Annotated in this window: 108 protein-coding genes and 1 pseudogene (2 of these 109 only partly in view); 47 read left to right on the top strand and 62 right to left on the bottom strand. The window is 59.9% G+C overall.

Going from position 1 to position 112,090, the window contains the following annotated elements; all coding sequences use genetic code 11:
• Positions 1 to 1,500 carry the 3' portion of an IS66 family transposase gene (gene tnpC / locus JET17_RS26430; RefSeq protein ID WP_009684098.1) on the top strand. 36 nt of this gene lie to the left of the window's left edge, so only the last 1,500 of its 1,536 coding nucleotides appear in the window; its start codon lies beyond the left edge, outside the window; the stop codon is at positions 1,498 to 1,500.
• Between the two features lie 33 nt (positions 1,501 to 1,533).
• Here the strand turns inward: tnpC and JET17_RS26425 are convergent, their stop codons facing one another.
• The 3 genes from JET17_RS26425 to JET17_RS26415 all read right to left on the bottom strand — a co-directional run bounded on the left by JET17_RS26425 (position 1,534) and on the right by JET17_RS26415 (position 4,510).
• Entirely contained in the window at positions 1,534 to 2,067 is a 534-nt protein-coding gene (locus tag JET17_RS26425) for an NUDIX hydrolase (protein ID WP_009684099.1), read from the bottom strand.
• Positions 2,068 to 2,159: 92 nt separating this feature from the next.
• On the bottom strand, positions 2,160 to 3,011 hold the full coding sequence (locus JET17_RS26420; RefSeq protein ID WP_012316922.1) for a universal stress protein: 852 nt from the start codon (positions 3,009 to 3,011) through the stop codon (positions 2,160 to 2,162).
• A gap of 11 nt (positions 3,012 to 3,022) precedes the next feature.
• On the bottom strand, positions 3,023 to 4,510 hold the full coding sequence (locus tag JET17_RS26415) for a SulP family inorganic anion transporter (protein WP_009684101.1): 1,488 nt from the start codon (positions 4,508 to 4,510) through the stop codon (positions 3,023 to 3,025).
• Between the two features lie 1,495 nt (positions 4,511 to 6,005).
• Between JET17_RS26415 and JET17_RS26405 the strand changes: the two genes are divergently transcribed.
• Positions 6,006 to 6,689 (top strand): hypothetical protein, encoded by a 684-nt coding sequence (locus JET17_RS26405; RefSeq protein ID WP_177336881.1) that lies wholly within the window; start codon positions 6,006 to 6,008, stop codon positions 6,687 to 6,689.
• A 283-nt stretch (positions 6,690 to 6,972) separates the two neighbouring features.
• Complete coding sequence (locus JET17_RS26400) at positions 6,973 to 7,104, top strand: YHYH domain-containing protein (RefSeq protein ID WP_016489890.1); 132 nt, start codon at positions 6,973 to 6,975, stop codon at positions 7,102 to 7,104.
• A gap of 72 nt (positions 7,105 to 7,176) precedes the next feature.
• Here JET17_RS26400 and JET17_RS26395 read toward each other — a convergent pair whose 3' ends face one another.
• From JET17_RS26395 to JET17_RS26385, 3 genes are read right to left on the bottom strand one after another with little or no spacing between them, the layout of a single operon-like run.
• The gene (locus JET17_RS26395) at positions 7,177 to 7,908 is read right to left on the bottom strand and encodes a TraX family protein (RefSeq protein ID WP_012316919.1); all 732 of its coding nucleotides are present in this window, start codon (positions 7,906 to 7,908) and stop codon (positions 7,177 to 7,179) included.
• Positions 7,905 to 8,345: a YqaA family protein gene (locus JET17_RS26390; protein WP_012316918.1), complete on the bottom strand. Its 441-nt coding sequence runs from the start codon at positions 8,343 to 8,345 to the stop codon at positions 7,905 to 7,907. Before JET17_RS26390 ends, JET17_RS26395 begins: the two co-directional genes overlap by 4 nt.
• 4 nt (positions 8,346 to 8,349) lie before the next feature.
• Entirely contained in the window at positions 8,350 to 8,658 is a 309-nt protein-coding gene (locus JET17_RS26385; protein ID WP_012316917.1) for a metal-sensing transcriptional repressor, read from the bottom strand.
• Between the two features lie 512 nt (positions 8,659 to 9,170).
• On the opposite strand from JET17_RS26385, the gene JET17_RS26380 reads away from it, so the two are divergent.
• The 6 genes from JET17_RS26380 to JET17_RS26360 all read left to right on the top strand — a co-directional run bounded on the left by JET17_RS26380 (position 9,171) and on the right by JET17_RS26360 (position 12,400).
• A complete protein-coding gene (locus JET17_RS26380) occupies positions 9,171 to 9,908 on the top strand; it encodes a HupE/UreJ family protein (RefSeq protein ID WP_012316916.1) in 738 nt (245 codons plus the stop codon).
• 11 nt (positions 9,909 to 9,919) lie between these two features.
• Positions 9,920 to 10,576 carry a hypothetical protein gene (locus tag JET17_RS26375; RefSeq protein ID WP_012316915.1) on the top strand — a complete coding sequence of 219 codons (657 nt, stop codon included), beginning with the start codon at positions 9,920 to 9,922 and terminating at the stop codon, positions 10,574 to 10,576.
• A 74-nt stretch (positions 10,577 to 10,650) separates the two neighbouring features.
• A complete protein-coding gene (locus JET17_RS27550) occupies positions 10,651 to 10,773 on the top strand; it encodes a hypothetical protein (RefSeq protein ID WP_016489889.1) in 123 nt (40 codons plus the stop codon).
• 170 nt (positions 10,774 to 10,943) lie between these two features.
• Complete coding sequence (locus tag JET17_RS26370) at positions 10,944 to 11,219, top strand: metal/formaldehyde-sensitive transcriptional repressor (protein ID WP_012316914.1); 276 nt, start codon at positions 10,944 to 10,946, stop codon at positions 11,217 to 11,219.
• Positions 11,216 to 12,157 carry a CDF family Co(II)/Ni(II) efflux transporter DmeF gene (gene dmeF / locus JET17_RS26365; protein ID WP_012316913.1) on the top strand — a complete coding sequence of 314 codons (942 nt, stop codon included), beginning with the start codon at positions 11,216 to 11,218 and terminating at the stop codon, positions 12,155 to 12,157. Before JET17_RS26370 ends, dmeF begins: the two co-directional genes overlap by 4 nt.
• Before the next feature lie 69 nt (positions 12,158 to 12,226).
• The gene (locus JET17_RS26360) at positions 12,227 to 12,400 is read left to right on the top strand and encodes a DUF1289 domain-containing protein (protein WP_012316912.1); all 174 of its coding nucleotides are present in this window, start codon (positions 12,227 to 12,229) and stop codon (positions 12,398 to 12,400) included.
• Positions 12,401 to 12,440: 40 nt separating this feature from the next.
• On the opposite strand, the gene JET17_RS26355 is transcribed toward JET17_RS26360, so the two are convergent.
• A complete protein-coding gene (locus JET17_RS26355; RefSeq protein ID WP_012316911.1) occupies positions 12,441 to 13,745 on the bottom strand; it encodes an MFS transporter in 1,305 nt (434 codons plus the stop codon).
• A 190-nt stretch (positions 13,746 to 13,935) separates the two neighbouring features.
• Between JET17_RS26355 and JET17_RS26350 the strand changes: the two genes are divergently transcribed.
• The 3 genes and pseudogenes from JET17_RS26350 to JET17_RS26340 all read left to right on the top strand — a co-directional run bounded on the left by JET17_RS26350 (position 13,936) and on the right by JET17_RS26340 (position 16,762).
• Positions 13,936 to 14,877: a chromate resistance protein ChrB domain-containing protein gene (locus JET17_RS26350; RefSeq protein ID WP_012316910.1), complete on the top strand. Its 942-nt coding sequence runs from the start codon at positions 13,936 to 13,938 to the stop codon at positions 14,875 to 14,877.
• The gene (gene chrA / locus JET17_RS26345) at positions 14,870 to 16,240 is read left to right on the top strand and encodes a chromate efflux transporter (RefSeq protein WP_012316909.1); all 1,371 of its coding nucleotides are present in this window, start codon (positions 14,870 to 14,872) and stop codon (positions 16,238 to 16,240) included. Before JET17_RS26350 ends, chrA begins: the two co-directional genes overlap by 8 nt.
• Before the next feature lie 69 nt (positions 16,241 to 16,309).
• Positions 16,310 to 16,762 (top strand): annotated as a pseudogene (locus tag JET17_RS26340) (chromate resistance protein ChrB domain-containing protein).
• Positions 16,763 to 17,431: 669 nt separating this feature from the next.
• On the opposite strand, the gene JET17_RS26335 reads toward JET17_RS26340, so the two are convergent.
• A complete protein-coding gene (locus tag JET17_RS26335; protein ID WP_012316907.1) occupies positions 17,432 to 18,325 on the bottom strand; it encodes a LysR family transcriptional regulator in 894 nt (297 codons plus the stop codon).
• 99 nt (positions 18,326 to 18,424) lie between these two features.
• Here JET17_RS26335 and JET17_RS26330 point away from each other — a divergent pair, with 99 nt between their 5' ends.
• The 3 genes from JET17_RS26330 (at position 18,425) to JET17_RS26320 (ending at position 22,030) form a co-directional block, all read left to right on the top strand.
• A complete protein-coding gene (locus JET17_RS26330; protein WP_012316906.1) occupies positions 18,425 to 19,594 on the top strand; it encodes a mandelate racemase/muconate lactonizing enzyme family protein in 1,170 nt (389 codons plus the stop codon).
• 102 nt (positions 19,595 to 19,696) lie between these two features.
• A complete protein-coding gene (dctA, locus tag JET17_RS26325) occupies positions 19,697 to 21,004 on the top strand; it encodes a C4-dicarboxylate transporter DctA (protein ID WP_012316905.1) in 1,308 nt (435 codons plus the stop codon).
• A 117-nt stretch (positions 21,005 to 21,121) separates the two neighbouring features.
• The gene (locus JET17_RS26320; protein ID WP_012316904.1) at positions 21,122 to 22,030 is read left to right on the top strand and encodes an isocitrate lyase/PEP mutase family protein; all 909 of its coding nucleotides are present in this window, start codon (positions 21,122 to 21,124) and stop codon (positions 22,028 to 22,030) included.
• 57 nt (positions 22,031 to 22,087) lie between these two features.
• On the opposite strand, the gene arsJ is transcribed toward JET17_RS26320, so the two are convergent.
• The 7 genes from arsJ to lpdA all read right to left on the bottom strand — a co-directional run bounded on the left by arsJ (position 22,088) and on the right by lpdA (position 29,077).
• A complete protein-coding gene (gene arsJ, locus JET17_RS26315; protein WP_012316903.1) occupies positions 22,088 to 23,320 on the bottom strand; it encodes an organoarsenical effux MFS transporter ArsJ in 1,233 nt (410 codons plus the stop codon).
• A 9-nt stretch (positions 23,321 to 23,329) separates the two neighbouring features.
• The gene (locus tag JET17_RS26310) at positions 23,330 to 24,334 is read right to left on the bottom strand and encodes an ArsJ-associated glyceraldehyde-3-phosphate dehydrogenase (RefSeq protein WP_012316902.1); all 1,005 of its coding nucleotides are present in this window, start codon (positions 24,332 to 24,334) and stop codon (positions 23,330 to 23,332) included.
• A 159-nt stretch (positions 24,335 to 24,493) separates the two neighbouring features.
• Complete coding sequence (arsH, locus tag JET17_RS26305) at positions 24,494 to 25,210, bottom strand: arsenical resistance protein ArsH (RefSeq protein WP_012316901.1); 717 nt, start codon at positions 25,208 to 25,210, stop codon at positions 24,494 to 24,496.
• A gap of 3 nt (positions 25,211 to 25,213) precedes the next feature.
• Positions 25,214 to 26,275 (bottom strand): ACR3 family arsenite efflux transporter, encoded by a 1,062-nt coding sequence (arsB, locus tag JET17_RS26300; RefSeq protein WP_012316900.1) that lies wholly within the window; start codon positions 26,273 to 26,275, stop codon positions 25,214 to 25,216.
• Positions 26,276 to 26,293: 18 nt separating this feature from the next.
• Positions 26,294 to 26,764, bottom strand: coding sequence for an arsenate reductase ArsC (locus tag JET17_RS26295; protein ID WP_012316899.1), 471 nt, complete (start codon positions 26,762 to 26,764; stop codon positions 26,294 to 26,296).
• A gap of 19 nt (positions 26,765 to 26,783) precedes the next feature.
• On the bottom strand, positions 26,784 to 27,140 hold the full coding sequence (locus tag JET17_RS26290; protein ID WP_012316898.1) for a metalloregulator ArsR/SmtB family transcription factor: 357 nt from the start codon (positions 27,138 to 27,140) through the stop codon (positions 26,784 to 26,786).
• Between the two features lie 536 nt (positions 27,141 to 27,676).
• Entirely contained in the window at positions 27,677 to 29,077 is a 1,401-nt protein-coding gene (lpdA, locus tag JET17_RS26285; protein ID WP_012316897.1) for a dihydrolipoyl dehydrogenase, read from the bottom strand.
• Between the two features lie 199 nt (positions 29,078 to 29,276).
• Between lpdA and cfaB the strand changes: the two genes are divergently transcribed.
• On the top strand, positions 29,277 to 30,461 hold the full coding sequence (gene cfaB, locus JET17_RS26280; RefSeq protein ID WP_012316896.1) for a C17 cyclopropane fatty acid synthase CfaB: 1,185 nt from the start codon (positions 29,277 to 29,279) through the stop codon (positions 30,459 to 30,461).
• 35 nt (positions 30,462 to 30,496) lie between these two features.
• Here the strand turns inward: cfaB and cls are convergent, their stop codons facing one another.
• A complete protein-coding gene (cls, locus tag JET17_RS26275) occupies positions 30,497 to 31,936 on the bottom strand; it encodes a cardiolipin synthase (RefSeq protein WP_012316895.1) in 1,440 nt (479 codons plus the stop codon).
• A 130-nt stretch (positions 31,937 to 32,066) separates the two neighbouring features.
• Here cls and JET17_RS26270 point away from each other — a divergent pair, with 130 nt between their 5' ends.
• On the top strand, positions 32,067 to 32,594 hold the full coding sequence (locus JET17_RS26270; protein WP_012316894.1) for a DUF3617 domain-containing protein: 528 nt from the start codon (positions 32,067 to 32,069) through the stop codon (positions 32,592 to 32,594).
• A gap of 4 nt (positions 32,595 to 32,598) precedes the next feature.
• On the opposite strand, the gene folE2 is transcribed toward JET17_RS26270, so the two are convergent.
• Positions 32,599 to 33,486 (bottom strand): GTP cyclohydrolase FolE2, encoded by an 888-nt coding sequence (gene folE2 / locus JET17_RS26265; RefSeq protein ID WP_012316893.1) that lies wholly within the window; start codon positions 33,484 to 33,486, stop codon positions 32,599 to 32,601.
• 24 nt (positions 33,487 to 33,510) lie between these two features.
• On the bottom strand, positions 33,511 to 33,891 hold the full coding sequence (locus JET17_RS26260) for a hypothetical protein (protein ID WP_012316892.1): 381 nt from the start codon (positions 33,889 to 33,891) through the stop codon (positions 33,511 to 33,513).
• 111 nt (positions 33,892 to 34,002) lie between these two features.
• Here JET17_RS26260 and zigA point away from each other — a divergent pair, with 111 nt between their 5' ends.
• Genes zigA through JET17_RS26245 form a run of 3 tightly spaced genes read left to right on the top strand, consistent with a single transcriptional unit; the run spans position 34,003 to position 36,845 of the window.
• Positions 34,003 to 35,211 carry a zinc metallochaperone GTPase ZigA gene (zigA, locus tag JET17_RS26255; RefSeq protein WP_012316891.1) on the top strand — a complete coding sequence of 403 codons (1,209 nt, stop codon included), beginning with the start codon at positions 34,003 to 34,005 and terminating at the stop codon, positions 35,209 to 35,211.
• Positions 35,208 to 35,834 (top strand): DUF1826 domain-containing protein, encoded by a 627-nt coding sequence (locus JET17_RS26250; RefSeq protein ID WP_012316890.1) that lies wholly within the window; start codon positions 35,208 to 35,210, stop codon positions 35,832 to 35,834. The genes zigA and JET17_RS26250 overlap by 4 nt, the downstream gene beginning before the upstream one ends.
• A 39-nt stretch (positions 35,835 to 35,873) precedes the next feature.
• A complete protein-coding gene (locus JET17_RS26245) occupies positions 35,874 to 36,845 on the top strand; it encodes a CobW family GTP-binding protein (RefSeq protein ID WP_012316889.1) in 972 nt (323 codons plus the stop codon).
• Here JET17_RS26245 and JET17_RS26240 read toward each other — a convergent pair whose 3' ends face one another.
• Complete coding sequence (locus JET17_RS26240) at positions 36,846 to 37,238, bottom strand: DUF3301 domain-containing protein (RefSeq protein ID WP_012316888.1); 393 nt, start codon at positions 37,236 to 37,238, stop codon at positions 36,846 to 36,848.
• A gap of 120 nt (positions 37,239 to 37,358) precedes the next feature.
• On the opposite strand from JET17_RS26240, the gene pdxY reads away from it, so the two are divergent.
• Positions 37,359 to 38,231 (top strand): pyridoxal kinase PdxY, encoded by an 873-nt coding sequence (gene pdxY / locus JET17_RS26235; protein WP_012316887.1) that lies wholly within the window; start codon positions 37,359 to 37,361, stop codon positions 38,229 to 38,231.
• Here the strand turns inward: pdxY and JET17_RS26230 are convergent.
• Entirely contained in the window at positions 38,228 to 38,713 is a 486-nt protein-coding gene (locus tag JET17_RS26230; protein ID WP_012316886.1) for an acyl-CoA thioesterase, read from the bottom strand. The two genes, pdxY and JET17_RS26230, sit on opposite strands and share 4 nt — an antisense overlap.
• A 321-nt stretch (positions 38,714 to 39,034) precedes the next feature.
• On the opposite strand from JET17_RS26230, the gene JET17_RS26225 reads away from it, so the two are divergent.
• Positions 39,035 to 40,795: a cation:proton antiporter gene (locus tag JET17_RS26225; RefSeq protein ID WP_012316885.1), complete on the top strand. Its 1,761-nt coding sequence runs from the start codon at positions 39,035 to 39,037 to the stop codon at positions 40,793 to 40,795.
• Between the two features lie 91 nt (positions 40,796 to 40,886).
• Here the strand turns inward: JET17_RS26225 and JET17_RS26220 are convergent, their stop codons facing one another.
• From JET17_RS26220 to zwf, 5 genes are all read right to left on the bottom strand, one after another.
• The gene (locus JET17_RS26220) at positions 40,887 to 41,294 is read right to left on the bottom strand and encodes an SMI1/KNR4 family protein (RefSeq protein WP_012316884.1); all 408 of its coding nucleotides are present in this window, start codon (positions 41,292 to 41,294) and stop codon (positions 40,887 to 40,889) included.
• Between the two features lie 114 nt (positions 41,295 to 41,408).
• The gene (locus JET17_RS26215; protein ID WP_012316883.1) at positions 41,409 to 42,263 is read right to left on the bottom strand and encodes a Tim44 domain-containing protein; all 855 of its coding nucleotides are present in this window, start codon (positions 42,261 to 42,263) and stop codon (positions 41,409 to 41,411) included.
• 120 nt (positions 42,264 to 42,383) lie between these two features.
• Positions 42,384 to 44,573: a DNA helicase II gene (uvrD, locus tag JET17_RS26210; protein WP_012316882.1), complete on the bottom strand. Its 2,190-nt coding sequence runs from the start codon at positions 44,571 to 44,573 to the stop codon at positions 42,384 to 42,386.
• A 135-nt stretch (positions 44,574 to 44,708) separates the two neighbouring features.
• Positions 44,709 to 45,026 carry a hypothetical protein gene (locus JET17_RS26205; RefSeq protein ID WP_042112142.1) on the bottom strand — a complete coding sequence of 106 codons (318 nt, stop codon included), beginning with the start codon at positions 45,024 to 45,026 and terminating at the stop codon, positions 44,709 to 44,711.
• An 87-nt stretch (positions 45,027 to 45,113) separates the two neighbouring features.
• Positions 45,114 to 46,556, bottom strand: a complete 1,443-nt coding sequence (gene zwf, locus JET17_RS26200; protein WP_012316880.1) for a glucose-6-phosphate dehydrogenase — start codon at positions 46,554 to 46,556, stop codon at positions 45,114 to 45,116.
• A 103-nt stretch (positions 46,557 to 46,659) separates the two neighbouring features.
• Here zwf and hexR point away from each other — a divergent pair, with 103 nt between their 5' ends.
• Positions 46,660 to 47,526, top strand: coding sequence for a transcriptional regulator HexR (hexR, locus tag JET17_RS26195; protein WP_012316879.1), 867 nt, complete (start codon positions 46,660 to 46,662; stop codon positions 47,524 to 47,526).
• Positions 47,527 to 47,639: 113 nt separating this feature from the next.
• Entirely contained in the window at positions 47,640 to 47,858 is a 219-nt protein-coding gene (locus JET17_RS27445) for a PA3496 family putative envelope integrity protein (RefSeq protein ID WP_080516505.1), read from the top strand.
• Here the strand turns inward: JET17_RS27445 and JET17_RS26190 are convergent.
• The gene (locus tag JET17_RS26190; protein ID WP_190273349.1) at positions 47,800 to 48,747 is read right to left on the bottom strand and encodes a LysR family transcriptional regulator; all 948 of its coding nucleotides are present in this window, start codon (positions 48,745 to 48,747) and stop codon (positions 47,800 to 47,802) included. The two genes, JET17_RS27445 and JET17_RS26190, sit on opposite strands and share 59 nt — an antisense overlap.
• A gap of 205 nt (positions 48,748 to 48,952) precedes the next feature.
• Between JET17_RS26190 and JET17_RS26185 the strand changes: the two genes are divergently transcribed.
• Together JET17_RS26185 and oadA are read left to right on the top strand one after the other, a co-directional pair.
• Positions 48,953 to 50,368 carry an acetyl-CoA carboxylase biotin carboxylase subunit gene (locus JET17_RS26185; protein WP_012316877.1) on the top strand — a complete coding sequence of 472 codons (1,416 nt, stop codon included), beginning with the start codon at positions 48,953 to 48,955 and terminating at the stop codon, positions 50,366 to 50,368.
• Between the two features lie 98 nt (positions 50,369 to 50,466).
• A complete protein-coding gene (oadA, locus tag JET17_RS26180) occupies positions 50,467 to 52,275 on the top strand; it encodes a sodium-extruding oxaloacetate decarboxylase subunit alpha (protein ID WP_012316876.1) in 1,809 nt (602 codons plus the stop codon).
• Between the two features lie 143 nt (positions 52,276 to 52,418).
• On the opposite strand, the gene JET17_RS26175 is transcribed toward oadA, so the two are convergent.
• Together JET17_RS26175 and JET17_RS26170 are read right to left on the bottom strand one after the other, a co-directional pair.
• Entirely contained in the window at positions 52,419 to 53,240 is an 822-nt protein-coding gene (locus tag JET17_RS26175) for an amino acid ABC transporter permease (RefSeq protein ID WP_012316875.1), read from the bottom strand.
• Positions 53,237 to 54,058 carry an ABC transporter substrate-binding protein gene (locus tag JET17_RS26170; protein ID WP_012316874.1) on the bottom strand — a complete coding sequence of 274 codons (822 nt, stop codon included), beginning with the start codon at positions 54,056 to 54,058 and terminating at the stop codon, positions 53,237 to 53,239. Before JET17_RS26170 ends, JET17_RS26175 begins: the two co-directional genes overlap by 4 nt.
• A 106-nt stretch (positions 54,059 to 54,164) precedes the next feature.
• On the opposite strand from JET17_RS26170, the gene JET17_RS26165 reads away from it, so the two are divergent.
• A complete protein-coding gene (locus tag JET17_RS26165) occupies positions 54,165 to 55,064 on the top strand; it encodes a homocysteine S-methyltransferase family protein (RefSeq protein WP_012316873.1) in 900 nt (299 codons plus the stop codon).
• A 3-nt stretch (positions 55,065 to 55,067) separates the two neighbouring features.
• Here JET17_RS26165 and JET17_RS26160 read toward each other — a convergent pair whose 3' ends face one another.
• From JET17_RS26160 to JET17_RS26150, 3 genes are read right to left on the bottom strand one after another with little or no spacing between them, the layout of a single operon-like run.
• The gene (locus JET17_RS26160; protein ID WP_012316872.1) at positions 55,068 to 55,742 is read right to left on the bottom strand and encodes a GNAT family N-acetyltransferase; all 675 of its coding nucleotides are present in this window, start codon (positions 55,740 to 55,742) and stop codon (positions 55,068 to 55,070) included.
• A gap of 14 nt (positions 55,743 to 55,756) precedes the next feature.
• The gene (locus JET17_RS26155; RefSeq protein ID WP_012316871.1) at positions 55,757 to 56,203 is read right to left on the bottom strand and encodes a GNAT family N-acetyltransferase; all 447 of its coding nucleotides are present in this window, start codon (positions 56,201 to 56,203) and stop codon (positions 55,757 to 55,759) included.
• 12 nt (positions 56,204 to 56,215) lie between these two features.
• Entirely contained in the window at positions 56,216 to 56,845 is a 630-nt protein-coding gene (locus JET17_RS26150; RefSeq protein ID WP_012316870.1) for an FMN-binding negative transcriptional regulator, read from the bottom strand.
• 89 nt (positions 56,846 to 56,934) lie between these two features.
• Between JET17_RS26150 and JET17_RS26145 the strand changes: the two genes are divergently transcribed.
• Positions 56,935 to 58,461: a PLP-dependent aminotransferase family protein gene (locus tag JET17_RS26145; RefSeq protein ID WP_012316869.1), complete on the top strand. Its 1,527-nt coding sequence runs from the start codon at positions 56,935 to 56,937 to the stop codon at positions 58,459 to 58,461.
• 96 nt (positions 58,462 to 58,557) lie between these two features.
• On the opposite strand, the gene JET17_RS26140 is transcribed toward JET17_RS26145, so the two are convergent.
• The 3 genes from JET17_RS26140 to JET17_RS26130 all read right to left on the bottom strand — a co-directional run bounded on the left by JET17_RS26140 (position 58,558) and on the right by JET17_RS26130 (position 61,071).
• On the bottom strand, positions 58,558 to 59,328 hold the full coding sequence (locus JET17_RS26140; protein ID WP_012316868.1) for a MetQ/NlpA family ABC transporter substrate-binding protein: 771 nt from the start codon (positions 59,326 to 59,328) through the stop codon (positions 58,558 to 58,560).
• A gap of 64 nt (positions 59,329 to 59,392) precedes the next feature.
• On the bottom strand, positions 59,393 to 60,064 hold the full coding sequence (locus JET17_RS26135; protein ID WP_012316867.1) for a methionine ABC transporter permease: 672 nt from the start codon (positions 60,062 to 60,064) through the stop codon (positions 59,393 to 59,395).
• Entirely contained in the window at positions 60,064 to 61,071 is a 1,008-nt protein-coding gene (locus JET17_RS26130; RefSeq protein WP_012316866.1) for a methionine ABC transporter ATP-binding protein, read from the bottom strand. Before JET17_RS26130 ends, JET17_RS26135 begins: the two co-directional genes overlap by 1 nt.
• 226 nt (positions 61,072 to 61,297) lie before the next feature.
• On the opposite strand from JET17_RS26130, the gene katE reads away from it, so the two are divergent.
• Positions 61,298 to 63,442 carry a catalase HPII gene (gene katE / locus JET17_RS26125; protein ID WP_012316865.1) on the top strand — a complete coding sequence of 715 codons (2,145 nt, stop codon included), beginning with the start codon at positions 61,298 to 61,300 and terminating at the stop codon, positions 63,440 to 63,442.
• 52 nt (positions 63,443 to 63,494) lie between these two features.
• On the opposite strand, the gene JET17_RS26120 is transcribed toward katE, so the two are convergent.
• From JET17_RS26120 to zur, 4 genes are all read right to left on the bottom strand, one after another.
• Positions 63,495 to 64,202: a PA5502 family lipoprotein gene (locus JET17_RS26120; RefSeq protein WP_012316864.1), complete on the bottom strand. Its 708-nt coding sequence runs from the start codon at positions 64,200 to 64,202 to the stop codon at positions 63,495 to 63,497.
• A gap of 127 nt (positions 64,203 to 64,329) precedes the next feature.
• Complete coding sequence (znuB, locus tag JET17_RS26115; RefSeq protein ID WP_012316863.1) at positions 64,330 to 65,112, bottom strand: zinc ABC transporter permease subunit ZnuB; 783 nt, start codon at positions 65,110 to 65,112, stop codon at positions 64,330 to 64,332.
• The gene (znuC, locus tag JET17_RS26110; RefSeq protein WP_012316862.1) at positions 65,105 to 65,878 is read right to left on the bottom strand and encodes a zinc ABC transporter ATP-binding protein ZnuC; all 774 of its coding nucleotides are present in this window, start codon (positions 65,876 to 65,878) and stop codon (positions 65,105 to 65,107) included. Before znuC ends, znuB begins: the two co-directional genes overlap by 8 nt.
• Positions 65,875 to 66,360, bottom strand: a complete 486-nt coding sequence (gene zur, locus JET17_RS26105) for a zinc uptake transcriptional repressor Zur (RefSeq protein WP_012316861.1) — start codon at positions 66,358 to 66,360, stop codon at positions 65,875 to 65,877. Before zur ends, znuC begins: the two co-directional genes overlap by 4 nt.
• Before the next feature lie 66 nt (positions 66,361 to 66,426).
• Between zur and JET17_RS26100 the strand changes: the two genes are divergently transcribed.
• The gene (locus tag JET17_RS26100) at positions 66,427 to 67,335 is read left to right on the top strand and encodes a zinc ABC transporter substrate-binding protein (protein WP_012316860.1); all 909 of its coding nucleotides are present in this window, start codon (positions 66,427 to 66,429) and stop codon (positions 67,333 to 67,335) included.
• A gap of 151 nt (positions 67,336 to 67,486) precedes the next feature.
• On the opposite strand, the gene JET17_RS26095 is transcribed toward JET17_RS26100, so the two are convergent.
• Positions 67,487 to 68,437 (bottom strand): homoserine kinase, encoded by a 951-nt coding sequence (locus tag JET17_RS26095; RefSeq protein ID WP_012316859.1) that lies wholly within the window; start codon positions 68,435 to 68,437, stop codon positions 67,487 to 67,489.
• Between the two features lie 69 nt (positions 68,438 to 68,506).
• Positions 68,507 to 68,794: a DUF2782 domain-containing protein gene (locus tag JET17_RS26090; protein ID WP_012316858.1), complete on the bottom strand. Its 288-nt coding sequence runs from the start codon at positions 68,792 to 68,794 to the stop codon at positions 68,507 to 68,509.
• 74 nt (positions 68,795 to 68,868) lie between these two features.
• Between JET17_RS26090 and polA the strand changes: the two genes are divergently transcribed.
• Positions 68,869 to 71,616 (top strand): DNA polymerase I, encoded by a 2,748-nt coding sequence (gene polA / locus JET17_RS26085; RefSeq protein WP_012316857.1) that lies wholly within the window; start codon positions 68,869 to 68,871, stop codon positions 71,614 to 71,616.
• A gap of 368 nt (positions 71,617 to 71,984) precedes the next feature.
• On the opposite strand, the gene yihA is transcribed toward polA, so the two are convergent.
• Entirely contained in the window at positions 71,985 to 72,617 is a 633-nt protein-coding gene (yihA, locus tag JET17_RS26080; protein WP_012316856.1) for a ribosome biogenesis GTP-binding protein YihA/YsxC, read from the bottom strand.
• A 193-nt stretch (positions 72,618 to 72,810) separates the two neighbouring features.
• Here yihA and JET17_RS26075 point away from each other — a divergent pair, with 193 nt between their 5' ends.
• The 7 genes from JET17_RS26075 to JET17_RS26045 all read left to right on the top strand — a co-directional run bounded on the left by JET17_RS26075 (position 72,811) and on the right by JET17_RS26045 (position 80,041).
• Complete coding sequence (locus JET17_RS26075; protein ID WP_012316855.1) at positions 72,811 to 73,113, top strand: c-type cytochrome; 303 nt, start codon at positions 72,811 to 72,813, stop codon at positions 73,111 to 73,113.
• A gap of 31 nt (positions 73,114 to 73,144) precedes the next feature.
• Positions 73,145 to 73,762, top strand: a complete 618-nt coding sequence (locus JET17_RS26070; RefSeq protein WP_012316854.1) for a c-type cytochrome — start codon at positions 73,145 to 73,147, stop codon at positions 73,760 to 73,762.
• Between the two features lie 169 nt (positions 73,763 to 73,931).
• Positions 73,932 to 74,567 (top strand): thiol:disulfide interchange protein DsbA, encoded by a 636-nt coding sequence (gene dsbA / locus JET17_RS26065; protein ID WP_012316853.1) that lies wholly within the window; start codon positions 73,932 to 73,934, stop codon positions 74,565 to 74,567.
• A gap of 11 nt (positions 74,568 to 74,578) precedes the next feature.
• Positions 74,579 to 75,433, top strand: coding sequence for an endonuclease/exonuclease/phosphatase family protein (locus JET17_RS26060; protein ID WP_012316852.1), 855 nt, complete (start codon positions 74,579 to 74,581; stop codon positions 75,431 to 75,433).
• Between the two features lie 97 nt (positions 75,434 to 75,530).
• Positions 75,531 to 77,492, top strand: coding sequence for a GGDEF domain-containing protein (locus JET17_RS26055; protein ID WP_012316851.1), 1,962 nt, complete (start codon positions 75,531 to 75,533; stop codon positions 77,490 to 77,492).
• Positions 77,493 to 77,557: 65 nt separating this feature from the next.
• On the top strand, positions 77,558 to 78,334 hold the full coding sequence (locus JET17_RS26050) for an N-acetylmuramoyl-L-alanine amidase (protein WP_198823188.1): 777 nt from the start codon (positions 77,558 to 77,560) through the stop codon (positions 78,332 to 78,334).
• A gap of 87 nt (positions 78,335 to 78,421) precedes the next feature.
• The gene (locus JET17_RS26045; RefSeq protein ID WP_042111834.1) at positions 78,422 to 80,041 is read left to right on the top strand and encodes an EAL domain-containing protein; all 1,620 of its coding nucleotides are present in this window, start codon (positions 78,422 to 78,424) and stop codon (positions 80,039 to 80,041) included.
• A 57-nt stretch (positions 80,042 to 80,098) separates the two neighbouring features.
• Here the strand turns inward: JET17_RS26045 and JET17_RS26040 are convergent, their stop codons facing one another.
• Positions 80,099 to 81,877 carry a KinB sensor domain-containing domain gene (locus JET17_RS26040; protein ID WP_012316848.1) on the bottom strand — a complete coding sequence of 593 codons (1,779 nt, stop codon included), beginning with the start codon at positions 81,875 to 81,877 and terminating at the stop codon, positions 80,099 to 80,101.
• Entirely contained in the window at positions 81,874 to 83,220 is a 1,347-nt protein-coding gene (algB, locus tag JET17_RS26035) for a sigma-54-dependent response regulator transcription factor AlgB (RefSeq protein WP_012316847.1), read from the bottom strand. The genes JET17_RS26040 and algB overlap by 4 nt, the downstream gene beginning before the upstream one ends.
• Before the next feature lie 210 nt (positions 83,221 to 83,430).
• On the opposite strand from algB, the gene JET17_RS26030 reads away from it, so the two are divergent.
• The 6 genes from JET17_RS26030 (at position 83,431) to JET17_RS26005 (ending at position 88,852) form a co-directional block, all read left to right on the top strand.
• Positions 83,431 to 84,252, top strand: a complete 822-nt coding sequence (locus JET17_RS26030; RefSeq protein ID WP_012316846.1) for a BON domain-containing protein — start codon at positions 83,431 to 83,433, stop codon at positions 84,250 to 84,252.
• A 177-nt stretch (positions 84,253 to 84,429) separates the two neighbouring features.
• Positions 84,430 to 84,714 carry a hypothetical protein gene (locus tag JET17_RS26025; protein WP_012316845.1) on the top strand — a complete coding sequence of 95 codons (285 nt, stop codon included), beginning with the start codon at positions 84,430 to 84,432 and terminating at the stop codon, positions 84,712 to 84,714.
• Positions 84,715 to 84,771: 57 nt separating this feature from the next.
• Positions 84,772 to 84,933: a DUF1328 domain-containing protein gene (locus tag JET17_RS26020; RefSeq protein ID WP_003252966.1), complete on the top strand. Its 162-nt coding sequence runs from the start codon at positions 84,772 to 84,774 to the stop codon at positions 84,931 to 84,933.
• Between the two features lie 2 nt (positions 84,934 to 84,935).
• Positions 84,936 to 85,406, top strand: coding sequence for an inhibitor of vertebrate lysozyme family protein (locus JET17_RS26015; RefSeq protein WP_012316844.1), 471 nt, complete (start codon positions 84,936 to 84,938; stop codon positions 85,404 to 85,406).
• A 735-nt stretch (positions 85,407 to 86,141) separates the two neighbouring features.
• Positions 86,142 to 87,470, top strand: coding sequence for a glutamate/aspartate:proton symporter GltP (gene gltP / locus JET17_RS26010; protein ID WP_012316843.1), 1,329 nt, complete (start codon positions 86,142 to 86,144; stop codon positions 87,468 to 87,470).
• 152 nt (positions 87,471 to 87,622) lie between these two features.
• Positions 87,623 to 88,852: a nucleoside recognition domain-containing protein gene (locus JET17_RS26005; protein WP_012316842.1), complete on the top strand. Its 1,230-nt coding sequence runs from the start codon at positions 87,623 to 87,625 to the stop codon at positions 88,850 to 88,852.
• Here JET17_RS26005 and JET17_RS26000 read toward each other — a convergent pair.
• The 9 genes from JET17_RS26000 to JET17_RS25960 all read right to left on the bottom strand — a co-directional run bounded on the left by JET17_RS26000 (position 88,834) and on the right by JET17_RS25960 (position 99,029).
• The gene (locus tag JET17_RS26000) at positions 88,834 to 89,457 is read right to left on the bottom strand and encodes an ABC-type transport auxiliary lipoprotein family protein (RefSeq protein ID WP_012316841.1); all 624 of its coding nucleotides are present in this window, start codon (positions 89,455 to 89,457) and stop codon (positions 88,834 to 88,836) included. The two genes, JET17_RS26005 and JET17_RS26000, sit on opposite strands and share 19 nt — an antisense overlap.
• Positions 89,454 to 90,392 carry an MlaD family protein gene (locus JET17_RS25995; RefSeq protein WP_012316840.1) on the bottom strand — a complete coding sequence of 313 codons (939 nt, stop codon included), beginning with the start codon at positions 90,390 to 90,392 and terminating at the stop codon, positions 89,454 to 89,456. Before JET17_RS25995 ends, JET17_RS26000 begins: the two co-directional genes overlap by 4 nt.
• A gap of 3 nt (positions 90,393 to 90,395) precedes the next feature.
• Positions 90,396 to 91,187 carry an ABC transporter ATP-binding protein gene (locus JET17_RS25990; protein ID WP_012316839.1) on the bottom strand — a complete coding sequence of 264 codons (792 nt, stop codon included), beginning with the start codon at positions 91,185 to 91,187 and terminating at the stop codon, positions 90,396 to 90,398.
• Positions 91,184 to 92,317, bottom strand: coding sequence for an ABC transporter permease (locus JET17_RS25985; RefSeq protein WP_012316838.1), 1,134 nt, complete (start codon positions 92,315 to 92,317; stop codon positions 91,184 to 91,186). Before JET17_RS25985 ends, JET17_RS25990 begins: the two co-directional genes overlap by 4 nt.
• Before the next feature lie 123 nt (positions 92,318 to 92,440).
• The gene (locus JET17_RS25980; RefSeq protein ID WP_012316837.1) at positions 92,441 to 93,463 is read right to left on the bottom strand and encodes a DUF5924 family protein; all 1,023 of its coding nucleotides are present in this window, start codon (positions 93,461 to 93,463) and stop codon (positions 92,441 to 92,443) included.
• Positions 93,464 to 93,553: 90 nt separating this feature from the next.
• Complete coding sequence (locus tag JET17_RS25975; protein ID WP_012316836.1) at positions 93,554 to 94,960, bottom strand: M16 family metallopeptidase; 1,407 nt, start codon at positions 94,958 to 94,960, stop codon at positions 93,554 to 93,556.
• 30 nt (positions 94,961 to 94,990) lie between these two features.
• Complete coding sequence (locus JET17_RS25970; protein ID WP_012316835.1) at positions 94,991 to 96,649, bottom strand: Na/Pi cotransporter family protein; 1,659 nt, start codon at positions 96,647 to 96,649, stop codon at positions 94,991 to 94,993.
• A 228-nt stretch (positions 96,650 to 96,877) separates the two neighbouring features.
• Positions 96,878 to 97,648 carry a TerC family protein gene (locus tag JET17_RS25965; RefSeq protein WP_012316834.1) on the bottom strand — a complete coding sequence of 257 codons (771 nt, stop codon included), beginning with the start codon at positions 97,646 to 97,648 and terminating at the stop codon, positions 96,878 to 96,880.
• 73 nt (positions 97,649 to 97,721) lie between these two features.
• The gene (locus JET17_RS25960; protein WP_012316833.1) at positions 97,722 to 99,029 is read right to left on the bottom strand and encodes a CitMHS family transporter; all 1,308 of its coding nucleotides are present in this window, start codon (positions 99,027 to 99,029) and stop codon (positions 97,722 to 97,724) included.
• A gap of 266 nt (positions 99,030 to 99,295) precedes the next feature.
• On the opposite strand from JET17_RS25960, the gene JET17_RS25955 reads away from it, so the two are divergent.
• Complete coding sequence (locus JET17_RS25955) at positions 99,296 to 99,697, top strand: GFA family protein (protein WP_012316832.1); 402 nt, start codon at positions 99,296 to 99,298, stop codon at positions 99,695 to 99,697.
• A 60-nt stretch (positions 99,698 to 99,757) separates the two neighbouring features.
• On the opposite strand, the gene JET17_RS25950 is transcribed toward JET17_RS25955, so the two are convergent.
• From JET17_RS25950 to JET17_RS25905, 10 genes are all read right to left on the bottom strand, one after another.
• Complete coding sequence (locus JET17_RS25950) at positions 99,758 to 101,716, bottom strand: DUF4105 domain-containing protein (RefSeq protein WP_012316831.1); 1,959 nt, start codon at positions 101,714 to 101,716, stop codon at positions 99,758 to 99,760.
• Positions 101,713 to 102,033 (bottom strand): DUF2388 domain-containing protein, encoded by a 321-nt coding sequence (locus JET17_RS25945; protein WP_012316830.1) that lies wholly within the window; start codon positions 102,031 to 102,033, stop codon positions 101,713 to 101,715. The genes JET17_RS25950 and JET17_RS25945 overlap by 4 nt, the downstream gene beginning before the upstream one ends.
• Complete coding sequence (locus tag JET17_RS25940) at positions 102,018 to 102,362, bottom strand: DUF2388 domain-containing protein (RefSeq protein ID WP_012316829.1); 345 nt, start codon at positions 102,360 to 102,362, stop codon at positions 102,018 to 102,020. Before JET17_RS25940 ends, JET17_RS25945 begins: the two co-directional genes overlap by 16 nt.
• 83 nt (positions 102,363 to 102,445) lie before the next feature.
• Positions 102,446 to 102,763 carry a DUF2388 domain-containing protein gene (locus tag JET17_RS25935; protein ID WP_012316828.1) on the bottom strand — a complete coding sequence of 106 codons (318 nt, stop codon included), beginning with the start codon at positions 102,761 to 102,763 and terminating at the stop codon, positions 102,446 to 102,448.
• 317 nt (positions 102,764 to 103,080) lie between these two features.
• Positions 103,081 to 103,296, bottom strand: a complete 216-nt coding sequence (locus tag JET17_RS25930) for a DUF1127 domain-containing protein (RefSeq protein WP_012316827.1) — start codon at positions 103,294 to 103,296, stop codon at positions 103,081 to 103,083.
• Between the two features lie 375 nt (positions 103,297 to 103,671).
• Entirely contained in the window at positions 103,672 to 105,165 is a 1,494-nt protein-coding gene (locus JET17_RS25925; protein WP_012316826.1) for an acetyl-CoA hydrolase/transferase family protein, read from the bottom strand.
• Positions 105,166 to 105,353: 188 nt separating this feature from the next.
• Positions 105,354 to 106,790: an NAD(P)(+) transhydrogenase (Re/Si-specific) subunit beta gene (locus JET17_RS25920; RefSeq protein ID WP_042111833.1), complete on the bottom strand. Its 1,437-nt coding sequence runs from the start codon at positions 106,788 to 106,790 to the stop codon at positions 105,354 to 105,356.
• Between the two features lie 2 nt (positions 106,791 to 106,792).
• Positions 106,793 to 107,107: an NAD(P) transhydrogenase subunit alpha gene (locus JET17_RS25915; protein WP_012316824.1), complete on the bottom strand. Its 315-nt coding sequence runs from the start codon at positions 107,105 to 107,107 to the stop codon at positions 106,793 to 106,795.
• A gap of 11 nt (positions 107,108 to 107,118) precedes the next feature.
• The gene (locus JET17_RS25910; RefSeq protein ID WP_012316823.1) at positions 107,119 to 108,240 is read right to left on the bottom strand and encodes a Re/Si-specific NAD(P)(+) transhydrogenase subunit alpha; all 1,122 of its coding nucleotides are present in this window, start codon (positions 108,238 to 108,240) and stop codon (positions 107,119 to 107,121) included.
• A 411-nt stretch (positions 108,241 to 108,651) separates the two neighbouring features.
• Positions 108,652 to 109,560 (bottom strand): LysR family transcriptional regulator, encoded by a 909-nt coding sequence (locus JET17_RS25905; protein ID WP_012316822.1) that lies wholly within the window; start codon positions 109,558 to 109,560, stop codon positions 108,652 to 108,654.
• A 162-nt stretch (positions 109,561 to 109,722) separates the two neighbouring features.
• Between JET17_RS25905 and JET17_RS25900 the strand changes: the two genes are divergently transcribed.
• Positions 109,723 to 110,904, top strand: a complete 1,182-nt coding sequence (locus JET17_RS25900) for an acyl-CoA dehydrogenase (RefSeq protein WP_012316821.1) — start codon at positions 109,723 to 109,725, stop codon at positions 110,902 to 110,904.
• A gap of 14 nt (positions 110,905 to 110,918) precedes the next feature.
• Positions 110,919 to 112,090, top strand: the 5' portion of a protein-coding gene (locus JET17_RS25895) for a CaiB/BaiF CoA transferase family protein (protein ID WP_012316820.1). The gene runs 49 nt beyond the window's last position; the window shows 1,172 of its 1,221 coding nt (coding positions 1-1,172); it begins with the start codon at positions 110,919 to 110,921; its stop codon lies beyond the right edge, outside the window.

The following is a 112,090-nucleotide window of genomic DNA, read 5'->3' as shown; positions in this document are numbered from 1 at the left end:
GAACAGCTGCGCGGCTTGGCCGAACAGGCTATGCAGTTGCTGTCCCAGGTCGACTCCATGAGCCAGAAAATCCAACGCCTCGAAACGGTCAACGAGCAACTGGCTCATGAAATCGCCATCCTCAAGCGACACAAGTTCGCCAAGCGCAGCGAGCAACTGAGCCCCGACCAAGGCAGTCTGCTTGATGATCTGCTCGATACCGATATCGCAGCTATCGAAGCCGAGCTGAAGGCAGCCAATCCGCCGGCCGCACCGGCCGAGCCACGTCATAAGCCCAAGCGTGCACCACTGCCGCCGCAGTTTCCGCGAACCGTGATCCGTCACGAACCAGAGAATACTCAGTGCGTGTGCGGCTGCCAGCTTCAGCGAATCGGCGAAGACGTCAGCGAGAAGCTCGATTACACTCCGGGCGTGTTCACAGTTGAGCGGCATGTGCGTGGAAAATGGACGTGCCGTCAGTGTGAAACACTGATCCAGGCGCCTGTACCGGCCCAAGTGATCGACAAGGGCATCCCGACCGCAGGCCTTTTGGCCCACGTGATGGTGGCGAAGTTCGCCGACCATTTACCGCTGTACCGGCAGGAGAAGATTTTTGGTCGGGCCGGACTGCCCATCGCCCGTTCGACACTGGCGCAATGGATCGGACAGACCGGTGTGCAGCTCCAGCCTCTGGTCGATGCGCTGCGTGAGCATGTGTTGGCCCAGGGCGTGATCCACGCCGATGAGACCCCGGTTCAGATGCTCGCACCAGGCGAAAAGAAAACCCACCGCGCTTACGTGTGGGCCTATAGCACCACGCCTTTCTCGGCCCTAAAGGCCGTGGTCTACGACTTCAGCCCCAGCCGTGCCGGCGAACATGCGCGTAACTTCCTGGGCACGTGGAACGGTAAGCTGGTCTGCGATGACTTCGCCGGCTACAAGGCCAGCTTCGAGCTGGGCATCACCGAAATCGGCTGCATGGCCCATGCACGCCGCAAATTCTTCGACCTGCATGCAGCCAATAAAAGCCAGTTGGCGGAGCAGGCGCTTCACTCGATTGGCGGGTTGTATGAAGTCGAGCGACACGCCAAGGAAATGAGCGACGAAGCCCGCTGGCGATTACGTCAGGAAACAGCGGTGCCCATCGCTGAAAAACTGCATGAGTGGATGTTGGCCCAACGCGAACTTGTGCCCGAGGGTTCGGCCACGGCCAAGGCCCTGGATTACAGCCTTAAACGCTGGGTAGCGCTGACGCGCTACCTGGAAGATGGTGCTGTGCCCATCGACAATAACCAGATCGAGAATTTGATCCGGCCGTGGGCGCTTGGGCGCTCGAACTGGTTATTTGCCGGGTCGCTGCGCAGTGGAAAAAGGGCGGCGGCAATCATGAGCCTGATCCAGTCGGCGCGTATGAATGGGCACGATCCGTATGCCTATCTCAAGGATGTACTGATGCGGCTTCCGACACAGCGGGCGAGCGAAATCACGCAATTACTCCCGCAGCATTGGATGCTTGCCTGAGGCAGGCTAAGTGGACTTCGCCAAATAGTCAGCTCAAAGGCTGATTGGCATCAACAATTCGGAAGCGACTTTTCTCAGCATGTAGGTTTCGCGCAGAATTGACTGCCCCATCGAAGACTCGTGACGCTGCATGACGGCTTCATTGTGTGCGATGGCTTCATGCAGGTTGATCCAGACAGGCCGCATACCATTAGCGATTTCGTGGCTTTCCATTCTCACCGGCTCTAGCTGGGGCGCTACTTCGCATTGATAAAAATGCGAGGTCATGTGCATCAGATCGTACTGTGGCTTTTGGTAGGGCCGGTACTCCTCGATGTAACCGTAGTGCTGGAGCACCTGTATTTCACGAGCACCAGTCTCTTCCTCAAGCTCACGCTTCAGGCCTGCGACAATGTCCTCGTCACCATCAAGGCCGCCTCCAGGAAAGCTGAAATCGTTATAGCGCTCGGTGAACAGCAACAGGATCTGTTCACCCCGCATCACGATGCCGCGAGCTGCATGTCGACGGAATACTCTGCCCTGCTTGGATTTCAGCTCGGGGTGAACAATTTCAGTTATGAGTTGCATGTGGTCTCGTAGCGGCAAGATCAGTTAGTCATCGTCCAGGGTGGCCACGGTATTTCCTCAGTTCTGGAAATACTGTGGCCAGTGGAACTGGCTCAGCGAAGCAGCAATAAGGGTACAGTGGATGTACGCAGCATCGTCGTGGTCGTGCTGCCTATCAGAAACTGCCTGATGCGTGAGTGCCCGTACGCCCCCATGACCAAGAGGTCAATGCCGTGCTCTGCCTGATACGCATGCAGTGTGGACTCTACTTCGCCTGGGCGGATCTCGGAATGCACCAGCGAGCCGGAAGACGCAAGCGTGGTTCGTGCCTTCTCCAGCGCGTTCTGGTTGTCTTCAGAATCCGTTCCAACCATGACGATATGAATTGGCAGGCCTTCGCACAGCGGGCTTGAAGCAAGCATCTGTAAGGTCTTGTGGCCTGTTGCGCTGCCGTCAAATGCCACCATGACCGTTTCAGGTTTCCTGAAATGGCTGGTTGTAATCAGGGTGGGGCGGTGGATAGTTCGGACTATCGCTTCAATCTGGCTGCCAAGACTTTGGGCACTGCGCGTGCTGTCCTCACCGACTCTTCCAATCACCAGTAACCGAATATCGTCTTGGAGATCGCTCAGGCTCTCGACGAGATGGCCATGGCGCTGCTTCATATCAGGTGACATGGCGCCAGAGTGAACTGTTCGCTCGCGAGCTTTTTCAAGCATGTGCTGCCCATGCTCCAACGCCAGTTTTGCCCGCTGCGCATCCAGCATGGCCAACTCTTCCAGCAGATGTTCTCTGCTACCGAGACCGATATTGCCGCTGAGGTCAGCGGATGCAGGATATTTCTCCTTATCCAGCACATGAAGCAAGGTCAGGGGAGCGCTGAGTCGTTGCGAGGCCCATGCTGCGTAATCGCAGACCGCCAATGAGGATTGTGAGTTATCAATGCATGCCATTACGCGGGTCATTGTCGTTCTCCTTAGTGGCTCATGAGCTTGTCGATGGCACCGGGTTTGTCATGCACGCCGAAGCGGTCAACGATTGTCGCGCTGGCTTCATTGAGACCGAGCACTTCAACCTCAGCGCCTTCGCGTCGGAACTTGATCACGACCTTATCCAGCGCTGCGACGGCGGTGATATCCCAGAAATGCGCCTGTGTGAGATCGATGGTGACCTTGTTGAGCGCCTCCTTGAAGTCAAAAACCTCAGTGAACTTGTCCGCAGAGCTAAAGAACACCTGGCCCACGACGCGGTAAGTCCGATGCGATTTCGTCTCTTCAAGAGTGCTCTTGATATCCAGGTAGTGCCCGACCTTGTTTGCGAAGAACAGGGAGGCCAGCAGCACACCTACCAGTACGCCGTAAGCCAGATTGTGAGTGGCCACGACGACCACGACGGTCGCCACCATGACGAGGTTGGTCGACAGCGGATGCTCTTTCAGATTACGCAAGGAATCCCAGCTAAAGGTGCCGATGGACACCATGATCATCACAGCCACGAGTGCCGCCATAGGGATTTTGGAGAGCCACTCGCCAAGAAATACCACCATCAGCAGCAGGAAAACGCCGGCACACAATGTCGAGAGACGGGTGCGGCCACCAGATTTCACGTTGATGATCGACTGGCCGATCATGGCGCAACCTGCCATGCCGCCAAGCATGCCGGCAGCGATGTTGGCCACACCCTGGCCTTTGCACTCGCGGTTTTTGTTGCTGGTGGTGTCGGTAAGGTCGTCGACGATGGTCGCGGTCATCATTGATTCGAGTAGACCCACTACTGCCAACGCAGCCGAGTACGGGAAAATGATGCGCAGGGTTTCAAAATTCAGCGGAACTTCAGGCCAGAGGAAGATCGGGAGCGTATCAGGCAGTTGGCCCATGTCACCGACGGTGCGGATATCCAAACCGAGGTAAATGGCGATGGCAGTCAGCGTCAGAATGCACACCAATGGAGAGGGAATCACCTTGCCGATTTTCGGTACATACGGGAACAGGTAGATGATTCCCAGGCCCGCAGCGGTCATGGCATAGACATGCCAGGTGACATTGGTCAGCTCAGGCAATTGCGCCATAAAAATCAGAATCGCTAATGCGTTTACGAAGCCGGTGACTACCGAGCGTGAAACAAAGCGCATCAACGAGCCGAGCTTCAGGTAGCCGGCAAGGATTTGAAGTACGCCACATAGTAGCGTCGCGGCCAGCAGGTACTGGAGTCCATGCTCTTTTACTAGCGTAACCATCAGCAGTGCCATGGCGCCTGTCGCCGCCGAGATCATTCCGGGGCGCCCGCCGACAAAGGCGATGACAGCACAGATACAGAAGGAGGCGTAGAGACCGACTTTGGGATCTACCCCGGCGATGATGGAAAAGGCGATGGCTTCCGGGATCAGCGCGAGTGCGACCACCAGCCCCGCGAGCACGTCGGCACGGACGTTGGAAAACCACGTTTGTCTAAGTTTTTGCAGCATATAAATATCCAAGGCAAAGCATCGCGCACGCCAAGGGAGTGGCGAGCGAATCGATACAAATTCAAATTTTGAGGATTTTTTGCTGTGTGCTTAAGGTGTAAAACCAGGCGTACAGCAGTGAGCACCCGCGAGCGAGGCTAGCGGAAGCAGGTTGTTGCGAGGGGGCGTAGCGCTAAGGCGGCGTAGGCTGCCAGTAGATCGTTTGGAGTACAGTCATGCTGATGTTCCTGTAGCTCAAGGGGTATGCGGAGCCGAAGTATACAATGAAGCCATCGTCGATTGCGACCCGCTGGCAGGCTCTGCATGACCTACGTCAGATACAGGCTTATTCAATGGGTATACCTGCGGGCAAGGCTTTGTTTTCCACCCGTTCTTGTCCGAGCTGGTCTGTGTGCTGAGGGGTGAGTTGGCCAGACGGTTACCCACGACCTGCCGATACCTATGCTGTAGGCATAGCGACAGGTTCTCCCCCCCGATCCATGGCGTCCTCCCCGCGTCTGACTCCCTCTTAATTTCACACCATCGTTCTGCGTAGCAGCGGGGCGATGGCACGCGGCTGGGCGCTGATCTGTCGAGGAATCATTTTCATGACTCCATAACGTTTTCAGGGACGGATCCAAGCTGAGCCTGCACAGCTGAAGGGCTTGAACGTAGGAGACAAGGTGAAATTTGGGTTCCGTATGGGGGGAAGCGTCGCGAAATCGTGAGCATTCAGAAGCAGTGATTTTCCAGCCTTAAATGATCGGGCAGGCCTTCGCACCGAGATGCTGACCACTGTCAGCAATGCGCACAGGCCTGTATGACCTGCGCAGATTCCTGCGAAGCAATGACTGCGTAAGCGAATTTCGCCAAACCTCCGCCTGCTTTCCATGCGCCTGATAAAAGATTTGGGTACGTCGATAACCGGCGTGCCTAGGGAGACAGGTAGACCGCTTATGGGCATGCGTTCTGGCAGAGCCTAGCTTGGGCAGCTAGCCAACCAAAGGCGCTGCTGTACAGATCTGGTAGCAAAGAAGCCCGCCTCGGCGGCGGGCTATCAGATGTCTCCAAGGGGAGGCTGTAGGCCAACAAGTCTCGGAGCAAGCGCTTGTAGGATACGCCTCTTGGCTCACGCCCACCAGCCAGCTCGACGGGAGCGAATGGTCCTGCGTTCTGACGGCATTTGAAGCGGCTTATGTGGGCCACGTCAATCGGCAGGGCAATCCGCCAAGACAAAGCAAGCTGGTTATCCCCAGGCGGTATACCCTCAGGGAGAGTCAAAGGCAAAGCTAGGGGTAAATCTAGCGGGTACTCACATTTGAGGGCAGAATCACCAGCTTCGCCTACATTGCACTGGGTTGAGGGGAAGGTGGTGGGAGCAGAGCTAGATCGGGTAAAGGATCGCAAAAGGAGCAGAGCGTTAATCGAAGACCTCTACCTCGACGCGAACCGAGTTTACGTAATCCACTACTCCTGCGAATCGTTTTATCAGAACGATACGGGGGAGTCGAAACGTGTGACCTCCATCGCCACACGAAACCTAAAAACCGGCCAGACCAAATCATGGTCCATCCATAAAGAAGCAGAGCTCAGCAAACAGCTCTCCAGCATGCAAGCAGAGCTCAATAAATTCGAAAAGTCGATGCTCAAAGGCTTTTTCCAATGGCTTGATAAGCACAAGGATTGCCGTTTCCTGCACTGGAATATGCGAGACGAAAATTTCGGGTTCTTTGCGCTTGAGCATCGCTTCCGGGTACTCGGCGGCAAACCCGTAGAGCTGCCGGATGACAAGAAGGTTGACCTTGCGCGTGAGCTGGTTGCGTTGTATGGAAGAAATTATGCCCCGCATGCCGATAGCAAGGGAAGGAAAGGCAGGATCATGGCATTAGCTGAACTCAACAATGCCAGCGACCAAGACGCGCTGCCGGGCGCTGATGAGGCTGCCGCCTTTGTGAACGCTGAGTACATAAAAATGCATCAATCGACCTTGAGGAAGCTCGATATGTTTGCGAACTTCTTCGAACGGACACATGACAAGTCCTTGAAGACGAAATCCAAATGGTACGAGCGGAACGGGGTGCACCCTGTTGTGTTGATTGAAATCGTCAAAGACCATCCGATCTACACGACAGTTATCGTACTGAGTGGCCTTGCCATAGCTGCCGTCAATTTCAGCCGTTTCTTGGAGCTTTTCAACTAGCTCCCCGTATCGGGTTCTGCGCTGTAGCGCAAGCGCCAGTTCACCACTCTTTGGGCCTCATTAGGAGGCCTGTAGGTGTATACGGGACTCGGGACGATTGGATTTAGAGAATTAAAACTCTCGCAGCGTTTAATTCCACGGGCTCCAGCCCGACGCCCGTAATTACCCCTTTCATTGGACCACACCTCGTCGGGGACGCAGCCGCTTGCCGTATGAAGGCAATTAGCCATAATCTTCGCCGGTGGCCGAAGCCACGTACAAAAACCAAGCATGGAGTAGCCTGATGAAAATCGTTTACCTCGTGATCGCAGCAGTCCTGTCGTTCTCCTCGGTCACTGCCTTCGCACATAGCGGCGGTACCGACTCCAAGGGTTGCCACACCAACCACAAAACGGGCGAGCGCCACTGTCACTAAGGCGGTCCGCAGGTCCTTCAGCGCTGGTGTTCTTGACCCTGAGGATGCCAGCCATAGAAGCAAAGCCAGCAGCTAAAGCAAGTTGCGAATACCCAGTAGCGCCACCAGGTGGCCGGGGTAGAACCAATAGCTCCACTGTTTGACAGGCACGACCTTGAACGGCAATGGGGCCCAGAACAGCGCCAAACCGAGCAGAGGTGCAAGAGCGGCGGTCGACAGTGCGAGGATGGCGAATGGTTCTAGTTGCGCTGCTTGCTCGAACAGGCCAGTTCGAGAGTTGGCAGCAGCACAGAGTGCGACGGGCAGTAACGCGAAAAGTTCGGGGCGCTTGATCGCGAGCACCAGAGCTGCCGGCACGAACACTCCATAAAAGCCGAACATCAACGGCTCGCTCAGCAAATAGGCAGCCAGAATCGCCCCGCCGGCCAGTACCAGGCTTTCGAGCGTCCGGTGCTGCACTCCCCAAGCGACCAGCAGACCCAACGCCAACGTGACCAGGACGTTGAATGTGCCTGAGGTGCTGACCATCCGGTATGGCACTTCTGATAGCGCCGCAAACAACACCAAAAGGGCGAGATACCGGCCATTACTCCGGATAAACAACTCACCAGGCTGGTTCCGCGAAACGTTGATGGCCACCGCCAAACAGAACAAAGGAAAGGACAGTCGGCCTAAGACAAACAGGTTACTGGTAGCCGGCCAGGCCAACCGCATGTGATCGAGCACCATCGTAATCAAGGCGATCCACTTGATCAGGTCCTGGCCCGTGTGCCGCTCTCTGTGACGGATGGGATCTGACGTCACGGCATGCTCCCGAGTACCAAAAGAGTCAGTAGCAAGTACCGCCCACCCTTGGCCAAGGTCACCAACAGTGTGAACCGCCAAAGTGGCTCGCGCATGACCCCGGCTACCAACGTAATTGGATCGCCGATAATGGGTACCCAGCTCAATAGCAGTGACCAGTATCCATAGCGCTGGTAGAAGACTTGTGCCTTCTCCAGCTTGGACTCCCTAATCGGGAACCAGCGCTTGTGCTTGAAGTGCTCGACGCCTCGACCCAAAAACCAGTTAACCACGGAACCCAGCACATTGCCGGCGGTAGCCACCGCGACAAGCGCCACGGGCAGGTACAGCTCAGACACTAGCATCGCGGCCAGCGCGGCTTCTGACTGCATGGGTAGCAGCGTGGCGGCCGCAAAAGCTGCCAGAAACAGGCCGAGGTAGCTGGTGAGCTCGAACACGGCCCTACAGGTACTTGGTAATTTGCTTGAATTCGTCCAGGGCCGATCGATCGCCCTTGCTCAAGGCTGCAACCGAGTCCTCAAGACAGTGGTCGATATGGTCCTGGATGAGCGTGCGCTTGGCCTGGCAGACGGCCTTTTCAACCGCATGCAGTTGCTGGGCAATGTCTACACACTCGCGCCCATCCTCGATCATGGCAATGATGCTGCGCAGATGGCCGTCTGCACGCTTCAGGCGCTTGATGATCGCCTCATGGCTCTGGTGAGTATGGGCATGGCCCTGTTCATCATCGTGCTGGTGATCATCGGACATATCTTGAGTCTCTGTCGGCGATACATTACGCTGGCGATGCTATCCCCCCCAGGGGGTTAGGTCAAACGTGCAACGTTGCTGTTGAATCAGCGTCATAGGCATCTGAATGTCCCGTCGTTTCCTGTCATCAGCCATCCTCGTGGCTTTGGCTATGGCCGTTATGCTGGCCTGGACGGGGCACGCCTATTCGTTGGCAGTACCGACTCAAGTCGCTGCCCAAGAAGCAGGGAACATGAAGCATGGGCATGACCATGGCGAGGCCTCATGGAGCTGCGCGCATTGCACTGACCACTATCATGCCCCGCTCACGCCCGACCACCAGCACGAGACCCCTCAGCTCTCTTCTGCTGCGCAACTGACACCTATCTTCGGCCCGTCCATGCCATTGGCCTGGTCAGGCAACTCGGTACCACACCCGCCTATCTTCCGAATCGAACGCCCACCTCGTCCTGCTTTTGCTTCCTGACCCTGGCCGCTTTGCGGCTCTCGATCACTGCAAAAAGGATTGATCCATGCGTTTACACTCGATAACGGGTGGGAGCTTGCTCGCTGTGCGTGCACGCCATCCCATCTGCCTCTTGTTCCTGTTCGTCGCGTCATTGCTTATCGGCATGCCGGAGGCATTGGCACACGCCGTAGCGGAAGGCGACAAGGGATTCATCCAGGAAAGCTCGGGGGTCATGCTGATCCCGTTCATCTACATGGGCGCCAAGCACATGATGACGGGCTATGACCACCTGCTGTTCCTGTTCGGCGTCATCTTCTTCCTCTACCGCCTCAAGGACGTGGGCCTCTACGTCACGCTATTCGCCGTTGGACATTCGGTCACGCTGCTGTTCGGCGTGCTTACTGAGATCAGCATCAGCTCCTACATCATCGACGCGATCATCGGTTTCTCGGTGGTCTACAAGGCGATGGACAACCTGGGGGCCTTCAAGCGCTGGTTCGGTTACCAGCCGAACACCAAAGCCGCGACGCTCGTCTTCGGCCTGCTGCATGGCTTTGGCCTGGCAACAAAGATCCAGGAGTACGAAATCTCGGCCGACGGCCTGATCCCCAACCTCATTGCTTTCAATGTCGGGGTTGAGATCGGTCAGTTGCTCGCGCTGAGCGCCATCCTGATCGTGATGGGCTTCTGGAGAAGAACCGGTGGTTTCTGGCGTCACGCCTACACCGCCAACGTTGCCATGATGAGCGCCGGTTTCCTGCTGATGGGTTATCAGCTGACTGGCCTGATTGTTACCGCTTGAGGATTCTGAACATGTTCAACTCCCCACTTCCTTCGGCAAACGAACTGCCGAGCAGCCGTCAGCTCATTCGATCCACCGCCATCGCCTTCGCTGCCGCGATGGGCCTTCTGGTCACCGTGGTCATGCCTTCGGAGTATGCCGTCGACCCAACAGGTCTGGGCCGAGCCATGGGTCTTACCCAGATGGGCGAGATCAAGATCTCCCTCGCCCAAGAAGCCTTGGCCGATGAGGCCGCTACGAAAGCCGCTGTACCTGCGCCGGCAATACCGGCACCGGTTCCCGAGGCTGCTCCCGCTCCGGCTCCACAAGTTGCAGCGGTGCAGCCTGCCCAGCAAGCAGTGCAGCCAGCGGCAAAAACCGACGAGGTCAGTTTGACCCTCAAGCCAGGCGAAGGGCGCGAGATCAAGCTCGAAATGCGTAAGGGAACTGTCGTTGCATATGAGTGGAATGCTTCGGGACCGGTCAACCACGACACCCACGGTGAAACCTATGACGCGGCCCAGGGCGACTTCCACAGCTACAGCAAGGGTCGTCAGGTGCAAAGCGACAAGGGTGAGCTGACTGCGCTCTTCGACGGCACCCATGGCTGGTTCTGGCGCAACCGTACCACGGGTAACGTCACCATTGTGCTGAACACGACTGGCGACTATCTCAACCTGAAGAAATGACGCGTGGTCGAGGCTCACTAGAAGTGAGCCTCGACCTATCAATTTTTTGATCTCACCACTGTGGAACCTACGACATGACCATCAAACTGCTACGTTCGCTCGCTGTAATCGGTCTCCTCGGCCTGCTCGTCGCATGCGGCGATGCCGAGCCAGAGGTGTCGAACGATAGCGCGGGCCATGGCCACGCTCACGACTGATACCCCGGTTAGAGCCAAGGAAGGCTCTATCTACCGCTCCTCAGGATGACGGTTGATACGTTCGCCAGTCATCCCGCTCGTCTCAAAAATCGCCTGCTGATTACTGGTCTCTTGTATAGGGGGGTGGGGTATGACAATCTCCGCGCCAATATACATAGGGGGAGTATGGTATGGGCCATCTCGCATCGAACAAAGAGGCGCTGCTCAAGCGCGTCAAACGCATTGCTGGGCAGGTGCAGGCAATTGAAAAAGCCCTTCAGGAAGAAGAGGACTGCGCCAAGACCCTGCTACTGGTGGCATCGGCCCGTGGAGCGATGAATGGGTTGCTGGACGAAATCATCAAGGATCACGCCAGGGCGCACGTAGCTCACCCGTCACTTACTGACGAAGAGCGCAGCAAGGGCGTAGAAGAACTCCTGGAAGCCATTCAGCGGTACTCAAAATGACTTCGGACATCCAAGCTATGAGCACGACGGCAACCACCCATGACCATGTTTTTCTCGGTGCCTCCCATGAAGAGAATGCGAAGCGCACGCTCTGGGTCGTGTTGCTGACCGTTGTAATGATGGTGGGTGAGATTGCCGCAGGCTACATCACCGGATCGATGGCCCTACTCGCCGACGGCTTCCACATGGCCACACACGCTGGTGCGCTCGGCATCGCGGCCGCTGCATACGCGTATGCCAAGCGACACGCCACCAACTCTGGGTTCAGTTTTGGTACGGGCAAGGTCGGCGATCTGGGTGGGTTTGCTTCGGCGCTGATCCTGGGACTCGTTGCCCTGGCAGTGGGTGCTGAGTCGATCGTCCGTTTGTTCCAACCGAATGAAGTGCAATTCAGCATCGCGATTGGTATCGCGATAGTTGGCTTGCTGGTGAACATCGTGAGTGCGTTGCTGCTGGGCCACGGGCACAACCATGATCACGGGCATGACCACCACCATCACCACGATCATGGCCACGGGCACGGCGACAACAATCTGCAATCGGCCTATGTGCATGTCCTGGCCGATGCACTGACCTCGGTCCTTGCGATCGTCGCACTGCTGGCGGGCAAATACCTTGGATGGGTCTGGCTCGACCCTGTGATGGGCATCGTCGGCGCCGTTGTTATCGGGCGCTGGTCCTGGAACCTGATGAAAGTGACTGCCGGCGTCCTTCTGGACAAAACTGATGATCACGTAGCGCAGGAAATCCGCGAGTTCATTGAGCAACCGGGTGACGTCCGCATCTGCGATCTTCACGTTTGGCGCGTAGGCCCCGACGCCCACGCCGCTATCGTCAGCGTTGTTGGCAAAGCCGCAACCAGTGTTGAAAGTATTCGTGAGCGGCTGTTGCCGGTTCATGAAATTCGGCACCTGACCGTCGAAATTCACCAAGCCTAATCTGTGGATGCGGGCCGCTGAGGCGGCCTGCACTCACGCGCCACAATCCTGCCCACAGGTAACTCATCCATGGCTTCGCAGATCGAGAACCCTTGTATTTCACTCTGTCAGTTGAAGGGCGATCTCTGTGTAAGCTGCGGACGGTCGAAAGATGAAATCCGCAAGTGGAAGCGCATGAAACGTCCGGAGAAGATGGCCGCCGTACAGAAAGCCAGTGCGCGGCTGAAGGCGCTCAAGAAATAGCACCGACCCAGCGACTCTCCACCGCCCTGGATGGAGGGCGCTATCGCCGTGGCCATTTCCGGTGGAGCTCATCAATGACAAACGAGTGCGCATGAGATTTTCCATCAGCGACATGAGGATGATCTTCCGAAAGATCGTCGTGCTGATGCGACACAACCTCGTGCTCATGGTCGGGATGCCAGATCCATTTGCTCAGTGTCCACGCAAACCCAGCGAGTAGACCTAGGCCAACGAACGCAGCAGTGAGGCTGACGCTGGCTCCCAGCCACCCGGCCAGCGGGTAGGTAATCAGCCAACAAGCATGAGACAAGGCGAACTGCGCCGCGAACAGCGCTGGTCGATCCTGAGCCGAAGAAGATCGACGCAAGATCCGCCCCGACGGCGTTTGTGCCAGGGAATATCCAGCGCCCAGCACCACCCACAGAACAACCAAGGCCGAATAACTGGAGACGAAAGCCCCGATCAGCAAACCAGCCACCAGGATCGCTCCGCCGGCAAGCATGGCCTTACGATCGTCCAGACGCTCAAGAAGTCGCGGAAGCAGCATGGCCACCACCATCGAACCGCCACCGAAAGCCATCAACGCCATGGCCATCGCGCTCTGATCCAGCCCAAGCTTCGCCTGAACCAACACGACCGTATTCACGATAACCATCGCGCTGGCTGCAGCAATTGCGAGGTTCAAGGCCAGGAGGCCGCGCAGGCGCGGGGTACGCAGGAAGATCCGTAGGCCTTTGGTCGTCCGCTCGTAGATGCTCCGCTTGGGCCCGCGAACGGCTACCGGCAATACCGCTGAAACCACCATCGCAGCTGACACGAGGAAACCCACGACGGTGCCACCGAACAGGCTGTGGAAGCTGACCACGGTCAACAGGGCTGCCGCGAGCATCGGGCTAATAACACTCTCCAGGTCATAAGCCAGGCGCGAAAGTGATAGCGCCCGGGTGTACTCACGCTCGTCAGGGAGGATGTCAGGAATGGTGGCCTGGAACGTTGGCGTAAACGCGGCAGATGCAGACTGCAGCACGAAAATCAGCACGTAGATCTGCCAGATCTCGGTGACAAACGGGAGTAACAGCGCCACGGCTGCCCTGACCAGGTCGAGGGAGACCAGCATGGCTTTTCTGGGTAGGTGTTCGGCAAACGCACCGGCAATCGGCGCCACGCCAATGTAGGCCACCATCTTGATCGCGAGCGCAGTGCCCAAGACGGCGCCGGCCTGCGCGCCGGCTAGATTATAGGCCAGAAGCCCAAGCGCTACGGTCGCCAGGCCGGTGCCGATCAAGGCAATCACCTGAGCAATGAACAGGTGCCTGTAAGTGCGGTTTTTCAGGACAGATAGCATGGCACCTCCGTGCACGGCTGGAGGCGATCTCTATCGCCTGAACTTCATCAGATCGACAACAGCGTATCCCCCCCAGGGGGATATGGTCAACGCGATTCCATACGGCTCGACACGCTCGATGAATACCCGTTGCATTTGGACGAAACTGGCTTAATGTAGGAAAAGATACATTTTATGTTGAGTTTTCTACATGATTAGCTGGTCGCTATTGATTTTGGGACTGCCGACAGCAAACGCCACCGAACGAATGCGCGCCTGGAGAACGCTGAAGGCCTCTGGCGCCGCCGTGCTACGCGATGGTGTGTACTTGCTGCCGGAACAAAGCGCGGGCCGCGAAACGTTCGAAGCCGTGGAGCGAGATGTGCTAGCCATCAACGGCACGGCATTTCTGCTGTCGTTGCCAGAACGCGAGGAGCGCTTCAGCGGGCTATTCGACAGAAGCGATGAATACGCCAAGCTGATGGAAGAAATTGCAGGCTGCCGAGCTGACCTATCCCCGGATAATGCGTTGCTGACAGCCCGACAGGTGCGCAAGCTCAGGAAGGCCTTCGGCCAGTTGGCAGCGATCGATTTCTTCCCAGGTGTACTCAAGACCCAAGCCGACGCGGCCCTGCAGGAGCTTGAGACCGCGATTAGCCGCGCTCTGTCTTCTGATGAGCCGAGTGCGCACGATGAGGCGATCAACCAGCTGGAGCGCAGCGAATACCAAGGTCGCCGATGGGCAACGCGAAAACGTCCTTGGGTAGACCGGTTGGCCTGTGCCTGGCTGATCCGTCGCTTCGTTGATGCCGATGCCCAATTCATTTGGTTGGACAGTCCCAGCGACTGCCCAAGCGATGCGCTCGGCTTTGATTTTGATGGGGCCCGATTCAGCCACGTTGGCCAGCGGGTTTCCTTCGAAACCCTCATCGAGAGCTTCGCCTTTCAGCAGCCAGGCCTGGCACGCCTGGCGGGTGTCATCCACTACCTGGATGTGGGAGGCGTACAACCTTCCGAAGCACCCGGTATCGAGCGTGTCCTCGCCGGATTGAGAGAGAGCATTGGCGATGACGATCAACTGACAATGGTCGCAGGAGGCATCTTCGATGGCCTGCTGACGGCTTTCGCAAGCGAGGAAGCCCAAAATGGTTGATACCACCTCCGCAGTAAGTGAACAGCCGCCATCGCAAGCGTCTCAGCAGCCGATCGGTCTGTATGAAGCCTTCCTGTTCTGGCTCAAGTTAGGCTTCATCAGCTTTGGCGGGCCTGCCGGACAGATCTCAGTCATGCATCAGGAGTTGGTCGAGCGTAGGGGGTGGATCAGCGAGAAACGGTTTCTACACGCGCTGAACTACTGCATGTTGCTGCCCGGCCCCGAGGCTCAGCAGCTCGCAACGTATATCGGTTGGCTCATGCACCGCAGCTGGGGTGGGGTAATTGCCGGCGCATTGTTCGTGCTGCCTTCACTGTTCATCCTGATCGGTTTGTCCTGGGTCTATGTCGCCTTTGGCGAGGTGCCGGTAGTCGCGGGCATTTTCTATGGCATCAAGCCGGCGGTCACCGCCATTGTCGTCCACGCTGCACACCGGATTGGTTCACGAGCCCTCAAGAACGGCTGGCTGTGGGCTATGGCCGGCGCCTCGTTCGTCGCTATCTTCGCCCTCAACGTGCCGTTCCCGCTGATCGTGCTGGTGGCCGCCATCATCGGCTATGTGGGGGGCCGCTTCGCACCCGGCAAGTTCGTGATCGGCGGCGGTCATGGGGCCGCGAAGAACAGCTTCGGTCCGGCGCTGATCGATGACGACACCCCAACCCCTGAGCATGCCCGTTTCAGCTGGGGACATCTGGTACACCTGCTGCTGGTCGGTGGAGCGCTGTGGGTGCTGCCCATGGGGTTGCTAACGCTGTCGTTTGGCTGGGACGGCAGCCTGACGCAGATGGGCTGGTTCTTCACCAAGGCTGCACTGATGACGTTTGGCGGGGCGTACGCGGTGCTGCCTTATGTCTACCAGGGCGCTGTCGGTCATTACGGGTGGCTGACGCCAACCCAAATGATCGATGGCCTCGCTTTGGGGGAAACCACGCCAGGGCCACTGATCATGGTGGTTGCCTTCGTCGGATTCATCGGTGGGTACGTGCATCCGATGTTCGGTGCGGAGCACCCGTTCCTTGCCGGTGCAGTCGCGGCGAGCCTCGTGACCTGGTTCACCTTCCTGCCTTCCTTCATCTTCATCCTTGCCGGTGGCCCAGTGGTGGAGTCGACTCACAACGAGATGAAATTCACTGCACCGCTGACAGGCATCACCGCGGCTGTGGTGGGGGTGATCCTGAACCTCGCCATGTTCTTCGGCTACCACGTACTTTGGCCAAAAGGCTTCAGTGGGGCGTTTGACTGGCCTTCAGCGATGATAGCGGTTGCTGCAGCAATTGCCCTATTCCGCTTTAAGCGGGGTGTCATTCAGGTTCTATTCGCTTGCGCCCTGGCAGGCCTGGCAGTCCACATGTTGCGTGGTTGAAACCAACTGCCGGCCGACATCATCGGCCGGTGTTTCATGACCCATCGCCTGCCGGCGGTGGGGTGTCCAATGAAATGGGTAACGCGTGAACGTCCAAAGATCGATCGGATCGCCTGTCCTTGGCTCATCCAGCGCTTCATCGATACAGTCCCGGTTTTCCGCTACGTCCCCAGCAGCGAGGTCTTGCGCGTGGCAAGTGATGAAGGTGCCACGCTCTATGACATTCTAGGGGTAGACCTGAGCCATGTCGGGCCGTTAAGCAGCTTCGACGCCTTCCTCAAGAAGTACCAGCTCGATGATCCCACTCTGGCCAAGCTCGCCGAAATCGTCCGTGGCGCGGACACGTCCAGGCTGGATCTCACGCCCCAGTCGGCGGGGCTTTACGCCATTTCTTTGGGGCTGTTTCGCTGCTACACGGATGACCACGAAATGCTCAAACATGGCCGGATTCTGTAAGACGCCCTCTTTGCATGGTGCCGTGACTGCCACGGTGAAACGCACACCAGGCCACCGCAGATGTAAGAACTCAGCTTGCCGGGCAATGGAAATTTCTTCTGATGACGTATCGGTGGGGCTGCGTCATGAGCTCGCTGTACTGGCCCTTTGCTTGTTTCGCCGCGCAGCCGAGAATCGCTTCCAACCGGACTGTAAGGCCCGATCTAGGACTGTGTGCTGGCAGAGTGAAGAGGGGGCATGAGACAGACTTAGTACCTGTGAACAGGAGAAGCTCGTACCGATTACCTCTGTGTACAAAGATACCATCATAATTTTTCCGGGGTTTTTGCACGATATATCCTTGTGATTTTTCTTTGGCTGAACCTTTGCTGTGACAACCTTTACTGTTGTGACGACCTTTATTAAACGGAAAAGCCCAAGAATTTTTGAAAGATTATGCTTTGTGACAACCTTTATTCTCTCTTCTCCAGGATCAGCGCCCCCGCTCGGCCGCGGAATCCAAGAGCTTTTGTGACAAAGTTTATTAATCCGTAACAAATTGGTTTCGTTGAATTAAAACGGTCGTCGAACAATTGAAACTGTCGCCGGTAGAGGGGAGCGTTCGCTTTCCCTTTACCGGCGGTTTTCAAGCCTCCCTGCATCTCCCCTACCTCGTACTGGCGTTTTCTCATACCCCTCCCAATTCAGGCTGATGAAACACCTTCGTCAATGTGACAAGCGCCATCCCGCGTCGCCTTACATTGCAGGCGACTGATCAAATCCCGCCCTGGCCCAGAACGTTTCTGCAGACTGACTGAGAGTTGCTTTTGGCCGGGTCAGATGAATTTCCAGGGGAATGTCCCAGCTTTCATCGAGCGCCCGGATCAAACGCCCGTCCAGTATCTCCTGCTCCGTAAGGCTCTTGGGTAGCCACGCCACGCCCTTGCTTTCCAAGGCCATGGACATCAACACCGCTGCAAGGTGACTGGTGAACAGGGGCTTGAGGTGAAGGTAATCTTCTTTGCCGCGCAGTCTGTGCGCGACGATACGGCCCAGTCCGGATTCATGGGTGTAGGCGAGGTAAGGCAATGCTGCAGGAGAAGTACCGAAGTCAGCGCGAGCACTGGCAAGCGGAACGAGAGTGTCTTCGCCTACCTTCTTGCTGGTGAACTGTTCGGGTGCCAATAGTGGCGGAACGTCGGGGTGGCGGTGGCATAGCAAAAACTGAACCTGGCCATGAATCAGCATTTGCTCACAAACGGCCATGCTATCTGAGTGCAGTTGAACTGCCTCGATTGGCGCACCGCTTTCGGAACTCCGGAGCCACTTCGGGAAGAATGTAAACGAGAGGGAGTGTGTCGCTGCGAATTGTAGTGACCTGGCGGCTACCCCTGCGACCTCTTGAGCTTCGCTGCGTATCCGGTACAAGGATCGGGCCGCCTCCTGGGCACTGGGCAAGATATGCCTGCCAGCCTCGGTGAGCGTGGCTCCATGTGGTGAGCGCACGAACAGCTCAACTCCCATCCAGTTCTCAAGAGAGCGGACCCTGCGGCTGAAGGCCGGCTGGGTTACGTGTCGCGCTTCGGCCGCCCGCACAAAGCTTCCGTACTCCGCCAGCGCTGAAAGATCTTCTAGCCAAACAAGTTCCAAGGGCCATGCCTCCTGTGCATAGGGTCCGGCATTAATAGCATTGGGCGAGCGCTACCTCAAAGCATAACGTGGGGCCACATACAACAAGAGGAACCCGTCATGCGTATCGTCGACATCCGTGAAAAAACCGTTTCCATTGCCTCGCCAATCGCCAATGCCTATATCGATTTTTCCAAGATGACCTGCTCGGTCGTCGCTGTTGTCACAGATGTGATTCGCGACGGTAAGCCGGTCATCGGCTATGGCTTCAACTCCAACGGTCGCTATGGCCAAGGCGCTTTGATGCGTGATCGCTTCCTGGCACGTATCACTGAAGCAGACCCAGAGACTCTCATCGACCACGAAAACAACAACCTGGACCCGTTTGCCATCTGGAAAACCCTGATGACCAACGAGAAACCAGGAGGTCACGGTGAGCGCTCTGTCGCCGTGGGTACCATCGACATGGCGGTTTGGGATGCCGTAGCAAAAATCGAAGGAAAACCGCTGTACCGCTTGCTCGCTGATCGTTACCGCAACGGCGTCGCCGACGATAAAGTCTGGGTGTACGCAGCCGGCGGCTATTACTACCCTGGCAAAGATCAAACCAAGCTCAAAGCCGAGATGCAGAGCTATCTCGACCGCGGCTACGACGTCGTGAAAATGAAAATCGGCGCGGTCCCGCTGGACGAGGACATCCGCCGTATCGAAGCCGTGCTTGAAGTGGTTGGCGACGGCCGCCGCCTGGCCGTCGATGCCAATGGGCGCTTCGATCTGCAGACCGGCATCGCCTACGCCGAAGCCATCAAGCAGTACAACCTGTTCTGGTACGAAGAGATCGGTGATCCGCTCGACTACGCGCTGCAGGCTGAGCTGGCAAATCACTATGAACTGCCTATGGCCACTGGCGAAAACCTGTTCTCTCATCAGGACGCCCGCAACCTGCTGCGCCACGGCGGCATGCGACCAGATCGTGACTATCTGCAGTTCGACTGCGCGCTGTCTTACGGCCTTGTCGAATACATGCGTACCCTCAAGGTGATGGAAGAAATGGGCTGGTCTTCCCGCCGCGTTGTACCCCACGGTGGCCACCAGATGTCGCTCAACATTGCCGCAGGCCTGCACCTTGGTGGTAACGAGTCGTATCCGGATGTGTTCCAGCCGTTCGGCGGCTTCGCGGACGGCATCAAAGTTGAAAACGGCTACGTCGGCCTGCCCGACATCCCGGGTGTCGGCTTTGAAGCCAAATCCGCCTTGTACGCAGTCATGCGTGAGCTGGGCGAGGGCTGATCATCCTTGGTGTGCGGTCTCTGTAGAAGAGGCCGCAGTACCTGGCGGCGCGCAGCACCGCCAAGCCACATGCCCATCACAAAAATAAAATGAGGTGCTTTCGTGGAAATTTCCAAATCCCGCTGGTACGGCCAGCTGTATGTGCAAGTGCTGATCGGCATCGTGATCGGCGCGGCAATCGGTTACTTCTTACCCGATATCGGTGCCAAGCTCCAACCCTTCGCCGATGGCTTCATCAAACTGATCAAGATGCTCTTGGCACCGATCATCTTCGGTACGGTTGTTGTTGGTATCGCCAAGATGGGCAGTATCAAAGAGGTTGGTCGAATTGGCGTTAAGGCGCTTATCTACTTCGAGATACTGTCGACCATTGCCTTGGTCGTCGGCCTCATTGTGGTCAACATCGTTAAACCCGGCGAAGGCATGAACATCAATGCCAACGCCCTCGATGGCAGTGCCATCAGCAAATACAGCCAAGCCGCGAGTGAACAAGGCGGCACGATCGAATTCTTCCTCAATATCATCCCACATACCTTCGTCGGCGCTTTCTCCAACGGCGTAATGCTGCAGGTGATCCTGCTTTCTGTCTTGATGGGCGTCGCTCTGGTGCAGATGGGTGAAACCAGCAAGCCGCTGATCAATACCATCGACTTGTTCCTTCAAGGCCTGTTCAAAATCGTCGCAATGGTCATGCGCCTCGCTCCGATCGGCGCGGGTGCCGGCATGGCATTCACCATTGGCAAATACGGTATCGGCACGTTGCTGTCACTCGGCCAATTGCTGGTCGCACTGTATATCACCACTCTGATATTCATTGTGGTCGTGCTCGGTGCCGTCGCCAGATGGTCCGGAATGCCGCTGATGCAGTTCCTTCGTTACTTCAAAGATGAAATTCTCATCACCCTCGGCACGTGTTCAACCGAAGCCGTGCTACCGAGAATGATGGTGAAACTAGAGAAGCTCGGCTGCAAGAAATCGGTGGTCGGCATGGTGCTGCCTACGGGCTACACCTTTAACGCGGACGGCACCTGCATCTACCTCACAATGGCTGCCATCTTCATCGCTCAAGCGACCAATACGCCGCTGACATTCATGGATCAAATGATTCTGCTGGCCGTATTCCTGCTGACCTCCAAAGGCTCGGCTGGCGTTGCGGGTGCGGGGTTTGTAACGCTGGCTGCAACGCTCACAACTATCCATTCCATTCCGCTGGTTGGCCTTGTGCTGCTGCTGGGCATCGATCGGTTCCTCAATGAAGCGCGGGCGGTGACCAACCTGATCGGTAATGGCATCGGCACTATCGCGATCGCCAAGTGGGACAACTCGTTTGATGTCGAAGCTTGTGAACGAGAAATCGCAGCCATGAAACAGGAAAAGGCGGCAAGGAAGGCCTTGCTGGCGCATAAGTGACTCGCCCTCACTTCCGGTCATCGCGCTTGGAGGTCGGCGGTGATCGGTCGTGATCTTGATTCTATAGTCTCGCAAGGCGTGCTCTGCACCAGCGGAATGAACTTAATGGAGCCGAATATGATCGAGCGATCGCATCATGAATTGCGCAAGGCGTTTGGTGATCTGCTTCAAGGACATGTCTGTAAATTTGCTGCTTCTGTATTCGATCCCATCTCGGTGCGTATGGCATCCGACCTCGGTTTCGAGGTGGGTATACAGGGAGGCTCTGTCGCCTCGCTTCAAGTGCTTGGGGCACCGGACATTGCACTCCTGACGCTTGATGAATACGTCGAGCAGGTCACCAGAGTTGGGCGCGCGAGCCAAATCCCTGTCATCGCAGACGCCGACCATGGGTTTGGGAATGCGCTGAATGTCATGCGCACAGTCAGTGAGTTGCAGAAAGCCGGGGTTGCCGCGTTAACCTTGGAAGACACTCATCTGCCGGCCAGGTACGAAGAGCAGTCGCCGGTGCTGATCGGAGAGGAAGAGGCAGCAGCCAAGATCTACGCAGCTCGATTTTCCCGCTCGGATGACAGCCTCAGCATCATCGCCAGAACGAACGTGGCCGCAACCACTTTAGAAGATTCTATCGCTCGTACTGCGGCCTATGAGAAAGCGGGTGCAGATGCTATCTGTTTGGTCGGGGTCAAAGACTTCCATCACCTAGCGGCACTCACGGAACACCTCACCACGCCGATCATGCTTATCAACTACGGTAATCCAGCCCTCTGCGATGTTGAAAAACTTAGCGCGGCCAATGTGCGCATCGTGGTCAATGGGCATGCCCCTTATTTTTCAGCGATCAAGTCGATCTACCAAGCGCTGCGTGAGCAAAGCGGTTCACAGGGGCCTGAACTTTCCCTTCCTGAGCTGATTTCGAAGTACACGCGCGTCGAAAGTTATCGAGAGTGGACAAAGACGTATCTGAAGGTGGGGCACGACTCGCCATGCGGAGTCACCCCACGCGGCCCGCAGCTCTGCAACTGAAATCGAGCAGTTTTTGGTGAAAGCGGAGGCCTGACGGCCCCCGCCCTTCCTCACTGATCAGTTTGCCTGGTGTGCAATTTCACTATGCCTAGGCAGTGCGATCGAGATGAGTGCGGCAGTCAATACGAAGATGCTGGAGACCCACAAACAAGCCTCTAACCCATAAGCTTGGAACACCCAACCTGACAGCAACGTGCCCATCAAGCGACCGAGGGCGTTGGACATGTAGTAGAAGCCTACATCCAGGGATACGCCGTCTTCCTTGGCATAGCTGACGATCAGGTAGCTGTGCAGCGATGAGTTAACCGCGAACAGCACGCCGAACAGCATCAACCCTCCAAGCAGCACTATTTGTGCCGACCAGCCTGCCGACAGGCCCACGGCTATGAGCGCAGGGAGCCCGGCCAGGGCGATTGCCCAGATGAAGGCCGCTCTGCCATCGGGCACATGACCGCGCTTCTTGCCGGTGATGTGAGGAGCAAGCGACTGGACGATGCCATAGCCGATCACCCACGCGGCCAAGAAACCACCGACCAGCCAGAAGTCCCAGCCAAACGCCGTGCTCAGGTACACCGGCAACGCCACGACGAACCAGACGTCCCGGGCACCGAACAAAAACAGCCGTGCGGCCGAGAGGATGTTGATGGCCCGGCTCTTGGACAGCATGTCGCGGAACTTTGGTTTGGCCTTGGCTTTGCCCAAGTCCTTTTTCAGCAGCATCAAACTGCCGATCCAGATCAGAGCCAGTACTGCAGCCATGGCCAGCACTGCCAGGGTGAAGCCGAGCAGCGCAAGCAGTGCTCCCCCAAGGAAGAAGCCCACGCCTTTGAGCGCGTTTTTCGAGCCCGTCAGGATGGCTACCCACTTGTAGAGGGTGCCTTGCTGGCTGTCCGGCACCAAGAGTTTGATGGAGCTCTTGGCGCTCATCTTGTTCAGGTCCTTGGCAATGCCGGAGAGCGCTTGGGCGGCCATCACCCAGGGCACCGTCAGCCCGGCTGCCGGTACCGTGAGCATCAGCAGGGCCACAACCTGCATGCCAAGGCCGATGTTCATGGTGCGGTTGAGCCCTAGGCGGGCGCCGAGGTAGCCGCCCACGAGGTTGGTGATCACGCCGAACACTTCGTAGAACAGGAACAGCGCCGCGATCTGCAGCGGCGTGTAGCCCAGCGAATGGAAGTGCAGTACCACCAACATGCGCAATGCACCGTCGGTGAGGGTGAAGGCCCAGTAATTGCCGGTAACCAGCAGGTACTGACGCACTTGTGCAGACAGGGCTGACAACGCCTTCATGATCGCGGTTTACTCCGCTGCGCCGACCAAGCGTGCCAGCTCAGCTGCACGGTTGGCGTAGCCCCACTCGTTGTCGTACCAGGCGTAGATCTTCACCTGGGAACCATTGACCACCAGGGTGGACAGCGCATCGATGATCGAGGAGCGTGGATCGGTGCGGTAGTCGATGGACACCAAGGGGCGCTCTTCGTAGCCCAGGATGTCTTTCAACGGACCTTCGGCCGCGGCCTTCAGCAGCGCGTTGACCTCTTCAGCCGTGGTCTGTCGTTCCACTTCGAACACGCAGTCGGTCAGCGAGGCGTTGGCCAGCGGTACACGCACGGCGTGACCATTCAGCTTGCCGCGCAGCTCGGGGAAGATCTCGGCGATTGCGGTGGCCGAGCCCGTGGTGGTCGGGATCAGGCTCATGCCTGAGGCACGGGCACGGCGCAGGTCCTTGTGCGGTGTATCGAGGATGCTCTGGGTATTGGTGAGGTCGTGAATGGTGGTGATCGAGCCGTGGCGGATGCCCAGGTTCTCGTGAATCACCTTGACCACCGGGGCCAGGCAGTTAGTGGTGCAGGAGGCGGCGGTGACGATACGGTGCTGCGCCGGGTCGAACAGGTGCTGGTTGACGCCCATCACCACGTTCAGTGCGCCTTTCTCCTTCACTGGAGCGCAGACCACCACACGTTTGACGCCCTGATCCAGGTAGGCCTGGAGCACGGCTACCGACTTCATCTTGCCGCTGGCCTCGATGACCAGGTCGCAGCCCGACCAGTCAGTGTCCGCGATGGTCTTGTTCGCGGTGACCTTGATGCGCTTGCCTTCGATCACTACCGCGTCGCCCTCTGCGCGGGCTTCACGGTGCCAGCGTCCGTGGATCGAATCGAAGTTGATCAGATGGGCATGGGTCTCGGCGTCACCGGCCGGGTCATTGATCTGCACAAACTCGAATTCCGGCCAGTCCCAGGACGCGCGAAGCGCCAGGCGACCAATACGGCCAAACCCATTGATACCTACTTTGATAGCCATGTTCTTGTTCTCGGATCGCGATTAACGAATGGTCAGAGGGTGACGCTGAACTGGTTGATGTACCCATCGTGCGCAGCGTTCTGGATCGCACGTGGGCGCAACAGCTTTCTGCAGCGTTGCCAGCACGGAAGACGGGTGCAGTTGCCTGCTCAGAAAGCCTCAAATGGATCGTTGGTTGACACGCTTGGATAGTTCTTCTGCGGACTCCTTGCGCTCGGAGTAGCGATCGACCAGGTAGTCGGAGCGGTCACGAAGCAGCAGGGTGAACTTCACCAGCTCCTCCATCACGTCGACGACACGGTCGTAGTACGAAGAGGGCTTCATGCGGCCCGCCTCATCGAATTCCAGATAGGCCTTCGGCACGGACGACTGGTTAGGGATGGTGAACATGCGCATCCAGCGGCCGAGGACACGCAACTGGTTGACCACGTTGAACGACTGCGAGCCGCCGCAGACCTGCATCACCGCTAGGGTTTTGCCTTGGGTCGGGCGCACGGCGCCCATGCTCAGTGGAATCCAGTCGACCTGCGACTTGAACACGCCGGTCATTGCACCGTGGCGTTCTGGCGAGCACCAGACCATGCCTTCGGACCACAGCACCAGATCGCGCAGCTGCTTGACCATGGGGTGGTCATCGGGGGCGTCGTCCGCCAATGGCAGACCGGACGGATTGAAGATTCGCGTTTCGGCACCGAAGTGTTCCAGCAGGCGGGCTGCTTCTTCTGTCAGCAGACGGCTGAAGGAACGTTCACGGGTCGATCCGTAGAGCAACAGGATGCGAGGCTTATGGGTGGACTTTTGCTCGACTGCCAGTTTGTCTGCGGTCGGCAGGTCGACCAGGTCGTTGTCGATGTTGGGGATGTGGTGTTCGGTCATGATTTACTCCTGAGACAAGTCACCAGATGGCTGATCGAAGCATCGGCGCTTGAGCCACAAGGCCACGCCTACCAGTGAGATCAGTACCGGCACTTCCACCAAAGGCCCGATGACGGTGGCAAACGCCACCGGCGAGGCGAGACCGAAGGTGGCGATGGCCACGGCAATGGCCAGTTCAAAGTTGTTGCTCGCTGCGGTGAATGCCAGCGCAGTGGTACGCGGGTAGTCGGCCTCCAGCAGCTTGCCCATCCAGAAGCTGATGAAGAACATCACCACGAAGTAGATGGTCAGCGGGATAGCGATGCGCAGCACATCCAGCGGCAGTTGCATCACCATGTCGCCTTTCAGGCTGAACATGGCGATGATGGTCAGCAGCAGTGCCAAGAGGGTCAGCGGGCTGATCTTCGGAATGAAGCGCTCCTGGTACCAGGTCTCGCCCTTGCTGCTGATCAGGATCTTGCGGGTCAGGAAACCGGCCAGGAACGGGATGCCCAGGTAGATCAGTACCGATTGGGCGATTTCGAGGAAGCTGGTCTCGATGACGCTTCCCTCAAGGCCAAACAGCGGCGGCAGCAGGCCCAGGAAGATCCAGGCGTACACGCTGAAGAACAGGATCTGGAAAATGCTGTTGAAGGCGACCAGACCGGCCACGTACTGGTTGTTGCCACCAGCGATCTGGTTCCACACCAGGACCATGGCGATGCAGCGTGCCAAGCCGATGAGGATCAGGCCAGTCATGTACTCGGGCTTGTCGGAAAGGAAGACGACGGCCAGTCCGAACATCAGGACCGGGCCGATCACCCAGTTCTGGATCAGCGACAACGTGAGGATGCGTTTGTCCTTGAAGACCTGCGGCAACTCCTCGTATTTCACCTTTGCCAGAGGGGGGTACATCATGACGATGAGGCCAATGGCGATGGGGATGTTTGTCGAGCCTACCGACAGGCTGTTCAGCCACGCTGGCAATCCCTGGAACAGGCTGCCCAGACCAATGCCCAGGCCCATGGCCAGAAAGATCCAGACCGTCAGATAGCGGTCGAGGAATGAAAGTCGGCTTTTGCTCATGGTGGATCTCCCTGAATGTCAGAGCGTTCCGATGCGGGCCAGCTCGACCTTGAGCTGGGCCGCATCCAGTTGTTCGAAAGGCAGCGCGAGGAATGCCTTGAAGCGTCGTTTGATCTGCTCAAGCGTGACGTCGAACGCAGCGTCCAACTCGGCGGTGTTGCCCTGCAGGTCCGAAGGGTCGGAGAGCCCCCAGTGGGCTTTCACTGCTGGTCCGAAGAAAACGGGGCAGGCTTCGCCAGCGGCCTTGTCGCAGACGGTGATGACAAAGTCCGGTGCCAGCTCGGCATGCGCGTCACTGGACTTGCTGCTGAGGTCCTTGGTGGAGATACCGGCACGCTGCAGCGCGGTGATGGACTGCGGGTGCACCTCACCCTTTGGCTGGCTGCCGGCGCTGTAGGCCTTCATGCCGGCCGGGGCCAGGTGATTGAAAACGGCCTCGCAGAGGATGCTGCGGCAGCTATTGGCGGTGCAGAGGAACAGAACTTTCATCGGTTTTTCTCGGCAAGGATCAGCAGCACGAGGCGACGCGTTGTGGACGGTCACCCATGGAGTCCAGACGTTTGGTGCTGGTACTCAGCCATTCGCGGTTGGCTTCCAGCGTCGTCGCCAGGACCTCACGTACCCAGGCGGGAAGCGATGGATGCAGCCGGTAATAAACCCACTGGCCCTGACGGCGGTCTTCCAGCAGGTCACAGGTGCGCAGCTGCGCCAGGTGGCGGGAAACCTTGGGCTGGCTTTCTTCCAGCGCGCAGGTCAGCTCACAGACGCAGAGTTCTTCCTCGCGTGCGATCAGCAGCATCATCCGAATGCGGTTTTCGTCGGCGAGGCATTTGAAGACCTTGGTAGGGGTCAGCGAGTCAGTCATGGGTTACTCAGTGTTTGGTTTTCACAAGGACGAACATCTTGATGCGCTCATGGATCTCGTGAAGGGTGTGTCGGAAGGCATTGTGTTTGTCACCGGTCACTGCGCTGAAGGCGTCGAAATGCACAGGGTCCGTGTGCCTGCGCAAAGGTTGGCGAGCTGAGAGTGAGCAGCGTTTGCAGTACAAACAAGCAGAACGCTGATTTTGCCAGTCATCACTTGGCACCCTGCGTATATGATTTTTCGAATATACGCTTTTTCGAATGTATCGCAACCCTTCGATGATGGGTGTACTCATCTTGGATGAGCAGACATCGATGGTGGCACCCCGCGTGAAAAACGATTGAGGAAGCTTGCGCAGGTCAGCATCGGTTTGATCCGAGCCTGGCTGATACCGCTCGGCTGGGCGCCGGGAGAAATATTTTGAAGACTGGACCGGACCACAGGCCCCATGATTTGGGGCCTGCCGCAACAGCTTCAGTTATGTGAGCTCACTGTAAACCCCCCATCGGAGGGTCGTCGTTCCAGGGTTTCGAACCTCAGATCTGCATCGCCATCCCATCCACATTCATCGCCGCCTGGCGCAAGGCCTCGGAGCGGGTGGGGTGCGGGTGGCAGGTGAGGGCGATGTCTTCAGCCGAGGCCGAGAATTCCATCGCCACGCAGAACTCGCCAATCATCTCGCTGACGCTTGGGCCGACCAGATGCACGCCCAGTACCTCATCGGTGTTGGCATCAGCGAGGACCTTGGCGAAGCCTTCGGTCTCATGGTTGATCTTCGCGCGGCTGTTGGCGGTGAAGGGGAACTTGCCCACTTTGTAGGCGCGGCCCTCTGCCTTGAGTTGCTCTTCGGTCTTGCCGACGCTGGCCAACTCGGGGCGGGTGTAGATCACGCCGGGGATCAGGTTGTAATTGACTTCGTGGGGTTTTCCGGCGATGCGCTCGATGCAGGCGACCGCTTCATCTTCGGCCTTGTGCGCCAGCATTGGGCCGGAGGTGACGTCGCCAATGACCCAGACACCCGGTACCGAGGTGCGATGATGCTCGTTGGTGAGCATGCCGCGTTTATCGGTCTGCAGCCCGACACTTTCCAGATTCAGGCCTTGGGTATAAGGACGACGGCCGATGGCAACCAGTACGTAGTCGGCTTGCAGTGTTTCTGCAGCGCCGCCGGCGGCCGGCTCCAGCGTCAGGCTGACGCCGTCGGGCGAGGCCGTTGCCTGAGTCACCTTGCTGCCGAGCTTGAAGGCCATGCCTTGCTTGGCCAGGGCCTTTTGCAGGGTCTTTGCGGTTTCCTCATCTGTGCCGGGGCAGATGCGGTCGAGGTATTCAATGACGGTGACCTGGCTGCCCAGGCGACGCCACACCGAACCCAGCTCCAGGCCGATGACGCCGGCGCCGATCACGATCAGGTGCTTGGGCACCTCGGGAAGGGCCAAAGCGCCTGTGGAATCGATGATGCGCTGGTTATCAATAGTCACGCCTGGAAGGGGAGTGGGCTCGGAGCCGGTAGCGATGACAATGTCCTTGGCCTGCAGCGAGATCTCGCTGCCGTCCTCGGCTTTGACGATGACCTTGCCTACGCCATCCAGGCGGCCCCAGCCTTTGATCCAGTCGACCTTGTTCTTGCGAAACAGGTACTCGATGCCCTTGGTCAGGCCAGTCACGCTCTCGTCCTTCTGTTTCATCATCTGAGCGAGATTCAGGGTTGGCTTCACTTCGATGCCGAGGTGAGCAAACTCGTCACCGCTGGCTGCCTCATACAATTCCGAGGCATGCAGCAATGCCTTGGACGGCATGCAGCCGACATTCAGGCAGGTACCGCCAAGGGTCGAGCGGCCTTCCACACAGGCGACACTCAGACCCAGTTGCCCAGCACGAATCGCCGCGTTGTAGCCGCCAGGGCCACCGCCGATGATCACCACGTCATAGGATTTCATGGGTTTCTACTCCAGATGAAGAAGCGCGAGATGGACACAAGGTTAAGCTGAGAGCGCTAAATTGTATACAATCTGCAGTATTCATAAGATCAGTTAGTTCTAGACCTTGGTTCATTCAGCGGAAACTTCGCACGAATGAACTACCCTGATTCGGTGGTGTTCGAAATTTCATGTATCGAGCCCAGAAGGAGGGTCGTTCATGCTTGCGCAACTTCCGCCGGCGCTGCAGAGCCTGCACTTGCCGCTTCGTCTGAAACTGTGGGACGGTAACCAGTTCGATCTGGGGCCCAGTCCGCAGGTCACCATCCTCGTCAAGGAGCCTCAGCTGATCGCTCAGCTGACCCATCCAAGCATGCACCAGTTGGGCGCCGCGTTCGTGGAAGGCAAGCTGGAGCTGGAGGGCGATATCGGTGAAGCCATTCGGGTGTGTGATGAGCTGAGCGAAGCCTTGCTGACGGAGGAAGATGAGGCACCGCCACAGCGTGTGGCTCACGACAAGCGCACAGACGCCAAGTCCATCTCCTACCACTACGACGTCTCCAACGCGTTCTATCAACTCTGGCTCGATCAGGACATGGCGTATTCCTGCGCCTACTTCCGTGAGCAGGACAATACCCTTGATCAGGCCCAGCAGGACAAGTTTGACCACCTGTGCCGTAAGCTGCGGCTGCAAGCCGATGACTACCTGCTGGACGTCGGCTGCGGTTGGGGTGGGCTGTCACGCTTTGCCGCACGCGAGTACGGTGCGAAGGTGTTCGGCATAACCTTGAGCAAGGAGCAGCTCAAGCTGGCGCGGCAGCGGGTGAAGGCAGAAGGCCTGGCCGACAGGGTCGACCTGCAGATCCTCGACTATCGCGACCTTCCCCAGGATGGCCGCTTCGACAAGGTGGTCAGCGTTGGCATGTTCGAGCATGTCGGGCATGCCAATCTGGCGCTGTACAGCCAGAAGTTGTTCGGCGCTGTGCGAGAGGGTGGCTTGGTGATGAACCATGGCATCACCGCCAAGCATGTCGATGGTCGTCCGGTGGGGCGAGGGGCTGGTGAGTTCATTGACCACTACGTATTCCCCAACGGTGAGCTGCCGCACTTGTCGATGATCAGCGCAAGCCTGTGTGCCGCGGGGCTGGAGGTCGTCGATGTCGAGAGCTTGCGCATGCATTACGCCAAGACCTTGCACCATTGGAGCGATAACCTGGAGAACCAGCTGCACAGGGCTGCGGCGCTGGTGCCGGAAAAAACCCTGCGCATCTGGCGTCTGTACCTGGCCGGCTGCGCCTACGCATTCCAGAAGGGCTGGATCAACCTGCATCAGATCCTTGCCGTCAAACCCTACGCCGATGGGCATCATGACCTGCCCTGGACGCGTGATGACCTGTATCGCTGATTCCCCCGGGGCGCTTTAGCTGCCCCGGTCACATATCAGAGTATCGGCGAAATCAACCGCGCGATACGCATCCCCAGCTGTTGAATGCGGTGGGTTTTACTGCTGTCCTCAGGCGTAATTTCCCTGGCCTGCTCGAAATCAGTGGTCAACATCGTTTCGACCTGATCCGCGAAATCCCGATCCACGGTCAGCAGGGTGATTTCGAAATTGAGACGGAATGAGCGGTTGTCCAGGTTGGCACTACCGATAGCACTGACCTCGTCGTCCACCAACACCACCTTCTGATGAAGGAAACCTGGCTGATAGCGGAACATACGTACCCCCGCCCGTACGGCCTCGAAGGCGAACAGGCTGGAGGCTGCGTAAACGATCCGATGGTCGGGGCGAGCCGGAATCAGGATGCGCACATCCACGCCGCGCAGTACAGCCAGGCGCAGCGCGGCGAACACGGCCTCGTCGGGAATGAAGTAGGGGCTGGTGATCCATACGCGGCGAGTCGCGGAGTGGATGGCTTCGATGAAAAACAGTGAGCAGGTTTCCTGGGGATCTGCCGGCCCGCTGGCCAAGGCCTGGCACAGCACACCATTGTCCGGATAGGCGTCTGGCAGGATCAGTGGAGGTAGCTGACGCGTCGCCCAGTACCAGTCTTCGGCGAAAGACTCCTGCAGGCAGGCCAGCACCGGGCCGCCGATCTGCACGTGGGTATCACGCCAGGGCGAGAGGTGGGGGTTGCCGCCAAGGTATTCATCACCGACGTTGTGCCCGCCAATGAAACCGGTGACCCCATCGACCACGACAATCTTGCGGTGGTTACGGAAGTTCACCTGGAAGCGATTGAACCAGCCGCGGCGGGTGGCGAAGGCATGGATCTGTACACCTGCGTCTCTGAGGCTCTGGCTATAGCTGGCGGGCAAGGCATGGCTGCCAACCCTGTCATACAGCACGAACACCTTCACGCCATCGGCCGCTTTGCGCAGCAACAGTTGCTGCAGTGCTTTGCCAATGGTGTCGTTGTGGATGATGAAGAACTGTACCAGCACCACTTCTCGCGCTTGTTCGATAGCAGCGAAGATGGCGTCGAAGGTGGCCCTGCCATCGATCAACAGCTTTACTTGGTTATTGGCCAGGCATGGCATTCGCCCAAGTTTCGGCATGGCACGCAAGGCGGCGTAGCTCTGCGACTCCCGAGCGGTGAGGGCTTCCTCCACCCATGGCCGCCAGTTGAGGTTGGCCATGGCCACGTGCATTTCCTGGTTGGCCTGGCGCCGAGCCTTTATGTAGGCATTGAAGGAGCGGGCACCGAATACCAGGTAGGGGATGAGGGTGAAGTAGGGAATGAAGAACAGCGACATGGCCCAGGCAATGGCCCCTTGGGCAGTACGCACGGTAAACACCGCATGCAGCGCGGCGATGATGCCAAGCAAGTGAACGAGCCCGAGCACATAGCCGAAGAAGTAGGGGCTGTGGTAATCCATACGCATCCTGCTTGGCAAATACACAGCAGATAACAGAACACTTCCAGGGCCTCCTTGCAACCTGAAAGCGGTTTTGCCGTCTAAGCCTGTGCCCGGCCATTGAGTCGGTTATTTTGAGGAGCGTTCGTCCATGAAGATTCGTCTGCCACTGCTGGCCCTGGCTTTTGGCCTGGCCAGCCCACTGGTGCATGCGCAGATGTTGCAGCCTGGGCTGTGGGAACTCACCACCAGCAACATGCAGGTCGACGGTAAGCCGTTGCCGGACATGCAGTTCATGCTTGGCCAACTGAAGAACCTGCCGCCCGAGCAGAGGGCCATGATGGAAGGGGCGCTGGCCAAGCAAGGCATCGCAGTAGCAGGTAATGGCGTGCGTTCATGCCTGACGCCGGAGCAGGTGAAAACAAACGATATTCCCTTGCAGGACCCTCAGTCAGGCTGCACGCAAAAGATTACCGACCGGACCGGCAATGTCTGGAAGTTTCAGTTCAGTTGCCCGAAAGCTCAGGGTACCGGCCAGGCTACCTTCCTCAGCGATAAGGAGTTCACTACCCAGGTCAACGGGACCTTCAATGCTTCGGGCGTGCAGCAACGGGGCAGTATGAATACCCGTGCCGTATGGCTGGGAAATGACTGTGGAACAGTAAAACCGCGTACCTGAATACTCACCATTGCCATTGGCTGGCCGCTACTGCGTCGTGGGCATGCAGGCTTTCTGCATGTTCCACGCGCAGCTTGAATGCCTTGGCCCAATCCATCTGCTGCAGCGCCTGATGCAATCGGCGGGCGGCATCTTCGCAAAACATCAGGTTCTGTCCGTTGGCCAAGGCGAACGCTTGTTCGTCTGCGCGTTTCACGGCTGTTTGAACGGCGGTGCCCAAGCTTGCCTCAATCCGGTCTATCAGCTCCGTGACCGGCAGTACCTCCAGCCTGTCGCCCAAGCGTACGTTAACCTCAGCCAGGCTCCGTTGGCTGTGGGGAGTAGCAACAATGCCGTGGCTACTGCCCAACCACTCCAGGACCGCCTCTCGGTTTATTGCCTGCCCGGAAAAGTCTGCCTGGAATTGTTGCTGAATCAATTGCCGTGCAAGTGCCGCAGAGCATGGGCAGGTCGACGAATAAGGCACGCGAACCGATAGTTCCACGTGGAACATTCCATTTTCAATCTTGGCATCCACGGTGATCGAATAGCTTTTCCATCCTGCCAATGGGCTGACCAAGGCCGGCCTTTTCAACAAATGATCGAAGGTCAAACGCAGGTAGGCTGCATGGGATAGGCCCTCATGGCTAGCCAGAAAATCTGCGAGTATTTGGCGGATTGCCAATGGAGTCAGTGATTGACGTTCGAGACGTTCCAGTGACAGGTACAGCCGGGACATATGGATACCGCGCGAGGAGCCATCCTCCAGGCTTACACCTGCATCGGCCATAGCAGCCACGCTACGCCCGTCGAAGTGCACGGGCAGGGCGATCCCGCACATGCCCACCCAGGCCAGTGGCGTAGCATGCTGATGTTTCTGTGCGGCGATATCGGGGAGCGTCAGGCTAGTCATTGGCAATACCAGATAAAAGAAATGTCAGCGGCAGCCACCGACCATGCTGCAATGCAGATTGAACCGTTGGCCGTTGGAGCTGGAAACGCGGTTAAGAGAGGTCCAGCCAACTCGGCGGCTGTAGCCAACCCAGGCTTCACCATCGCTGGCCAGGCCGGTGAAGAATGTCAGCGCTCCATAGCGGCTGTTGGTTTGCGCCCATAAGCGGCGCGACGCACTGTCGAAGCCGCGCAGGTAGAAGTGGCTGCCCTCCGTACGCACGCTGTAGTAACTGCCATTGGCGTCCTTGCAGGCCAACAGCGTCGCGCTGCGTGTGCATACCGCCAGCGTGTTTTGCTGAGGCATCGCAAGCAAGGATGTAGGCGCAGCGAGCAGCAGCAACAGGGTGGCAGGTGACAGGTTCATTTCCATCTCCGGGTACTCATCCGACGAGTACGGCTTGGCGAAATTGTATTGTTACTTTATAACATTGTGCAATGCATCGTTTCGAATGCGTCCGCCTGTAGAGGTTTCGCCATGCCCAATCGTCTTCCCGTTACTGTGCTTTCCGGCTTCCTGGGTGCCGGTAAAAGCACCTTGCTCAACCACGTCCTGCGTAATCGCGACAACCTGCGTGTCGCAGTCATCGTCAATGACATGAGCGAAATCAACATTGATGCCAGTGAGGTCCAGCGTAATGTCAGCCTGAATCGGGCTGAAGAAAAGCTGGTTGAGATGAGCAACGGCTGCATCTGCTGCACCCTGCGTGAGGACCTCCTGGAGGAAGTCGCACGGCTGGCTGAGGAAGGCCGGTTCGATTATCTGCTGATCGAGTCGACCGGGATCTCCGAGCCGTTGCCTGTAGCTGAGACGTTCACTTTCCGCGATGAGCAGGGTCGTAGCCTAAGCGACATGGCACGGCTGGACACCATGGTGACGGTGGTCGATGGCCTTAACTTCCTGCGCGATTATCAGGCGGCGGACAGCTTGGCGAGCCGTGGCGAAACCTTGGGGGACGACGATGAGCGATCCATCAGCGACCTGCTGATCGAACAGGTGGAGTTTGCTGATGTGCTGCTGCTGAGCAAGATCGACCTGATCAGCCAGCATGAGCGCGAGGAGCTCATCGCCATTTTGCGCAGCCTCAATGCCCGAGCGCAGATTTTGCCGATGGTGATGGGCCAGGTGCCACTTGCACAGATCCTCGATACCGGCCTTTTCGATTTTGAGCAGGCTGCACAGGCACCTGGATGGCTTCAGGAACTTCGCGGGGAGCATGTGCCCGAAACCGAGGAATACGGCATTGCCGCTACTACCTGGCAAGCTCGCAGGCCGCTGCACCCGCAACGCTTCTTTGATTTTATCCACAAGCAATGGAGCAATGGCCGGTTACTGCGCTCCAAAGGCTTCTTCTGGCTGGCCAGCAAGTTTCAGGAGGCCGGTAGCTGGTCGCAGGCTGGCGGCATGATGCGCTATGGACTGGCCGGCCGCTGGTGGCGTTTTGTGCCAAAGGAGCACTGGCCGCAGGACGAACAGAGCGCTGCAGAAATTCTTAAACACTGGGTGGCTGAGAGTGGTGACTGCCGTCAGGAGCTGGTGTTCATTGGGCAGAACATCGACTTCGCCCAGTTATCCACAGACCTGGATGCCTGCTTGTTGACCGATGACGAAATGGAAATGGGGCATGCGGGCTGGCTGCGCTTACCGGATCCCTTCGGGCCCTGGCACACCGAGGAGGCTGCATGACGCCAGCGGCTCAGCATGTGGATATCCGCCAAGTCCACGGCGAATCCCCTCGGGTACTCACCGACATATTTCAAGAGGGCGTGAACATGGCAGTCTGGCAGCGACGTTTGCCTGCCCAGGTTGAAGACTTCGCGGGATTGGTGGTCAGCCTCGGCCAACCGTTGGCGGACCAGCGGGTGCTCGATGTGGATGAGCATGAGCCGCCGTTACTGCCGGGCTTTTTGGGGGAAGCGGCCGATCTGCAGGGCTATGAGGGTTTCGTCGCAGATGTGTGCTGGCTGGTTTCAGCTTATACGTGCCTGCTGGGTGCGCGTCGGGTCGGTCTGCGCGTGCGGGTGCTGCACAACGCCATGTGCCCGCGCTTCCATGTGGATAACGTGCCTGTGCGCCTGCTCACGACTTATGTGGGCTGCGGCAGCGAATGGCTGCGCGAAGGTGCCATTGAACGAGCCGGATTGCAGTTCGCACCGGCACCTGTGGATAACATCCAACGACTGCAAGCGGGTGATGTTGCGCTGCTGAAGGGCGAAAAATGGTTAGGCAACGAAGGGGCAGGCCTGATCCATCGCTCGCCCGTTGGCCATGACCCTCGCCTGTTACTCAGCCTTGACTGGTTGGCGTGACGGGGCATAGTGGGGTGAACTCCGCCCTGAAGTAAGCGCATGCTGCAGAACATTCCTACCCACGTGATCGCTGGCCCCTTGGGTGCAGGTAAAACCAGCCTCATCCGGCAGCTGATGGCTCAGCGCCCGGCCGGCGAGCGTTGGGCCGTACTGGTCAACGAGTTTGGCCAGATCGGCCTGGATGCGGCCCTGCTCAGCCGTGATGAAGATGGTGTTGCCATTGCTGAAGTGGCGGGTGGTTGCCTGTGCTGCGTCAATGGCACACCGTTCCAGGTCGGGCTGGGGCGCCTATTGCGCAAGGCGCGGCCCGACCGGTTGTTCATCGAACCCTCGGGTCTTGGTCACCCCTTGCAGTTACTGACTCAACTGAACCAGGCTCCTTGGGCGGGGGTTCTGATGCTGCAGCCGATGGTGATGGTTGTGGATGCTCAAGCGCTGGCGCGAGGTGAGCCGTTGCCCGATGCTCAACAACAGGCTCTGGAAGCTGCCGGACTGGTCGTTTTCAATAAAAGCGCGGATGTGAATGAAAATAGTAGGTTGTTGATAAACAAGGAAATTACAGCGAAACAGGGCGTTTGGACAGACCAAGGGCTGTTAGCAATTTCCAGCCTCCCTCATTCATCCACAGGTTCAGCGGGCGATGGTTCTGTGGATAAAGCCGTTGTGGGTAATCCCCAGCCGGCTAAAGGCGCCCTGTGGATAGATCCTCGACAGCCAATCTGCCATGCACAGCAAGGCGAAGGTGGCTGGAGTGTCGGCTGGCGCTGGCACCCAAGTCAGCAATTCGATCCACAGGCCTTGCGTGGCTTACTTGACTCTCACTCATGGCGTCGGGCAAAGGGGGTTATCCACAGCCCGCAGGGTTGGCAGTCTTTCAACGGCCTTGACGGCAACTTGCCGGTTTGGCAGCCGAGTGACTGGCGCAAAGACACCCGGATTGAGCTGATTTTCGACCAGCCCCAAACCCTGCGAGCGCTGCAGGCTGCGCTGGAAGCCTGCCGGGTGATGTAATCAGTTGTGCCAGCGATTGTGTTCCTGGCGCCATTGTTTCATCTCGATCACGTTGTCGGCCCGTGGCGGCGTATTGATCTCGAACGGGTAGGGCGCCAGCTCAATCTGCACGCTATGAGCGCCAAACTGAGTCACCGTGCCCGGGTGGCGTTGTTCGCCGGTGACAGTGAACTCGAAGGCATACACACGGGCCAGGCGCTTTCTGCCATTGGCATCGCGCAGGAATGCGATGCGCTTGAGCGCGACGGCATCGTCGAGCAGCTCCAGATCCAGCTTGGCACAATGCTGTTTGACCCGTTCCAGGGCCTTCTCGCGCAGCCCGTGGTTGTGCCATAACCAAGCGCCTGCCGTGGCCACCAGCATCAGGACGAAGAGATTCTCCAGGGTCAACATTTGCGTATGCTCCAAACAGGTCGATCCAGCTTAACTGCGTCCCTGGTCTGTCGTACAGGTGGCAATCGAGTTCATACTGCGCGACGCACAGTCCTTGAAACAGCTTTGGAAAACGCCCGCATGAAACGTACCCCGCACCTGCTCGCCATTCAGTCCCACGTGGTGTTCGGCCACGCCGGTAACAGCGCTGCGGTGTTCCCAATGCAGCGTATCGGGGTCAATGTCTGGCCGCTCAATACCGTGCAGTTCTCCAACCACACTCAGTATGGCCAGTGGGCGGGCGAAGTGCTTGCTCCAGCGCAAATTCCTGCGTTGGTGGAAGGCATTTCCAACATTGGCGAACTGGGCCATTGCGATGCCGTGCTCTCGGGCTATCTGGGTAGCGCCGAGCAGGGGCGGGCGATATTGGCAGGTGTTGAGCGGATCAAGGCCGTCAACCCGAAGGCGCTGTACTTGTGCGACCCGGTCATGGGGCATGCGGAGAAAGGCTGCATCGTGCCCCAGGAGGTGAGCGAGTTCCTGCTGGACGACGCGGTTGCCCAGGCTGACATCCTGTGTCCCAACCAGCTGGAGCTGGACAGCTTTTGCGGCCGGCGCGCGCAAAGCCTGGAAGATTGCGTGCGCATGGCTCGCGGCCTGCTCGAGCGTGGCCCGCAGGTTGTGCTGGTCAAGCATCTGGCCTACCCAGGACGTTGCGAAGACATGTTCGAAATGTTGCTGGTCACCCGTGACCACAGCTGGCACTTGCGCCGCCCGCTGCTGGCATTCCCTCGCCAGCCGGTCGGGGTAGGGGACTTGACCTCAGGGCTGTTCCTGGCCCGGGTGCTGTTGGGCGACAGCTGGGTGCAAGCCTTCGAGTACACCGCGGCAGCCGTGCATGAGGTGTTGCTGGAAACCCAGGCCTGCGCCAGCTACGAACTGCAGCTGGTGCGGGCCCAGGACCGCATCGCTTACCCGCGTGTGCGTTTCGAGGCGCAGCGCTTGGCGTTTTAAAGGGCGTCGGTCTTCAAGTCCTGGTAACGCTTTTCCAGTTCCTGACGGATCTGCCGGCGTTGCTGGCCCTGTAGGAAACGTCGCTTTTCTTCACTGGACTGCGGCTGACGGGCAGGGACAGGGACCGGGCGGCGGTTGTCGTCGACCGCGACCATGGTGAAAAAACAGCTGTTGGAATGACGCACCGAGCGTTCGCGAATGTTCTCGGTGACCACCTTGATGCCCACCTCCATGGAGGTATTGCCGGTGTAGTTGACCGAGGCCAGGAACGTCACGAGTTCGCCTACGTGCACCGGCTCGCGGAAAATCACCTGGTCGACCGAGAGGGTTACCACATAGCTGCCGGCATAGCGGCTGGCGCAGGCATAGGCCACTTCATCGAGATACTTGAGCAAGGTGCCGCCATGTACGTTGCCAGAAAAGTTGGCCATGTCCGGGGTCATCAGGACGGTCATGCTCAGCTGGGCGTTTCCAGGTTCCATAGTGTGCTCACGGTGAGGTTGCGCTGAATCGGGGCGGGTATCTGCTGACACTTTCTGTTTCCCCTCTTGAAGTTTGCCTTCCTGATACGGGACGTTGACAGACGCTCCGTCGTCACGCCGATCATGCCATCAGGGGCCGTTGACCGGCCGATCTGTTTCTACATATTGCGTCGGCATTATGCGGCGGGGTGCGATGTTACCCTGAGTACGCCCATGCAACATGGGCCTTCCTGCATTCAATACAGTATGTACTTGCTGCTCGCTCGGGTTTGCCTTGGCAGAGGAGCGGTTTGCCCGGGCAACGAAAAGGAGTATCGCGCCATGCATGCCATCAGCTTTATCCAGGATCTGGCAGTGATCATGCTGGTCGCCGGGGTAGTGACGATCCTCTTTCATCGCTTCAAGCAGCCAGTAGTGCTGGGCTACATCGTCGCCGGTTTCATCATCGGCCCGCACACCCCGCCCTTCGGCCTGATTCATGATGAAGACACCATCAAGACCCTCGCCGAGCTGGGCGTGATCTTCCTGATGTTCTGCCTGGGCCTTGAGTTCAGCCTGCGCAAGCTGTTCAAGGTGGGGGCCACGGCGTTCATTGCAGCGTTTCTGGAAATCGTCCTGATGATCTGGATCGGTTTCGAGATCGGCCGCTGGTTTGGCTGGAGCACCATGGACTCGCTGTTCCTCGGTGCGATCCTGGCGATTTCCTCGACCACCATCATCGTCAAGGCACTCAACGACCTGAAGATGAAAAACGAGCGCTTTGCCCAGCTGATCTTCGGCGTACTGATCGTCGAGGATATTCTCGGCATCGGCATCATCGCCCTGCTGTCAGGGATTGCAGTCAGTGGTACGGTCAGTTCCGGAGAGGTCTTTTCCACGGTCGGCAAGCTGTCGCTGTTCATGATCGTGGCGCTGGTTATCGGCATTTTGCTGGTGCCGCGATTGCTGGCCTACGTCGCGAAATTCGAGAGCAACGAGATGTTGCTGATCACCGTGCTGGGCCTGTGCTTCGGTTTCTGCCTGCTGGTGGTTAAACTCGAGTACAGCATGGTGCTGGGGGCCTTCCTGATCGGTGCGATCATGGCCGAATCCCGCCAGTTGCTGAAGATCGAACGGCTGATAGAGCCGGTGCGTGACTTGTTCAGCGCCATTTTCTTCGTCGCCATCGGCTTGATGATCGACCCGAACGTGCTGCTCGACTACGCCTGGCCGATTATGGTGATCACCGTAGCCGTGGTGCTGGGCAAGATGCTCTCTTGCGGCATGGGTGCATTCATTGCCGGCAACGACGGCCGTACCTCGCTGCGCGTGGGCATGGGGCTGTCACAGATTGGCGAATTCTCTTTCATCATTGCGGCCTTGGGCATGACGCTACAGGTTACCAGTGACTTCCTCTATCCGGTTGCGGTGGCTGTTTCGGCCATCACCACGTTGCTTACGCCCTATCTCATCCGTGCTGCGGACCCGCTGTCGCTGAAGCTGGGCAAGGTGATGCCGAGCCGGCTGTCGCGGGTGCTGTCGCTGTATGGCGAGTGGCTGCGCAGTATCCAGCCGCAGGGTGAAAGCGCGATGCTGGCCGCGATGATCCGGCGCATTCTGCTGCAGGTAGGTGTCAACCTGGCGCTGGTGGTCGCGATCTTCTTCAGTGGCGGGTATTTCGCCGCACGCATCGGTACTTGGCTCAGTGAGTGGGTGAGCGATGTCAGCCAGCAAAAGGCGATAATCTGGGGCGCGGCGCTGTTGTTGTCGCTGCCCTTCCTTATCGCTGCCTATCGCAAGCTTAAAGCGCTGTCGATGTTGTTGGCGGAGATGGGTGTCAAACCGGAAATGGCAGGGCGCCATACCCAGCGCGTTCGCCGTGTAGTGGCCGAAGTGATCCCGCTGCTGTCACTGCTGGTCATCTTCCTGCTGCTGTCGGCGTTGTCGGCAAGCATCCTGCCGACCAACGAATTGCTGCTGATCATCGCCGTGGTGGCCGCGATAGTGGTGGCGGTGTTGTGGCGCTGGTTCATCCGTGTGCATTCGCGGATGCAGATCGCCCTGCTGGAGACGCTGGAAAACAGCCGGGAAAATACGCACTGATGGGCGCTCTACGGGAGATTCCGTCAACGTGCGAGGAAAAGAGCGGTAACGATGTCGCCAGGCGCTTAAAGCCTGGCGACTGTGCGAGTGATCAGCTTTCCAGCCAGACGTCCCGTGCCCAGTGCCAGACCGATTCCCAGCTGTCTTCGCCAACCCCTTCCTCGTCGCCATCCCACAGCACTACCGTGCCGTCTTCCTCGACGCAGTAGAAGTTGTCACCGTCCTGGCACAGCGGGATCAGGTCACGCGGTACGCCCGCGTCCCATGCATTGGCTGCCACGTCGGGCAGGTAGGTGTGTGACTGCGGATCGGTGACGGTCACCGGCTCCAGCGAGCCGTACACCACGTCGCTGACGGTCAAAAGGAACTCTTTGAACACGAACGGAATGTTGATGAACAGTTGTTCCTCGATCTCGACCAGTTGGTCCTCATCGGGAAGCTCCAGGGGCACCGGTACCGGCTCATTGGCTTCACGGAGTTGTTCGATCACTTCTTCCACGGTTCTTTTCCTCCAACCTTGATGACATCGCTGCGCGTTATACCCTAGTAGGGCGGTGTGGCAAAAGCAAAAACCCCGGGGCTAGCCCGGGGTTTTTTGTGCAACGTGCGGCGGTTAACCGTTTTGGCGGATACCGGCGACCAGCCAAGGCTGGTTCTCGCCCGGGGCACGAACCATGTGCCAGCTTTCGCTGAAAGGTTCGCCCTGGTCGAAGCGCGAGGTCTTCGACACGCCACGGAAGGTCAGGGTGGCGTCGGTACGGTCGGCGCGATCGTCGACACCGTCCAGTTGCACGTCGAGGTTATCGATGTAGGTGGCCTGGAAACCATCACCCAGGTCTGCACGCTCACGCTTGAGGAACTCAAGCATCTGCGGGGTGACGAACTCGGCGATCTTGTCCATCTCGTTGGCATCCCAGTGCTGCTGCAGCGACTGGAAGTGGCTACGGGCTGCGGCCAGGAAGCTCTGCTCGTTGAACCAGGCCGGGGCGTTGATGACCGGTGCGGCTGGCGCTGCAGGTGCAGCCGAACCACCGAAGATCGACGGCTGGGCAGGCTGGCCGTGGGCTTCACGCTGGAACGGTGCGTGGCCCGGAGCGGCCATCTGCGGCTGCTGCTGGCGGCGCCGTGCGGCGATGAAGCGGAACACCAGGAACGCGATCAGGGCGACGATCAGGAAGTCCATGATCTGAAGGCCCTCGAAGCCGTCACCCATGAACATGGACGCCAGCAGGCCACCGGCGGCGAGGCCGGCCAGTGGGCCCAGCCAGCGCGAAGCACCGCTGGCGGCGGCCGGTGCACGGCCAGGAGCGGTCGGTGCAGCGGCAGGCGTGGTTGGCGTAGCCTGGCGGGTCTGGTGGATAGGCGCGGAGCCCGAACTCTTGCCGCCGCCGAAGCGCTTGGCGTTGGCGTCCAGGCTCAGCGTCAGGCCGACGCAAAGCGCCAGTGCGATGCTAAGAAAACGTTGCATAAATGGGATTTCCCCTGTTGTGGATTGCACGCGCGTCATGTTGCACAGGTTCCTGTGCACATGACCAGCGACATAATGTTTCCAGCTTTTGCCTGAATATTTCAACGTGCCCTGCAGGCTTCAGATAGCTTCGAGCTTGGCATAGCCCAGCATCAGCCACTTGCTGCCTTCGGCAAAGTTCACCTGCACGCGCGCCTGTGCGCCGGAACCCTCGAAGTTGAGGATCACACCTTCACCGAATACCGAATGCTGTACCCGCTGGCCCAGATTGAAAGCGGTCTGGGGAATGTTGGCATTGGCGAACAGGCTGCTGGCGCTGGTGCTCTTGGCGCCGCCGAACGGGCGGCTGACGCTGTTCGAAAGACGCACTTCCTGAACCAGGCCTGGCGGAATTTCCCGTACGAATCGTGACACCTTATTGTAGGTTTCACTGCCATACAGGCGACGCGTTTCGGCATAGGTCATGAATAGCTGGCGCATGGCACGGGTAATGCCCACGTACGCCAGTCGGCGCTCTTCTTCCAGGCGGCCTGGCTCTTCCAGGCTCATCTTGTGCGGGAACAGGCCTTCTTCCATGCCCACCAGGAAGACGTAGGGGAATTCCAGGCCCTTGGCGCTATGCAACGTCATCAGCTGAATGCTGTCTTCGTGCTCGTCAGCCTGGGCCTCGCCGGCTTCAAGCGAAGCATGACCGAGGAAGGCCGACAGCGGCGAAAGGTCGGCGTCATCGTCAGTGGTTTCGAAGTTTCGTGCTGCGCTGACCAGTTCCTCAAGGTTTTCTACCCGTGCCTGACCCTTTTCACCCTTTTCTTCCTGGTGATAGATGATCAGTCCGGACTGCTCGACGACTGTCTGCGTCATGGTATGCAGGGGCATGTCCGCGACTTTGCCAGCCAGGCTCTCGATCAGCTCGATGAAAGCGCCCAGCGCACTGGCTGCCCGGCCTTTGAGTGCCTTGGCGGCGAGCAGTTGGCACATGGCCCCCCACATCGACAGTTGACTGTGGCGGGCATGTTCACGAATGGCCTCGACAGTTTTCTCGCCAATGCCACGCGGTGGCACATTGATGACCCGTTCGAGGGCGGCGTCGTTGCCACGGCCTTCTATCAAGCGCAGGTAAGCCATGGCGTTCTTGATCTCGGCGCGTTCGAAGAAGCGCTGGCCACCATAGATGCGGTAGGGGATGCGCTCGCGCAGCAGGGCTTCTTCCAGCACCCGCGACTGGGCGTTGGAGCGATACAGGATGGCGATGTCGCTGCGCGAATTGCCTTGCTTGATCAGGCTTTCAATGGTCTCGACCACGTAGCGCGCTTCGTCATGCTCGTTGTAAGCCGCATAAAGGGTCAAAGGCTCGCCCTCGCCCAGATCGGTCCAAAGCTCTTTGCCCAAGCGCCCGCTGTTGTTTGCGATCAGCGCGTTGGCGGCTTTGAGGATGCCGCCGGTGGAGCGGTAGTTCTGCTCCAGGCGGATCATCTCGGCGTCAGGGAAGTCAGCCGTGTACTGGTGAATATTTTCAATCTTGGCGCCGCGCCAGCCGTAAATCGACTGGTCGTCGTCGCCTACGGCCATCAGGCTTCCGCCGCCCTTGCCAGCCAGCAGGCGCAGCCAGGCGTACTGTACGGCGTTGGTGTCCTGGAACTCGTCCACCAGCAGGTGGCGGAAGCGCCGCTGGTAGTGTTCGAGCAGGCCCGGGTGGTCGCGCCACAGGTCCAAGGCACGCAGCAGGAGTTCGGAGAAGTCGATCACTCCCGCGCGTTCGCAGGCCTGTTCGTAGGCTTCATAGATGCTACGCATGGTCCCCAGGAACAGGTCGCCGCTGGCCTGGATATGCTGCGGGCGCAGGCCTTCGTCCTTCTGCCCGTTGATGAACCACTGTGCCTGGCGCGCGGGCCAGCGCTGCTCGTCGAGACCAAGCTCACGGATCACCCGCTTGACCAGGCGCTGCTGGTCATCACTGTCGAGGATCTGGAAATTCTGTACCAGGCGCGCTTCCTGCCAGTGGGCGCGCAACAACCGATGCGCCAGACCGTGGAAGGTCCCCACCCACATGCCGGCCGGGTTGATGCCCAGCAATTGCTCGATACGCTGGCGCATTTCGGCGGCAGCCTTGTTGGTGAAGGTCACCGACAGGATCGAGTGCGGTGAGGCCTGCTCGACCTGGATCAGCCAGGCGATGCGATGCACCAGCACGCGGGTTTTACCGGAACCGGCGCCAGCAAGCACCAGCTGACGCCCGAGCGTGGCCGCGACGGCCTGGCGTTGGGCATCGTTCAAGGAATTCAGCAGGAGTGAGAGGTCATCTGTGTGCATGCGGCCATTCTAGGGGTAGGCCGGTCATGGGGCAAACGTCTACTGTATAAATATTCACCTGCCCGTGATTACTCAGGGCGCTCCCTGTATTCCGAATGCCAGGCTACCGCACGGCGGTACCCTGGCATCACAAGCTCAGTCGATGGCTGTCCTTTCCCCGATTTGAACTATTTGCGAACCGTCAGCCTGCACGATTTCCAGAGCTTTCCACATAGTCCCGCCCTCACGCCGGTAAGAAACGCGCTTCTCGGTGATGACTGAAAGCGCCGGACAGCCGTTGTCGACGAGTTTCAGTTCGAGGACTTCCCATCCCCCCCTGTGTCGCTTCTGGGGTTCAACCAGTACGGGTTCGATCCCCGGGTGAGCAACTTGCACTGACCCCTGAACTTCGAAGTAGACCGGCTCGCCGGGCACTTTCTCGTTGTATGCATACAGGTTTTCGATTTCGTTCATGATGTATTCCTTGGCAATTGAGAACTGCACCACAAGGCGCAGCGCCACTCTCTCTCCTGCCAGGAGTCAATGGGATCGGGCAGTATTTCAGCTGTGCCAGTGACTTCCATGCCGGGCCAGCAGGCTGTTGGCCTGCTCGGGGCCACTGCTGCCGGCTGCATAGTGACGAGGGGCCTGGAAATGCTCTTCCCAGCCTTTGATGATCGGGTCGATCCAGGCCCAGGCGGCTTCCACCTCGTCACGGCGCATGAACAGCGTCGAATCACCCTCCAGTACGTCCAGCAGCAGACGTTCATAGGCCTCCCAGCGACGCGTCTGGCCGAACACCTGCGCCAGGTTGAGGTCCAGGTCCACCGGCTCCAGGCGCATGCCCTTGCCGGGGCTTTTGGTCATCATGCGCAAGCTGATGCGCTCATCGGGCTGTAGCCGGATCAATAGCTGGTTGACCTGGCCACCGTTGAACAGCTCGTGGGGGACGGGCTTGAACTGGATGACGATCTGCGACGAGCGTCGTGCCATGCGTTTGCCGGTGCGCAGATAGAAAGGCACGCCAGCCCAGCGCCAATTGTCGATGTGGGCGTGGACGGCGACGAATGTTTCGGTGTCGCTGTCATTGTCCACGTCCTTTTCGAAGTAGTAGGCAGGCACTTCCTGGCCGCCGATGTGCCCGGCACCGTACTGACCGCGCACGGTCTTGTCCTGAACGTCCTGGCCGGTAATTGGCTTGAGGGCGCGCAGAATCTTGACCTTCTCGTCGCGTACCGCCTCGGCCTCGAACTGCGCGGGCGGCTCCATGGCTACCAGGCACAGCAACTGCAGCAGGTGGTTCTGCAGCATGTCGCGTGTGGCCCCGGACCGGTCATAGTAGGCCCCTCTGTTCTCTACACCGAGGGTTTCACAGACGCTGATCTGCACATGATCGACCTGCCCGTTGCGCCACACCGGCTCCAGCAACGCGTTGGCGAAGCGCAGGGCCATGAGATTCTGCACGGTCTCCTTGCCAAGGTAGTGATCTATGCGAAACACCTGCGATTCCTCGAACACCGTGCCGATCGCTTCGTTGATGGCGGTGGCCGACTCCAGCGAATGGCCGATCGGCTTCTCCAGCACGATGCGCGCCTCTTGGTCGGCCAGCCCCGCCACCCGCAGGTGGTTGGCAATCGGCACGAACAGATTGGGCGCGGTGGCCAGGTAATAGATGCGGGTCAGCCCGCCAGGCTCGCCGAGGTAGCGCGCCAGGCGCCCGAAATCGGCACTTTGCGCGGCGTCCATGGGAAAGTAGTCCAGGCGCGCACTAAAGCGTTGCCACACCTCTTCGTCGAAGTCACTCCGGGCGATCTGCGCTCGGCAATGGCGTTCGGCGAGCTTCAGATACTCGTTGCGCGACAGGTTGCGTCGGGCCAGGGCAATGATGCGCACGGCAATGTTCAAACGTGCCTCGCGATACAGGTGATAGAGCGCCGGCAGCAGTTTGTGCAGGGCCAGATCGCCAGTGCCGCCGAACACCAGAATGTCGCAAGGAATAGTCAAACCACCACTCTCCACGTTCGTTTAACTGGGCGGGTTGGCGTCCATGTAGTATAACTACAAAAAAGCTACATCCCGGCCAGCCGATCATAACCGAGTCCAGCCCGTGAATCTGTTGCAACATATCGCCCAATCGCGCCACCTGCTGCGCAAATCGGAACTCAAAGTGGCCGACCACGTGCTGCTGGACCCGGCTGCCGTCATGCACAGCTCGATGGCGGACCTTGCACACAGCGTGGGTATCAGCGAGCCGACCATCGTGCGGTTCTGCCGGGCGATCGGCTGTTCAGGTTTTCAGGACCTCAAGCTCAAGCTGGCGCAGAGCCTGGCTGCAGGCGCCAGCTTCGGGCAGTTCGCCATCCATGAGGATGACTCGGTTGCCGATTACAGCCTGAAGATTTTCGACACGACCTTGCACACCCTGATGGAAGTGCGTGAGCACCTCGACCCGCACGCATTGCAGCAGGCGGTGAGTGCAATGGCGCAGGCGCAACGTGTGGAGTTTTATGGCTTTGGTGCATCCGGCGCGGTTGCTGCAGACGCGCAGCACAAGTTTTTCCGCCTGTTGCTCAGTGCCGCCGCTTACTCCGACCCGCATATGCAGGCCATGTCGGCTGTAACCCTCAAGCCGGGTGACGTGGCTGTGTGCATTTCCCAGTCCGGGCGTTCCAAGGACCTTTTGATCACCGCTAACCTGGTGCGTGAGAGCGGCGCCAACCTGATCACCCTGTGCCCCAGCCAGACCCCACTGGCCGAGCTTTCGACCGTCAACCTGGCGATCGATGTGCACGAAGACACTGAAATCTACACCCCGCTGACCTCGCGTATCGCCCACCTGGTAGTGATCGATGTGCTGGCCATGGGCGTGGCCATGGCCCGTGGGCCGAGCCTGGTCAATCACCTCAAGAGTGTGAAGCGCAGCTTGCGCAGCCTGCGGTTGTCGCCCAAGTCGATCAAGGCGATGGATGACTGATCGGCAATTGGGGAAGAATCTGCAAATTTCATCGATTTGTCACCAATCCTCAGCAAAACGGTAAAGCACTCAAGCCAGTCTGAAACTCCCCGCACTCGATCAGGGAGACAGGCATGGCTCGTGATTTCGATGGCTCTTACCTACCTAGCGCCAAGGCCCGCAAACAGCAGGAAAAAGATCAGCGCCGCATGGAGTACCGCCGTGCGATCGAAAGCTACTGCGACCAACGACAACTGCTGCGCGACCTTGCAGACTACCCGGAGCTGCAAGCCCTCACGGTGTGGCAGACTTCAGCGGCAACTTCCCCGAAAAGCGCTCAACAAGCCCGCTGATCAACGCACGTTCGCTGCGGATGAATGCCAGAAAGGCCAAGGCTACCGGTGACTGCCGCTTGGCCTTGGCCTGCACCACACACCAGCTGCGGTACAGCGGCAGTTCTTCCACCGGCAATTCCTTGAGCACGCCCATGGCCAGCTCCATGTTCACTGCATGGCGGGTCAGCAAGGCAATGCCAAGGCCGGCGATGACGCATTCTCGCTGGGCATCGGCTGACGCTACCTCCAGCGTCTGGGTGAAGTGCACACGCTTGTCCTTGAAGTACTCCTCGCAGGCTTTGCGCGTCCCTGAACCCTGTTCACGGACCAGCAGTGTATGAGGCTCCAGGTCCTGCAGGCGCAACTGCTCGAGTTTGCACAAAGCATGGTCCGGCGGCGCCACGGCGATGATCGGGTTGTTGAGAAACGGCAGGAACTCCAGGCCCATGTCCTGCGGCACCATGGACATGATGATCAGGTCGTCGCGGTTGTCGGAAAGGCGTCGAATCGCTTGGGCGCGGTTGACCACGGTAAGGGTCAGATTGACCTCCGGGTGACGTTGCTTGAAGGCGGCGAACAGGTGTGGGACGAAGTATTTGGCGCTGGATTCGATCGCCAGTTTCAGTTGCCCTTGCAGTGAGCCCTGCATGTCGGAAAGCTGCATGTCGAGGCTTTCCAGGCGTCCGAAAATGTCCCGGCTGGCGCGTTGCAGGGCCTCGGCGGCTTCGGTCAAGTAGAGCTTCTTGCCGACGTATTCGAACAGCGGTTGCCCTACCAGCTCTTCCAGCTGACGAATTTGTAGACTAACGGCGGGTTGCGTTAGGGCCATCTCCTCAGCGGCGCGGCTGTATGAGCGCAAATCGCACACTTCATTGAAGACCTGCAACTGACGCAAAGTCATACGCATCAAGGACTTACGCATTTTTATTCTAAGCTCCGGTAAAACCTTGTTACCTAACTATAAGCTTTTGCTAATACAGGCTCTAACAAATATTGATTTTTGTTTATCGACCTACAGCGCTAGGGTGAATATGCGACTGGCCAGCGACGCTTGGTCACGCGCCGACCGGTAGAACCGGCTCGACTGTTCCTACGGCTTTGGGAAGACTCCAGTGATAAAAAAAATCCTGATCGCCAACCGGGGTGAAATCGCAGTCCGCATCGTGCGTGCCTGCGCCGAGATGGGCATTCGCTCTGTCGCGATCTATTCCGACGCCGACCGCCACGCCTTGCACGTCAAGCGCGCTGACGAGGCCTACAGCATTGGTGCCGAGCCGCTGGCTGGCTACCTGAACCCGCGCAAGCTGGTGAATCTTGCTGTGGAAACCGGCTGTGATGCCCTGCACCCGGGCTACGGTTTCCTGTCGGAAAACGCGGAGCTAGCAGAGATCTGCGCCGAGCGCGGTATCAAGTTCATCGGCCCTGCCGCTGAGGTCATTCGCCGAATGGGCGACAAGACAGAAGCGCGCCGCACCATGATTCAGGCCGGCGTGCCCGTTACCCCAGGTACCGAAGGCAACGTTGCCGACATCCACGAAGCCCTTAGCGAAGGCGAGCGTATCGGTTACCCGGTGATGCTCAAGGCCACCTCCGGCGGTGGCGGCCGGGGCATTCGCCGTTGCAACAGCCGTGAAGAGCTGGAGCAGAACTTCCCCCGTGTCATCTCCGAAGCTACCAAGGCCTTCGGTTCAGCGGAAGTGTTCCTGGAAAAGTGTATCGTCAACCCCAAGCACATCGAGGCGCAGATCCTGGGCGACAGCTTCGGCAATGTGGTGCACCTGTTCGAGCGTGATTGCTCGATCCAGCGCCGCAACCAGAAGCTCATCGAAATTGCCCCAAGCCCCCAACTCACTCCCGAACAGCGTGCCTATATCGGTGACCTGGCGGTCCGGGCAGCCAAGGCTGTGAACTACGAGAACGCCGGTACTGTGGAGTTCCTGCTCGCCGATGGCGAGGTGTACTTCATGGAAATGAATACTCGCGTGCAGGTCGAGCACACCATCACCGAAGAAATTACCGGTATCGACGTGGTCCGCGAGCAGATCCGCATCGCCTCGGGCCTGCCGCTGTCAGTCAAGCAGGAAGACATTCAGCACCGCGGCTACGCGTTGCAGTTCCGCATCAACGCTGAAGACCCGAAGAACAACTTCCTGCCCAGTTTCGGCAAGATCACCCGTTACTACGCCCCCGGCGGCCCGGGTGTGCGCACCGATACAGCGATCTACACCGGTTACACCATCCCACCGTTCTATGACTCCATGTGCCTGAAACTGGTGGTGTGGGCGTTGACCTGGGAAGAAGCCATGGACCGTGGCCTACGGGCCCTGGACGACATGCGCGTGCAAGGGGTGAAGACCACTGCCGCGTACTACCAGGAAATCCTGCGCAACCCAGAATTCCGTAGCGGCCAGTTCAACACCAGCTTCGTCGAAAGCCACCCTGAACTGACCAACTACTCGATCAAGCGCAAACCCGAAGAGCTGGCCCTGGCCATCGCCGCCGCCATCGCCGCCCACGCAGGCCTATGAATGCAGCTGCAAGCTGTGAGCGACCCGCTGCAAGTTGAAGCGAATCGGCTTTTTCTTGCGGCTCGTAGCTTGAAGCTTGTCGCCATGAGGAGATAAGAATGTCCAAGAAGATCTTTGTTACCGACACAATCCTGCGTGACGCCCACCAGTCCCTGCTGGCTACCCGCATGCGTACCGAAGACATGCTGCCGATCTGCGACAAGCTCGACAAGGTCGGCTACTGGTCGCTGGAAGTCTGGGGCGGCGCCACTTTCGATGCCTGCGTGCGCTTCCTCAAGGAAGACCCGTGGGAGCGCCTGCGTAAACTGCGCAATGCGCTGCCCAACACCCGCCTGCAGATGCTTCTGCGCGGGCAGAACCTGCTGGGCTACCGCCACTACAGCGATGACGTGGTCAAGGCGTTCGTGGCCAAGGCGGCGGTCAATGGCATCGACGTGTTCCGTATCTTCGACGCAATGAACGATGTGCGTAACCTGCGCGTGGCCATCGAGGCGGTGAAGGCTGCCGGTAAGCACGCCCAAGGTACCATCGCTTACACCACCAGCCCGGTGCACACCATCGAAGCCTTCGTGAACCAGGCTAAGCAGATGGAAGCCATGGGTTGCGACTCGGTGGCGATCAAGGACATGGCTGGCCTTTTGACCCCGTATGCCACCGGCGAGTTGGTCAAGGCGCTGAAGGCCGAGCAGTCGCTGCCTGTGTTCATCCATTCCCACGATACTGCCGGCCTGGCCGCCATGTGCCAGCTCAAGGCTGTGGAAAACGGTGCTGACCATATCGACACCGCCATCTCCAGCTTTGCCTGGGGGACCAGCCACCCGGGTACCGAGTCGATGGTAGCCGCGCTCAAGGGCAGCGAGTTCGACACCGGTCTGGACCTGGAACTGCTGCAGGAAATCGGCCTGTACTTCTATGCCGTGCGCAAAAAGTACCACCAGTTCGAAAGCGAGTTCACTGCGGTGGACACCCGCGTACAGGTCAACCAGGTGCCAGGCGGGATGATTTCCAACCTTGCCAACCAGCTCAAGGAACAGGGCGCGCTCAACCGCATGAACGAGGTGCTGGCCGAGATCCCGCGGGTGCGAGAAGACCTTGGCTTCCCACCTCTGGTGACCCCGACCTCGCAGATCGTCGGTACCCAGGCGTTCTTCAACGTACTGGCCGGCGAACGCTACAAGACCATCACCAACGAAGTGAAGCTGTACCTGCAAGGCGGTTACGGCAAGGCGCCGGGCGTGGTCAATGAGCAACTGCGCCGCCAGGCGATCGGCAGCGAAGACGTGATCGATGTGCGCCCGGCCGATCTTCTCAAGCCGGAAATGACCAAACTGCGTGCCGACATCGGCGCCTTGGCGCACAGCGAGGAAGATGTGCTCACCTTCGCCATGTTCCCGGACATTGGCCGTAAGTTCCTCGAAGAGCGTGAAGCCGGCACCCTGACCCCCGAAGCGCTGCTGCCGATCCCGGAAGCCGGTGCAGTCGCCGCCCCGGGTGGTGAAGGTGTGCCAACCGAGTTCGTAATCGACGTGCACGGTGAAACCTACCGCGTCGACATCACCGGTGTGGGCGTCAAGGCCGAAGGCAAGCGCCACTTCTACCTGTCGATCGACGGCATGCCAGAAGAAGTGGTGTTCGAGCCCCTCAACGAGTTTGTTGGCGGCGGCAGCAGCAAGCGCAAGCAGGCCAGTGCGCCAGGCCACGTCAGCACCACCATGCCGGGCAACATCGTCGATGTACTGGTCAAGGAAGGCGACACAGTCAAGGCTGGCCAGGCAGTGCTGATCACCGAAGCAATGAAGATGGAAACCGAAGTGCAGGCGGCCATCGCCGGCAAGGTCGTGGCCATCCACGTGGCCAAGGGCGATCGCGTGACTCCGGGTGAGATCCTTATCGAGATCGAGGGCTGACATAAGCCCTCATCTACAAGCGGTTAACCTCTGGGGAGCGGATGCTCCCCTTTTTTTGGGTGGTTGTCAGGCTCCTTGCGATGCGGATGGCGCTCGTTCTCAAGGGCGCCACAGCTCAAATACCCCCCTCGGTTCCGCTGGACCTAGCGCTGATAGCCCTTGCCAAAATGCCGCTCCAGCCTGGCCTGGGCCAGTTCGAGCAGGATCGAGAGCACCCAGTAGATCACCGCAGCTGTCGTCAGCATCTCTAGGTAGCGATAGCTTGAGCGCCCATACGACTGGGCCAGGAACATGACTTCCCAGACACCCATCACCGAAATCAGCGACGAGTCCTTGAGCATCGAGATGAACTGGTTGGCGCTTGGCGGGATGATGGTGCGCATGGCCTGGGGCAGGGTGATGTGCCAGAAGATCGCCACCGGGCGCATGCCCAGGGCGAGCGCTGCATGGCGCTGGCCCACGGCAACGCCAATGATGCCGGCTCGGAAGATTTCGCTCAGGTAAGCGCCATAATTGAGCGACAGGGCGATGATGCCCGCTGCGATTGCACCTGGCACCAGGCCCACTTGGGGCAAGCCGAGGTAGATCAACAGGATCTGGATCAGCAGCGGCGTGCCGCGGAAAAACGAGGTGTAGAAGCTGGCCACGCCGAACAGCAGCGCACTCTTCGACAACCGTGCCAGGGCGGCGGCAAAGCCCAACAGCACCGACACCACCATAGAGCACAAGCACAGGAACAGGGTCAGCGCAGCGCCCTGCAGGAAGCCATTGGGGCCGAGCTTGAAGCCTGCCAGGTTGGGGAACTTCTCGACGATGATCGAGAATTTCAGATCAAAGCTGAGAAAGAAGCCCACGAACAGCAACAGCAACACTAGCCACGTCAGGTACAGGCGGGTGCGAAAGCCGAACAGGCGTGAACCCGTCGCGGCGACGACGGGCTTGGGTGCAGGTTGATGGGCGCTCATTTACTGATGTCGGCGCCGATCCATTTCTGCGACAGCTTGGCCAGCGTGCCATCGGCCTTCAGCTCGGCGAAAACCTGGCGCAGCTTGGCGTCCCACTCTGGATCGCCTTTCTCGATGGCGACTGAGTTGGGCTCCTCGTAAAGCGGCGCCCCTGCCAGTTTGAAGCGCTTGTCCTGGGCCAGGCGTGGCTGCGCGGTCACCAAGTTGGTCAGGATCGCATCCAGGCGCACGCCTGCACCCAGGCCGAGGTCCTGGAAGGCGACGTTGTCGGTGTCATAGGGGGCTATCTGGACGAAGTCGAAGGGGTACTCGATCTTCTGGTCTTCCGCGCCTTCGATTACCAGGTTCTTGTTCAGGTAGCTCTCATAGCTGGAAGCGCTGGTCAGGCCAACCTTGAGACCGTCGAGGTCCTTGGCCGCGTGAATCCGCTCATCCTTGGCGTTGACCACGATCACCGCAGGTGAGGCGTAGTACTCCACCGGGAAGTCGAACACCTCGGCGCGGGCCTTGCTCGGCGTCATCGAACAGATACACAGGTCGTAGCGACCACTCCAGCGGCCTGCAGCAATGACATCCCAGGATGGTGTTTCCAGTCGAAGCTTCACGCCGAGTTTAGCCGCGACCGCCTTGGCCACATCGACGTCAAAACCATCGAGCTGGTTCTGTTCATTTAGGAAGGAGAACGGCGGGTAGCTCTCCATCAGTACGTTGACGACTTCCTTGCGCGACTCGACGCGGTCCAGTGTGGCACCGGCAAAGGCTGCAGAGGTGGCGCTAAAGGCCAGAAGGCCTGCGCAAAGCAAGGAAGGCAAACGCATGAAGACACCTGGAAAAAGTTGTTAAAAAATCAGATTTCGATATTTAATAGTTATAAGTTTAAAGCCACCAGTGAATATTATTCATATCAATATAAGTGGAAGTTATATGGGCGAGCGGACGTTGGAAATTCTTGATGGCGGTATGGGTCGGGAGCTGCAGCGCCGAGGCGCGCCGTTCCGCCAGCCGGAGTGGTCGGCGCTTGCACTGAGCGAAGCTCCGGAAGCCGTAGTGGCGGTGCATGCGGCCTATATCGAAGCCGGTGCTGCGGTGATCACCAGCAACAGTTATGCAGTGGTGCCGTTCCATATCGGTGAAGACCGCTTCGCTGATGAAGGCTTCGCCTTGGCCGCCACCGCTGGTCAGCTGGCGCGTACTGCGGCGGATGCCAGCCCGCGGCCAGTGCGAGTCGCCGGCTCATTGCCACCGCTGTTCGGCTCCTACCGCCCTGACCTGTTCGAGCCACAGCGCGTGTCTGAGGTATTGCTCCCATTGGTGGTGGGCCTGGCACCGTATGTCGATCTGTGGCTGGCCGAGACTCAGAGTGCGATCGCAGAAGTGCAGGCAGTTGCCGGCCAGTTGCCAGCAGATGGCAAGCCGTTGTGGGTGTCGTTCACTTTGCAGGATGAAGAGGTCGGCGACGTACCGCAGCTGCGTTCTGGTGAAAGTGTGACCGCCGCTGCCGAAGCAGTAGCAACGCTGGGCGTCAAAGCCATGCTGTTCAACTGCAGCCAACCGGAAGTGATCGGAGCTGCCATCGACGCTGCGCGCGAAGTGTTCGAGCGCCTGGGTGTGGATATCGCTATCGGCGCCTACGCTAACGCCTTCCCGCCGCAACCCAAGGACGCCACCGCCAACGATGGCCTGGATGAGCTGCGCGAAGACCTTGACCCGCCGGGTTACTTGAGCTGGGCCCAGGATTGGCGCCAGCGCGGCGCCAGCCTGCTCGGCGGATGCTGTGGCATCGGGCCAGAGCACATCGCTGAACTCAAGCGTAACCTGAGCTGAGCATCAGCCCTGCTCCCGGCAGGCTTCCAGCGTTTTCGATTGGCCTTCGGGGCGCTGGTTGTCGGCATTCAGCCAGCGCTCGAAAGCGGCGGCCACTGCAGGCCATTCTTCATCGGTAATCGAGTACCAGGCCGTGTCGCGATTCTGGCCCTTGATCACCATGTGATTGCGGAACACACCTTCGTAGATGAAGCCAAAGCGCTCCGCTGCGCGCTTGGAGCGGGCATTGGCGTTGTTGCACTTCCATTCCAGTCGGCGATTACCCAGTTCAAAACCAAGCTTGCCCAGCAGGTATACCGCCTCGGTGCTCTTGGGGGAGCGTTGCATGGGTGCGCCAAAGGCAACATGGCCGATCTCGATGCGACCATGGGCAGGCACGATCGACATCAGGCTTAGAATGCCTTGTACCTGGCCGCTGCTGCGGTCGATGACGCTGTAAAAAAGCGGATCGCGGCTGGCGGCATTTTCTGCAAGCCATTGATCGAACGGACCGCGCTCGGCAAACGGGCCGTACGGCAGGTAGTCCCACAGTGCGGGATCAGAGTGCGGACCTTGCAGCACCTCCCAGAGATCGTCCGCATGACCCGCCGGATCGAGCTTCTCCAGGCGGACGAAACGCCCTTCAAGCGGTTCGGCCTGGGGCAGGGCTGCAGGTTGCCAGTTACTTGGTTGAATCATGCGTAGCTCCCGTCTCAGAGCGTTTGGCGAAATTGGATGAAGCCGGGTCGCTCGGCGACCTGCTCGTACAAGCCGATGGCGGTAGCGTTGGTTTCATGCGTCAGCCAGTGCACCTTGCAACAGCCGGCCGCTTTGGCACTGGCGTTGACCAGCTCGATCAGCTGCCGGCCAACGCCCAGGCCGCGCTGCTTACCGTCAACGTACAGATCCTGCAGGTAGCAGGCGTTACCAATGCTCCAGTTGGTTCGATGATAGATCCAGTTGACCATGCCTACCGCCTTGCCGTCGATCCAGGCCAGCGCCGAATGGGTCGGCTCCTGCGAGTCGAGGATGCGTTGCCATGTCACGGCGCTGACTTCATCGGCCAGTTCGGTTTGATAAAAGCGCAGGTAGGCCTGCCACAGGGGCAGCCACGCGGCGTGGTCGTTGACGCTGACAGGGCGCAGGATGACGTCGGGCATGGGGCTATTCCTTCAGAGCGTGCGCATCTGCGCCGCCAGGTGATTGTTTAGTGTGTCGGTACTGCTGGCCAAGCCTTGGCGTACGCCTTCGATGTCCTGCGCCGAGCGGTTCTGGCTGAGTTTGCGTGCCCCCTGCAGACGTGCGATGGGAAGACGGAAGCCGACGATGGCGCGGAGCATGCCTTCGATGTAATCGCTGGGTGCATCGGCGACTTTCCATGGGGCGCCGCGTCCTTGCTCGTGCAGGTCGGTCAGGCGGCTGACGATATCCAGCAGGTCGGGGCCGCCCTGTACCACTTCAGCGGCACCGTAGGCATGCACCGCCAAGTAGTTCCAGGTGGGCACAACCTTGGGGTTGTCGAGCTTGCTCGGGTAATAGCCGGGGCTGACATAAGCGTCAGGGCCGGCGAATACCAACAAGGCTTCTACACCTTGCTCCAAGGCCTGCCACTGATGGTTGGCACGGGCCAGATGCCCGTAAACGGTGCCCAAGTCACCTTCGCTGGTATCGATCAACACTGGTATGTGACTGGCCAGCAGACCTTGCTCGCCGTGGGTGACGAGCAGGGCCAGGCGGGTCTCGCGCATCTGTTGATGCAGGCGCTCAAGGTTGTGTTCCTGATGCGGTTTGCTGTTGTACATGTGCGGATCCTTGTCGATTGGCTTCATCGTAGGCAGGCTATTGGTTCAGGTTAAGAGCCATTGACAGTGATTTTGATAGGTCCAATGCGATGAGCGAGCGCCCTTTGGTATTGCCATTCGATCCCGCCGGGATCGTCCTCGACCAGCGCCGAGGGCTGAGTCAACAGCTCTATCAAGCGCTGCGCGCTCGCGTGCTGGATGGGCGCTTGAGCAGCGGCACGCGCCTGCCGGCGACACGAGACTTGGCGGGTATGCTCGGGCTCTCGCGCAACAGCGTGGTGCGTGCCTATGACCAACTGTATGCCGAAGGCTACATAGAAAGCCGGGTAGGAGATGGCACTTATGTTTGCCATCTGCCGAAACTATCCACACAACTGTCCACAGGGTTATCCCATGGCTTATCAACAGGGTTATCCACAAAATGCTCAGAAAGCACTGATGATTTATCCAGATGTGGGCGTTCCAGTGAGCGTTTGGAGCGTCTGAAAAGTAACCATCTGCCATCCCCAAAAGTTGGCCCGCCACGGGCATTTCGGGTAGGTGTTCCAGCCTTCGATCTGTTCCCCTTTGAGGTCTGGGCCAAGCTGCAAGCGGGCTTCTGGCGAAATCCCGATCCAGCGCACCTTGGCTATGGCGACCCGGCGGGCGAGCCGTTACTGCGTGAATTGATCGCTGCGTATCTACGTCGGTCGAGGGGTATGTCGTGCACGGCTGGACAAATTGTGATCACCAGTGGTGCGCAGGAGGCAATTAGCCTTTGTGCACAGTTGTTGTTGCAGCCCGGGGATGAGGTGGCTGTGGAAAATCCCGGGTATCGTGCTGCCGGGCACGCGTTTGCAGTAGCGGGCGGGCGGGTGAGGGGTGTGCCGGTAGATGAAGAAGGCCTCGACTGCACCAGGCTTGCACTCGCTGGCGACTGTCGCTTGGTTTACGTCACCCCAGCGCATCAGTACCCGACTGGGGTGACCATGAGCCTGGCCCGGCGCTTGGCGTTGCTGGCCTGGGCCGAGCGCCAGGATGGCTGGATCATCGAAGATGACTATGACGGTGAGTACCGTTACAACGGAGCACCGCTGGCGCCGTTGGCGGCTTTGGACCGGCAAGGGCGGGTGCTGTACGTCGGTACCTTTGGCAAGATCGCTTTCCCAGCGCTGCGCCTTGGCTACTTGGTACTGCCGGCGCGGTTGGTGCAGGCTTTCAGCCAGGGCAGGGCGCTGGCAGTGCGGCATTCCGAGGTGGGAACCCAGTGCGTGATGGCCGAGTTCATGGCCCAGGGGCATTTTCAGAGGCATATACGCCGCATGCGCCGTGCGGCGCTGAGCCGGCGTAATGTGCTGAAGGCCGGGTGGCCTGTGGATGTTTCTGGGCTGGCGGGGATGCCGGATGTGGCAGCTGGGCTGCATGTGAAAGTCGATGTGGATAACTTTGCACGCGAGCAGGACTTGATAGCCAAGGCCGAAGCGGTGGGTGTGGAGGTGAATCCGCTTAGCAGTTACTGGCTTGAGGACAGCGAAGTGCCTGTGGATAAACGCGCGGGGTTGGTGCTTGGGTTTGCGGCAGTGCCAGAGGGAGAGATTGCTGAGGCGTTGATGCGCTTGCGCAAGGCCTGGAGGTAGGGGCGGCCTGGTGTCGCCAAAGGCCTGCAAAGCAGGCCAACGGTTTTTGCATGCTGATGAAATCCTGGGGCCGCAAAGCGGCCCGGAGATTTCTGATCAGAACGCCGGCACTACAGCGCCTTTGTACTTCTCGGTGATGAACTGCTTCACCTCAGGCGAATGCAGGGCAGCCGCCAGTTTCTTCATGTCTTGCGAGTCCTTGTTGTCCGGGCGGGCAACAAGGATGTTCACGTACGGTGAGTCGCTGCCTTCGATGGCCAGCGCGTCTTTTTCAGGGTTCAGTTTGGCTTCCAGCGCGTAGTTGGTGTTGATCAGGGCAGCATCGACCTGGGTCAGAACACGCGGGATGGTGGCCGCTTCGAGCTCACGGAACTTCACGTTCTTCGGGTTCGCGACAACGTCCTTCACGGTCGACAGGATATTGCTGTTGTCCTTGAGCTTGATTACGCCGGCCTTGTCCAGCAGCAGCAAGGCACGGCCGCCGTTGGTGGCGTCGTTGGGGATGACCACGGTGGCACCGGAAGGCAGTTCGTCGAGCTTCTTGATCTTGGCCGAATAGACGCCCAGCGGCTCGATGTGCACGCCGGCAACGCTGACCAGGTTGGTGCCCTTGGCCTTGTTGAACTCATCCAGGTACGGCTGGTGCTGGAAGAAGTTGGCATCAAGGCGCTTCTCTGCGACTTGTACGTTCGGCTGGATATAGTCGGTGAACTCTTTCACCTTCAGGTTTACACCCTCTTTTTCCAGCTGCGGTTTGACGAAGTTGAGAATTTCGGCGTGCGGCACCGGGGTGGCGGCGACAGTCAGGTCACCGGCGTGGGCCGAGAACGCCGCGACAGCGGCAGCGACAGCAAGCAGCTTCTTCATGAATCACTCCTTGTGAGGGCCGCGACGGCCCCCGAACGGGTCGGCCGGGCCGACCCCATTGGGGTTACTTACGGGAAAAATGCACGACCAGTTTGTCGCCCACGCTCTGCAGTACTTGAACCAGAACCAGCAGCAGTACCACGGTGACCACCATTACATCGGTCTGGAAACGCTGGTAGCCGAAGCGGATGGCCAGGTCGCCCAGGCCGCCAGCGCCGACCACGCCGGCCATGGCGGTGTACGAGACTAAGGTGATGGCGGTGACGGTAATGGCTGCGAAGATGCCCGGGCGGGCCTCCGGCAACAGCGCACTGGTGATGATCTGGCGGGTGGTGGCACCCATCGACTGGGTGGCCTCGATGATGCCGCGGTCCACTTCACGCAGGGCGGTTTCCACCAAGCGGGCGAAGAACGGCGTGGCACCTACCACCAGCGGCGGAATGGCGCCGGCAACGCCCAGCGAGGTACCGGTGATCAGCACAGTGATCGGGATCATCACGATCAACAGGATGATGAACGGCAGCGAGCGCAGAATGTTGACCACCAGCGACAGCAGCGCATACACGCCCCGCTGTTCGAACATCTGCTTCGGCCCGCAGAGGAACAGCAGCACGCCCAGTGGCAGGCCCAGCAGCACGGTGAAGAACAGCGAACCGAACAGCATGATCATGGTGTCGATGGTGGCCAGCCAGATTTCGGCCCAGTCGACGTTGGTGAAGAAATTCAGGGCGTCCATCAACGCAGTACCTCCATATGTACGTCAGCTGCCGTGAAGCGGTCGAACGCCGCTTCCATGTCGCCGCCAGTGACGGCCAGGGTCAGCTGCCCATAGGGCACATCCTTGATGCGGTCGATACGCCCGGCGAGGATGCTGTAGTCCACCCCGGTTTCGCGGGCCACGGTGCCCAGCAGCGGCGCATAGGTGGCGTCGCCCTGGAAGGTCAGGCGCACGATGCGGCCCGGGACGTGGGCAAAATCGTCGCGCTGCTCGCCTTCATCGACCTGCTCGTCTTCCTGGACAAATCGTTTGGTGGTGGGGTGCTGCGGGTGGAGGAACACGTCTGCTACCGAGCCTTGCTCGACGATATGGCCGGCGTCCATCACCGCGACGCGGTCGCAGACCCGGCGGATCACGTCCATCTCGTGGGTGATCAGCACGATGGTCAGCTTCAGCTCACGGTTGATCTCGGCCAGCAACTGCAGCACCGATGCGGTGGTTTGCGGGTCGAGGGCGCTGGTGGCCTCGTCGCACAGCAGGATCTTCGGGTTGGTCGACAGGGCACGGGCGATGCCGACGCGCTGCTTCTGGCCGCCGGAGAGCTGCGCCGGGTACTTTTTGGCGTGGTCCGACAGGCCCACGCGGGCCAGCAGCTCGGTGACGCGTTTGTCGATTTCGGCCCGCGACAGCTCGCCCGCCAGAGCCAGCGGCAGGGCGACATTGTCGGCGACGGTCTTGGAGGCCAGCAGGTTGAAGTGCTGGAAGATCATCCCGACTTGCTGGCGGAAGCCGCGCAGCTGGTTGGCGTTGAAGGCGGTAACGTCTTCGCCGTCGACGATGATCTTGCCGCCAGAGGGCTCTTCCAGCCGGTTGATCAGGCGCAGCATGGTGCTTTTGCCTGCGCCGGAATGGCCGATCAGGCCGAACACCTGGCCGTCTTCGATGGTCAGGCTGGTTGGGTTCAGAGCGGGGATTTCCCTACCGGCGACGCGGTAGGTCTTGTGTACATGTTGGAACTCGATCACGTAGCGAACCTTGTGGGGCGCATGGAATTTGGGTCAGCGGTTGGCTGGGGTGGCGCATTTTAGCCTTTTCCAATAGTTGTTCTTAGCATTTATTTCGTAATGGACCAATCCATCAGGCATAACGCGACAACTGGTAATCCCGATTGAACGCTCGCCAAAGCCCTCTAGTCACTACTTGAACGAGCCCTGAGAGGGCAAGCCTGAAGACTGATGAGGAGAGCCGACCATGACCAGCAAGAAAACGGACGCGCCCAAGCACAGTGAGGCCGCCGGCACGCAGACCCCCGACCGCGCCAACACCAACGCCAAGCTGCAGAGCCTGGAGGCGTTTCGCAGCGATGCCACTGGCCAGGCCCTGCGTACCAACCAGGGTGTGAAGATAGCCGACAACCAGAACAGCCTGAAGGCTGGTGCTCGTGGGCCATCGCTGCTCGAAGACTTCATCATGCGCGAGAAGATCACCCACTTCGACCACGAGCGCATTCCCGAGCGGATCGTCCACGCCCGAGGTACCGGTGCCCACGGCTACTTTCAGAGTTACGGCAACCATAGCGAACTGACCAAGGCCGGTTTCCTTCAGGACCCTGAAAAGACAACCCCGGTCTTTGTGCGCTTCTCCACCGTGCAAGGCCCGCGCGGGTCGGGTGACACGGTGCGCGACGTGCGTGGCTTTGCTGTGAAGTTCTATACCGATGAAGGCAATTTTGACTTGGTTGGCAACAACATGCCGGTGTTTTTCATCCAGGATGCCATCAAGTTTCCCGACTTCGTGCATGCGGTCAAACCTGAACCGCATAATGAGATGCCCACTGGCGGCTCAGCCCACGATACGTTCTGGGATTTTGTCTCGCTGGTACCTGAGTCGGCGCACATGGTCATCTGGGCCATGTCCGACCGCGCCATCCCGCGGAGCCTGCGGATGATGGAAGGCTTTGGCGTGCATACTTTCCGCCTGATCAATGCCCAAGGTGTGGCCAGCTTCGTCAAATTCCACTGGAAGCCACGGCAAGGCGTGCATTCGGTACTGTGGGACGAAGCCCAGAAGCTGGCAGGCAAGGACACCGACTACCATCGCCGTGATCTGTGGGACGCGATCGAGACGGGCGATTACCCCGAGTGGGAACTGGGTGTGCAGATCGTTCCGGAGGCCGATGAGCACAAGTTTGATTTCGACCTGCTCGACCCGACCAAACTGATCCCCGAGGAGCTGGTACCGGTGACGCCGCTCGGCAAGATGGTGCTCAACCGCAACCCGGACAACTTCTTCGCCGAGACCGAGCAGGTCGCTTTCTGCCCTGGCCATATCGTGCCGGGCATCGATTTCAGCAACGACCCACTGCTACAGGGCCGCCTGTTCTCCTATACCGACACACAGATCAGCCGCCTGGGCGGCCCAAACTTCCACGAGATCCCGATCAATCGGCCGGTAGCGCCGAACCACAGTGGCCAGCGTGACGCCATGCACCGCATGACCATCGACAAGGGCCGTGCTTCCTACGAACCCAACTCGATCGATGGCGGCTGGCCGCGGGAAACGCCGCCGGCGGCGCAGGATGGTGGCTTCGAGAGCTATCAGGAGCGCATCGAGGCACACAAGATCCGCCAGCGCAGCGAGTCGTTCGGCGATCATTTCTCGCAGGCGCGGCTGTTCTTCCAGAGCATGAGCCCGACCGAGCAGCAGCACATCATCAAGGCTTACAGCTTCGAGTTGGGCAAGGTGGAGCGCGAAGAAATCCGCGCGCGTGAGGTCAATGAGATTCTGGCCAATATCGACCTGAAGCTGGCAGCGGCAGTGGCGGCCAACCTCGGCTTGCCGGCGCCCAAGCAGGGCACGGTTCAGGTCAAAGGTAGCAAGCTTGCGCAGTCCAAGGCTTTGAGCCAGATGAACCACCCCGGAGATGTGGGCATCAAGGGGCGCAAGATTGCCGTTGTGGTCGCCGATGGCGTGGACGCCGCGAGCGTCGACAGGCTGGTCAAGGCGCTTGAAGCACAAAGCGCGCGGCCCATGCTGCTTGGGCCATCCTCGGCGCCGGTGAAGAGCGCCGATGGCAAGCAATTGCCGGTAGATGCTTCGATCGAGGGTATGCCGTCGATCATGTTCGACGGGATAGTGGTGCCGGGAGGTAAGGCTTCAATCGATGCCTTGAGCGGCAGTGGTGTGGCCAAGCACTTCCTGCTCGAGAGTTACAAGCATTTGAAGGCGATCGTGTTGGCCAAAGAGGCCAAAGCTTTGCTGGGTAGCTTGGGCCTGAAGGAGGACAAAGGCTTGTTGCTTGGGGATGATCAGAAAGCGGTGGATGCCTTCGTCAAAGCCGTGGAAGGGCATCGGGTCTGGGAGCGGGAGGCGGCTGCAGAGGCGATCCCTGCGTGAGACGCTGCTTTTGGTGCCCATCGCCGGCTGCCGGCGATGGGCTCCAGAAATATCAACGCTGATGCGGTACCAATACCACCTGAGCGGGCAACTTACGCTGAATCTCGTGTTTTTGCTCAAGTTCAAAGCTGCTGTCGATCTTCAGAACCCGCTTTTCCAGCAAGGTCTTCAACCAAGGCGCATCTTCGGTGCGAGGTACCTGAAACACCACTTCGCACTGATAATTCACCACATCAGTGGCAATTTCATCGAGCTGCCGGCGCATGGCACTGATGTCCGTGGTCTTCAGTGCAATGACCGTGCTAGGCGCGGTTGGGTCAATCACACGCGCCTTGGGCTTGGCCTCGGCAGCCTTCAAGGCAGCTTCGGCTTTTTCCAGCTCAGCCTTGCGTGCCTGCGAGACTGCGTCACCGCCAGTCACGGCAGGTGCCTGCGGCATCAGTGCGCGGGCACGTGCCAGCGCTGTGGCGGCAGCGTTGACGTCACCCTTCTGAAGGACGATCTGGCTGCGTTTGAGGTAAGCCTCAGCCAGCTGCCGCTGGTACTGTTCCAGGCGGCCATCGTCGGGCGATTGAGCCTGCAACAAGGCAAGCTGATCTTCGGCCGTGGCCAACTCATTGCTGTTGATACTTTGCTGCAGCTGCTGCCAGGCATCGGCTTGGGCAGGTGCACCGGTCTGCTCGACCGGCGCGCTTGAACAAGCGGCCAGGAACAGGGAAAACACGGCAACAAGCAGATAACGGGATGCGAACGGCTTCATTCCTGCGACTCTCTATTTGCGCAAAAAGCGAGCAAGTCTACACCCAGGTGCGCACGCTCGAAAACAAGTCTTACAGACCCTTTACCTGCGAAAAGGTTGCAGGGTGTGCCATGGGGCATCCCGCTTTTCAACGTTTGGGCAGAGCCAGGCTCAGCAAGAATAGCACTGCCGCGCAGACCACGATCGATGGGCCGGCTGGGGTGTCCTTGAACCAGGACATGGCCAGGCCGCCGCAGACGGCCGCGACGCCCAGCAGGCTGGCCCCCACTGCCATCTGCTCCGGCGAGCGCGCATGGCGCTGTGCCGCAGCGGCAGGGATGATCAGCAGAGAGGTGATCAACAGCACGCCGACGATCTTCATGGCAACGGCGATGACCACGGCAATCAGCAGCATCAGCGCCAGGCGCAAGCCAGCGACTGGCAGACCTTCAACCATGGCCAGCTCTTCGTGGACGGTAACCGCCAGCAACGGTCGCCAAAGGACTGCAAGCAGCAGCAGTACCAGCGCACTGCCGCCCAGGATCCAGGCCAGATCAGTGGTACTGATGGCCAGCAAGTCGCCAAACAGGTAGGCCATCAGGTCGATGCGTACGTCGTGCATGAAGCTCAGCACCACCAGGCCCAACGACAAGGTGCTGGGCGCGAGGATGCCGAGCAGCGTGTCGGACGCCAACGGCTGGCGTTGCTGCAGGGTCACCAGCAGCAACGCCAGCAACAGGCACCCCACGGTTACCGCCAGCGCCGGGCTGACGTCCAGCACGAAGCCCATGGCCACGCCCAGCAGCGCTGCGTGGGACAAGGTATCGCCGAAATAGGCCATGCGCCGCCACACCACGAAGGAGCCCAGCGGGCCAGCCACCAGCGCCAGGGAAAGACCCGCGAGCAGGGCGTAAAGAAGAAAATCAGCCATGCTTGCAGTGGTCTCCGTGAACATGGGTGCCAGGGGCGACCACCGAGCCATGCAGGTCGTGGCTGTGATCATGGTGGTGGTGATAGACGGCCAGGCTTGGTGCGTTCTGGCCGAACAGTTCGACGAAGGCGGGGTCGTTGCTGACCTGCTCGGGGTGGCCGGAGCAGCACACATGCCGATTGAGGCAGACCACCTGGTCGGTGGCGCTCATCACCAGGTGCAGATCGTGCGAGACCATCAATACCCCGCAACCATGGCGGTCGCGCAGGCGAGTGATCAGGTTATACAGCTCGGTCTGGCCGACCACGTCGACGCCTTGTACCGGCTCATCCAGTACCAGCAGCTGGGGCTCGCGCAACAGCGCTCTGGCCAGTAGCACGCGTTGCATCTCGCCGCCGGAAATGGTCTGGATCGGGCTGTCGATGACCTGTTCGGCGCCCACTTCCTGCAGTGCCGACAACGCTGCCTGCCGGTCAACACCGGGTACCAGGCGCAGAAAGCGCAGCACGGACAACGGCAGCGTGGCGTCCACCTGGATTTTTTGCGGCATGTAGCCGATACGCAGCTTCGGCTTGCGCCAGACTGTACCGCGGTGCGGCTTGAGCAGCCCGAGCACAGCTCGTACCAAGGTAGTCTTACCTGCGCCGTTGGGGCCGATCAGGGTGACGATCTGGCTGGGTGCCACCGACAGGTCGATGCTGTCGAGCACGGCTTCGCCGCCGAACGTAACGCCGACCTGCTCCAGGCGGATCAGTGCGTCGCTCATGCCGCGCCCCGGCAATTACCGCACAGGCCGACTATTTCCACCGTCTGCGTTTCCACGCTGAAACCCACGCCTTTGGCGCTGGTGAGGATCGCATCGCTGATGCTGTCCTGCTCCAGTTCGATGGCGACGTGGCATTCGCGGCAGATGAGGAACTGGCCCTGGTGCGCGTGCTCGGGGTGGCTGCAACCGATGAAGGCGTTGAGTGAGGCGATGCGGTGTACCAGGCCGTTTTCCAGCAGGAAGTCCAGCGCCCGATAAACGGTCGGTGGCGCAGCACGCCGGCCATCCTGTTCGCTGAGCACGGCGAGGATGTCGTAGGCGCCCAGCGGCTTGTGGCTCTGCCACACCAGCTCCAGCACACGCCGGCGCAGTGCAGTCAGGCGCAGGCCCTGGCGGGTGCACAGCACCTCGGCCTCGGTCAGGGCGCTGTGCACGCAGTGAGAGTGATCGTGGGGACGGTGGGCCAGCGGCGTGATGGACATGAGCAGCGACGGTTCTGGATAGAGACGTTATTATGTTACCTGTTTCTGCCGAGTCGAGTATTCATCGTGTCCCGATTGCTTGTGCTTTTTGTCGCTTTTATCGCCTGCTCGGCGCAAGCCGACGTGCGTGTGCTGACCAGTATCAAACCGTTGCAGCAGATTGCCGCCGCTGTGCAGGACGGGGTTGGCAGCCCCGAGGTGCTGCTGCCTCCTGGCGCCTCGCCGCACCACTATGCCCTGCGCCCGTCCGACGTGCGCCGTGTCGGCGATGCCGATCTGCTGTACTGGATCGGCCCCGACATGGAAGGCTTCCTGCCGCGGGTGTTGGGCAGCCGCAGCAAACCTGTCGTGGCTGTTCAGTCGCTGCCGGGCATGCAGTTGCGCCACTTTGGCGAGGACAGCCATTCACACGATGAAGAAGCGCATGACGATCATGACCACGATCATCGTCCGGGCAGCCTGGACGCGCATTTGTGGTTGTCGTCAGTTAACGCCCGGGTGATTGCGGCGAAGATGGCGGCAGACCTGGCGTCGGCGGACCCTGCCAATGCTGCGCGCTATCAGAGCAACCTGAAGGCCTTCTCTGAACGCCTCGATGGCCTGGATGCACGCATCAAGGCCCGGGTGGCGGGTATTGCCGACAAGCCTTACTTCGTGTTCCACGAAGCGTTTGACTACTTCGAGTCTGCTTATGGGCTCAAGCACGCGGGTGTGTTCAGCGTGGCGGCCGAAGTGCAGCCGGGGGCGCAGCATGTCGCTGCCATGCGCAAGCGTCTACAGGAAGTGGGCAAGACCTGCGTGTTCAGTGAGCCGCCGCTGCGACCGCGCTTGGCTGAGACGCTGACGGCCGGTCTGCCGGTGCGGTTGGCTGAGCTGGATGCGTTGGGCGGGAACGACGCAGTGGATGCCAAGGGTTACGAGCGTTTGCTGGAAAAGCTGGGCGGTGAGCTGGCAGGGTGCCTGGAGCAGCTTTAAGCCATTTGCATAGGCGCTGTAGGAGCGGCCTTGTGTCGCGAAAGGGCCGCAAAGCGGCCCCGGATATCGCGCTGCCGCAGATATGTCTGGGGCTGCTGCGCAGCCCTTTCGCGACACAAGGCCGCTCCTGCAGAGAGCGGTGGCGCTTCGGTCAGAGCGCGAACGGCAGGTGCAAAGCCACTTGCTGGCGCTGCGCCAGACGCACCTCGAACTCGCTCGGGTCATGGATCATCACATCCATCCCGGCAAACGACTCGGCCGCGATCAAACGCGACAGCCAGAAGCGCACGCACCCGACCCGCAACATCTGCGGCCAGAGCTCGGCCTCGGCTGCTGTGAATGGCCGTAGCGCAGCATAGGCCGCCAGCAGGGCTTGGGCACGAGGCATATCGATCGCGCCGGTTTCATCCAGGCACCAGTCATTCACGGTGATGGCGATGTCGTACAGCATCGGCCCCGAGCAGGCATTGTAGAAGTCGATCACGCCGGTCAGGTGGGTGCCTTCGAACATCACGTTGTCGCGGAACAGGTCGGCATGCAGGTTGGCCCGCGGCAATGCCAGGATCTGCGCTTTGTGCGCGATGATTTCGTCCAGCGCCGGCTGCAACAGGGCAACCTGTTCTGCCGTGAGGCGCGGCATCAGCTCGGCACCGCTGGCGAGCATCCAGTCCAGGCCGCGATCGGTCTTGCGCTCGATGACGTGCTCGCGGGTGGCCAGGTGGATGTGCGCCAGCAGCTCACCTACCTGGGCGCAGTGCTGGTTGTTCGGCGCCTTGATGTGCTTGCCCGACAGCCTTGGCTGCAGCAGTGCCGGCTTGCCGCACAGCTCGCGCAGGCCATTGCCGTCACGGTCACGTATGGCGTAAGGCACCGGCATATCGGCGGCGTGCAGCGTGTCGAGCAGTTCGATGAAGAACGGCATGTCCTCGCTGGGGCCGCGCTCGATCAGCGTCAGGACGAACTCCCCCTGTTCGAGGCTGACGAAGAAATTGCTGTTTTCGGTGCCGGCGGCAATGCCCTGGAAATCGAGCAGACGGCCCAGCTGATACGGCGCCAGAAAGGTTTCCAGCTCAGGCCGGGTCACGGGGGTGAAGACTGACATGATGAAAGAATGCCCATACGGGCACTTCCGCCGGGAAGTGCCAGGTTGATGTGAACGGTACGCGTCAGATTACCACTCGAAGATCTTCCAGGACGGAATCAGCATGTCCGGTTGGTCGGAACGAATGAAATTGCCATCAGAGCCATCGGCGCGTACCAGAAAATAAGGCTTGCCGTTTTTCGGCGTGATCTTGATCGCATACAGGAAGCCGTTCTGCCGGTATTCCTGGATGGTTTTATCGCCTTCCGTGCGAATGGTCACCTCGGGATCTGCCGAGGGGGCGTCGTCCGCCGCCAGGGTGACGACTGGCATGGTTGCCAACAGGCTGAGCAGTAACAGGCGATTGAGTGTACGCATGATAACCTTGTCCCTTTGTCGTCATTGATCCGGCTATTCTAGCTCCGGACCCGCCGAAAAGGTTGATTCTGCTCATGAGCCAAGCGCCCCTCGTCCTGGTGGACGGTTCCTCTTACCTTTACCGCGCCTTCCACGCGCTGCCGCCGCTGACCACTTCCAAGGGCATGCCCACCGGCGCGGTCAAGGGTGTGTTGAACATGCTCAAGAGCCTGCGCAAGCAATACCCCGACAGCCTGTTCGCCGTGGTGTTCGATGCCAAGGGCGGTACCTTCCGCGATGCCATGTTCGCCGAGTACAAGGCCAACCGCCCCAGCATGCCGGACGACCTGCGGGTGCAGGTAGAGCCGCTGCATGCCAGCGTCAAGGCTCTGGGTTACCCGCTGCTGTGCGTCGAGGGGGTCGAGGCCGACGACGTGATCGGCACGCTGGCGCGCAGCAGTGCGGCAAAGGGGCGGCCAGTGATCATCTCGACCGGTGACAAGGATATGGCGCAGCTGGTAGACGGCCACGTTACCCTGGTCAACACCATGACTGGCAGTGTGCTGGATGTGGCAGGCGTGCATGAGAAGTTCGGCGTCGGCCCGGAGCACATCATCGATTTCCTCGCCCTGATGGGCGACAAGGTCGACAACATCCCAGGCGTACCTGGGGTCGGTGAAAAAACCGCAGTAGGGCTGCTGACCGGTATCGGCGGCGGCCTCAGCGACCTGTACGCCAACCTGGACAAGGTGCCGGCACTGGCGATTCGTGGCGCCAAGACCCTGCCGGCCAAGCTCGAAGAACACCGTGACGCGGCGTTTTTGTCCTACGAACTGGCGACCATCAAAGTCGATGTGCCGCTGGATATCGAAGTGGACGCACTGGTGTGCGGCGAGCCGGACCGTGAAGCGCTGCTGGCACTTTACACCGAGATGGAATTCAAGAGCTGGATCGCCGACGTTCAGCGGGACGCAGCCAGGGCTGGCGATGAAGTTGCGCCACTGGAGGCGCCTGCGGCCAAGGTCGAGCCCAAATACGAAACCATCCTTGATCAGGCTCGCTTCGATGCCTGGCTGGAAAAGCTGCGTCAGGCACCGCTGTTCGCTTTCGATACCGAGACCACCAGCCTCGATGCGCAAAAGGCACAGCTGGTCGGCCTGTCCTTCGCTGTCGAACCCCATGAAGCGGCTTACGTACCGTTGGCACACGACTATGAAGGCGCGCCGGTGCAACTGGATCGCGAAGCCGTGTTGCTGGCATTGAAACCGCTTCTGCAAGACCCGGCCAAGGAAAAGGTTGGGCAGAACGCCAAGTACGATATCAACATCCTTGCCAATGGCTCGCCGGCGATCCAGATGCAGGGCGTTGCCTATGACACCATGCTTGAATCGTATGTGCTCAACTCCACTGCGACCCGTCATGATATGGACAGCCTGGCGCAGAAGTATCTCGACCACGCCACCATCGCTTTCGAAGACATCGCCGGCAAAGGCGCCAAACAGCTGACCTTCAACCAGATCCACCTGGATAAGGCTGGCCCTTACGCTGCCGAAGATGCCGACATTACCCTGCGCCTGCATCAGGCGCTGCAGGCCCGCCTTGCGCAGACACCGAGCGTGCTGCCGGTGCTGATGGATATCGAGATGCCGCTTGTGCCGGTGCTGGCCAAGATCGAGCGCCAGGGCGCGCTGGTTGATGCTGCTTTGTTACAGATACAGAGCGGTGAGCTGGGCGTGAAAATGGCCGATCTCGAGCGTCGGGCTTATGAGCTGGCGGGTGAGGAATTCAACCTCGGCTCGCCCAAACAGCTCGGCTCGATCCTCTACGACAAGCTCGGCATGCCGGTGCTGAGCAAGACCGCCAAGGGCCAGCCATCCACGGCCGAAGCAGTACTGGACGAGTTGGCCGAGCAAGGTTATCCGTTGCCGGAGGTACTGATGCAGTACCGCAGCCTGAGCAAGCTCAAGAGCACGTACACCGACAAGTTGCCGGGGCAGATCAACCCGCGAACCGGGCGTATCCACACGTCTTACCAGCAGGCCGTGGCCGCCACTGGGCGCCTGTCGTCCAGCGACCCGAACCTGCAGAATATTCCTATCCGTACCGCCGAAGGCCGGCGTATCCGCCAGGCGTTCATCGCCAGCCCGGGCTACAAGCTGCTGGCGGCGGACTATTCGCAGATCGAACTGCGCATCATGGCCCACCTGGCCAAGGACGAAGGCCTGCTGCACGCCTTCCGCAATAACCTGGATGTGCACCGTGCCACGGCTGCGGAAGTTTTTGGCGTAGCTCTGGAAGCAGTCACCACCGATCAGCGTCGTAGCGCGAAAGCCATCAACTTTGGCCTGATCTACGGTATGAGCGCATTCGGCCTGGCCAAGCAGATCGGTGTAGACCGCAAGCAGTCGCAGGATTACATCGACCGCTATTTCGCCCGTTACCCAGGCGTACTGGCCTACATGGAACGCACCCGCGCCCAGGCTGCCGAGCAAGGCTTCGTCGAGACCTTGTTCGGCCGCAGGCTTTACCTGCCGGACATCAACGCCAAGAATCCGGCCCTACGCAAGGGCGCCGAGCGCACGGCGATCAACGCACCGATGCAGGGTACCGCCGCCGACATCATCAAACGGGCAATGGTTAACGTTGACAACTGGCTGAGCGAAAGCGGCCTCGATGCTCGCGTTATCTTGCAGGTCCACGACGAATTGGTGCTTGAAGTGCGCGAAGACCTCGTAGACCAGGTGAAAGATGAAATTCGCGGGCAGATGAGCAAGGCCGCGCAACTGGATGTACCACTGCTGGTCGAGGTCGGCGTTGGTTCGAATTGGGACGAAGCTCACTGATTGAGCAGAGAAACCTGTGTAGGATCCGGGTTGTAGCGACGCGGATCCCGGCATGGCTCGATGCCATTAGTACTACGGTTTCATGAAACTATCGCAAATAGTTTTGAGGGCTCTGGAACTAAACCGGTGAAGCGGAACTCAGAGTAACTGAATGGCTGGTGAAGCCCTTCGATGCTCCTATGTTGTGTTAAGTGTTGGCAGATATCTGGACCCCGCCCTAGCGGTCCGGACTTGGACCCCGAACTTCCCCCTCCCCATACGAAGTCCGGGGTTTTTTTTGCCCGAAATTTGGCGTGGCGATGCTTGCATTATCGCCAAAAGCCGGCCCCCACAGGGTGGGAAACCGACTTGCCGGCGATGAAGTCGCTTCAGGCTACCGGCTTGTCTTCCAGCTCCATCCAGCCCGCCAGCACCTTGTAGGCCTCTTCCAGCCCCAGACGCTTGGGGGCCGAGAACAGCTGGATGGTCACGCCATCCCCCCAACCTTTGCGGATTTCCGACTGCACCTTGAGCAGGGTGTTCTTGCCTGCGCCGTGGGTCAGCTTGTCGGCCTTGGTCAGCAGGATGTGCATCGGCATGCCGCTTGCCCGGGCCCAGTCGAGCATCATCTTGTCGAAGTCGGTCATCGGGTGGCGCACATCCATCATCAGGATGACGCCGCGCAGGCATTCGCGGCTGCCAAGGTAGGCCTCAAGGTGACGCTGCCAATGCTGCTTGAGCGGGATCGGGACTTTTGCATATCCGTAACCTGGCAGGTCGACCAAACGCCGTTCATCGTCCAGACTGAAGAAATTCAACAGCTGGGTGCGCCCTGGAGTTTTCGAGGTTCGCGCCAGGCTGGCATGAGTCAGGGTATTGAGGGCGCTGGATTTGCCGGCGTTGGAACGGCCGGCAAAAGCCACCTCGTAACCCTGGTCGTCCGGGCATTGTTCGACCTTGGCAGCGCTGAGGGCGAATGTGGCTTTCTGGCAGAGGCCGAGGATGGGGTTCTTGACTTGCATGGGATATCCGATGTGGGTGTTGCCAAAGCCTAGGCCGGCAAGCGGTGTCGTTTCCGTTTGGATGGCGGAAGTATATAATGCCCCAGTATTTGTGTGCTCATTCTCCCAGCGAAGGAGAACGGGCATGGGGTGTCGAACAATAGCTCGCGCATCAGAACGCAGCGCGTCCCCCAACCCTGTCAGGTCGTTCCGCATGGCGAAATGGCTGCTAGCTGTCGGTATGTTCCTGCCGTTTTTCAGCGCACAGGCTACACAGGATCCCGAGGCGTTGTACAACCGCACGTGTGCGGCCTGTCACGCCGGGCAGTTGCCACAGGCGCCCAAGAAGGGTGACCGGGCAGCCTGGGAGCCAAGGCTGGCGCAAGGCATGGAGGTACTCATGGCGCATGTGACTCAGGGTTTCAAGGCTATGCCGCCGCGTGGATTGTGCATGGACTGCAGTGCCGAGGACTACCGTTTGGTCATCCTTTGGATGAGCGGCAGTCCCGATACATAACATTTCACCCTTAGCCGTGTTGGATTAGCTGATGAACAAACTAGTCGTGAGTCTGCTGTTGACCATGGGTGTCGCAGGTGCGGCCACTGCTGCAGAACCTGTCAAAGGCGATGCCGCCGCCGGCCAGGCCAAGACCGCCATCTGTGGTGCCTGCCACAACCCCGACGGCAATAGCCTGGCGCCCAATTTTCCGAAACTGGCCGGCCAGGGCCAGCGCTATCTCGAAAAACAGTTGCATGACATAAAGTCCGGCAAGCGTACCGTACTGGAGATGACCGGCATGCTGGCCAACTTCAACGACCAGGACCTGGCCGACATCGCCGCCTACTTCGCCAGCCAGAAAGGCAGCGTCGGTGCCGCCGACCCCAAGTTGGTCGAGCGTGGCCGGGCGCTGTTCAATGGCGGCGATCTTGAAAAAGGCATGCCTGCCTGCACCGGGTGCCACTCGCCCAATGGCGCAGGCATCGCGCTGGCGGGCTTTCCGCACCTGGGTGGCCAGCATTCGCAGTACGTGACCAAGCAGCTCACCGACTTCCGCGAAGGCAACCGCACCAATGATGGTGATGCCATGACCATGCGGACCATAGCCGGCAAGCTGAGCAACCATGATATCGAAGCGTTGGCCAGTTATATCCAGGGCCTTCACTGAGATATCTGCGCATTAACATTCGGTTAATGCTGCAACGCTAAAGATGAAAGGGCGGCGCGGACCGCCCTTTTTTCAGTCCGCAGCCGGTACACTACAGAACTCGGGCCCTTCCCGACCTGTCTCAACACAGGTCGTGTCGAGGCGACCAAAGACTGCTCAGGAGTAAAGCATGCGTAAACTGATTCTCAGCGCTGCGCTGGTCGCCGCCAGCGTATTCGGTATGTCCGCCGTTCAGGCTGCGGAGCCTGTCACGGCCGGCAAGGAGTACCTCGAGCTGAGCAACCCTGTTCCGGTGTCCGTTCCCGGCAAGATCGAAGTGGTCGAGCTGTTCTGGTACGGCTGCCCTCATTGCTATCACTTCGAGCCGGTGATCAACCCTTGGGTTGAAAAACTGCCGAAGGACGTCAACTTCAAACGCGTGCCTGCGATGTTCGGCGGTGCATGGGACGCCCACGGCCAAATGTTCCTGACCCTCGAAGCCATGGGCGTCGAGCACAAGGTTCACGCGGCGGTGTTCGATGCCATTCAGAACCAGCGCAAGCGCCTGACCGATCCCCAGGACATGGCTGACTTCCTCGCCACCCAGGGCGTCGACAAGGACAAGTTCCTCGCCACCTTCAACTCGTTCGCCATCAAGGGCCAGGTCAACCAGGCCAAGGAGCTGGCGAAAAAGTACGAAATCACTGGCGTACCTAGCATGGTGGTCAATGGCAAGTACCGTTTTGACCTCGGCACAGCTCAAGGTCCGGAAGGTGTGCTGAATGTCGCCGACCAGTTGATCGACAAGGAGCGCGCCGCTAAGTAAGCGGCGAACCCATGCCCCGCTTCAGAACCGCGCGAGGGGTTGGCCTGCACCAGCCGCAGGTCAACGAGCATCATCTGCAGGCCAATGGCCTGCCGGAAGATGGTCGCCTGCGGCTGCTCAGCTTCAATATCCAGGTCGGCATAAGTACCGAGCGCTATCGGCACTACCTGACCCGCAGCTGGCAGCATCTGCTGCCGCACACCGGGCGCGCCGGCAATCTGCAGAAAATCGGCGACCTGCTCAATGATTTCGACCTGGTGGCCTTGCAGGAAGTAGATGGCGGCAGCCTTCGTTCTGGTTACGTCAATCAGGTGGAGCACCTGGCCCAGTTGGGGGGCTTCCCTTACTGGTACCAACAGCTCAACCGCAACCTTGGGCATTTCGCCCAGCACAGCAATGGCGTACTCAGCCGCCTCAAGCCGCATCTGCTGGAAGATCACCCTCTGCCCGGTCCCTCCGGCCGCGGTGCGATCCTGGTGCGCTTCGGTGAAGGCGAGGACGCGCTGATCGTGGTCATGATGCATCTTGCGCTTGGTGCCAGGACCCGCGCTCGCCAGCTTGCCTACATCCGTGAACTGATCGGTGGATACCGCCATCAGGTCCTGATGGGCGACATGAACACCCATGCCAACGACCTGCTCGACCATTCTCCATTGCGTGATCTGGGCCTGATTGCACCTCAGGTCGAAGCCACCTTTCCCAGCTGGCGCCCGCAGCGGTGCCTGGACCACATCCTGCTCAGCCCTAGCCTGACCCTGGAGCGGGTCGAGGTGCTGGCCCAACCTATTTCCGATCATCTTCCGGTCGCAGTAGAGATCCGATTGCCTGATGCATTGACTGTGGATACGCTTCCGGCCCTGAGCTAGATCAGCAAAAGGCTATTGGAGCACTCAAGAGTTCCAGCCGTGCGCCGACAGCGTGTAACCATAGCCCACCGATGCATCACCCGTTGCGGATCCAGGCATGACCGAAGAAGCCGAGCGCTGGAAAGAAAAATACCTTAAAAGCATCGAACAGCAGGAAAAGCTGGAGCGGCGATGGGCAGCGCGGCTTGACCTGCTGCGTCGAGGCCTGGTGCGCAGTACCCTGGCCGCTGAAGGCAGCGACAAGGCGGTGGACCAATGCATGAAGGAAATGCGTGAGGTCATTCGCAGCGACAATATGGATGCCGGGCTTGCCGGGTTGATCCCCCGTCTTGAAAAGGCCGTGCTCGACTCCGAGCAACGCCGCGAAACCCGCATGAACCAGGTCAGCGATGCGCTGACCGCGCTCGTGACGCAGCTGCAAGGCCTGCCGTTGTCTGGTGATGTATCGCGATCGCTCAAGAAACTGGCGAAGAAACTCGACGGCGGCGTCAGCCAGTCGCGCGAGTTGCCGCCGCTGCTCGGAGAGCTGAGCGGGTTGCAGGGGCGGGCGCTGTCATCGTTGAACAGGCCGGATGAGGATGCCAGGCCGGGCTTTTTGCAGCGCTTGTTCGGCAACCGCGAGAGCGAACCGCGGGGTGACAACTCTTTAGAGCCGGCGGCCCCTTCTGCAATCGCTGCGCCTGAACTGCAGCCATTGCCGGACGGTCCGGTGCTGGTGGATCTACCACCCCGGGATATCGACGAGCTGCAGCCGTTGGTAGCACCTGAGGTTCATAACCCAGTGCCTGTGGTGCCTGAAACGCCTGTTGCCGCACCGCCCGTTCCAGGCGAGCCTGAGCCGCACGCACAGGAGCCGGTCGAGGTTGCACCCGTCTGTGCTGAGCAACCGCAGCGCATCGAGGGCGCTCGAACCGAGCTGCCAATACAGGTCGATGAGCCACAAGCGCTCAAGCCCCTGGAAGAAACCTTCGGCGAAGACGGACCCTATTCACTCCCTGATGCAGTCGAGCCGCCTTACAGTCAGGTTGCCGCGCATATCGAGCAAACCCTGATCGGCCTGCTCGATGACCTCAGCCTACCCGAACGCCACAAAGCCCAGGCACTGGAAATGCGCGAGCGCGTGGCACGGGGGCTGAACTGGTATGAGCTGATCCCGGTGCTCGATGACCTGGCCGTGCTCATGCTGGCGATCACCGACAGCGGGCAGCACGAATTCGAGACTTACCTGCAGCAGCTCAATGAGCGTCTCGAGAGCTTCCAGAGCCACCTTCATGAAGCCAGTGCCGGTCATGCCGACAACAGTTCTGCTGCACGCGAGCTTGACAGCCAGCTGCGTGAACAGGTCGATGGCCTGCAAAGCAGCGTGCAAGGGGCGGTCGATGTGGACAGCCTCAAGCACATTCTCGAGAACCGCCTGGAAGGGCTGCTGGTCACAATGGATGAGCATCAGCATGAGCGTGACCGCCGCGAACAGGAGCTGGCCGGGCGCCTTCAGGGCTTAGCCGAGCGCGTCGCGAACATGGAGCAGGAGGCCCTCGGCTACCGCGAACACCTTGAGGAAACGCGGCAGAAGGCATTGATCGACCCGCTGACCGGGCTGCCCAATCGCGCGGCCTGGAGCGAGCAGGTAGAGCGCGAAATGCAGGCCTGGCAGGAGAACGGCGGCCACTTGGCGATGGCGATTCTCGACCTGGACCATTTCAAGCGCATCAATGACAGCTATGGCCATCTGGCGGGCGACAAGGTACTGAAGATCGTCGCTGACCAGTTGCGCAAGCGCTTGCGGCCGCGCGATTTCATCGCCCGTTTCGGTGGCGAGGAGTTCGTACTGTTGCTGGCGCAGACGTCACCCACCGTAGCTGCGCAAGTGGCCGAGGTGCTGCGTGCCGCGATCGAAGCGTGTCCGTTCCATTTCAAGGGCGAACGGGTGGTTATCACCGCCTCCATCGGTTTGAGCGCATTCCGCTCGGGTGAGCGCGATGATCAGGTGCTAAAGCGTGCTGATGCGGCGCTGTACCGGGCCAAGGACCTGGGCCGTAATCGGGTGGAACAAAGCTGAGCGGGTGAGCCGGGTGCGCATACGTTATGCTAACGCGTCACTGGCTAATCACCCTGGCTTCTTCCATGAAAGCGTTGCTCATTGCATTTTTGCTGATCGTTCTGGCCGGTTGTTCGACCGGCCTGCGTATCGACCGCAGCCACCCCTCGGCCAACCATGACAACCGCATCCAGTTCGTTGTGCTGCATTACACCAATGCCTCGCTGGAGCGTTCGCTGGCACTGCTTACCCATGGCGAGGTCAGCAGCCACTACTTGATCGGAGATGGCCCGGCCACGGTTTACCAACTGGTCGATGAAAGCCGTCGTGCCTGGCATGCCGGGGACAGCCAATGGCAGGGGCGAACCTGGTTGAACTCGAGCTCGATCGGCATCGAGATCGTCAACCCAGGCTTTGACACCACGCCCAACGGGCGAGTCTGGTACCCCTACAGCGAAGCGCAAATTCAGTCTCTGATCGCGCTGCTCACGGATATCGTCAAACGTAACAACATCGACCCTCGCCATATCATTGGCCACAGTGATATCGCACCCTTGCGCAAACTGGACCCGGGGCCGCTGTTCCCATGGAAGCGTCTGGCCGATGCGGGGCTTGGGGTTTGGCCAGAGCCTAATGCCGTGGCGCGCCAGCAGGCGTATTTCAACGTCAATCCGCCGAGCATAGGTTGGTACCAGCAAGAGCTGGCGCGCTTCGGCTACGCCATCGAACAGACCGGGCAGCTCGATGTCGCTACCCGCCATGTCATTGCGGCGTTCCAGATGCGTTTCCGGCCACAGCGCTTCGACGGCATGCCCGATGCGCAGACAGCTGCCATGCTTCAAGTACTCAACCGGATGCGCTGATCCTCCGCGCACCCTTGGGCTCCGCCAAACGGCCAAGCCAACACGCCATTCAGTTGCTATACCCTGTATATCAACTGGATGCTGCCCATGTCGGCTCTGATAACTGCGTTGCGCCAATTTTTTTACCGTCCCTGGATGCTGGCCTCCCTGGCAGCGTTGGCCAGCGCTGCGGTGTTGCTGACTGCTAGTATCGGTATTGCGCTGCAGCAGATGAAGCAGAGCGAGAGTGCGCAGATGAATGCTCAGGGCGAGCGTTTTCTTGATCGCCTCGAGCAAGTTTTCGGTCAACTGCGTGAAGGGGTCGATGACCTGCAGGCGCAGCCTTTGCGCGGCTGCAACCCGGCGATGCTGGCGTTGTTGCAGCAAGTTGGGCTGGGCTCGCGTTTCATTTATGAGGCGGCATACGTAGACGTCAATGTCGCCTGCTCCAACCGCGGCGGGGCACGGGCTTTCGTGCCCACGCGGGCTCCGGACATCCAGGGCCCGACCTACAGCTATTGGCTCAATACCACCACCGAACCCAACGAAAACCTTGCGGCGTTGATGCTTGCACGGGGCAACTTCCTGGTCTCGACGTCGCGCGGGCATTTGACCGACGTGGTTGACCTGCCGCCCGGAGGAAGCCTGTTGGTGGTGCTGGACAATGGCACCAGAGCGATACCAGTACTGGGGCCGCCACAAGTCTGGCCGCCAGCTGAGCATTGGCCGCCACCCAGCGGCAATTCGTTGTTCGAGCTGCACGACCGCCTTGTCTATCGCATGCTGACCAAATCGCCCGATTACCAGCTTGTGCTGATCGCACCGCGTGCCAGCCTGCCATTGAGGATGAACGGCATGCTCTGGCTGCTGTTCCCCGGTAGTGTTCTGGCTGCCTGTTGTATCGGCTGGCTGGTACTGCAGCTGATCCTGCAAAGGCGTTCCATGAGCTCAGAGTTGCAGAACGCTTTACGCCGCGGTGAACTGCAGGTGCTCTATCAGCCGATCATCGAGCTCGACAGCCGCCGCTGCGTGGGCGCTGAGGCGCTGGTACGCTGGCGGCGCCCTGACGGGACCCTTACCAGCCCGGACCTGTTCATTCCGCTGGCCGAAAATACCGGGCAGATTCGCCAGATCACTGATTTCGTGCTGCAACGGGTGCTTGAGCAACTTGGCCAGTTGCTGCGTTCGCACCGCAACCTTTACATCTCGGTGAACCTGGCCGCCTGTGATGTGATGGTCCCGCGCATTGGCCGGGTGGCGGCACGGTTGCTGGCACTGCACAGGGTGGCTGCCAGCCAGATTGCCTTCGAGGTTACCGAGCGGGGACTGATCGATGTGGTGGTGGCCCGTGACAACCTGCAGGCGCTTCGTGCGGTGGGGCATCAGGTATTGATCGATGACTTCGGTACTGGCTACTGCAGCCTGGCTTATCTGCAGACCTTGCCGGTGGACTGCCTGAAAATCGACAAGGCCTTCATCGACGCGCTCGGGCATGACGCCGCCAGCAGTGGGGTGGCGCCTCATATCATTCGCATGGCCCATGACCTTCATCTACGGGTGATAGCCGAAGGCATAGAGTGCGAGGCCCAGGCGGTGTTGCTCAACAGTGAGGGCGTCAATTATGGCCAGGGCTGGCTGTTCGCCCATCCGCTTAATGCCCGGCAGTTCGTCGAGTTGGTGACGCGAGGGCGGCAGGTCCGGAGGCCGCGGATAGATGATGAACCTTGAACGTACTTGCGGTGGCCGGCAAGGCGTTGTCCTCAACGACCTTTGCAGGTCAAGAACTCAGACCGGAAGAGCCATGTAGAACTGGGTCCCTTGCCCAGGCCGGGAGAAGACGCCCATGCGGCCGCCGTGCAATTGCACGATTTCCTTGCACAATGCCAGGCCCAGCCCGGCCCCGCCCTTCTTGCGCCCGACCTGTACAAAGGGTTCGAAAATCCGCCCCTGCTGTCCGTAGGCAATGCCTTCGCCATTGTCCTCGACACTGATGATGACGCGTTCTGCGTGGCGTCGCGCATGTAGACGGATTCGCCCCCCGCTGCCGGTATGCCGAATGGCGTTGTGCAGCAGGTTGTCGAGCACGCGATCCAGTTGGGCGATGTCGGCCTGGATCCGAGGCAGCGGTGGTTCCAGCGCCTTGATCAGCTCGATCTGCTTGACTGATGCCTGCTCGCTGAACCGTACCTGGGCACGTTCGAGCAGTTCGTCGATGGCGCAGGGGGCGAGTTCGAGTTTTTGCAGCCCGCTCTGGTAGCGAGAGAAATTCAACAGGTCGTTGATAAGCTGGGTCAGGCGTTGCATTTCCTCGCCGATGGTCTCCAACAGGTCATTCTCACGCGCCTGCGGTGGAAACTTCACGCGCTCTCGCAGCAGGCCGAAGGCCATGTGCATGCCGGTGACCGGCGTACGCAGTTCGTGGGAGGCGCGTAGTACGAACTCACTACGCACACGCTCGAAAGCGCGCTGCTCGGTCACATCGTGCAGCACCATCACGGCACCGAGAATCGGTCCTTGCGGGTGGCTGACCGGGGTCAGGCTGTAGGACAGCAGGCGTGATTCTTCATCAACCTCGATACTCAGGTCCTCAGGTGGGCGGTCCAGGCTACCTCCGCGCAGCACCTGGCGCAGCTGTTGCTCCAGCTCTGGGCGCTGCAGTGCCTCTGCCAAGGGGCTGCCCAGGCGGTTGTTGCTCCAGCCGAGCTGGCGCTGGGCGACCGGGTTGAGATGCTCCAGGTGGCCTTGGCGGTCGATGATCAGCAGGCCATCGTCGATGCTGTCGAGCACAGCCTGCAGGCGTTGTTGGCCGGCCAGCAGTTCATCGACGTTGGTTTCCTGGTGCTTGCGCAGCGCCTCGGCCATCAGCCCGAAGCGGCGGGTCAGCTGGTTGACTTCTATGGCTTGACTGACGGGTAACGTGACATCGAAGTTACCTTGGCCGAGTTGATCTGCAGCTTTGGCCAGGGCTTCGATGGGTTGCCCGAAGCGGCGGGCGATGTTGTGAGCGGTAAAGAAGCCGAGCATCAGCACCACCAAGCCCGTCAGGCCGAGTACACCACTGACCAGTAAAGCGCGGTCGCGGGACAGTTGTTCGCTGCGAGTGATGTAATCGATGGCAAGCTTGTGCGAATCGATCAGATCGGTGCGCACTTGGTTGAACGCGGCGCCCAGTGGCTGGTCGGCACCCATGCTGTTTGCCGGTGCAGGGCTTTGGCGATAGGCACTCAGGAAGGTTTGATAGTTGCTGCTGGCCTTGCTGAAGCCGGTACGTTCACCGCCTTGGGCGAGCCCTTGGTCAAGTAGGTCCTGGAAATTCTCTTGCAGCGCTCGCAGGCTCTGAGGCGAAGTTTGCGCATCGAGGATGAGCATCAGTTGCTCGCCCAGGTTCTGCCGTAGCTTCAAGCCTATTTCCAGAACATGGGTGGTATTGCGCACCGACGCTTGCTGCGAGGCAGTCATTTGCAAGACGCTGACCAAGCCTAGCATCAGCCCCAGCAGAGCGACTGTGATCAGCGCTGAAATGCTGAGGAAGAGGCGCGTACGCAGCTTCATTGGCCATCTCATAGGTTGTACTGCTTACGCTTGCGGTACAGGGTCGAGGCATCGATACCCAAGGTCTTGGCGGCCTGGTCCAGAGTGTCACTGGCTGCCAGCACGGCGCCAATGTGGGCACGCTCCAGTTCATCCAGGCTCAGGGCCGCACCGACCCGGGGAGCGCTGCCGGCAGGTTGCTCGCCCATACCCAGATGGATGATTTCCACGCGCTCCTGTGGGCAGATGATGCTGGCGCGCTCGACCACGTTGCGCAGTTCGCGAATATTTCCCGGCCAGCGGTAATTGAGCAGTGCGGCGCGGGCTTCGTCGCTGAAGCCGCGGGCAGGACGCGCGTATTCCTTGACGAAACGGGCGAGGAAGCGATCGGCCAGGGTAAGGATGTCCTCACTGCGCTCGCGCAGGGGCGGCAGGTGCAGGGTGATGACGTTCAGGCGGTAGAGCAGGTCTTCACGGAAGCGGCTTTCGCGGACCATTTCTTCCAGGTTCAGGTTGGTCGCCGCGAGGATGCGCACATCGGCGCGTCGGGTGACTGGGTCGCCTACCCGCTCATACTCTTTATCCTGGATGAAACGCAGTAGCTTGGGTTGCAATGTCAGGGGGAAATCGCCGATCTCGTCGAGGAACAGCGTGCCGCCATCGGCTTGGTTGACGCGGCCGAGTGTGCTTTCACTGGCGCCAGTGAATGCGCCGCGGGTGTGGCCGAACAACTCGCTCTCCATCAACTCGGCGTTCAGCGACGGGCAGTTGATGGTGACGCAGGCCTTGCGTGCACGCTTGCTCCAGCTGTGAATGGCGCGTGCCAGTTCGCCCTTGCCGGTCCCTGATTCGCCAAGAATGAGGATGTTGGCGTCGGTGGTTGCCACCTGACGTGCGGTTTCCAGCACGGCCATCATTGCCGGGCTATGCGAGTCCAGGCCGTCCTTGGGCTTGCGCACTTCACCTTCGAGCGCCTCCAGGCGTGCCGACAATTGGCGGACTTCCAGCTGTTTGGCGGTAGCCAGACGCAACTGGTCCGGGCTGCAGGGTTTGACCAGGTAGTCGGCTGCGCCGGCCTGGATCGCATCGACCGCAGTGTCGATGGCCGAATGCGCAGTGACGATCACCACCCGCATCCACGGTGCCTGGATGCGCATCTGTGCCAGCACGTCCAGGCCGTTGTCTTCACCCAGACGCAGGTCGAGGAAGCACAGGTCGAACACCTGGCGCTGGAGCAAGGCTTCGGCCTGCGCGGCACTGTTGGCTGTGGCCACGCTGTAGCCCTCATCTTCGAGGCAGTAGCGGAAGGTGCGCAGGATCGCGGACTCGTCATCCACAAGCAGAATACGGCCTTGGTTGTCCTGGGCTGATTCCATTTCCAGCGCTCCTTTGGGAAAGATCTTCATTTAGTGTGGGAAAAATCGGGCAAGTTGCATGGTCAATTCTGAAGGATTCTGTCCTATGCATGCTAGCCAATGGCCAAAGAATGCCGTGAACCCGCGATATCTCAATGCTTGCCTTAGAGCATTGAGGTGGCACATTGGTTGCGACGATTTGTGGATTTAGCCTACAGAAGGAGTGCGGTCATGCCTTTTACCACTCGAATGGTTGTGTTGACGGCCAGCCTGTTGTCCATTTGCAGCCCAGCGTTTGCCGACCCTGTTCAGGATGCACGCCTGGAGGGCTCCCTACAGACGGCGCTGGCGCTCAATCGCATGCTCAACCCGTTTCGCATTGAGGTCGAGGTGGATGGAAAGCGGGCACGCCTGACGGGTGAGGTCGAGAATGAGGTTGAGCGTCAGCTGGCCGAACACGTCGCACAGGCGACTCGAGGCATCGAGCAGGTCGATAACCAGTTGCAGGTCAACGCCGGTCTGGTCGAGCGCCCGCTCGAATTGCGGGCTTACGCTCAGCGTCTTGAGGATGCCACCCTGGCTGCCGTCATCCGTGCGCGTCTGCTGTGGAGCCGTACGACGCAGAAGGCGCCTATCGAGGTACAGAGCAGTGAAGGTGTGATCACCCTGCGCGGCAAGGTCGACAGCGCTGAAGCCAAGGAACTGGCTGGGGTGGTGGCGCGGACCACTGACGGTGTGCATCTGGTCAACAACCTGGTCAGTCTGGATTCCGCAGCCATGGCCCAGGCTCGCGAAACGCCAGTGGGCGTGTCCACCGGGCCGCAGCCAAGTGACAGTTGGGTGATCGACAAGATCCAGAACAGCTTCCGTTTCAGCCGCAACCTTGATGGCCTGAACATCAAGGTGGCCAGTGAGGGCGGCATGGTGCGGCTGTCGGGTGAGGTGGTCAGCAGCGAGCAGAAAACCATCGCCGTTGAGATCGCGCGGCAAATCATTGGGGTACGTGGGGTGGATGCCGATCTGCTCAAGGTGGCGACCAAGGTTGAAGGATGAATCGTGCAATACGCACGACGCTAAGGCGGGCATCGTGCAGGATACGTCCTCAGGCCCAATCATATGATTGCCTAAGTGACTGATTTATAAAGAATTATTAGAAATCGAACGGCTGGCACGCAGGCTGCAATTACCTGTTCAGGTTTGAATAGAAAAATTACAGCAGGAGAAGCCGGCATGAACCGCCAATCCGTCAACCGTTCGCAGATCGCCGCACTGCCACTGCGCCAGTTCCTGATATTGGGTATGGCGTTGCTGCTGGCTTTGGCCGCAGGCCTTTTTTACTACAGCTGGCAGACCGCGCGACTCACTGAACAGGTTGCGGCGCAGACTGCGCTGCTGGCGCAGATCCAGGCGACACGTGCCAACACATTGGTGAGGGCAGCCCAAAAGCTGCCTTCGGCCAACCCCTCGCCGGCCACAGTTGAAAAAGTCGTGCCCCAGCAACGCTGGGTGTTCTAAGGCGCTGCGGTTTCGACACCGACCGGATCGATTTCAGAAAAAGAAAGGAGAAGCATCATGCTGAGTTGGGCTATCACTTTCCTCATCATCGCCATTGTCGCCGCCGTACTCGGCTTCGGTGGTATCGCCGGCGCTGCCACGGGTATCGCGAAGATCCTGTTCATTGTCTTCCTGGTCCTGTTCGTAGCCTCCTTCTTCTTTGGACGTGGTCGAGGTTGAAGATGAGCAGGAAGCTTTGCAACGCCGTAGCTGCCGCTCTGCTGTTGGGTGGTAGCGCAGCGGCGATGGCGGCCAATGATGGCCAGGTCAGCGCCGACAACTTGCTCGGCTCTGACCCTGAGTACCGGGAAACCTGGCAGGACGCGATCAAAGGCGAGGAACGCCTGCCCGACTGGGTGATGAACCTTACGGGCAGTGCGCAGGAGCAGATGTCCGCAGTGACCGAGGATGGTGATAAATACCTGGTCGGCCCGCTGTGTGAATCGAAGGACAAATGCACCTATAAACGCCTGATCGTAGCGTTCAGCTGGGACAAGGATGACGCCTACGGGATGCTGGTTGAGGTACCCGAGGGCCTGCCGAGTGACAAGGCTCCAACCCGCCATGCGCAGTATCGTTGGCTGGGTGAGCCGGACGAAGGCATGCAGGCGATGCTGAAGGAGCAGCTCAAGCGTGACCCGAACTGGTACTGAGTGTCACGGACGATAGGTCGCGCACTGTCACGTAATAGACGCGGAACCTTTCTATAGTTCTCGCTTCTATGATGCGCCGCCCCGAGGAGGGGCTGCACATGACCAAGGGGCCGGGCTGTTCTGATTGTTGCAGGATCGGAGTGGCCTAGGGGTACAGGGAGTACCTCCAGCAATGGGCCGGGTCAGGCAAGGCAATATCGGAGGTTCAGGTCAGGGAGTGATTTTTCCCACAGAAACCTGGCCTGGCTTCCGAGATGCCATCTTCGTTTCCACGTCTTGCTTTCAGCTTTTTCTTGCTGAGACACATTTTGTCTTGACCGCACATCAATTTTTTTTCGTCCAGCCCTGTCGTGGCTAAGTGTCATTTCGGCCATTCGGATTGTCGAACAGGCCATCAATTCCTTCTTCTGCATACTGCCAAATCAGCCGAGATCTGGCGGTTTGGTCTTGTTCGGGTTTCCGAACGTTATAAATCAATGACTTGCGTATGCCCCATTTTGACGCATTGCTGTATGCCGAATCGGTATGGGGCATGCGCTTCCGGCATTAGATTTCGTCCTTGCCCATCGCAATAGTTGCCGCCTTTTCGCTGGCCCGAGCGCCCTGTCGCTCGCTTGCGGTGTCCTTACATGAGGCCTCCGGACGGAAGCTGTACGATGCCCGTGACGTTGCCAACGGCTCTGTTACGTGCTTTTCCGGTCGGTGCCCGTGATCACTAGAACAAAGGGTAAAGACATGAAGAAGGCAAAACTGAGCCTCGCCTGGCAGATCGTCATCGGTCTGGTCCTGGGCGTTGCAATCGGCGCGCTACTGAATCATTTCAGTGCAGAAAAGGCATGGTGGATCAGCAACGTTCTCCAGCCCGCCGGTGACATCTTCATTCGCCTGATCAAGATGATCGTCGTCCCGATCGTGATTTCGTCGCTGATCGTGGGCATCGCCGGGGTTGGCGACGCGAAGAAACTGGGCAGCATCGGCCTGAAGACCATCATCTACTTCGAGGTGGTGACGACCATCGCCATCGTTGTCGGCCTGGTCCTGGCAAATCTGTTCCACCCGGGCGCCGGCATCGACATGAGCACCCTGGGCACCGTGGACATCTCCAAGTACCAGGCGACCGCCGCCGAGGTGCAGCATGAGCATGCGTTCATCGAGACCCTGCTGAACCTGATCCCGTCGAACATCTTCGCGGCGCTGATGCGTGGCGAGATGCTGCCGATCATCTTCTTCTCGGTGCTCTTCGGCCTGGGCCTGTCGAGCCTGCAGGCAGACCTGCGTGAACCACTGGTGCGTACGTTCCAGGGCGTGTCGGAGACCATGTTCAAGGTCACCCACATGATCATGAACTACGCCCCGATCGGCGTATTCGCACTGATCGCCGTGACGGTCGCCAACTTCGGCTTCAGCTCGCTGCTGCCTCTGGCCAAGCTGGTGCTGCTGGTGTACTTCGCCATCGCCTTCTTCGCCTTCATGGTGCTGGGCCTTGTAGCCCGCCTGTTCGGCTTCTCGGTAATCAAGATCATGCGCATCATGAAAGATGAGCTGATCCTGGCTTACTCCACTTCCAGCTCCGAGACCGTGCTGCCGCGCGTCATCGAGAAGATGGAAAAGTACGGTGCACCGAAGTCGATCTGCTCGTTCGTGGTACCGACCGGTTACTCGTTCAACCTCGACGGCTCGACCCTGTACCAGAGCATCGCGGCGATCTTCATCGCCCAGCTGTACGGCATTGACCTGTCCTGGAGCCAGCAATTGCTGCTGGTGCTGACCCTGATGGTGACCTCCAAGGGTATTGCCGGTGTGCCGGGCGTATCGTTCGTGGTCCTGCTGGCAACTTTGGGCAGCGTAGGCATTCCGCTGGAAGGCCTGGCCTTCATCGCGGGGGTCGACCGGATCATGGACATGGCGCGTACCGCTCTGAACGTGGTCGGCAATGCCTTGGCTGCCCTGGTGATCGCTCGTTGGGAAGGCATGTACGACGCCGCCAAGGGCGAGCAGTACTACGCCTCGCTGATTGCGGACAAGAAGGAAGCGGCGCTGGTTGGCGAGACCGCCAAGCGCTGAACCTGACGCGTTGAACATTGAGCCCCGATTCATTCGGGGCTTTTTGCTATGTGTAGGGATCATATCGCCGGCGAACCGGCGAAATGGCCAGAGCAGGCTAAAGCAGCCGTTGGTGCGTTATCATTCAGGCACTTTTCTGGGGGAACACACGGATGCTCAATGGCCTTTGGCTTGGCTTTTTCCTGGTGGCGGCCGTATCGGCCCTGGCCCAATGGCTGGTCGGCGGCAATGCCGGCATTTTCGCCGCGATGGTCGAGAGCATCTTCGCCATGGCCAAGCTGTCGGTCGAGGTCATGATCCTGCTGTTCGGCACCCTTACCCTCTGGCTGGGTTTCCTCAAGATCGCGGAAAAGGCCGGTATCGTGGAATGGCTGGCCAAAGTGCTCGGCCCGCTGTTCGCCCGGCTGATGCCGCAAGTGCCGCCCGGCCACCCGGCACTGGGCCTCATCACCATGAACTTTGCTGCCAACGGTCTGGGCCTGGACAACGCCGCTACTCCGATCGGCCTGAAAGCCATGCGCGCCCTGCAGGAGCTCAACCCCAGCAGCACTACCGCGAGCAACGCGCAGATCCTGTTTCTGGTGCTCAATGCCTCATCGCTGACTCTGCTGCCGGTGACCATCTTCATGTACCGCGCCCAGCAGGGCGCTACTGACCCGACCCTGGTGTTCCTGCCGATCCTCCTGGCGACCAGCGTTTCGACCCTGGTCGGTCTGCTATCGGTGGCGGTGATGCAGCGCTTGCGCCTGTGGGACCCTGTGGTGCTGGCCTATATGATCCCGGGTGCTCTGCTGCTGGGCGGCTTCATGGCTTTCCTCGGTACCCTGTCGGCTGCTGCGCTCGCCAGCCTGTCGTCTGTCCTCGGCAACCTCACGCTGTTTGGTGTGATCATGCTGTTCCTGGTAATCGGTGCGCTGAAGCGGGTGAAGGTGTATGAAGCCTTTGTCGAAGGCGCCAAGGAAGGGTTCGACGTGGCCAAGAGCCTGCTGCCCTACCTGGTGGCCATGCTGGTGGCCGTTGGTGTGCTGCGCGCCTCCGGGGCCCTTGAGCTGGCATTGGATGGCATTCGTCACGCGGTGAGTTGGATGGGTATGGACACCCGCTTCGTCGAGGGCCTGCCGACCGCATTGGTCAAGCCGTTCTCCGGCAGTGCGGCGCGGGCGATGCTGATCGAGACCATGCAGACCCATGGTGTGGACAGTTTCCCGGCACTTGTAGCCGCTACCGTTCAGGGCAGCACCGAAACCACGTTCTACGTGCTGGCGGTATATTTCGGTGCTGTCGGCATCCAGCGCGTACGCCATGCAGTAGGGTGCGCCTTGCTGGCCGAACTGTCCGGTGTCATTGCTGCCATCCTGGTCTGCTACTGGTTCTTTGCCTGAGCCTGAGCACTTTGCGCCACGGTCCAGTTCACCACCTGCGCGGCGAGTTGATCGTTGGCCACGCCGAAGCCGGCCACCACGGCCGAAACCTGCGTATCTACCAGCGGCTGACGCACCTCGAAACGCTTGCTGGCAAGGATTCGCTGGCTGCGCCCCTGAACCAGACGCGCGTCATAGCGGATCACTACCTCCACCGTACCGGTTGGCCGGTACTCGCTCTGAAACGCCTGCAGTTCACCGGCCAGTTCATAGTCGGCCTGTAGGTTGCTGTCGTCGGCGCTCAGACGCTGTACACGCCCGTCGCGCTGGAAGCCATCGAGCAGGCGGTTGCGTAACAGCAACGGCACCGGGTCGCTCCAGCGGGCGCCTTTGTAGCTGCTGACCACGTCGCCCTTGGGGATCACAGCGATGCGTGGCCCGGCCAGCACTTCGCTTGCCAGCGGCTTGTTCAAGCGTAACGACCATGGCACCGGGGTCGCGCTGTGGCTGGCTTGGTTGACCGGTAGCCGGTAGATATCCACAGGCTCGCTCTGGGGCAGGATCGAGCAGGCGGCAGACAGGCTCAGCGCGGCCGTCAAGGCCAGCAGGCGCAGCGACAGCTTCATGGCTGGAACTCCTTGATATTGTCGCGGCCAAGCAGGTAGCCGCTCGGGTCGGCTTCCAGGCGTCGGGAAATGCCCTTGAGTGAGTTGAGGGTTTCACGCAGTTCGCGGATGGCCGGTGTCAGCTGGTTGAGGCCTTGCGCGCCGTCGTCGATGGACTGGCGGTTGTCATTGAGCAGGCTGTTGATGGTCGCAGTGCTGGCGGCCAGCGATTGCATGGCCTGCTCGGCGCTGCCGATGGCCTGTTTGCCCTGGGTGCCGAGCAGGCTGTTGGCATTGCGCATCAGCGCTTGGGTTTCGGCCAGCGTGGCGTTGGCCTGTTTGCCGACCTGGGCCAGCTGCTCTATGGCCTGGGAAATGCCGCCTTTGTGGTTGGCGAACGCACTGGTGGTCTGTTCCAGATTGGCCAGGGTGTTGCTCAGGCGGTCGATATTGTTTTCCGAGAACATCTGGTTCGCATTGTGCAGCAGCAGGTTGATGTTGGTGACCAGGTCGCTGCTGTCATTGAGTAGCTGCGAGATGGGGGAGGGCGAGGCGATTATCACTGGCAACTTGCCGTCCTTGCCCTTGAGCTCTGGGCTTTTCGGAGTGCCGCCGCTGAGCTGGATGAATGAGTTGCCAGTGACGCCGGCGAGGGTCAGTTTCGCCTGGGTGTCTTCCTTGACCGGCGTATCGCCGCTCAGACGAACCCGGGCCAGCACCCGGCGCGGATCCTTGGGGTCCAGGCGCAGGCTGGTCACGTCACCGACCTTGATGCCGTTGTATTGCACGGGGCTGCCGCGGGACAGCCCGGACACGGCTTCGTTGAAGATCACTTCGTAGTCCTTGAAGGCGTCGTCGACGCTGGACTTGGTCAGCCACAGGCCAAACAGCATGGCACCGGCCACCACCAGCACGGTGACCAGGCCGATGAGGACGTGATGAGCTCGGGTTTCCATCGTTCAGCGCTCCTGCCCGGCACGGTTGGCGGCCTGTTCAGCCGCCCGCCCGCGTGGGCCGTGAAAGTAATCGTGAATCCACGGGTCGTTGGTCTGTTCGACTTGGGCCAGCGGGCCTGCCACCAGCACTTTCTTCTGCGACAGCACCGCAATGCGGTCAGTGATGGTGTAGAGCGTGTCCAGATCGTGGGTGATGAGGAACACGCTCAGGCCCAAGGCGTCGCGCAGGGTGAGGATCAGTTGGTCGAAGGCGGCGGCGCCGATCGGGTCGAGGCCGGCAGTGGGTTCGTCAAGGAACAGGATGTCCGGGTCCAGGGCCAGTGCGCGGGCAAGTGCGGCGCGCTTGATCATGCCGCCAGACAGTGAAGAGGGGTACTTGTCTGCGGCTGAAATCGGCAGGCCGGCCAAGGCTAGCTTCACCCCGGCCAGATGTTCTGCATCGGCGCGCGACAGGCCTGCATGCTCGATCAGTGGTAACGCGACGTTCTCGGTGACGGTCAGCGAGGAGAACAGCGCACCCTTCTGGAACAACACGCCAAAGCGTCGTTCGACCAATGAGCGTTGCTCTTCATGCAGGCCGGCCAGGTTCTGGCCAAACACCTTGATCTGGCCTTCGTTCGGCAGCCTTAGCCCAATGATGCTGCGCAGCAGCACCGACTTGCCGCTACCCGATCCGCCAACCACGGCCAGGATTTCACCACGGTAAAGGTCCAGATCGAGGTTCTCGTGCACGCTCTGGCTGCCGAAGCGGTTGCAGATGCCCCGCGCCTGGATCACTGCTTCCGGGGCACTCACCAGCCCATCTCCATGCAGAACAGCGCAGCCACTGCATCGAGCACGATGACCACGAAGATCGACTGAACCACGCTGGAGGTGGTGTGGGCGCCTACCGACTCAGCGCTGCCGCTGACCTTGAAGCCTTCCAGGCAGCCAATGGCCGCGATCAGGAAGGCAAAGAAGGGGGCCTTGGCCAAGCCGACGAGAAAGTGCTGCACGCCAATATCGCTTTGCAGCAGCGAGAGGAACATGGCCGGCGAAATATCCAGTGAAAGCGCGCAGACCACAGCACCGCCGACGATGCCGCAGATCATCGCGACGAAGGTCAGCAGCGGCAGTGAGATCAGCAGTGCCAAGACCCGGGGTACGACCAGCAGTTCGATCGGGTTCAGGCCCAGGGTACGGATGGCGTCGATTTCTTCGTTGGCCTTCATCGAGCCGATCTGCGCAGTGAAGGCACTGGCTGTGCGGCCGGCCATCAGGATGGCGGTCAGCAATACGGCAAATTCGCGCAGGAACGAGAACGCCACCAGGTCGACGGTGAACACGGTTGCGCCGAAATCGGCCAGCACGGTCGCCCCGAGGAAGGCGACCACCGCGCCCACCAGAAACGTCAGCAATGCGACGATAGGCGCTGCGTCCAGGCCGGTCTGCTCGATATGCGAGACAACCGGGGTGAGGCGCCAGCGATGCGGTTGCAAGGCCCGGCGCAGCAGGGTCTCGAGGATCAGGCCGATGAAGCCGAGCAACTGCAGGGTGTCTTGCCACAATGTATTGACCGCGCGGCCGATGCGCTCCAGCAGCAGGATCAAGACATGGCGCTCGGGTTCCTTTACCGGGATGCAGTAGTCTTGAACCGAGCAGTAGACGTTCTTGAGCAGGGCGCGGCTGGCATCGGGCAGCTCTTGAGTGCAGTGCGACAGGCGCTCAGAGCCCAGCAGCTCAGCCAGTAGCGAGGCGCCGGCGGTATCGAGCTGGCCCAGTTGGCTGAGATCGGCTACGGCGTCGGCGTCGTATTGGGTACGCAGGCGTTCGCTGTCGCGCTTGAGGCTGGCGTAGTGGGCCAGGGTCCAGTCACCGGCAATGCGCAGGCAGGGCGGTTGGCTACTGGTATCCAGGGTGGCGCTGGGGGTAGTCATAGGCTCCATGCATCTGACAGGCGTAGAGACTGATCATAGCGCAGCAGGCATGGCGGGGTTTGTTGAGAATGTGCTGAGTGTTGTGGGGCCGCGTTGCGGCCCAATCGCCGGCAAGCCGGCCCCCAGGAGCGCTTACTTCGCCGGCGCGTCGTCTACCACCTTGAAGCGCAGCACACCGATCACTTGGCCATCTTCGGTCAGCACGCGCACCTGCCATTTACCTGCGGGGTTTGGCGGGAAGTTCTGCTTGTGGGTCCACGCACGGTAGCCCTCCTTGCGCCCGCCATGGATATCCAGGGCGATACGGTCCACTTCCTTGCCGTCCTTCTGCCACACATGGTAGATGCGCTCGTTGAGGCCGCGCGGTGCGTTGATGGCGGTGTAGGCATACAGGCCACTGCTGCGAATGCGGCTGGCGGCAACTTCATCCAGCGATTCACCGGGCTGGCGGTTCAATACCTCAGTGCTGACCGCCACTTCGGTCATCCACAGGGTGGCCGGTGGGACCCACGAGCGCAGTAACCAACCGCCCCCGCCCACCGCCAGGGTCATCAGTACCAGCGCCACGCCACGGCGCCAAGTGTTGATCGGGAAACTGCTGGCCAGGCTCGGGAACGACAGCACCATGGCGGCAATCAGTGCCAGCTTGAAGCTTTGCGCAGTGGTCAGGTGCAGGATGATCGGCAGTGCCGTCAACAGCGCGGCGAACAGGGTGAGGGTGTGCAGCGCCATGAACAGCCAGCGCCGCGGTGCGAGCCACTTGTAGTACAGCGGGTCGACGATCGAGACCAGCCCGGCGGCACCGAGCAGGCCGGTGAACACCAATTGGCCACTGTTCCAGGTGGTGGTGATGAAAAAGAACGGCAGTACGAAGAACAGGCTTTCCTGGTGGATCATCTGCGTCGCGTAGCGCAGCAGCGGCTGAGGAATTTCCCGTTTGAAGGTGCGGGCGAACAGGCCTGTCAGGGTGTTCTCCAGCATCAGCCAGATCCAGCTGACCAGCATGAGAATGGCTACCCAGCTGGCCAGGCTGGCTTGGCGGTCGACCAGAATGAAGCTGCCGATACCTGAGAGGAAACCGCCGAGCGCGATGATGCCGGGGTAGCGTTTGAGCAGTTCGATGACGCGCTGGACGATACGGGGAATAGGGGGCATGGGTATACAACAGAGTGGTAGGGTGACTGTGCCGCGCCGTCGCGGGTAAACCCGCGAAGAGGCCGGTACTGGCGAAAGGATACCGCCGAATCACCGCTGCCGTGTAGCACCGCTCGGTGGTTGGGGTGAAGTACGCCGGCGCCGCAGCAGCCCGGCAGCCAGGATCACCCCCAGTAACAGCGCAATCAGCCCATACAGCTCGTCATATCCAAGCAAAGGCTTCTCGATACGCAGATAACCTTCATCCTTGAGCAATGCCTTCAGTGCCTCGTTGGCCTGCTCCAGGCTGACCTGTCGTAGCTGCCGGGCCGGGTCGGCAAACCGCCCGTTGCTGTAGGCGTTGAGTGCCCCCCAGTAATAATCGGCCAGCGCGCTATCGCCCTGGGTACTCCAGCTTTCCTTGGCGACGGCGGCCTCCTTGATACGGGCGAATGTATCCGGATCAAGGCCATCCTCGCGCAAGTGGTCGAACAGTTCCTGCATCACCTTGACCGCCTTGTCGACGTCGCCGCGCTCAAGGTCAGCGTTCAGGCTGAGCAGGCCACTGTCACCAAAGCTTTCGCGTTGTGCCGAAGGCCCATAGGACAGGCCGTTGCGCAGGCGCAACTGGTCGTACAGGGCCCAGTCCAGATAGCGTGAGAGCAGGTCGAGTGTCGACTGGTGGTCGTTGTCCAGTACCGGCTCGATGAACAGCCAGTGCAGTTTGACGCTGTCGCCCAGAAAACCACGGGTCAGGTCGCGTCGCTGTTCGGCCTGCTGGCTGATGCTTTCCAGGTTGCGCCGCTCCTGCGGCTCGGTGGCGGGCAGCTCGCCGTAGGTGCGCTCCAGGTAGGCCGGCAGCAGCCGATCGAGGCCGCCAACCATGATCAAGGTCATGTTGTTGGCGGCGTACCAGCGATCACGCAGGGCCTGCACCTGCTCTAGTGTCATGTCATCGAGGTTGGAGCGTTCCGGGCATTTGAGGCCCAGCTCGGTTGCCAACTGATCGCTGGCCGGATGGCCGATGTCCTGGCGGTCGAGCCAGCGTTGCAGGTGGCCGTAGTGGCCGCCGTCTTCACGTTCGATGATGCGCTTGGCCGTGGCCAGCGCCTTGGCGTCGATGCGGGTGTCGCGCAGTACCGCCAGCAGCAGGTCGAGCACTTTGCGCTGGTTGCGCGCGGGGGCCTCGATGACGAAGGTGGTGTCGGCGCTGCTGGTGAAGGCATTCCATTCGCCGCCCAAAGCCTGCAGGCGCTCTTCCAAGCCGCCCTCACCGGTCTCGTCGATGCCGCTGAACAGCAAGTGCTCGAGCAGGTGCGGCAACTCTTTCTGCTCGCAGTCGAAGTCGTCCAGGCCCACACCCACCACCAGGCGGATCGCCACATGATCGCGTTCGTAGCCGGATTTAAGGACAACCTGCAGACCGTTGGGCAGCAGGTAGCCCTCGACCCGCGAGCGATCGAGGGCGAATGAGTGCAGGCTACAGATCAGCAGGCAAACGAAGGTCAGGCAACGCATGGGCGAGCTTGGGTCTCCAGGTAGGCGAGATCAGGGTAGGCGGGCTTCGTCCGGCACGCTGTCGAGCAATAGCCCGCCGGTGTCCGAGCCACCCAGTACCACATAGGCACTGCTGCAGAACAAAGAGTTCAACCGCTTCATGTCAGCGATCAGCTCCAAGTGTAGCGAACTGGTCTCGATACTTTGCACCACCTTGCGTTGCAAGCGGCTGACATGGGCATGGGCCAGGCGCCTTTCCTGGGCTCGGAAGCGGCGTTTTTCCCGCAACAGCAAGCGTGCGCTTTCCGGGTCGGCGCTGAGAAATACCGAAAGGCCCAGGCGCAGGTTGGTCAGCAATTGCTCTTGCAGGCCGGTCAGCTCTTGCAGGCCGACCTGGGAAAACTCCCGGCGTTGGCTGGTCTTCTGCTGTTGGACCTTGCGCAGCATGCGTTCGACCAAATCACAGGCCAGCTTGAGGTTGATCGCCAGTTCGATGATTTCGGCCCAGCGCCTGTTGTCCTGATCGCTGAGGTCTTCCCGGGGCATTTGGGCCAGGTACAGTTTGATGGCGCTGTACAGCGCTTCGGCGTCTTCGCCCAGGGCACGGACCTGCTGTGGGAGGGCGGTCTGGGTGCCGCGCAGGGCGTTGAGCATGGCCTCGAGCAGGCTGTCGACGATATCGCCCAGGCGCAACGTTTCGCGGGCAGCGTTGGCCAAGGCCAGGCTGGGTGTTGTGAGTGCCGAGGCGTCCAGGTGGCGTGGGCGCACTTGGCCGTTACCGTTCTCGCGCTCCGGCAACAAGCAGTTGCACAGGCGCCCCATGGGCTTGACGGTGGGCAGCAGTACCAGGCAACGCAGCGTGTTGTAGAGCAGGTGGAAGCCGATCACCAGCTCCTGTGGGCTGAAGCTCAGCGAGTCCATCCACGCCACCAGTGGATGCAGCACCGGTATGATCAGCACCAGGCCGATCAGCTTGTATAACAGGCTGCCCAAGGCTACTCGCCGGCCCGCGGGGTTCTGCATGCTGGTGCTGAGAAAGGCCAGCAGCCCGCTGCCGATGTTGGCGCCGACCACCAGGCCGATGGCCACTGGCAGGCTGATCAGTTCAGCGCCGGCCAGGGTGGCGGTCAGCAGCACTGCCGCCAGGCTGGAGTACGAAACCATGGCGAACACTGCGCCAACCAACGCATCGAGCAGGATGTCTCCGGTCAATGAGGCGAACAGTACTTTCACACCTTGAGCCTGGGTGATCGGGGTGGCCGCCTGAACGATCAGTTCCAGCGCCAGAATGATCAGGCCCAGGCCGATGCCTACCCGGCCCAGCTGGCCCGCGCGCGTCTGCTTGCGCGACAGAAAAAAGATCACGCCCAGGAATATCAGCAACGGCGAAAGCCATGAAAGGTCCAGGGTAAGCACCCTGGCCATCAGCGCGGTACCGACATCGGCACCGAGCATGATTGCCAGTGCCGGGGTCATTGCCATAAGGCCCTGACCCACGAATGACGTCACCAGCATGGCGGTGGCGTTGCTGCTCTGTACCACGGCCGTGACCAAGATACCGGCGATGAACGCCAATGGTCGCCGGTTCATGTTCTGGCTCAGGACCCGGCGCAGGTTGGAGCCGAACACTCTCAGGATGCCGGTACGGACGATGTGCGTGCCCCATACCAGCAACGCGACGGCGGAAAGCAGGTTGAGCAGGGTCAGCATGGTGTAGCCCCCCTCTTATCCGGGCTCCAAAGGCGGAGCCAATGGGTGAAGCGGTAAGCCTGGCCCGGGGGTGGGTGTTTTTATCCAGTGCTTACTCAAGCTTTAGTTGTTTTGCGGACCTATCGCCAGCTTGGCATGCTCGGCCAGCATTTGAAACCTGTCTGTCATGAAATCCAAGGCATGAAAAAGGGCCCTGATGAGGGCCCTCGAATACTGCGTTCGCGGTGCTTACTGACCCGGAATGTCCTTGCGCAATTTCACTGCGTCTTGCTCCTTGCCACGCTTGCGCGCCATGGCCGTGCGCATGCGGATGTTGATGGCCTCCACCCCCAGGGAGAACGCCATGGCGAAGTAGACGTAGCCTTTGGGCACGTGCACATCGAAAGATTCGGCGATCAGCACGGTGCCTACAACGATCAGGAACGAAAGCGCAAGCATCTTCAGCGAAGGGTGTTTGTCGATGAAGTTGCTGATTGCACCGGCGCACAACATCATCACCAGTACTGCCACGATGATTGCGGCGACCATCACCGGCACATGCGAAACCATGCCTACAGCAGTGATCACCGAGTCCAGGGAGAAGACGATGTCGATGATGGCGATCTGAATGATGGTGAAGAGGAACGTGCCGCCCTTGCCCTTGGGCTCGTCACCGCTTTCGTCCTCGCCTTCCAGGCCGTGGTAGATCTCCTGCGAGCTTTTCCACAGCAGGAACAGGCCGCCAAAGAACAGAATCAGGTCGCGGCCCGAGATGCCCTGGCCAAATACCACGAACAGGTCGGCAGTCAGGCGCATGACCCAGGTGATCGACAGCAACAGCAAGATGCGGGTGACCATGGCCAGGGCCAGGCCGAAGATTCTGGTGCGCGCCTGCATGTGCTTAGGCATGCGGCTGACCAGGATCGAGATCATGATGATGTTGTCGATACCGAGAACGATCTCAAGCGCAGTGAGGGTGAAAAAGGCAACCCAGATTTCCGGGCTGGTCAGCCATTCCATGAATATTCCTTCGAGCGATAGTGGCGAAGCGCCCCTGCACGGGACACTTCGCGTTGCGGTGACAGGCGTTTATTTACAGACTGCTGAACAGCGGAAAAATGCCCATCAGCAGTGCGGCGAGCATTATGCACATGCACACCAGTACTGCCCACTTGAGGGTGAAGCGCTGATGATCACCGAATTCGATGCCTGCCAGCGCCACCAGCAGGTAGGTCGAGGGTACCAGCGGGCTCAGCAGGTGTACCGGTTGGCCGACGATCGAAGCGCGGGCCATTTCCACCGGGCTGATGCCGTAGTGGCTGGCCGCTTCGGCCAGCACCGGCAGCACCCCGTAATAGAAGGCGTCGTTGGACATGAAGAAGGTGAACGGCATGCTTACGATCGCGGTGATCACCGCCAGGTAAGGGCCCAGTGCTTCGGGAATGACCGCCAGCAAGCTTTTGGACATGGCCTCGACCATGCCGGTGCCCGACAGGATGCCGGTGAAGATACCGGCAGCGAAGATCAGCCCGGTCACGGCGAGTACGCTGCCTGCGTGGGCGGCAATACGGTCCTTCTGCTGCTGAAGGCAAGGGTAGTTGACGATCATGGCGATGCTGAAGGCGATCATGAACAGCACCGGCAGTGGCAGCAGGCCTGCGATCAGCGCAGCCATCAGCGCAGCGGTGAGCGCACCGTTGAACCACAGAAGCTTCGGCCGGCGTGCGTCGGGGAACTGCGACACGGTGATTTCGCTGTGATCAATGTCGTCGGTAGGCAGGTGCAGTTCACCCAGGCGGGCACGCTCACGCTTGCCGTACATGTAGGCGATGGCCAGGATCGCCAGCACGCCGAAGACCATGGCCGGGATCATCGGTACGAAAATGTCCGAAGGGTCTACGTGCAGGGCACTGGCTGCGCGTGCAGTGGGGCCGCCCCATGGGGTCATGTTCATTACCCCACCGGCGAGGATGATCAGGCCGGCCATGATCCGCGGGCTCATGCCCAGGCGGCTGTACAGGGGCAGCATGGCGGCGCAGCAGATCATGTAGGTGGTGGCGCCGTCACCGTCCAGCGAGACCACCAGGGCCAGCACGGCGGTGCCGACCGAGACTTTCAGAGGGTCGCCCTTGACCAGCTTGAGGATCTTGCGCACCGCCGGGTCGAACAGGCCGGAGTCGATCATCAGGGCGAAGTAAAGGATGGCGAACATCAGCATGACGCCGGTGGGCGCGAGCTTGCTGATGCCTTCGAGCATCATCGGGCCGATCTTGGCGGAAAAACCACCGAACAGGGCGAACAGGATCGGTACCAGGATCAGCGCGATCAAGGCCGACAGGCGCTTGGTCATGATCAGGTACATGAAGGTGATGACCATGGCAAAGCCGAGGAAGGTCAGCATGGCAATACTCCAGGCGTGGCGCGGCGAAAGGAAAGTCGATCGGGCGAATCAGCGCGTTGAGCGCTGCGCGGGGAGCAAGCGGAGGGGTACTGCGAAAGGGCGGGCACAGGAACACATCAGAATCACCATTGTTGTTGTTGATTGGGCCGGGCGCGGAAGATTCCGGGTGCCCTGGCTGACCGGTCTTGTGCCGGTAGTGGTGGCTATCCTATGGGGGCAAGCTTTCAGCCAGCTTTCGCCAGGAAAAGGGCGACGGGAGGTAGGAGATGTCAGAGGTAACCGAAGGTGGCTGCCATTGCGGCGCCTTGCGCTATTGCTTGAAGGGTGAATTGACGGATATCGCCCATTGTCATTGTTCGATCTGCAGGCGGGTCAGCGGCGGCCTGCTGGTGACCTGGCTCACCGTGCCTCGCTCCGATTTCCAATGGGTGGCAGGCAGGCCGCAGTGCTATGTGGCACCGGCCAGTTGCAAGCGCTACTTCTGCGGTGACTGTGGTGCACATGTGGCGTTGGTGACGTCGCATAGCCCGGGCAGCATCGATGTGACGGTAGCGACGCTGGACCACCCGGAACGGGTGCGGGCCACGCGGCACATCTGGACCGGGAGCCGGTTGCCCTGGCTGCATGTGGATGAAGGGTTGCCTGAAGAGGAAGAGGAAAAACGCTAGCCTCTGGATGGCATTACCCGCCCTATCGCCGGCTTGCCGGCGATAGGGCCAGGAGGGCAATCAAGGCAGTTGCAGGCCGCCTGCTGCTTTGTGCAGCGCCCGCAGGTGCTCACCAATCAGCTTCACATTGGCCTCGACCGCAGCAATTTCCTTGGCTCGCGAAGGCTCCAGCAGCGCTCTCACTTCTCTGTCGAGGTCAATGCTCAAGCGCAGCAACTGTGCCTGCCGTTCAGTACTGACTTTTTCCAGATGCTTGCGCTCGTCCGGCTGCGGTAGCCCGTATCCCTTTGTATCCAGCAGTTCGGCCGGGCGGCTGAGAAAGCCACTGTTGGCGAGCATCTGCTTCAGGGTCTGGTCGGCCTTGTTGATACTGCCATCTTTCAGCGCGGCCGCATTCAGATAGCGCTGCTTCACTTCATCCTGAGCCAGCAGCAGTTGGCGGCGCAGGCTGGCCTGTTCCAGCAGAAGCAAGGCGGCGCTGGTGCGCAGGTCGGCTTGCAAGAACCAGCTGCGGCGCTGTTCGGCGTCCTGGGCCAGCCAGTCCTCGACCTTGTCCTGCTTGACTGGCAGCTGTTTCTTCAGCACATCGAACATCGCTTGATAGCGGTCGCGATAGGAGTCGAAACGGTAGCCCAGGCGCAAGGCTTCGCGCGGGTCGTCGAGCACGCTGGTATCGGCCAGTCCCCGGCCCTTCAATACTGCAAGCAAACCGTTGGGCATGATGCTGTCGAGGTCGTTCAGGCGCGGGTTGGCGGTGCCGCTGCGTAGCAGTTTCAATGATTCCACCGCACAGTTGTTGGACAGGAACCAGTAGTTGCCGTCATAGCTCCAGTGCATCTCGGCGGCCTGGCGTACCAGATTTTCAATTTCGTCGCGGTTGAGCTTCAACGGCACCGACGCCAGGCTGCGCAGTTCAGTCTTGGTGTATTCGTCGATCACTTGGGCCAGCGGTAGCACGAACAGTCTTGACGGATAGGCGCCAACCAGGCCATCCCAGCTGGACAGTTGAACGTCATTGACGAAGGCACGGTAGGAGAGCACCAGGTGCTGGTCGAGGTCCAGGCGGCAGTCTGGCCCGCGTGGGCGGCCGGGTTTGCAGATCACCAGGCGCAGCATGCTGTGGCCCCAGCGGCTCACCAGGTTCTGGTTGGCCTCGGCCAGGAGAAAGTCCACTTCGTAGACCCGTTCCGGGTCGATTTCGCCCAACGGCTGGCGGGCGAAGTCGCTGCCGGCGTTGAGGAATGGCAAGCCCTTGGCGCACGTTGCCTGCTCGGGCGCCCAGCCGAAATGATCAGCCAGGTACTGATTGAGCGCTGGCCGACGGCAGCCGTAGCTCGGGTCCAGGAGGAAGTACTCCATGTTAACCGCGATGTATTCCTTGGGGCTGCTCAGCTCGTAGCTGTCGGGGCTGCGCAGGAACTGGCCATTGTGCTGTTCACGCTCACCGCGGCGGCCGACGTATTGCTGCCAGCCGGCCAGGTCGAGCAGGCGTGGGTCGTCGCTCAGGGTGAAGCGGCGCTCTGCCTGGCCGCGGCACTGCTCGGGTAGACCGACCTTGCCCAAGGTGCCTTGCTGGCGCTTGCAGCGGGCGATCAGCGAGTGCTCAGCACTGGGCCAGAGCCGGGCTCGGTCGTATATGTGGGTAAGTTCGTGCAGCACTGTAGCCAGCAACTCTTCCCGCACCGTGCCATGCGGACGATTGGTGCGCTCCTGCGCAGCACTGCCGTCAGTCAGGTTGGCCAGCAGGCGCCTGTTTAGCTGCAGGGTCGAGACCAAGGAGGCCTGCCCGTAGGCATCGGCTGGCATGTTGTCGCTCCAGCTGACCTCAATGCGCCGGTTGAGCTGTTGCTTGAAGCGGGGAGGGAGCTTGGCCAAAGCCTCATCAAGCAGGGCTTGGGTGGCTTGAGCCTGCTGTGGGGCCAGGCCGGCTGACTGCAGCTCGAGCTGCAGGTCAGCCAGGGCGGGCGTGCCCAGCAGCGTCAGGGCGCAGCCGAGCAACCAGGCACGTACGTGGTTCACAGCGCCAGGATGGCTTCGGCCAGCACCTGGTCGCTGGCGCCGCGCGCTTCAGGCACGCGTTCGCGCAGGGTGTTGAAGGCGGCCTCAAGCTGGGCGCCACGAATATCACCGTTGCTGGCGACGAAGCTGGCGGCATCGTCATGAGCTTCACGCACGACCTTTGAGTCGCGGATCGAGGTGGTGGTGTCAGAGGTGAAGTCGATCGAGCGGCCAAAGGCCCGCACGATGATGTTGCTGGTGGCCACCAGAGTTTGTGCCTGGGCCAGGTCGGCCAGCAGCAACATGCCGAGGGTAGCGGCGATCAGCGGTTTACGCATGGAGCATCTCCGGAAATACAGGGAGTCAGATTTAATGATTGGACGAGAATTGCTTCTGCCAGTTCAAGGTCGCCGACAGATTGACGGGCGCCGTCATGGCGCAGCGACTTGAGTGCTGCTTCCAGACGTGCTCCGTGAATCAGGCCGTCGCTGGCGACGAAGGCAGCGGCATCATCGCGAGCCTGCCTGACCAGCTTGCGGTCGAATGGGGCAGTCGTGACTTGGCTTGTGACGTAGCCTGTGATGACTAGGCCTTGCGTGGTGGTGTCCATGGCATGGGCACTGCCCATGGCGACTACGGAAAACAGCAGCGGCAACAGATAACGCATTGGCTTTCTTACGACAGGAACAGGGACGTCGAAGGCTAGCCCACAAGTACCGGCCAGGGCCAGCGCTTGTGGGCTGCAGCAGGTCAGATCGCCAGAATGGCCTGGGCCAACTGCGCATCGCTGGCCTTCAGAGCTGGCATGTTCGAGCGGATGTGCAGCAAAGCGCTCTCGAGCTTGGCGCCGCGAATGGCGCCCTGGCTACCCACATAGCTGGCCGCATCGTCTCGAGCGGCCTGAACGATCTTGTCATCACGGAAAGACGATGACACATCGGAGGTAGCGTCGGTGGAGGCGGCAACCGCGCCAACGACTGCATCAGTAGTGACAATGAAGCTGGTGGCGTGGGCAGTGCCGGCCAGGCCGAGCAGCAGGGCTGCGCCAATCAGGTAATTACGGGTCATGGTCGTGCACTCCTGGGGAAGATTCGGGTGGATCTGCTTATTGGACGCTCACACGGTTCGTCACGGTGGCTTTGAACATCTGGTTTTTACCAGACTGCCCAGTCAAGCGTATCACGCGCCGGAATTTATGGATGTTAATGAACGGGGCACAAGGTAACTGTTATGGTCTATTTTGATATTTTGAAAATTGTACCTTTTCAGTGACGGCAGGCTCTGCTTCAAGGGTGGCAGGGAACTACCCCATAAAAAAACCCGCTGCAGTCTCCTGCAACGGGTTTGGGAATTCACGGTGCCAGCCGAAGCCGGCGAGCCGGTGCTTAGCGCCAGAACGGCTTGCTCAGCTCTTCGTAACGCTGCGACTCGCTGATACCGGCATCGGCCAGCAGGCGGGCATCGAGACGCGCCAGCTGACGGCGGCTGGCCATGCGTCGCTGCCACAGCAGCAGGGTAGAGAGCGCGCGCAGCGGCAGCGAAGCGTTGGTTTGCTGGGCGTTGTTTTCGAAAACGAGACCGGAACTGAGGGTACGTTCCATGATGTTTCATCCTTCCGCTTATGGCGGGACTAGGGAGTGGTTTAACTGGTGCCAATGATCCTCCTCTGCTGTCCATAACAGTAGATACAGTTCTACTGCATTACGATGGTTCAGTTAACTGTGTAACCCTACTGTTGCACTCGAAACAGGCGCAACTGTACTGGTCCGCACCGTTATGGTGCTTTTTCAGGTTTTAGATGGGTTTGAGTAGGCGGGAGCGTGGAGAATTAACAGTACAGTAGTACAGTTTTATATTCTTCAGTGCTTGCTGAATCGGGCTTGAGCCGAGAAAGGGCTGCAGGGCAGCCCTCGAGGTGTTGCTGTGGCGTCAGGAGCGCGTGGCGGCCGCTGGCAAAGGCAGACCGCTGCTATAGATCAGCTGGCGAGCATACGCCCACTTTCTTCCAGATTTTCGTGCCAGCTCAGCGCCTCACGCAGGATATGCGGGGTGTGGCCGCCACGCAGGCAAGCGCGATCGAAATAGTCGTTCAGCGCTGCACGGTAATCCGGGTGGACACAGTTATCGATGATCGCCCGTGCCCGTTCCCGTGGCGCGAGGCCCCGCAGGTCGGCGAGCCCCTGTTCGGTCACCAGGATGTCCACGTCGTGCTCGGTGTGGTCGACATGGCTCACCATGGGCACCACGCTGGAAATCGCCCCGCCTTTGGCGATCGACTTGGTGACGAATACGGCCAGGTGAGCATTTCGGGCGAAATCGCCGGAGCCACCGATACCGTTCATCATCCGGGTGCCACAGACGTGCGTGGAGTTGACGTTGCCGTAGATGTCGAACTCCAGCGCCGTGTTGATGCCGATGATGCCCAGGCGGCGCACGACTTCAGGGTGGTTGGAGATCTCCTGCGGGCGCAGTACCAGCTTGTCCTTGTAGCGCTCCAGGTTGCCGAATACGTCGGCATTACGACGCCCCGACAGGGTGATAGAGCTGCCTGAGGCAAAACTCAGCTTGCCAGCGTCGATCAGATCGAAGGTCGAGTCCTGAAGTACTTCGGAGTACATGGTCAGGTCCTCGAACGGCGAGTCGATCAGGCCACACATCACCGCGTTGGCGATGCTGCCGATGCCGGCTTGCAGCGGGCCGAGCCTGTTGGTCATGCGGCCTGCATCCACTTCGTTCTTGAGGAAGTTGATCAGGTGGTCGGCGATGGCCTGGGTTTCATCATCCGGCGGTAGCACCGTGGAGGGCGAATCTGGCTGATCGCTGATGACGATGCCGACGATCTTGGCGGGGTCGATCGGGATCGCGGTGCTGCCGATGCGGTCATCCACTTTCACCAGCGGGATCGGCGTGCGGGTCGGGCGATAGGTCGGGATATAGATGTCGTGCAGGCCTTCGAGGTTGGCGTTGTGCGACAGGTTGATCTCGACAATCACCTGCTTGGCGAAGATCGCGAAGCTCGCCGAGTTGCCCACCGAGGTGGTCGGTACGATGTGGCCCTGTTCAGTAATGGCCACCGCTTCGATCACCGCGATGTCCGGCAGTTTGAGCTGCTGGTTACGCAGTTGCTCGACGGTTTCCGACAGGTGCTGGTCGATGAACATCACCTGACCGTCGTTGATGGCTTTGCGCAGGGTGCTGTCGACCTGGAACGGCATGCGGCGCGCCAGCACGCCGGCCTCGGTCAGTTGCTTGTCCAGGTCATTGCCCAGGCTGGCGCCGGTCATCAGGCTGATTTTCAGAGGCGACAGCTTGGCGCGTTCGGCCAAGGCATGCGGTACGGCCTTGGCTTCGCCGGCGCGGGTGAAACCGCTCATGCCGACGGTCATGCCGTCCTCGATCAGGCCAGCGGCGTCAGCCGCACTCATTACCTTGCTGTGCAGGGAGGACAAGCGGATACGATCACGGTACATGGATTGTTATCTCGGGCTACTGAAGCTACTGCAGCGCAGTCTAGAGATTTACCCCGGCGCCGTCCCGCGACCATGGTCGTATGAGGAGCCAGGGAATACAGCCATTGATCTGGATCACCAAAATGAAAAAGCCCCGGGAGGGATCTCGCCGGGGCTTCTTTATATTCCACTGGGTGGTGGAAGCGGGGTTACTCGACGGCTTTGACCATATCCTCGATGACCTTCTTCGCGTCACCGAACACCATCATGGTCTTGTCCAGGTAGAACAGTTCGTTGTCCAGGCCGGCGTAGCCGCTGGCCATCGAGCGTTTGTTGACGATGATGGTCTTGGCTTTGTAAGCCTCCAGGATCGGCATGCCCGCGATCGGCGACTTTGGATCGTTCTTAGCCGCAGGGTTGACCACGTCGTTGGCGCCCAGCACCAACACTACGTCGGCCTGACCGAACTCAGCGTTGATGTCTTCCATCTCGAACACTTGGTCGTAGGGCACTTCGGCCTCGGCCAGCAGTACGTTCATGTGCCCAGGCATGCGCCCTGCCACCGGGTGGATCGCGTACTTCACGGTCACGCCGTTGTGGGTCAGCTTCTCGGTCAGTTCCTTGAGCGCGTGCTGGGCACGTGCTACCGCCAGGCCGTAGCCGGGCACGATGATCACCGTGTCGGCGTTGCTCAGCAGGAAGGTCGCGTCGTCGGCCGAGCCAGACTTCACCGGGCGCTGCTCTTTCGAGCCTTGCGCCGCGCCGGTATCGGTATCCCCGCCGAAGCCGCCGAGGATGACGTTGAAGAACGAGCGGTTCATCGCTTTGCACATGATGTACGAGAGGATCGCACCGCTGGAGCCCACCAGCGAGCCGGCGATGATCAGCATCGAGTTGTTCAGCGAGAAGCCGATACCGGCCGCCGCCCAACCCGAATAGCTGTTGAGCATCGATACCACCACCGGCATGTCTGCACCGCCGATCGGGATGATGATCAGTACACCCATGATGAAGGCCAGGACCAGCATCAAGGTGAAGGCGCTGTAGTGGCCGGTGAACGTGAACAGCAGGCCCAGGGCAATTGTGGTCAGGCCCAGAATCAGGTTCAGCTTGTGCTGGCCGGCGAACTGTACCGGTGCGCCTTGGAACAGGCGGAACTTGTACTTGCCCGACAGCTTGCCGAACGCGATCACGGAACCGGAGAAGGTGATTGCACCTATGGCAGCGCCAAGGAACAGCTCCAGGCGGTTACCGGTGGGGATCGGGTCGCTGATGCTGGCGACAATGCCCATCGATTGCGGCTCGAGTACTGCCGCGATGGCAATGAATACCGCCGCCAGGCCGATCATGCTGTGCATGAAGGCGACCAGCTCCGGCATCTTGGTCATCTCTACGCGCTTGGCCATGATCGAACCAGCGGTACCGCCGACCAGCAGGCCGACGATGACGTAGCCAATCCCGGCAGTTGCCAGCTCTGCCCCAAGCTTATAGATGAGGCCAACCGTGGTGAGGATCGCGATCCCCATGCCGATCATGCCGAACAGGTTGCCGCGCCGCGACGTGGTCGGGTGCGACAGGCCTTTGAGCGCCTGAATGAAGCAGACAGAGGCGACGAGGTAGAGGAGCGTTACCAGATTCATGCTCATGCTTACTTCTGCGCCTCGTTCTTGGTTTTCTTCTTGAACATCTCAAGCATGCGACGGGTGACCAGGAAGCCACCGAACACGTTGACCGCAGCCAGGGCCACCGCCAGGGTGCCCATCAGCTTGCCGGCCGGGGTCACGGTCAGCGCGGCAGCCAGCATGGCGCCGACGATGACGATGGCCGAGATGGCGTTGGTGACCGCCATCAGGGGCGTGTGTAGTGCCGGGGTGACGTTCCAGACCACGTGGTAGCCGATATAGATGGCCAGCACGAAGATGATCAGGTTGTAGATGCCATGGGAAATCAGCATGTCTTCCATTGTCGTGCTCCTTAGCCGTTCTTGCGCACGACCTGGCCGTCGCGGCACATGAGGCACGCGGCGACGATGTCGTCTTCGAGGTTGATGGCCAGCGCGCCGTCCTTGTCGAACAGCAGCTTCATGAAGTCCAGCAGGTTGCGTGCATACAGCGCCGAGGCATCTGCACCCACCTGAGCCGGCAGGTTGGTCGGGCCGACGATGGTCACGCCGTTTTCCATCACTACCTGGTCGGCGACGGTCAGCGGGCAGTTGCCGCCCTGGGCAGCGGCCAGGTCGATGACCACCGAGCCTGGCTTCATCTGCGCCACGGTCTCGGCGCTGAGCAGCGTCGGTGCCTTACGCCCGGGGATGAGCGCCGTAGTGATGACGATGTCGGCCTGTTTTGCGCGCTCATGCACGGCCTGGGCTTGGCGCTGCATCCAGCTGGCCGGCATCGGCCGGGCATAGCCGCCGACGCCTTCTGCGCACTCGCGTTCCTCATCGGTCTCGTAGGGCACGTCGATGAACTTGGCGCCCAGCGACTCGATCTGCTCCTTGACAGCCGGGCGTACGTCGGACGCCTCGATGACTGCGCCCAGGCGCTTGGCGGTGGCGATGGCCTGCAGGCCGGCAACGCCAGCACCCAGGATCAGCACGCGCGCGGCCTTCACAGTGCCGGCGGCGGTCATCAGCATGGGCATGAAGCGCGGGTAATGATGGGCAGCCAGCAACACGGCCTTGTAACCTGCGATGTTGGCCTGGGACGACAGCACGTCCAGGCTCTGGGCCCGCGAAGTACGCGGCGCGGCCTCCAGGGCGAAGGCAGTGATACCGCGCTCTGCCATCTTGCCGATCAGCTCGTTGTTGAATGGGTTGAGCATGCCCACCAGAAGACTGCCGCTGTTGATCAGGGCCAGCTCCTGGTCGTTGGGACCGACCACCTTGAGGACTAGTTGGGCGCCGTAGGCATCGGCTGCACTTCCCAGGGAAGCACCCACGGCCTCATAGGCACTGTCCGGAATGCTGGCATTGAGCCCTGCCCCCCGTTGGACGGTGACCTGATGGCCCTGGCCAATCAGTTTCTTGATGGTTTCCGGGGTCGCAGCGACCCTTGTCTCACCGGTCTGCGTCTCGAGAGGAACACCAATGTGCACGACTATTTCTCCTGCGGTGACCTTTTTGTCTTTATAGAAGCCAGCGCACTTCGGATGGTGCGCGGGTTTGGCTGTTGAGCGCCAGTCCGCCGAATCCAGGGCGGGCGGAGCATTTTGCAGACGAACCCGAGGGCCTTCAACCGGTTCTGGAGCGAAACGAAGTTAAAACTACAAGTCACCCTGTGACTGTATGTCGCAACGAATAGGGCGCAGCCCGTCAAACATGGGCTATTGGCAGATTAGGGGATTTTTTGAAATTTTTTGCGTTGATTTCGCAGATGGACTCGCGAAGGTCGTAAAAACCCTCTGAAAGCCGCGTGTTTAGGGGTTTTGTTGGGGTTTTTCGATTCACCTGAACAGTTTTCTTATATGCGACAAAAACATACATCTGTAGGTGTTCAAAATAATTGACTACAAGGGTAGGGAAGGGGCGATGTAATGCTGTGCCTGCCCCAGCAGCCAATCACGGAATGCCCGCAGCGACGCCGATTCGGCCTTGCGCTCGGGAATCATCAGATAATAGGCCTTGTCACTGGACAGGGCGTATCTGTTAGCGACCACCAGTCTGCCTTCCTCCAGTTCCCGCTGGATCAGGAACGGTGGTATCAGCGCGATGCCCATCTCGTGTATGGCAGCTTGGGCCAGCATTGAGAACAGTTCATAGCGTGGGCCTGTCATGTCGCCGGAAACGTTCATGCCCAGACCATTGAACCACTGGCGCCAGGCATAGGGCCGAGTGGTCTGCTGCAGCAGCGGCAGGTTGGCGATTCGCGTCGCGTCGAGCATGCCTTGCCCGCCCAGCAAGGCCGGGCTGCACACGGGTACCGGGTTTTCGCCCATCAGGCGGTGGGAGTGCGTGCCTGACCAGTCGCCATCGCCAAAATAGATAGCGGCATCGAACGTGGTATCGGCAAACAGGAACGGCCGTGTGCGGTTGGTGAGGTTGACGGTGACATCCGGGTGTCGCTGCTGGAAGTCCTTGAGGCGCGGCAGCAACCATTGGGTGCCGAAAGTCGGTACCACGGCCAGTTCGATCACGTTGGCACCTTGCTGGCGCATTACCGACAAGGTGTCACGCTCTACTGCATCCAGCTGTGCGGCAACCTGGCGGCTATACGACAGTCCCGCCTCTGTCAGCTTGACGCCGCGCCGCGAGCGCCGGAACAGCTCCACGTTGAGAAACGCCTCGAGGCCGCCGATCTGGCGACAGACGGCGCCTTGGGTCAATGCAAGTTCCTGGGCGGCCTTGGTAAAGCTCTCGTGGCGCGCTGCCGCTTCGAAGCAGACTAATGCGGTGGTGCTGGGGATCTTGCGACGCATGTACGGCAACCTCACTCATAGCATTTGCAAGAAGGGGTTTTGTAGTGTTTCGGAGTGATAAATTATCACTAATACGTGCGCAATCCTCGTTTGTCCTCGTTGTAGATCAGGCCTAGGATCAAAGGCACAAGAATCTGCTCCCCTATTTCGAGGATTTCGCTCATGGCCGGTAAAGCAAGCTTCAACTGGATCGACCCGCTGCTGCTGGACCAGCAGCTCACTGAAGAAGAGCGCATGGTTCGTGACAGCGCCTATCAGTTCGCCCAGGACAAGCTGGCCCCGCGCGTGCTGGAGGCGTTCCGTCATGAGCAGACCGACCCCGCTATTTTTCGCGAAATGGGTGAAGTCGGCCTGCTGGGCGCAACCATTCCCGAGCAATATGGCGGGAGTGGGCTCAACTACGTGTGCTACGGGCTGATTGCCCGGGAAGTGGAGCGTATCGACTCTGGCTATCGCTCGATGATGAGTGTGCAGTCTTCACTGGTGATGGTGCCGATCAACGAGTTCGGTACCGAAGCGCAGAAACAGAAGTACCTGCCCAAGCTTGCCAGCGGTGAGTGGATCGGTTGCTTCGGTCTGACCGAACCTAACCATGGCTCCGACCCGGGCTCGATGATCACCCGTGCCAGAAAGGTGGACGGCGGCTATCGCCTGAGCGGCAGCAAGATGTGGATCACCAACAGCCCGATCGCCGATGTGTTCGTGGTCTGGGCCAAGGATGACGCTGGTGATATCCGAGGCTTTGTTCTTGAAAAGGGTTGGCAGGGCCTCAGTGCACCGGCGATCCATGGCAAGGTCGGGCTGCGCGCGTCGATTACCGGCGAAATCGTGATGGACAATGTGTTCGTGCCCGAGGAAAACATCTTCCCGGATGTGCGTGGCCTCAAAGGTCCATTCACCTGCCTGAACTCTGCCCGTTATGGAATTTCCTGGGGTGCTTTAGGGGCTGCTGAAGCCTGCTGGCACACCGCTCGCCAGTACACCCTGGACCGTCAGCAGTTCGGCCGCCCGCTGGCTGCCAATCAGCTTATCCAGAAGAAACTGGCCGACATGCAGACCGAAATTACCCTGGCCCTCCAAGGCTGCCTGCGTTTGGGGCGTATGAAGGACGAGGGCACCGCTGCGGTGGAAATCACCTCGATCATGAAGCGCAACTCGTGCGGCAAGTCGCTGGACATTGCGCGTATGGCCCGTGACATGTTGGGTGGTAACGGTATCTCCGACGAGTTCGGCGTCGCGCGTCATCTGGTCAATCTTGAGGTGGTCAACACCTATGAGGGCACGCATGACGTACATGCGCTGATACTGGGGCGCGCGCAGACCGGCATCCAAGCCTTCTATTGATAAGGAGCCTGTTCATGGGCGCACTATCTCATCTGCGGGTGCTGGACCTCTCCCGTGTGCTGGCTGGGCCTTGGTCTGGTCAGATTCTGGCTGACCTGGGCGCCGATGTGATCAAGGTCGAGCGCCCAGGGAGCGGCGACGATACTCGCGCCTGGGGGCCACCCTTCCTCAAGGATGAACAAGGCGAGAACACCAGCGAGGCGGCTTACTATTTGTCGGCCAACCGTAACAAGCGTTCGGTGACGATCGACTTTACGCAGCCGGAGGGGCAGCGCCTGGTGCGAGAGCTGGCTGCGAAGTCGGACATCGTCATCGAAAACTTCAAGGTTGGCGGGCTGGCTGCCTATGGGCTGGATTACGCGAGCCTGAAGTCGGTGAATCCCCAGCTTATCTATTGCTCGATCACTGGCTTCGGTCAGACCGGGCCCTACGCTAAGCGCGCTGGCTATGACTTCATGATCCAGGGGCTGGGCGGGCTGATGAGCCTGACCGGGCGCCCGGACGGTGAGGAGGGTGCCGGACCTGTAAAGGTAGGTGTAGCACTAACCGATATTCTGACTGGGCTGTATTCGACTGTGGCCATGCTGGCGGCCCTCGCCAATCGCGACCAGGCCGGCATTGGGCAGCACATCGATATGGCCTTGCTGGATGTGCAGGTAGCATGCTTGGCCAATCAGGCGATGAACTACCTCACTACCGGCAACCCGCCGCGACGGCTGGGCAATGCACATCCTAATATTGTGCCTTATCAGGATTTCCCGACCGCAGATGGCGACTTCATTCTTACCGTCGGCAACGATGGCCAGTTCCGCAAGTTCGCCGAGGTGGCTGGTCAGTCTCAATGGGCTGATGACCCACGCTTCGCAACCAACAAGCTGCGGGTGGCCAATCGGTCGCAGCTGATTCCCTTGATACGCCAGGCCACGGTGTTCAAGACAACGGCTGAGTGGGTGAGCCAGTTGGAGGCTGCAGGCGTGCCTTGTGGGCCGATCAATGATCTGGCGCAGATGTTCCAGGATCCGCAGGTACTTGCTCGCGGCCTGGCTGTCAGCATGCCCCATGCCTTGGGTGGGAGTGTGCCGCAGGTGGCGAGCCCTATCAGGTTATCGGAAACCCCCGTTGAGTATCGTCGTGCGCCGCCGCTGTTGGGTGAGCACACGGAGGAAGTTCTAGGTGATGTGTTGGG

The organism is Pseudomonas putida (assembly GCF_016406145.1).
Lineage (GTDB): Bacteria > Pseudomonadota > Gammaproteobacteria > Pseudomonadales > Pseudomonadaceae > Aquipseudomonas > Aquipseudomonas putida_E.
Note: the sequence above shows the minus strand (reverse complement) of the source record. Positions and strands in the feature narration are given on the sequence as shown.

Excerpts from the sequence above, each read along its gene's own strand:
- JET17_RS26425 (WP_009684099.1), bottom strand. The coding sequence starts at position 2,067 with ATGCAACTCATAACTGAAATTGTTCACCCCGAGCTGAAATCCAAGCAG.
- JET17_RS26420 (WP_012316922.1), bottom strand. The coding sequence starts at position 3,011 with ATGACCCGCGTAATGGCATGCATTGATAACTCACAATCCTCATTGGCG.
- JET17_RS26415 (WP_009684101.1), bottom strand. The coding sequence starts at position 4,510 with ATGCTGCAAAAACTTAGACAAACGTGGTTTTCCAACGTCCGTGCCGAC.
- JET17_RS26400 (WP_016489890.1), top strand. The coding sequence starts at position 6,973 with ATGAAAATCGTTTACCTCGTGATCGCAGCAGTCCTGTCGTTCTCCTCG.
- JET17_RS26385 (WP_012316917.1), bottom strand. The coding sequence starts at position 8,658 with ATGTCCGATGATCACCAGCACGATGATGAACAGGGCCATGCCCATACT.
- JET17_RS26380 (WP_012316916.1), top strand. The coding sequence starts at position 9,171 with ATGCGTTTACACTCGATAACGGGTGGGAGCTTGCTCGCTGTGCGTGCA.
- JET17_RS26375 (WP_012316915.1), top strand. The coding sequence starts at position 9,920 with ATGTTCAACTCCCCACTTCCTTCGGCAAACGAACTGCCGAGCAGCCGT.
- JET17_RS27550 (WP_016489889.1), top strand. The coding sequence starts at position 10,651 with ATGACCATCAAACTGCTACGTTCGCTCGCTGTAATCGGTCTCCTCGGC.
- JET17_RS26370 (WP_012316914.1), top strand. The coding sequence starts at position 10,944 with ATGGGCCATCTCGCATCGAACAAAGAGGCGCTGCTCAAGCGCGTCAAA.
- dmeF (WP_012316913.1), top strand. The coding sequence starts at position 11,216 with ATGACTTCGGACATCCAAGCTATGAGCACGACGGCAACCACCCATGAC.
- JET17_RS26360 (WP_012316912.1), top strand. The coding sequence starts at position 12,227 with ATGGCTTCGCAGATCGAGAACCCTTGTATTTCACTCTGTCAGTTGAAG.
- JET17_RS26355 (WP_012316911.1), bottom strand. The coding sequence starts at position 13,745 with ATGCTATCTGTCCTGAAAAACCGCACTTACAGGCACCTGTTCATTGCT.
- JET17_RS26350 (WP_012316910.1), top strand. The coding sequence starts at position 13,936 with ATGATTAGCTGGTCGCTATTGATTTTGGGACTGCCGACAGCAAACGCC.
- chrA (WP_012316909.1), top strand. The coding sequence starts at position 14,870 with ATGGTTGATACCACCTCCGCAGTAAGTGAACAGCCGCCATCGCAAGCG.
- JET17_RS26330 (WP_012316906.1), top strand. The coding sequence starts at position 18,425 with ATGCGTATCGTCGACATCCGTGAAAAAACCGTTTCCATTGCCTCGCCA.
- JET17_RS26320 (WP_012316904.1), top strand. The coding sequence starts at position 21,122 with ATGATCGAGCGATCGCATCATGAATTGCGCAAGGCGTTTGGTGATCTG.
- arsJ (WP_012316903.1), bottom strand. The coding sequence starts at position 23,320 with ATGAAGGCGTTGTCAGCCCTGTCTGCACAAGTGCGTCAGTACCTGCTG.
- JET17_RS26310 (WP_012316902.1), bottom strand. The coding sequence starts at position 24,334 with ATGGCTATCAAAGTAGGTATCAATGGGTTTGGCCGTATTGGTCGCCTG.
- arsH (WP_012316901.1), bottom strand. The coding sequence starts at position 25,210 with ATGACCGAACACCACATCCCCAACATCGACAACGACCTGGTCGACCTG.
- arsB (WP_012316900.1), bottom strand. The coding sequence starts at position 26,275 with ATGAGCAAAAGCCGACTTTCATTCCTCGACCGCTATCTGACGGTCTGG.
- JET17_RS26295 (WP_012316899.1), bottom strand. The coding sequence starts at position 26,764 with ATGAAAGTTCTGTTCCTCTGCACCGCCAATAGCTGCCGCAGCATCCTC.
- JET17_RS26290 (WP_012316898.1), bottom strand. The coding sequence starts at position 27,140 with ATGACTGACTCGCTGACCCCTACCAAGGTCTTCAAATGCCTCGCCGAC.
- lpdA (WP_012316897.1), bottom strand. The coding sequence starts at position 29,077 with ATGAAATCCTATGACGTGGTGATCATCGGCGGTGGCCCTGGCGGCTAC.
- cfaB (WP_012316896.1), top strand. The coding sequence starts at position 29,277 with ATGCTTGCGCAACTTCCGCCGGCGCTGCAGAGCCTGCACTTGCCGCTT.
- cls (WP_012316895.1), bottom strand. The coding sequence starts at position 31,936 with ATGGATTACCACAGCCCCTACTTCTTCGGCTATGTGCTCGGGCTCGTT.
- JET17_RS26270 (WP_012316894.1), top strand. The coding sequence starts at position 32,067 with ATGAAGATTCGTCTGCCACTGCTGGCCCTGGCTTTTGGCCTGGCCAGC.
- folE2 (WP_012316893.1), bottom strand. The coding sequence starts at position 33,486 with ATGACTAGCCTGACGCTCCCCGATATCGCCGCACAGAAACATCAGCAT.
- JET17_RS26260 (WP_012316892.1), bottom strand. The coding sequence starts at position 33,891 with ATGAACCTGTCACCTGCCACCCTGTTGCTGCTGCTCGCTGCGCCTACA.
- zigA (WP_012316891.1), top strand. The coding sequence starts at position 34,003 with ATGCCCAATCGTCTTCCCGTTACTGTGCTTTCCGGCTTCCTGGGTGCC.
- JET17_RS26250 (WP_012316890.1), top strand. The coding sequence starts at position 35,208 with ATGACGCCAGCGGCTCAGCATGTGGATATCCGCCAAGTCCACGGCGAA.
- JET17_RS26245 (WP_012316889.1), top strand. The coding sequence starts at position 35,874 with ATGCTGCAGAACATTCCTACCCACGTGATCGCTGGCCCCTTGGGTGCA.
- JET17_RS26240 (WP_012316888.1), bottom strand. The coding sequence starts at position 37,238 with ATGTTGACCCTGGAGAATCTCTTCGTCCTGATGCTGGTGGCCACGGCA.
- pdxY (WP_012316887.1), top strand. The coding sequence starts at position 37,359 with ATGAAACGTACCCCGCACCTGCTCGCCATTCAGTCCCACGTGGTGTTC.
- JET17_RS26230 (WP_012316886.1), bottom strand. The coding sequence starts at position 38,713 with ATGGAACCTGGAAACGCCCAGCTGAGCATGACCGTCCTGATGACCCCG.
- JET17_RS26225 (WP_012316885.1), top strand. The coding sequence starts at position 39,035 with ATGCATGCCATCAGCTTTATCCAGGATCTGGCAGTGATCATGCTGGTC.
- JET17_RS26215 (WP_012316883.1), bottom strand. The coding sequence starts at position 42,263 with ATGCAACGTTTTCTTAGCATCGCACTGGCGCTTTGCGTCGGCCTGACG.
- uvrD (WP_012316882.1), bottom strand. The coding sequence starts at position 44,573 with ATGCACACAGATGACCTCTCACTCCTGCTGAATTCCTTGAACGATGCC.
- JET17_RS26205 (WP_042112142.1), bottom strand. The coding sequence starts at position 45,026 with ATGAACGAAATCGAAAACCTGTATGCATACAACGAGAAAGTGCCCGGC.
- JET17_RS27445 (WP_080516505.1), top strand. The coding sequence starts at position 47,640 with ATGGCTCGTGATTTCGATGGCTCTTACCTACCTAGCGCCAAGGCCCGC.
- JET17_RS26190 (WP_190273349.1), bottom strand. The coding sequence starts at position 48,747 with ATGCGTATGACTTTGCGTCAGTTGCAGGTCTTCAATGAAGTGTGCGAT.
- oadA (WP_012316876.1), top strand. The coding sequence starts at position 50,467 with ATGTCCAAGAAGATCTTTGTTACCGACACAATCCTGCGTGACGCCCAC.
- JET17_RS26175 (WP_012316875.1), bottom strand. The coding sequence starts at position 53,240 with ATGAGCGCCCATCAACCTGCACCCAAGCCCGTCGTCGCCGCGACGGGT.
- JET17_RS26170 (WP_012316874.1), bottom strand. The coding sequence starts at position 54,058 with ATGCGTTTGCCTTCCTTGCTTTGCGCAGGCCTTCTGGCCTTTAGCGCC.
- JET17_RS26165 (WP_012316873.1), top strand. The coding sequence starts at position 54,165 with ATGGGCGAGCGGACGTTGGAAATTCTTGATGGCGGTATGGGTCGGGAG.
- JET17_RS26160 (WP_012316872.1), bottom strand. The coding sequence starts at position 55,742 with ATGATTCAACCAAGTAACTGGCAACCTGCAGCCCTGCCCCAGGCCGAA.
- JET17_RS26155 (WP_012316871.1), bottom strand. The coding sequence starts at position 56,203 with ATGCCCGACGTCATCCTGCGCCCTGTCAGCGTCAACGACCACGCCGCG.
- JET17_RS26150 (WP_012316870.1), bottom strand. The coding sequence starts at position 56,845 with ATGTACAACAGCAAACCGCATCAGGAACACAACCTTGAGCGCCTGCAT.
- JET17_RS26145 (WP_012316869.1), top strand. The coding sequence starts at position 56,935 with ATGAGCGAGCGCCCTTTGGTATTGCCATTCGATCCCGCCGGGATCGTC.
- JET17_RS26140 (WP_012316868.1), bottom strand. The coding sequence starts at position 59,328 with ATGAAGAAGCTGCTTGCTGTCGCTGCCGCTGTCGCGGCGTTCTCGGCC.
- JET17_RS26135 (WP_012316867.1), bottom strand. The coding sequence starts at position 60,064 with ATGGACGCCCTGAATTTCTTCACCAACGTCGACTGGGCCGAAATCTGG.
- katE (WP_012316865.1), top strand. The coding sequence starts at position 61,298 with ATGACCAGCAAGAAAACGGACGCGCCCAAGCACAGTGAGGCCGCCGGC.
- JET17_RS26120 (WP_012316864.1), bottom strand. The coding sequence starts at position 64,202 with ATGAAGCCGTTCGCATCCCGTTATCTGCTTGTTGCCGTGTTTTCCCTG.
- znuB (WP_012316863.1), bottom strand. The coding sequence starts at position 65,112 with ATGGCTGATTTTCTTCTTTACGCCCTGCTCGCGGGTCTTTCCCTGGCG.
- znuC (WP_012316862.1), bottom strand. The coding sequence starts at position 65,878 with ATGAGCGACGCACTGATCCGCCTGGAGCAGGTCGGCGTTACGTTCGGC.
- zur (WP_012316861.1), bottom strand. The coding sequence starts at position 66,360 with ATGTCCATCACGCCGCTGGCCCACCGTCCCCACGATCACTCTCACTGC.
- JET17_RS26095 (WP_012316859.1), bottom strand. The coding sequence starts at position 68,437 with ATGTCAGTCTTCACCCCCGTGACCCGGCCTGAGCTGGAAACCTTTCTG.
- JET17_RS26090 (WP_012316858.1), bottom strand. The coding sequence starts at position 68,794 with ATGCGTACACTCAATCGCCTGTTACTGCTCAGCCTGTTGGCAACCATG.
- polA (WP_012316857.1), top strand. The coding sequence starts at position 68,869 with ATGAGCCAAGCGCCCCTCGTCCTGGTGGACGGTTCCTCTTACCTTTAC.
- yihA (WP_012316856.1), bottom strand. The coding sequence starts at position 72,617 with ATGCAAGTCAAGAACCCCATCCTCGGCCTCTGCCAGAAAGCCACATTC.
- JET17_RS26075 (WP_012316855.1), top strand. The coding sequence starts at position 72,811 with ATGGCGAAATGGCTGCTAGCTGTCGGTATGTTCCTGCCGTTTTTCAGC.
- JET17_RS26070 (WP_012316854.1), top strand. The coding sequence starts at position 73,145 with ATGAACAAACTAGTCGTGAGTCTGCTGTTGACCATGGGTGTCGCAGGT.
- dsbA (WP_012316853.1), top strand. The coding sequence starts at position 73,932 with ATGCGTAAACTGATTCTCAGCGCTGCGCTGGTCGCCGCCAGCGTATTC.
- JET17_RS26060 (WP_012316852.1), top strand. The coding sequence starts at position 74,579 with ATGCCCCGCTTCAGAACCGCGCGAGGGGTTGGCCTGCACCAGCCGCAG.
- JET17_RS26055 (WP_012316851.1), top strand. The coding sequence starts at position 75,531 with ATGACCGAAGAAGCCGAGCGCTGGAAAGAAAAATACCTTAAAAGCATC.
- JET17_RS26050 (WP_198823188.1), top strand. The coding sequence starts at position 77,558 with ATGAAAGCGTTGCTCATTGCATTTTTGCTGATCGTTCTGGCCGGTTGT.
- JET17_RS26045 (WP_042111834.1), top strand. The coding sequence starts at position 78,422 with ATGTCGGCTCTGATAACTGCGTTGCGCCAATTTTTTTACCGTCCCTGG.
- JET17_RS26040 (WP_012316848.1), bottom strand. The coding sequence starts at position 81,877 with ATGAGATGGCCAATGAAGCTGCGTACGCGCCTCTTCCTCAGCATTTCA.
- algB (WP_012316847.1), bottom strand. The coding sequence starts at position 83,220 with ATGGAATCAGCCCAGGACAACCAAGGCCGTATTCTGCTTGTGGATGAC.
- JET17_RS26030 (WP_012316846.1), top strand. The coding sequence starts at position 83,431 with ATGCCTTTTACCACTCGAATGGTTGTGTTGACGGCCAGCCTGTTGTCC.
- JET17_RS26025 (WP_012316845.1), top strand. The coding sequence starts at position 84,430 with ATGAACCGCCAATCCGTCAACCGTTCGCAGATCGCCGCACTGCCACTG.
- JET17_RS26020 (WP_003252966.1), top strand. The coding sequence starts at position 84,772 with ATGCTGAGTTGGGCTATCACTTTCCTCATCATCGCCATTGTCGCCGCC.
- JET17_RS26015 (WP_012316844.1), top strand. The coding sequence starts at position 84,936 with ATGAGCAGGAAGCTTTGCAACGCCGTAGCTGCCGCTCTGCTGTTGGGT.
- gltP (WP_012316843.1), top strand. The coding sequence starts at position 86,142 with ATGAAGAAGGCAAAACTGAGCCTCGCCTGGCAGATCGTCATCGGTCTG.
- JET17_RS26005 (WP_012316842.1), top strand. The coding sequence starts at position 87,623 with ATGCTCAATGGCCTTTGGCTTGGCTTTTTCCTGGTGGCGGCCGTATCG.
- JET17_RS26000 (WP_012316841.1), bottom strand. The coding sequence starts at position 89,457 with ATGAAGCTGTCGCTGCGCCTGCTGGCCTTGACGGCCGCGCTGAGCCTG.
- JET17_RS25995 (WP_012316840.1), bottom strand. The coding sequence starts at position 90,392 with ATGGAAACCCGAGCTCATCACGTCCTCATCGGCCTGGTCACCGTGCTG.
- JET17_RS25985 (WP_012316838.1), bottom strand. The coding sequence starts at position 92,317 with ATGGAGCCTATGACTACCCCCAGCGCCACCCTGGATACCAGTAGCCAA.
- JET17_RS25980 (WP_012316837.1), bottom strand. The coding sequence starts at position 93,463 with ATGCCCCCTATTCCCCGTATCGTCCAGCGCGTCATCGAACTGCTCAAA.
- JET17_RS25975 (WP_012316836.1), bottom strand. The coding sequence starts at position 94,960 with ATGCGTTGCCTGACCTTCGTTTGCCTGCTGATCTGTAGCCTGCACTCA.
- JET17_RS25970 (WP_012316835.1), bottom strand. The coding sequence starts at position 96,649 with ATGCTGACCCTGCTCAACCTGCTTTCCGCCGTCGCGTTGCTGGTATGG.
- JET17_RS25965 (WP_012316834.1), bottom strand. The coding sequence starts at position 97,648 with ATGGAATGGCTGACCAGCCCGGAAATCTGGGTTGCCTTTTTCACCCTC.
- JET17_RS25960 (WP_012316833.1), bottom strand. The coding sequence starts at position 99,029 with ATGCTGACCTTCCTCGGCTTTGCCATGGTCATCACCTTCATGTACCTG.
- JET17_RS25955 (WP_012316832.1), top strand. The coding sequence starts at position 99,296 with ATGTCAGAGGTAACCGAAGGTGGCTGCCATTGCGGCGCCTTGCGCTAT.
- JET17_RS25945 (WP_012316830.1), bottom strand. The coding sequence starts at position 102,033 with ATGCGTAAACCGCTGATCGCCGCTACCCTCGGCATGTTGCTGCTGGCC.
- JET17_RS25940 (WP_012316829.1), bottom strand. The coding sequence starts at position 102,362 with ATGCGTTATCTGTTGCCGCTGCTGTTTTCCGTAGTCGCCATGGGCAGT.
- JET17_RS25935 (WP_012316828.1), bottom strand. The coding sequence starts at position 102,763 with ATGACCCGTAATTACCTGATTGGCGCAGCCCTGCTGCTCGGCCTGGCC.
- JET17_RS25930 (WP_012316827.1), bottom strand. The coding sequence starts at position 103,296 with ATGGAACGTACCCTCAGTTCCGGTCTCGTTTTCGAAAACAACGCCCAG.
- JET17_RS25925 (WP_012316826.1), bottom strand. The coding sequence starts at position 105,165 with ATGTACCGTGATCGTATCCGCTTGTCCTCCCTGCACAGCAAGGTAATG.
- JET17_RS25920 (WP_042111833.1), bottom strand. The coding sequence starts at position 106,790 with ATGAGCATGAATCTGGTAACGCTCCTCTACCTCGTCGCCTCTGTCTGC.
- JET17_RS25915 (WP_012316824.1), bottom strand. The coding sequence starts at position 107,107 with ATGGAAGACATGCTGATTTCCCATGGCATCTACAACCTGATCATCTTC.
- JET17_RS25905 (WP_012316822.1), bottom strand. The coding sequence starts at position 109,560 with ATGCGTCGCAAGATCCCCAGCACCACCGCATTAGTCTGCTTCGAAGCG.
- JET17_RS25900 (WP_012316821.1), top strand. The coding sequence starts at position 109,723 with ATGGCCGGTAAAGCAAGCTTCAACTGGATCGACCCGCTGCTGCTGGAC.